The 112,534-nt window shown below is 69.8% G+C and carries 108 protein-coding genes, 3 tRNA genes and 1 riboswitch (2 of these 112 running past the window's edge); of the genes, 55 read left to right on the top strand and 56 right to left on the bottom strand.

Annotation, left to right across the window (positions count from 1 at the left end):
• Both FHW73_RS06385 and FHW73_RS06380 read left to right on the top strand, forming a co-directional pair.
• Positions 1-500, top strand: the end of a protein-coding gene (locus FHW73_RS06385; protein WP_183425861.1) for a carboxypeptidase regulatory-like domain-containing protein. Its footprint begins 1,339 nt before the window's first position; 500 of the gene's 1,839 nt are visible here — the last part of the coding sequence; the start codon falls outside the window, past its left edge; the stop codon is at positions 498-500.
• A complete protein-coding gene (locus FHW73_RS06380) occupies positions 497-841 on the top strand; it encodes a GFA family protein (protein WP_183425860.1) in 345 nt (114 codons plus the stop codon). Before FHW73_RS06385 ends, FHW73_RS06380 begins: the two co-directional genes overlap by 4 nt.
• Before the next feature lie 136 nt (positions 842-977).
• Here FHW73_RS06380 and FHW73_RS06375 read toward each other — a convergent pair whose 3' ends face one another.
• The 4 genes from FHW73_RS06375 to FHW73_RS06360 form a co-directional block, all read right to left on the bottom strand.
• On the bottom strand, positions 978-1,274 hold the full coding sequence (locus FHW73_RS06375) for a hypothetical protein (RefSeq protein ID WP_183425859.1): 297 nt from the start codon (positions 1,272-1,274) through the stop codon (positions 978-980).
• A 112-nt stretch (positions 1,275-1,386) separates the two neighbouring features.
• The gene (locus FHW73_RS06370; protein WP_183425858.1) at positions 1,387-2,523 is read right to left on the bottom strand and encodes an MFS transporter; all 1,137 of its coding nucleotides are present in this window, start codon (positions 2,521-2,523) and stop codon (positions 1,387-1,389) included.
• A 44-nt stretch (positions 2,524-2,567) separates the two neighbouring features.
• On the bottom strand, positions 2,568-3,356 hold the full coding sequence (locus FHW73_RS06365; RefSeq protein WP_183425857.1) for a DeoR/GlpR family DNA-binding transcription regulator: 789 nt from the start codon (positions 3,354-3,356) through the stop codon (positions 2,568-2,570).
• 274 nt (positions 3,357-3,630) lie between these two features.
• Positions 3,631-4,605 (bottom strand): peptidylprolyl isomerase, encoded by a 975-nt coding sequence (locus FHW73_RS06360; RefSeq protein WP_183425856.1) that lies wholly within the window; start codon positions 4,603-4,605, stop codon positions 3,631-3,633.
• A 119-nt stretch (positions 4,606-4,724) separates the two neighbouring features.
• Between FHW73_RS06360 and FHW73_RS06355 the strand changes: the two genes are divergently transcribed.
• Complete coding sequence (locus FHW73_RS06355) at positions 4,725-5,099, top strand: PadR family transcriptional regulator (protein WP_255492727.1); 375 nt, start codon at positions 4,725-4,727, stop codon at positions 5,097-5,099.
• Complete coding sequence (locus tag FHW73_RS06350; RefSeq protein ID WP_183425855.1) at positions 5,096-6,001, top strand: sensor domain-containing protein; 906 nt, start codon at positions 5,096-5,098, stop codon at positions 5,999-6,001. The genes FHW73_RS06355 and FHW73_RS06350 overlap by 4 nt, the downstream gene beginning before the upstream one ends.
• Before the next feature lie 323 nt (positions 6,002-6,324).
• On the opposite strand, the gene FHW73_RS06345 is transcribed toward FHW73_RS06350, so the two are convergent.
• On the bottom strand, positions 6,325-6,981 hold the full coding sequence (locus tag FHW73_RS06345) for a C40 family peptidase (RefSeq protein ID WP_345776152.1): 657 nt from the start codon (positions 6,979-6,981) through the stop codon (positions 6,325-6,327).
• A 108-nt stretch (positions 6,982-7,089) separates the two neighbouring features.
• Complete coding sequence (locus FHW73_RS06340; RefSeq protein ID WP_183425854.1) at positions 7,090-7,665, bottom strand: C40 family peptidase; 576 nt, start codon at positions 7,663-7,665, stop codon at positions 7,090-7,092.
• A gap of 91 nt (positions 7,666-7,756) precedes the next feature.
• Between FHW73_RS06340 and FHW73_RS06335 the strand changes: the two genes are divergently transcribed.
• From FHW73_RS06335 to gorA, 4 genes are all read left to right on the top strand, one after another.
• Positions 7,757-8,236: a peptidylprolyl isomerase gene (locus FHW73_RS06335; RefSeq protein ID WP_183425853.1), complete on the top strand. Its 480-nt coding sequence runs from the start codon at positions 7,757-7,759 to the stop codon at positions 8,234-8,236.
• Between the two features lie 70 nt (positions 8,237-8,306).
• A complete protein-coding gene (locus FHW73_RS06330; RefSeq protein WP_183425852.1) occupies positions 8,307-9,545 on the top strand; it encodes a DUF418 domain-containing protein in 1,239 nt (412 codons plus the stop codon).
• Positions 9,542-10,789 (top strand): FAD-dependent oxidoreductase, encoded by a 1,248-nt coding sequence (locus tag FHW73_RS06325; RefSeq protein WP_183425851.1) that lies wholly within the window; start codon positions 9,542-9,544, stop codon positions 10,787-10,789. The genes FHW73_RS06330 and FHW73_RS06325 overlap by 4 nt, the downstream gene beginning before the upstream one ends.
• Positions 10,786-12,165, top strand: a complete 1,380-nt coding sequence (gene gorA, locus FHW73_RS06320) for a glutathione-disulfide reductase (RefSeq protein ID WP_183425850.1) — start codon at positions 10,786-10,788, stop codon at positions 12,163-12,165. Before FHW73_RS06325 ends, gorA begins: the two co-directional genes overlap by 4 nt.
• Positions 12,166-12,186: 21 nt before the next feature.
• Here gorA and FHW73_RS06315 read toward each other — a convergent pair whose 3' ends face one another.
• The 5 genes from FHW73_RS06315 to FHW73_RS06295 all read right to left on the bottom strand — a co-directional run bounded on the left by FHW73_RS06315 (position 12,187) and on the right by FHW73_RS06295 (position 18,166).
• Positions 12,187-12,675 (bottom strand): TA system VapC family ribonuclease toxin, encoded by a 489-nt coding sequence (locus FHW73_RS06315; protein ID WP_221187433.1) that lies wholly within the window; start codon positions 12,673-12,675, stop codon positions 12,187-12,189.
• Positions 12,672-12,902, bottom strand: coding sequence for a CopG family transcriptional regulator (locus FHW73_RS06310; protein WP_183425849.1), 231 nt, complete (start codon positions 12,900-12,902; stop codon positions 12,672-12,674). Before FHW73_RS06310 ends, FHW73_RS06315 begins: the two co-directional genes overlap by 4 nt.
• A 118-nt stretch (positions 12,903-13,020) precedes the next feature.
• Positions 13,021-13,719 (bottom strand): basic secretory protein-like protein, encoded by a 699-nt coding sequence (locus FHW73_RS06305; protein ID WP_183425848.1) that lies wholly within the window; start codon positions 13,717-13,719, stop codon positions 13,021-13,023.
• The gene (locus FHW73_RS06300) at positions 13,716-17,075 is read right to left on the bottom strand and encodes a GH92 family glycosyl hydrolase (protein ID WP_183425847.1); all 3,360 of its coding nucleotides are present in this window, start codon (positions 17,073-17,075) and stop codon (positions 13,716-13,718) included. Before FHW73_RS06300 ends, FHW73_RS06305 begins: the two co-directional genes overlap by 4 nt.
• Positions 17,072-18,166: a LacI family DNA-binding transcriptional regulator gene (locus tag FHW73_RS06295; RefSeq protein ID WP_183425846.1), complete on the bottom strand. Its 1,095-nt coding sequence runs from the start codon at positions 18,164-18,166 to the stop codon at positions 17,072-17,074. The genes FHW73_RS06300 and FHW73_RS06295 overlap by 4 nt, the downstream gene beginning before the upstream one ends.
• Before the next feature lie 359 nt (positions 18,167-18,525).
• Between FHW73_RS06295 and FHW73_RS06290 the strand changes: the two genes are divergently transcribed.
• Genes FHW73_RS06290 through mdtD form a run of 3 tightly spaced genes read left to right on the top strand, consistent with a single transcriptional unit; the run spans position 18,526 to position 23,587 of the window.
• On the top strand, positions 18,526-21,294 hold the full coding sequence (locus FHW73_RS06290; RefSeq protein ID WP_183425845.1) for a TonB-dependent receptor: 2,769 nt from the start codon (positions 18,526-18,528) through the stop codon (positions 21,292-21,294).
• Between the two features lie 36 nt (positions 21,295-21,330).
• Positions 21,331-22,134, top strand: a complete 804-nt coding sequence (hutG, locus tag FHW73_RS06285; protein ID WP_183425844.1) for an N-formylglutamate deformylase — start codon at positions 21,331-21,333, stop codon at positions 22,132-22,134.
• 43 nt (positions 22,135-22,177) lie between these two features.
• Positions 22,178-23,587 (top strand): multidrug transporter subunit MdtD, encoded by a 1,410-nt coding sequence (gene mdtD, locus FHW73_RS06280; RefSeq protein WP_183425843.1) that lies wholly within the window; start codon positions 22,178-22,180, stop codon positions 23,585-23,587.
• A gap of 15 nt (positions 23,588-23,602) precedes the next feature.
• Here mdtD and FHW73_RS17560 read toward each other — a convergent pair whose 3' ends face one another.
• Positions 23,603-24,520: an AEC family transporter gene (locus FHW73_RS17560; RefSeq protein ID WP_183425842.1), complete on the bottom strand. Its 918-nt coding sequence runs from the start codon at positions 24,518-24,520 to the stop codon at positions 23,603-23,605.
• Between the two features lie 58 nt (positions 24,521-24,578).
• The gene (gene parE, locus FHW73_RS06270; protein WP_183425841.1) at positions 24,579-26,468 is read right to left on the bottom strand and encodes a DNA topoisomerase IV subunit B; all 1,890 of its coding nucleotides are present in this window, start codon (positions 26,466-26,468) and stop codon (positions 24,579-24,581) included.
• A gap of 280 nt (positions 26,469-26,748) precedes the next feature.
• On the opposite strand from parE, the gene FHW73_RS06265 reads away from it, so the two are divergent.
• The 16 genes from FHW73_RS06265 to FHW73_RS06190 all read left to right on the top strand — a co-directional run bounded on the left by FHW73_RS06265 (position 26,749) and on the right by FHW73_RS06190 (position 40,320).
• The gene (locus FHW73_RS06265) at positions 26,749-27,054 is read left to right on the top strand and encodes a hypothetical protein (protein WP_183425840.1); all 306 of its coding nucleotides are present in this window, start codon (positions 26,749-26,751) and stop codon (positions 27,052-27,054) included.
• A gap of 148 nt (positions 27,055-27,202) precedes the next feature.
• A complete protein-coding gene (locus FHW73_RS06260) occupies positions 27,203-28,867 on the top strand; it encodes a CTP synthase (protein ID WP_183425992.1) in 1,665 nt (554 codons plus the stop codon).
• A gap of 11 nt (positions 28,868-28,878) precedes the next feature.
• The gene (locus FHW73_RS06255) at positions 28,879-29,301 is read left to right on the top strand and encodes a hypothetical protein (RefSeq protein ID WP_183425839.1); all 423 of its coding nucleotides are present in this window, start codon (positions 28,879-28,881) and stop codon (positions 29,299-29,301) included.
• Positions 29,301-30,134 carry a 3-deoxy-8-phosphooctulonate synthase gene (kdsA, locus tag FHW73_RS06250; RefSeq protein WP_183425838.1) on the top strand — a complete coding sequence of 278 codons (834 nt, stop codon included), beginning with the start codon at positions 29,301-29,303 and terminating at the stop codon, positions 30,132-30,134. The genes FHW73_RS06255 and kdsA overlap by 1 nt, the downstream gene beginning before the upstream one ends.
• Before the next feature lie 131 nt (positions 30,135-30,265).
• A complete protein-coding gene (gene eno, locus FHW73_RS06245) occupies positions 30,266-31,552 on the top strand; it encodes a phosphopyruvate hydratase (RefSeq protein WP_183425837.1) in 1,287 nt (428 codons plus the stop codon).
• A 15-nt stretch (positions 31,553-31,567) separates the two neighbouring features.
• Positions 31,568-31,915, top strand: a complete 348-nt coding sequence (gene ftsB / locus FHW73_RS06240; protein WP_183425836.1) for a cell division protein FtsB — start codon at positions 31,568-31,570, stop codon at positions 31,913-31,915.
• Positions 31,915-32,628 (top strand): 2-C-methyl-D-erythritol 4-phosphate cytidylyltransferase, encoded by a 714-nt coding sequence (gene ispD / locus FHW73_RS06235; RefSeq protein WP_183425991.1) that lies wholly within the window; start codon positions 31,915-31,917, stop codon positions 32,626-32,628. The genes ftsB and ispD overlap by 1 nt, the downstream gene beginning before the upstream one ends.
• A 91-nt stretch (positions 32,629-32,719) precedes the next feature.
• A complete protein-coding gene (gene ispF / locus FHW73_RS06230) occupies positions 32,720-33,211 on the top strand; it encodes a 2-C-methyl-D-erythritol 2,4-cyclodiphosphate synthase (RefSeq protein ID WP_183425835.1) in 492 nt (163 codons plus the stop codon).
• Positions 33,208-34,296 (top strand): tRNA pseudouridine(13) synthase TruD, encoded by a 1,089-nt coding sequence (gene truD, locus FHW73_RS06225; protein WP_183425834.1) that lies wholly within the window; start codon positions 33,208-33,210, stop codon positions 34,294-34,296. Before ispF ends, truD begins: the two co-directional genes overlap by 4 nt.
• A gap of 51 nt (positions 34,297-34,347) precedes the next feature.
• Entirely contained in the window at positions 34,348-34,995 is a 648-nt protein-coding gene (lexA, locus tag FHW73_RS06220) for a transcriptional repressor LexA (RefSeq protein ID WP_183425833.1), read from the top strand.
• 195 nt (positions 34,996-35,190) lie between these two features.
• Positions 35,191-36,225 carry a recombinase RecA gene (recA, locus tag FHW73_RS06215; RefSeq protein WP_183425990.1) on the top strand — a complete coding sequence of 345 codons (1,035 nt, stop codon included), beginning with the start codon at positions 35,191-35,193 and terminating at the stop codon, positions 36,223-36,225.
• A 142-nt stretch (positions 36,226-36,367) separates the two neighbouring features.
• Positions 36,368-36,823: a regulatory protein RecX gene (locus FHW73_RS06210; protein ID WP_183425989.1), complete on the top strand. Its 456-nt coding sequence runs from the start codon at positions 36,368-36,370 to the stop codon at positions 36,821-36,823.
• 156 nt (positions 36,824-36,979) lie between these two features.
• Complete coding sequence (alaS, locus tag FHW73_RS06205; RefSeq protein WP_183425832.1) at positions 36,980-39,622, top strand: alanine--tRNA ligase; 2,643 nt, start codon at positions 36,980-36,982, stop codon at positions 39,620-39,622.
• A gap of 157 nt (positions 39,623-39,779) precedes the next feature.
• Positions 39,780-39,995: a carbon storage regulator CsrA gene (csrA, locus tag FHW73_RS06200; protein WP_183425831.1), complete on the top strand. Its 216-nt coding sequence runs from the start codon at positions 39,780-39,782 to the stop codon at positions 39,993-39,995.
• A 52-nt stretch (positions 39,996-40,047) separates the two neighbouring features.
• A tRNA-Ser gene (locus tag FHW73_RS06195) sits at positions 40,048-40,140 on the top strand.
• Positions 40,141-40,243: 103 nt separating this feature from the next.
• Positions 40,244-40,320, top strand: a tRNA-Arg gene (locus FHW73_RS06190).
• Positions 40,321-40,641: 321 nt separating this feature from the next.
• On the opposite strand, the gene FHW73_RS17525 is transcribed toward FHW73_RS06190, so the two are convergent.
• The 3 genes from FHW73_RS17525 to FHW73_RS06175 all read right to left on the bottom strand — a co-directional run bounded on the left by FHW73_RS17525 (position 40,642) and on the right by FHW73_RS06175 (position 42,436).
• Positions 40,642-41,334, bottom strand: a complete 693-nt coding sequence (locus FHW73_RS17525; protein ID WP_183425830.1) for an energy transducer TonB — start codon at positions 41,332-41,334, stop codon at positions 40,642-40,644.
• Between the two features lie 198 nt (positions 41,335-41,532).
• A complete protein-coding gene (locus FHW73_RS06180) occupies positions 41,533-41,706 on the bottom strand; it encodes a hypothetical protein (RefSeq protein ID WP_183425829.1) in 174 nt (57 codons plus the stop codon).
• Position 41,707: 1 nt separating this feature from the next.
• Positions 41,708-42,436 (bottom strand): SIMPL domain-containing protein, encoded by a 729-nt coding sequence (locus FHW73_RS06175; RefSeq protein WP_183425828.1) that lies wholly within the window; start codon positions 42,434-42,436, stop codon positions 41,708-41,710.
• Between the two features lie 122 nt (positions 42,437-42,558).
• Between FHW73_RS06175 and FHW73_RS06170 the strand changes: the two genes are divergently transcribed.
• The 4 genes from FHW73_RS06170 to tldD all read left to right on the top strand — a co-directional run bounded on the left by FHW73_RS06170 (position 42,559) and on the right by tldD (position 50,080).
• Positions 42,559-43,158, top strand: coding sequence for a Maf family protein (locus FHW73_RS06170; protein WP_183425827.1), 600 nt, complete (start codon positions 42,559-42,561; stop codon positions 43,156-43,158).
• Positions 43,159-43,164: 6 nt separating this feature from the next.
• A complete protein-coding gene (rng, locus tag FHW73_RS06165) occupies positions 43,165-44,679 on the top strand; it encodes a ribonuclease G (RefSeq protein ID WP_183425826.1) in 1,515 nt (504 codons plus the stop codon).
• Positions 44,680-44,688: 9 nt separating this feature from the next.
• The gene (locus FHW73_RS06160; protein WP_183425825.1) at positions 44,689-48,546 is read left to right on the top strand and encodes a YhdP family protein; all 3,858 of its coding nucleotides are present in this window, start codon (positions 44,689-44,691) and stop codon (positions 48,544-48,546) included.
• A gap of 70 nt (positions 48,547-48,616) precedes the next feature.
• Complete coding sequence (gene tldD / locus FHW73_RS06155) at positions 48,617-50,080, top strand: metalloprotease TldD (protein ID WP_183425824.1); 1,464 nt, start codon at positions 48,617-48,619, stop codon at positions 50,078-50,080.
• 98 nt (positions 50,081-50,178) lie between these two features.
• Here tldD and yjgA read toward each other — a convergent pair whose 3' ends face one another.
• On the bottom strand, positions 50,179-50,712 hold the full coding sequence (yjgA, locus tag FHW73_RS06150; protein WP_183425823.1) for a ribosome biogenesis factor YjgA: 534 nt from the start codon (positions 50,710-50,712) through the stop codon (positions 50,179-50,181).
• A gap of 23 nt (positions 50,713-50,735) precedes the next feature.
• Between yjgA and pmbA the strand changes: the two genes are divergently transcribed.
• The 3 genes from pmbA (at position 50,736) to FHW73_RS06135 (ending at position 53,356) form a co-directional block, all read left to right on the top strand.
• On the top strand, positions 50,736-52,121 hold the full coding sequence (gene pmbA / locus FHW73_RS06145; protein ID WP_183425822.1) for a metalloprotease PmbA: 1,386 nt from the start codon (positions 50,736-50,738) through the stop codon (positions 52,119-52,121).
• An 83-nt stretch (positions 52,122-52,204) separates the two neighbouring features.
• Complete coding sequence (locus FHW73_RS06140; protein WP_183425821.1) at positions 52,205-52,564, top strand: DUF4870 domain-containing protein; 360 nt, start codon at positions 52,205-52,207, stop codon at positions 52,562-52,564.
• Between the two features lie 348 nt (positions 52,565-52,912).
• Positions 52,913-53,356: a DUF4870 domain-containing protein gene (locus FHW73_RS06135; RefSeq protein WP_183425820.1), complete on the top strand. Its 444-nt coding sequence runs from the start codon at positions 52,913-52,915 to the stop codon at positions 53,354-53,356.
• 61 nt (positions 53,357-53,417) lie between these two features.
• Here FHW73_RS06135 and FHW73_RS06130 read toward each other — a convergent pair whose 3' ends face one another.
• The 4 genes from FHW73_RS06130 to tilS form a co-directional block, all read right to left on the bottom strand.
• Positions 53,418-53,894, bottom strand: coding sequence for a GNAT family N-acetyltransferase (locus FHW73_RS06130; RefSeq protein WP_183425819.1), 477 nt, complete (start codon positions 53,892-53,894; stop codon positions 53,418-53,420).
• A gap of 64 nt (positions 53,895-53,958) precedes the next feature.
• Positions 53,959-54,858: a farnesyl diphosphate synthase gene (locus FHW73_RS06125; protein ID WP_183425818.1), complete on the bottom strand. Its 900-nt coding sequence runs from the start codon at positions 54,856-54,858 to the stop codon at positions 53,959-53,961.
• On the bottom strand, positions 54,851-55,138 hold the full coding sequence (locus FHW73_RS06120) for an exodeoxyribonuclease VII small subunit (protein ID WP_183425817.1): 288 nt from the start codon (positions 55,136-55,138) through the stop codon (positions 54,851-54,853). The genes FHW73_RS06125 and FHW73_RS06120 overlap by 8 nt, the downstream gene beginning before the upstream one ends.
• A gap of 47 nt (positions 55,139-55,185) precedes the next feature.
• The gene (gene tilS / locus FHW73_RS06115; RefSeq protein ID WP_183425816.1) at positions 55,186-56,526 is read right to left on the bottom strand and encodes a tRNA lysidine(34) synthetase TilS; all 1,341 of its coding nucleotides are present in this window, start codon (positions 56,524-56,526) and stop codon (positions 55,186-55,188) included.
• Between the two features lie 103 nt (positions 56,527-56,629).
• Between tilS and FHW73_RS06110 the strand changes: the two genes are divergently transcribed.
• The gene (locus FHW73_RS06110) at positions 56,630-57,691 is read left to right on the top strand and encodes an NADH:flavin oxidoreductase/NADH oxidase (RefSeq protein WP_183425815.1); all 1,062 of its coding nucleotides are present in this window, start codon (positions 56,630-56,632) and stop codon (positions 57,689-57,691) included.
• A 57-nt stretch (positions 57,692-57,748) separates the two neighbouring features.
• Here the strand turns inward: FHW73_RS06110 and FHW73_RS06105 are convergent, their stop codons facing one another.
• The 15 genes from FHW73_RS06105 to pyrH form a co-directional block, all read right to left on the bottom strand.
• The gene (locus tag FHW73_RS06105) at positions 57,749-58,708 is read right to left on the bottom strand and encodes an acetyl-CoA carboxylase carboxyltransferase subunit alpha (protein WP_183425814.1); all 960 of its coding nucleotides are present in this window, start codon (positions 58,706-58,708) and stop codon (positions 57,749-57,751) included.
• Between the two features lie 106 nt (positions 58,709-58,814).
• Complete coding sequence (locus FHW73_RS06100) at positions 58,815-59,687, bottom strand: hypothetical protein (protein ID WP_183425813.1); 873 nt, start codon at positions 59,685-59,687, stop codon at positions 58,815-58,817.
• Between the two features lie 49 nt (positions 59,688-59,736).
• Positions 59,737-63,267 carry a DNA polymerase III subunit alpha gene (dnaE, locus tag FHW73_RS06095; protein ID WP_183425812.1) on the bottom strand — a complete coding sequence of 1,177 codons (3,531 nt, stop codon included), beginning with the start codon at positions 63,265-63,267 and terminating at the stop codon, positions 59,737-59,739.
• A gap of 118 nt (positions 63,268-63,385) precedes the next feature.
• Positions 63,386-64,015 (bottom strand): ribonuclease HII, encoded by a 630-nt coding sequence (gene rnhB / locus FHW73_RS06090; protein ID WP_183425811.1) that lies wholly within the window; start codon positions 64,013-64,015, stop codon positions 63,386-63,388.
• A complete protein-coding gene (gene lpxB, locus FHW73_RS06085; RefSeq protein WP_183425810.1) occupies positions 64,012-65,274 on the bottom strand; it encodes a lipid-A-disaccharide synthase in 1,263 nt (420 codons plus the stop codon). Before lpxB ends, rnhB begins: the two co-directional genes overlap by 4 nt.
• 43 nt (positions 65,275-65,317) lie before the next feature.
• Positions 65,318-66,103, bottom strand: a complete 786-nt coding sequence (lpxA, locus tag FHW73_RS06080) for an acyl-ACP--UDP-N-acetylglucosamine O-acyltransferase (protein WP_183425809.1) — start codon at positions 66,101-66,103, stop codon at positions 65,318-65,320.
• A gap of 2 nt (positions 66,104-66,105) precedes the next feature.
• A complete protein-coding gene (gene fabZ, locus FHW73_RS06075) occupies positions 66,106-66,561 on the bottom strand; it encodes a 3-hydroxyacyl-ACP dehydratase FabZ (protein WP_183425808.1) in 456 nt (151 codons plus the stop codon).
• A complete protein-coding gene (gene lpxD / locus FHW73_RS06070; protein ID WP_183425807.1) occupies positions 66,558-67,583 on the bottom strand; it encodes a UDP-3-O-(3-hydroxymyristoyl)glucosamine N-acyltransferase in 1,026 nt (341 codons plus the stop codon). Before lpxD ends, fabZ begins: the two co-directional genes overlap by 4 nt.
• A 13-nt stretch (positions 67,584-67,596) precedes the next feature.
• Complete coding sequence (gene bamA, locus FHW73_RS06065) at positions 67,597-70,116, bottom strand: outer membrane protein assembly factor BamA (RefSeq protein WP_183425806.1); 2,520 nt, start codon at positions 70,114-70,116, stop codon at positions 67,597-67,599.
• Positions 70,117-70,181: 65 nt separating this feature from the next.
• Entirely contained in the window at positions 70,182-71,546 is a 1,365-nt protein-coding gene (gene rseP / locus FHW73_RS06060) for an RIP metalloprotease RseP (protein WP_183425805.1), read from the bottom strand.
• A 9-nt stretch (positions 71,547-71,555) separates the two neighbouring features.
• Complete coding sequence (dxr, locus tag FHW73_RS06055; RefSeq protein WP_183425804.1) at positions 71,556-72,734, bottom strand: 1-deoxy-D-xylulose-5-phosphate reductoisomerase; 1,179 nt, start codon at positions 72,732-72,734, stop codon at positions 71,556-71,558.
• A gap of 49 nt (positions 72,735-72,783) precedes the next feature.
• On the bottom strand, positions 72,784-73,623 hold the full coding sequence (locus FHW73_RS06050) for a phosphatidate cytidylyltransferase (RefSeq protein WP_183425803.1): 840 nt from the start codon (positions 73,621-73,623) through the stop codon (positions 72,784-72,786).
• Complete coding sequence (gene uppS, locus FHW73_RS06045; protein ID WP_345776151.1) at positions 73,620-74,357, bottom strand: polyprenyl diphosphate synthase; 738 nt, start codon at positions 74,355-74,357, stop codon at positions 73,620-73,622. The genes FHW73_RS06050 and uppS overlap by 4 nt, the downstream gene beginning before the upstream one ends.
• 141 nt (positions 74,358-74,498) lie before the next feature.
• A complete protein-coding gene (frr, locus tag FHW73_RS06040; protein WP_183425801.1) occupies positions 74,499-75,056 on the bottom strand; it encodes a ribosome recycling factor in 558 nt (185 codons plus the stop codon).
• Positions 75,057-75,145: 89 nt separating this feature from the next.
• Positions 75,146-75,871, bottom strand: a complete 726-nt coding sequence (pyrH, locus tag FHW73_RS06035; RefSeq protein WP_183425800.1) for a UMP kinase — start codon at positions 75,869-75,871, stop codon at positions 75,146-75,148.
• A gap of 171 nt (positions 75,872-76,042) precedes the next feature.
• Between pyrH and FHW73_RS06030 the strand changes: the two genes are divergently transcribed.
• A complete protein-coding gene (locus tag FHW73_RS06030) occupies positions 76,043-76,543 on the top strand; it encodes a DNA-binding protein (RefSeq protein ID WP_183425799.1) in 501 nt (166 codons plus the stop codon).
• Between the two features lie 139 nt (positions 76,544-76,682).
• Here the strand turns inward: FHW73_RS06030 and FHW73_RS06025 are convergent, their stop codons facing one another.
• Positions 76,683-76,946 (bottom strand): hypothetical protein, encoded by a 264-nt coding sequence (locus tag FHW73_RS06025; RefSeq protein WP_183425798.1) that lies wholly within the window; start codon positions 76,944-76,946, stop codon positions 76,683-76,685.
• Between the two features lie 316 nt (positions 76,947-77,262).
• Here FHW73_RS06025 and FHW73_RS06020 point away from each other — a divergent pair, with 316 nt between their 5' ends.
• The 7 genes from FHW73_RS06020 to FHW73_RS05990 all read left to right on the top strand — a co-directional run bounded on the left by FHW73_RS06020 (position 77,263) and on the right by FHW73_RS05990 (position 86,109).
• Positions 77,263-80,112, top strand: coding sequence for an EAL domain-containing protein (locus FHW73_RS06020; RefSeq protein ID WP_183425797.1), 2,850 nt, complete (start codon positions 77,263-77,265; stop codon positions 80,110-80,112).
• A gap of 144 nt (positions 80,113-80,256) precedes the next feature.
• Complete coding sequence (locus FHW73_RS06015; RefSeq protein ID WP_183425796.1) at positions 80,257-82,650, top strand: catalase; 2,394 nt, start codon at positions 80,257-80,259, stop codon at positions 82,648-82,650.
• A 116-nt stretch (positions 82,651-82,766) separates the two neighbouring features.
• A complete protein-coding gene (locus FHW73_RS06010) occupies positions 82,767-83,768 on the top strand; it encodes an acyl-CoA dehydrogenase (protein ID WP_183425988.1) in 1,002 nt (333 codons plus the stop codon).
• A complete protein-coding gene (locus tag FHW73_RS06005; protein WP_255492710.1) occupies positions 83,756-84,529 on the top strand; it encodes a PIG-L family deacetylase in 774 nt (257 codons plus the stop codon). Before FHW73_RS06010 ends, FHW73_RS06005 begins: the two co-directional genes overlap by 13 nt.
• Positions 84,526-85,131, top strand: a complete 606-nt coding sequence (locus FHW73_RS06000; RefSeq protein WP_183425795.1) for a class I SAM-dependent methyltransferase — start codon at positions 84,526-84,528, stop codon at positions 85,129-85,131. The genes FHW73_RS06005 and FHW73_RS06000 overlap by 4 nt, the downstream gene beginning before the upstream one ends.
• On the top strand, positions 85,128-85,853 hold the full coding sequence (locus FHW73_RS05995; RefSeq protein WP_183425794.1) for a glycosyltransferase: 726 nt from the start codon (positions 85,128-85,130) through the stop codon (positions 85,851-85,853). The genes FHW73_RS06000 and FHW73_RS05995 overlap by 4 nt, the downstream gene beginning before the upstream one ends.
• A complete protein-coding gene (locus tag FHW73_RS05990) occupies positions 85,843-86,109 on the top strand; it encodes a hypothetical protein (RefSeq protein WP_183425793.1) in 267 nt (88 codons plus the stop codon). The genes FHW73_RS05995 and FHW73_RS05990 overlap by 11 nt, the downstream gene beginning before the upstream one ends.
• Positions 86,110-86,219: 110 nt before the next feature.
• On the opposite strand, the gene gcvP is transcribed toward FHW73_RS05990, so the two are convergent.
• Positions 86,220-89,150 (bottom strand): aminomethyl-transferring glycine dehydrogenase, encoded by a 2,931-nt coding sequence (gene gcvP, locus FHW73_RS05985; protein WP_345776150.1) that lies wholly within the window; start codon positions 89,148-89,150, stop codon positions 86,220-86,222.
• 93 nt (positions 89,151-89,243) lie between these two features.
• A riboswitch (glycine riboswitch) is annotated at positions 89,244-89,339 on the bottom strand.
• A gap of 189 nt (positions 89,340-89,528) precedes the next feature.
• Between gcvP and FHW73_RS05980 the strand changes: the two genes are divergently transcribed.
• The gene (locus tag FHW73_RS05980) at positions 89,529-89,858 is read left to right on the top strand and encodes a hypothetical protein (RefSeq protein ID WP_183425791.1); all 330 of its coding nucleotides are present in this window, start codon (positions 89,529-89,531) and stop codon (positions 89,856-89,858) included.
• Here FHW73_RS05980 and FHW73_RS05975 read toward each other — a convergent pair.
• Positions 89,855-90,646, bottom strand: a complete 792-nt coding sequence (locus FHW73_RS05975) for an OBAP family protein (protein ID WP_183425790.1) — start codon at positions 90,644-90,646, stop codon at positions 89,855-89,857. The two genes, FHW73_RS05980 and FHW73_RS05975, sit on opposite strands and share 4 nt — an antisense overlap.
• A 217-nt stretch (positions 90,647-90,863) precedes the next feature.
• Between FHW73_RS05975 and FHW73_RS05970 the strand changes: the two genes are divergently transcribed.
• Complete coding sequence (locus tag FHW73_RS05970) at positions 90,864-92,126, top strand: multidrug effflux MFS transporter (RefSeq protein ID WP_183425986.1); 1,263 nt, start codon at positions 90,864-90,866, stop codon at positions 92,124-92,126.
• A gap of 491 nt (positions 92,127-92,617) precedes the next feature.
• Here FHW73_RS05970 and FHW73_RS05965 read toward each other — a convergent pair whose 3' ends face one another.
• From FHW73_RS05965 to FHW73_RS05940, 6 genes are all read right to left on the bottom strand, one after another.
• A complete protein-coding gene (locus tag FHW73_RS05965; protein ID WP_183425789.1) occupies positions 92,618-94,618 on the bottom strand; it encodes a M2 family metallopeptidase in 2,001 nt (666 codons plus the stop codon).
• Between the two features lie 133 nt (positions 94,619-94,751).
• Positions 94,752-95,243, bottom strand: a complete 492-nt coding sequence (locus FHW73_RS05960; RefSeq protein ID WP_183425985.1) for a hypothetical protein — start codon at positions 95,241-95,243, stop codon at positions 94,752-94,754.
• A gap of 42 nt (positions 95,244-95,285) precedes the next feature.
• A complete protein-coding gene (gene minE / locus FHW73_RS05955; RefSeq protein WP_183425788.1) occupies positions 95,286-95,549 on the bottom strand; it encodes a cell division topological specificity factor MinE in 264 nt (87 codons plus the stop codon).
• Between the two features lie 2 nt (positions 95,550-95,551).
• Positions 95,552-96,361, bottom strand: coding sequence for a septum site-determining protein MinD (minD, locus tag FHW73_RS05950; protein WP_183425787.1), 810 nt, complete (start codon positions 96,359-96,361; stop codon positions 95,552-95,554).
• A gap of 25 nt (positions 96,362-96,386) precedes the next feature.
• Positions 96,387-97,172 (bottom strand): septum site-determining protein MinC, encoded by a 786-nt coding sequence (gene minC / locus FHW73_RS05945; protein WP_183425786.1) that lies wholly within the window; start codon positions 97,170-97,172, stop codon positions 96,387-96,389.
• A complete protein-coding gene (locus FHW73_RS05940) occupies positions 97,172-97,759 on the bottom strand; it encodes a GNAT family N-acetyltransferase (RefSeq protein ID WP_183425785.1) in 588 nt (195 codons plus the stop codon). The genes minC and FHW73_RS05940 overlap by 1 nt, the downstream gene beginning before the upstream one ends.
• Positions 97,760-97,935: 176 nt before the next feature.
• Here FHW73_RS05940 and FHW73_RS05935 point away from each other — a divergent pair, with 176 nt between their 5' ends.
• From FHW73_RS05935 to FHW73_RS05920, 4 genes are all read left to right on the top strand, one after another.
• Complete coding sequence (locus FHW73_RS05935) at positions 97,936-99,150, top strand: sensor histidine kinase (protein WP_183425784.1); 1,215 nt, start codon at positions 97,936-97,938, stop codon at positions 99,148-99,150.
• A 23-nt stretch (positions 99,151-99,173) separates the two neighbouring features.
• The gene (locus tag FHW73_RS05930) at positions 99,174-99,815 is read left to right on the top strand and encodes a response regulator transcription factor (protein WP_183425783.1); all 642 of its coding nucleotides are present in this window, start codon (positions 99,174-99,176) and stop codon (positions 99,813-99,815) included.
• A gap of 242 nt (positions 99,816-100,057) precedes the next feature.
• Entirely contained in the window at positions 100,058-101,227 is a 1,170-nt protein-coding gene (locus FHW73_RS05925) for an SRPBCC family protein (protein ID WP_183425782.1), read from the top strand.
• A gap of 116 nt (positions 101,228-101,343) precedes the next feature.
• Positions 101,344-101,712: a DUF423 domain-containing protein gene (locus FHW73_RS05920; RefSeq protein ID WP_255492700.1), complete on the top strand. Its 369-nt coding sequence runs from the start codon at positions 101,344-101,346 to the stop codon at positions 101,710-101,712.
• A gap of 46 nt (positions 101,713-101,758) precedes the next feature.
• Here FHW73_RS05920 and FHW73_RS05915 read toward each other — a convergent pair whose 3' ends face one another.
• From FHW73_RS05915 to FHW73_RS05890, 6 genes are read right to left on the bottom strand one after another with little or no spacing between them, the layout of a single operon-like run.
• On the bottom strand, positions 101,759-102,553 hold the full coding sequence (locus FHW73_RS05915; RefSeq protein WP_183425781.1) for a M15 family metallopeptidase: 795 nt from the start codon (positions 102,551-102,553) through the stop codon (positions 101,759-101,761).
• 56 nt (positions 102,554-102,609) lie between these two features.
• A complete protein-coding gene (locus tag FHW73_RS05910; protein WP_183425780.1) occupies positions 102,610-103,431 on the bottom strand; it encodes a CPBP family intramembrane glutamic endopeptidase in 822 nt (273 codons plus the stop codon).
• Positions 103,428-103,604, bottom strand: a complete 177-nt coding sequence (locus FHW73_RS05905; RefSeq protein ID WP_183425779.1) for a DUF4177 domain-containing protein — start codon at positions 103,602-103,604, stop codon at positions 103,428-103,430. Before FHW73_RS05905 ends, FHW73_RS05910 begins: the two co-directional genes overlap by 4 nt.
• Positions 103,597-103,803 carry an Arc family DNA binding domain-containing protein gene (locus tag FHW73_RS05900; protein WP_183425778.1) on the bottom strand — a complete coding sequence of 69 codons (207 nt, stop codon included), beginning with the start codon at positions 103,801-103,803 and terminating at the stop codon, positions 103,597-103,599. Before FHW73_RS05900 ends, FHW73_RS05905 begins: the two co-directional genes overlap by 8 nt.
• Positions 103,800-104,138: a hypothetical protein gene (locus FHW73_RS05895; RefSeq protein ID WP_183425777.1), complete on the bottom strand. Its 339-nt coding sequence runs from the start codon at positions 104,136-104,138 to the stop codon at positions 103,800-103,802. Before FHW73_RS05895 ends, FHW73_RS05900 begins: the two co-directional genes overlap by 4 nt.
• Positions 104,138-104,989, bottom strand: a complete 852-nt coding sequence (locus FHW73_RS05890; protein WP_183425776.1) for an SPFH domain-containing protein — start codon at positions 104,987-104,989, stop codon at positions 104,138-104,140. The genes FHW73_RS05895 and FHW73_RS05890 overlap by 1 nt, the downstream gene beginning before the upstream one ends.
• A 123-nt stretch (positions 104,990-105,112) precedes the next feature.
• Here FHW73_RS05890 and FHW73_RS05885 point away from each other — a divergent pair, with 123 nt between their 5' ends.
• The 5 genes from FHW73_RS05885 to FHW73_RS05865 all read left to right on the top strand — a co-directional run bounded on the left by FHW73_RS05885 (position 105,113) and on the right by FHW73_RS05865 (position 108,901).
• The gene (locus FHW73_RS05885) at positions 105,113-105,733 is read left to right on the top strand and encodes a CDP-alcohol phosphatidyltransferase family protein (RefSeq protein ID WP_183425775.1); all 621 of its coding nucleotides are present in this window, start codon (positions 105,113-105,115) and stop codon (positions 105,731-105,733) included.
• A 94-nt stretch (positions 105,734-105,827) separates the two neighbouring features.
• Complete coding sequence (locus FHW73_RS05880) at positions 105,828-107,114, top strand: poly(R)-hydroxyalkanoic acid synthase subunit PhaE (protein ID WP_183425774.1); 1,287 nt, start codon at positions 105,828-105,830, stop codon at positions 107,112-107,114.
• A 1-nt stretch (position 107,115) separates the two neighbouring features.
• The gene (gene phaC, locus FHW73_RS05875; protein ID WP_183425773.1) at positions 107,116-108,183 is read left to right on the top strand and encodes a class III poly(R)-hydroxyalkanoic acid synthase subunit PhaC; all 1,068 of its coding nucleotides are present in this window, start codon (positions 107,116-107,118) and stop codon (positions 108,181-108,183) included.
• A 45-nt stretch (positions 108,184-108,228) separates the two neighbouring features.
• The gene (locus tag FHW73_RS05870; RefSeq protein ID WP_183425772.1) at positions 108,229-108,432 is read left to right on the top strand and encodes a PspC domain-containing protein; all 204 of its coding nucleotides are present in this window, start codon (positions 108,229-108,231) and stop codon (positions 108,430-108,432) included.
• Between the two features lie 4 nt (positions 108,433-108,436).
• Positions 108,437-108,901, top strand: coding sequence for a hypothetical protein (locus FHW73_RS05865; RefSeq protein WP_183425771.1), 465 nt, complete (start codon positions 108,437-108,439; stop codon positions 108,899-108,901).
• 15 nt (positions 108,902-108,916) lie between these two features.
• Here the strand turns inward: FHW73_RS05865 and FHW73_RS05860 are convergent, their stop codons facing one another.
• Positions 108,917-109,687, bottom strand: coding sequence for an NRDE family protein (locus FHW73_RS05860; RefSeq protein ID WP_183425770.1), 771 nt, complete (start codon positions 109,685-109,687; stop codon positions 108,917-108,919).
• A gap of 104 nt (positions 109,688-109,791) precedes the next feature.
• Positions 109,792-109,877, bottom strand: a tRNA-Leu gene (locus tag FHW73_RS05855).
• A 121-nt stretch (positions 109,878-109,998) separates the two neighbouring features.
• Between FHW73_RS05855 and FHW73_RS05850 the strand changes: the two genes are divergently transcribed.
• A complete protein-coding gene (locus FHW73_RS05850) occupies positions 109,999-110,502 on the top strand; it encodes a hypothetical protein (RefSeq protein WP_183425769.1) in 504 nt (167 codons plus the stop codon).
• Positions 110,503-110,541: 39 nt separating this feature from the next.
• Here the strand turns inward: FHW73_RS05850 and FHW73_RS05845 are convergent, their stop codons facing one another.
• From FHW73_RS05845 to FHW73_RS05835, 3 genes are all read right to left on the bottom strand, one after another.
• The gene (locus tag FHW73_RS05845; RefSeq protein WP_183425768.1) at positions 110,542-111,147 is read right to left on the bottom strand and encodes a cysteine dioxygenase family protein; all 606 of its coding nucleotides are present in this window, start codon (positions 111,145-111,147) and stop codon (positions 110,542-110,544) included.
• Between the two features lie 50 nt (positions 111,148-111,197).
• A complete protein-coding gene (locus FHW73_RS05840) occupies positions 111,198-112,319 on the bottom strand; it encodes a homoserine O-acetyltransferase (RefSeq protein WP_183425767.1) in 1,122 nt (373 codons plus the stop codon).
• Between the two features lie 101 nt (positions 112,320-112,420).
• Positions 112,421-112,534 carry the 3' portion of a tetratricopeptide repeat protein gene (locus FHW73_RS05835; RefSeq protein WP_183425766.1) on the bottom strand. The gene runs 909 nt beyond the window's last position, so the window shows 114 of its 1,023 coding nt (coding positions 910-1,023); its start codon lies beyond the right edge, outside the window — the gene reads right to left on this strand; it ends in the stop codon at positions 112,421-112,423.

Here is a 112,534-nt window from a genome sequence, read left to right as displayed (position 1 = left end):
GGAGCAGTTGGGCGGGCACGCTGGCCCGTGCCGGCGACCGGGCCACAGCGACGGTCGCGGGGCCCGCCTGGGTCGGCGAGCGCGTCGCGCTGTGCGGGCTCGGTCCCGACGCGCAGGCGATCGCGCCCGACGGGCGCGCCGTCCCGTTGTTGCGTGATCCGGCGACGCGCGATTGCACCGGCCTGTGGCCACGCGTCGCCGGCTGGTACCGGATCGTCGATGCCGATCGGCACTGGCCTGTGCAGGTGCGCGCCATCGAAGACGCGCCGGGTCTGGCGGCGGCGCAGCAACGCGCCAGGACACAGGCGTTGGTCCGTGAGATGTCTGGCGGCCGCGCATCGCAGGCCACTGCCCCCGGGTCGAGTTGGCCCTGGGCGCTGGCCTGGCTGCTGGCAACGACCGTGCTGTGGGCGCTGGGCCGTGCGCCCCTGGGGCGTGCCCAAGTGCCGGCGTCATCCTCACCTCGCTCATCTGTACCTCCAATGGAGAAACGACGATGACCCATCGCGGACGTTGCCATTGCGGCAGCCTGGCCTTCGAGCTGGACGGCGAGATTGCCGAGGTCTACGACTGCAATTGCTCGATGTGCCGCCGGCGCGGTGGCCTGCTGGCGTTCGCGCCGGCCGAGGCGTTGCGCGAGACCGGCACCGGCACTGCGGGCACCTATCACTTCAACACCCACCGGATCGACCATCATTTCTGCACGGTCTGCGGCATTGCGCCCTATAGCCGCGGCATCGCCCCCGACGGTGCGCCGATGGCCTGCGTCAACGTGCGCTGCATCGACGGACTCGACCTGGCTTCGTTGAAGATCGTCCAGATCGACGGCGTTCGATTCTGATCGCGCGCGGGGTCAGCAGCGCGCGTTCTGCGCTGTGGATATGACCCGGCGCGATGAATGGCCTGGCCGCGTCTTGCCGCATCACCTTCGCGCCGGACGCAAACCGACCGGCGCGCGCACAGAGCGCCGTGTCGATTCAGCCTTCCTCTTCTTCCTCGAATTCCACCAGCGCGTCGAGGTCGAAGGCCAGCGCCTCGACCGCCTCGCGGACCTTGCGTGCAGTCGCGGCGTTGCCGGCCTCGACCTCGATTTCGTGCATCTGCGGGCCGCTGACATCGCTCAGCCCGGCGGAGCTGGAGTCGGCGTCATCCATGTGCGGCATCAGGTCGTCGATTTCCTCGACATGCTCGATGCCATCGATGCTCTGCAGGAGATTGATCACCGTACGGGCGGTGTCGTCGCTGCCGGTCAGGCGGATGCGGAGCATGGGCATGGCGGTTCCTCTTCGTCTTCGATTGAGCGGGGAAGCGTGAGGCTGAGAGAAGCGAGGGCAAGCCTGTGTGACGAGCACGCCATGATCGCGTTGCGCGAACGGGCAGCGCAGTTCACACGCGCAGCCAGCGCATCGACAGCGCGACCCCTGCCATTGCTGCGGCGACGCCGAGGAACGCGACCACCAGTCCGGTCGCCTGCGCGGCGAAGCCGATCAATGCGGGACCTGCGAGCACCCCGGCATAGCCGATTGTGCTGATGGCCGGGATCGCCTGTGCCTCGGGCATCGTCGTCTGGCGGCCGGCCATCGAGAACATCACCGGCACCACATTGGCGCAGCCCACACCCACCAGCGCGTAGCCGGCCAGCGCGATCGCGCCACTGGGCGCCAGCGTGGCGATGCTCAGGCCCGCGCACGCGCACAGTGCGCCGAGCACGACCGCGCGGCGGTCGCCCAGGCGGCGGACGAGACCGTCGCCGAGCAGGCGCGCGATCGTCATCGCCAGCGAGAACACGACAAAGCCCATTCCGGCGCGGGCAGCGTCCACGCCGCGGACCTCGTGCAGGAACACCGCACTCCAGTCGAGCATCGAGCCTTCGACCAGGAATGCGACGAAGCACAGCGCACCGATGCACGCGACCACGCCGCGCGGCCACGCGAACGCCGCGGTGTCGCGCGCCACGCGTTCGCTGCGCCAATGGCGTGCCGACGGCGCATACAACGCCAGCACGATCAACGCGACCAGGCCCGTCGCCAACCACGGTGCCAGGCCCGCGCTGAGCAATGCAGTCGTCCCGGCGGCACCGACAAAACCGCCGATGCTGTAGAACGCGTGGAAGCCCGACATCATCGGCCGTGCGCTGTCGCGCTCGACCGCGACGGCCTGCAGATTCATCGCGCAGTCCATCGCGCCGATACCGGCACCGAATGCCGCCAGCGCAGCCGCCAGCAGCCAGGGCGTTGCGGCCATCGCGAGCATCGGCAACGTGATGCAGATCAACAGCAGTGCGGCCACCATGACGCGCTTGCAGCCCTGCCGCGCAGCGAGCGCACCGGCGGCCGGCATCGCCAGCAGCGAGCCGGTGCCCAGGCATAGCAGCACCAGTCCGAGCGAGGCCTCATCAAGGCCGGTCCGGGCCTTGGCGAAGGGCACGATCGGCGCCCAGGCGGCGATCGCGAAACCGGGAATGAAGAACGCGGCGCGCGTCGCATGCTGCTGCGCGCGGGGGGAAGAGATCGGGACGGACATGGCGGACAACGTGGGGAACGGAGGAGGGGAGAGACAGGGGGCGCTCAGGGGGGCGCGGCGACATGTACCGCGATGCCGCGCGCGCCAAAGCGCGCCCGTTGCGCGGGCGGTGCATCGTGTTCGACGACCAGCGTGGCGATCGCTTCGAGCGCCGCGACCCGGTGCGCGGCCTGCGTGCCGAGCTTGGCGTTGGTCGCCACCACGATGGCCTCGCCGCTGGCCTCGATCATCAGGCGTTTGAAGCGGGCCTGCTCGCCGTCGACGCTCCAGATGCCGTGGTCGGCATCGATCGCGCAGGCGCCGGGGAAGCACAGGTCGGCGCGCAGATCGCGCAGTTGCGCCATCGCCTGCGCGCCGAGCGCCGCGCCGCTGCTGGGGTCGATCCGACCGCCGATCAGCAGGACCTCGAAGCCGTCGCGGGCCATCAGTGTCTGGGCGATGTCGGGGGCATTGGTCGCGACCGTCAGCGCCTGGCGCTCGGGCAATGCGGCGGCGATCGCGCTGTTCGTGGAGCCGGCGTCGAGCAGCAGCATCTGGCCCGGGCGGATCCGCGCGGCCGCCACGGCGGCGATCGCGAGCGCGCGCTTGCCCGCCGCGTGCTCGTGATGGCGTCGGGCCAACGGTGGAAAGTCGGGCGTCGGCGGCAGTGCGCCGCCGTAGACACGTCGGCACAGGCCACGCGCGGCAAGCTCGCGCAGGTCGCGGCGGATCGAATCCTCCGACACGCTGAACTCGGCCGCCAGTTCGGTCGCCACGACCCGGCCCTCGATCGCGAGCCGGCGCAGGATCGCCTGCTGGCGCTCCTGCGGCAGCGCGTCGCCAGACGCGGTCATCGAATGCGACCCCAGGTGGCGAGCGCGCGTGTGCCCACGACGGCAACGCTCGCGCCGTGTCTCCAGGTCGCAGCGCGTCGCATCGACGTGGCTCGGCAAGACCTCCGTCCGTCCACCCCCCTGCGCTGCGACATCGGGCACCCCCCGCTCTGCGTGAAGGTGCAAATTTTGGATCAGCGGGTGAAAACGTGCAACATCGTGCATTCGTATGCACGGGCGTGGCGTGCAGGCAGCCGGTGGGCGACCCGCACAGCGGGGCTCGTCATCGTGGCCCTCAGCGCTGCGCTGTGGGGGTGCGGACCGGCACCGTGATGTTGCACAGGTCGATATGCCCGGCCGGATGCAGGTACCAGGCGTCGCGGCGGTTGCGGCGCGATTCGACCACCGCATCGAACAGCGGCGTGTCGGTACGCAACACCTCGAGCGGTGTGCGTTGCGACGGCGGCAGTTCCGAGGCCAGGCGCACCGCGCGGATCGGGGTGCGCTGCGCCGGGTCGGTGTAGAAGCCCAGCGGGCCAGTGCCGCGCGGCAGCACGCTCAGCAGTTCCATGCCCTGCAGCACGCGGCCGACGACGGTGATGTTGCGGTCGAGCTGGCGTGGCGACTGGCCGGTGACAACATAGAGCTCGGTGCCGTTGCTCGAGTCGGGCGCGGTGTTGCGCCCGGCGCCGAGCGTGCCGTAGCAGTGCGCGAGCCACGCGCGCCCACCGCGGCCGGCCTGTGCGTCAGCATCGCGCGCGGCCGGGAAGCTGGCGGAGAATCCGGTCTGCGCGGCCCAGCCGTCGCGGTCGGGCAAGGCATGGAATGCCAGCCCCGCAGCCGGGCGGTCGAACTCGGCCGGCAGGTGCGCGCGTGCGCTGCCGATCGGCTTGCCCGGGGCGCCGTCCTCGACGATGTCGCCAAACTGCACGACGAAGTTGTCCTGCGCGCGGTAGAGCGTCAGGCCGTCCCAGAAGCCCTCGCGTGCAAGCGTGCGCAGGTTGGCCACGTGCGCGGGTGCGAAGTCGGGCGCCAGTTCGATGATCACCCGCCCGGTCTCCAGGTCGAGATACAGCGTGTCCTGCGGGTCGGGCGTGCGCCAGTCCGCGGGCGTGGAGGCGTCGAGCAGGTCCTGGGTCGAGCGCGGGTCGGCCTCGCGCGTGCCTGCGACGTCGGCTGCGGGTGTGCTGGCGCAGCCGGCGATCAGCAGCGCGAGCGCAGCAGCGCAGGGGGCGACGGAAAGGCGCAGTCGGGAGACGGGCAGGCGCATGCGTGAGGTCCGGTGGAAGAGAGCGTCGATTGTGGCCGACCTGGCGCGTCGCATGACTAGCGGCACATTCGCTATAGCGAAGTTCGCAATAGAGTCCTGCTCGACACTCGGAGGCAGCATTGACCGGAAGCGACGAAGCGGACGACGCGGGTCTGCGCAAGTTCCAGAAGGAACTGAGCGCAGGCACGGTCTCGCTCGCGCTGCTGGCGGTGCTGGCTGGCAGTGCCGAGCCGATGTACGGCTACCAGATCGCCAAGCGGCTCGAACGGCTCGACGGCGTGCTCGCCGGCAAGCAGAGCGCTCTGTATCCGGTGCTGCGCAATCTCGGCGCCGCGGGGTTGCTCGACAGCCACGTTGCGCCTTCGGATGCCGGGCCGCCGCGTCGCTACTACCGCATCACCGAGGCAGGGCGGACGACCCTGCGCCATTGGGCCGCCGCCTGGCGCGCCACCCGCGATTCCGTCGACGCCGTCCTGGAGGGGATGATCGAATGAACACCCAAGGTCTGCCGCAAAACATTCCCGAATACCTGGACCATCTGCGCCGCTCGCTGGCCGGCGCCGACCCGGCGCTGGTGCAGGACGCGCTGTACGACGCCGAGGAATACCTGCGCTCGGAACTGGCCGAGCATCCTGGCCGCAGCGAGGCCGAGGTGATCGCCGCGGTCGCCTCGAGCTACGGTGCGCCCGACGAGGTGGCCGACATCTATCGCGACACCGAGGTCAAGGTGCAGACCGCGCTGCGGCCGCCGGCGCCCGCGCCGCGCAGCTCGCTGGCAGGCCGCTTCTTCGGGGTCGCTGCCGATCCGCGGACCTGGTCGTCGCTGTTCTACATGCTGCTGTCGCTGGCGACGGGCATCTTCTACTTTCTGTGGGTGGTGCTGGGCCTGTCGATCTCCGGCAGCCTGGTCATCGTGCTGGTCGGCATCCCGCTGCTGATCCTGTTCCTGGGCTCGGTGCGGGTGCTGTCGCTGGTGGAGGGCCGGCTGGTCGAGGTCATGCTCGGCGAGCGCATGCCGCGTCGACCGCTGTATGCGGCCCGCGGCCGCAGTTGGACCGGGCGTATCGCCGACATGTTCACCGACGCGCGGACCTGGAGCACGCTGCTGTACATGCTGCTGATGCTGCCGCTGGGCATCGTCTACTTCACGCTGGTGGTGACCCTGCTCAGCGCGTCCTTGCCGCTGATCGCCGCCCCGCTGTCGCTGGTGCCGGGCTTGAACCTGCACCTGTGGATCTCCGGCATCGACGTGCCGCGGCAAGCCCCGTTCCTGCTGCCGCTGTTGTCGGCGATCGGCGTGCTGCTGCTGTTCGGCACCCTGCACCTGTGCCGCGGCATCGGCCGCCTGCACGGCGCCATCGCCAAGCACCTGCTGGTGCGCACCGCCCAATACTGAGCCCCAAAACCGGGGTCAGAGTCGATTTTTGCAGAGCCGGGCCGCACCTCGGATCGATGGATCGAAAATCGACTCTGACCCCGGTTTATGACTGCCGGAGCCGCGGCCACTCGGGTGGAATGGGGGGATGCGCATCTGCGGGCAGGCCTGCGACGAGAAACGACTCAGCCCAGGGATGCACCCACAAAACCGGGGTCAGAGTGACTTTTCCGATTCGCCTCAGCCGGGTGGCTGGGAGGAAAAGCGACTCTGACCCCGGTTTTTTTGTGTTGGAAACGCAAAAGGCCGCCTTTCGGCGGCCTTCGGCATCGCGGAGCTGCGGGTCAGACGCCGGCGACGCGGCGGGCGACCTGGAAGCGGGTGGCCCAGTAGCCGGAGTCGAGGTCGGAGACCATGACGTCCTTGCCGCTGCGCGGGGCGTGGACGAAGCGGCCTTCGCCCAGGTAGATGCCGACGTGGTCGATGCGGTTGCCGCGGCGGCCGAAGAAGACCAGGTCGCCGGCGGTCAGCGAGGTGCGGTCGATGCGTTCGCCGTTCTGGGCCATCTCGCGCGAGACGCGCGGCAGTTCGATGCCCAGCGCGGTGCGGAAGACGTAGCCGACCAGGCCGCTGCAGTCGAAACCGCTGTCGGGGCTGGAGCCGCCCCAGCGGTAGGGCGTGCCGAGCAGGGTGAGTGCGCGCTTGAGCAGGGACTCGACCCGGCCATCAGCGACCTGCACCGGCTTGTCGACTTCCATCGCGATGAGCTGGTTGATGTCGCTGGCCAGGAGCATCTGCGGCTGCTGCAACTGGGCGGCGGGTGTGACGATCGCCTTCGCGACCGATGTGGTCTGATCGAACTGATCCGCTGAGTCGGCGGCCAGGCCAGGGCCTGCGAATGCCGGGGCGGTCGCCAGCGCAAGCAGCAGCGCGGCGGAGGTGTTGCGGAGGAGGCTGCGGGAGGCGCCAGCGCCATTTAAAGACGCGTCTGTCGTCGTCACGTGTGCTTCACATCTTCCGGACCAGCGGGGGAAGCTACCGGGTTTGCGCGAAGGAGTTGTTAAGCAAAAGTTACTGAATGCGCCCAAGTGCTTGTTTGTGCTCGCTATTCAGTGAAGAACGCGTCGTGACCCCGTGTAGTTCCGGCGCCAGTAGCTGCCGTCCAGATGGTCCAGGCGCACGGTGCCGCCGGTGCTCGGTGCGTGCACGAAGCGGCCCTCGCCGACATAGATCCCGACGTGGGAAACGCTCCCGCCGCTGCCGAAAAACACCAGATCGCCCGGGGCCAGCCGCTCGGCATCGATCTTCGGCCCCTGGTAGGCGTAGAGCTCGCGCGATGAACGCGGCAGCCGCACATCGAGCATGTCGCGGAACACGTAGTTCACCAGGCCGCTGCAGTCGAAGCCGCCCTCGGGCGTGTTGCCGCCATATCGATAAGGCGTGCCGACCAGGCTGATCGCGCGCATCAGCACCGCATTGGCCGCCGCCGGGTCGGTCGGCGACACCGTATTCCAGGTGCGCTGCGGGACCGGCGCCGAGGCGGCCGGCGCGGCCGGGCGAACATCGCGCCCGCCGCAGCCGGCCAGCGCGAGCAGGGCGAGCGTCATCGTCAGCACGCCAACCGCGCGGCGCCGCCCGGTTGGCGCGAACGCGTCGGAGTCGGGATAATGCGGACTTGCCTGCATATACGTCATTCCACCTGCCAGTCCCGGCATCGTGCCGCATGTGCGCCACCGTCCTCAAGCGGCCTTGCGGCCGCATCACCAGGGTTTCCCCATGAAGATCGAGAAAGACCGCGTCGTCCGTTTCCACTACAGCGTCGCGGAGGCTGGCCAGGCGCCGGTGGAGACGTCGCGCGATCGCGATCCGCTGGCGATCCTGTTCGGCCACGGCAACATCATCCCGGGTCTGGAAAAGGCGATGGAAGGCCGCGAGGCCGGCGAGAGCTTCAAGGCCGAGGTCACCGCCGCCGAGGCCTATGGTGAGCGCCGCGAAGGCATGACCCAGCGCGTGCCCAAGAAGCACTTTGGCGACCAGAAGCTCAGTGTCGGCCAGCAGGTGGTGCTCAACACCAGCTTTGGCCCGCGCGCGGTGACGATCGAGAAGGTCGGCATGAGCGTGGTCGATGTCGACCTGAACCATCCGATGGCCGGCAAGGATCTGACGTTCGACATCGAGATCGTCGAAGTGCGCGAGGCCTCGACCGAGGAAATCGAGCACGGCCACGTCCACGGCGACGGCGGTCACCACCACTGATCCGCCAACGGTGCGCGACGCGGGGAGGCGTCGCGCCGCCGGGCCGGATCGGTCGATCGGGGGACATGCAATGAGCGCATCACGGCATGCCGTACTGGGGCCGGTGCCCGCTGCGCAGCGGCTGGAGATCCTCGATGCCCTGCGCGGCGTCGCGCTGCTGGGCGTGTTCGCGATGAACATCGAAGCGTTCTCGCGGCCGGCGCAGGAGATGGGCGCGGGTATCCCGCCCGAGGCCACTGGCCTGGATTGGGCGGTCGCCTGGGGCGTCCACGTCTTCATCGCCGGCAAGTTCTGGACGATGTTCTCGCTGCTGTTCGGCATGGGCTTTGCGCTGATGAGCGAGCGCATCGCCGCCTCGGGGCGTCCGGTCGCGCCGGTCTTCCTGCGCCGCCAGGCGGTGCTGCTGGCCTTCGGCCTGCTGCACATCGTGCTGATGTGGTGGGGCGACATCCTGCACAGCTATGCCATCGCCGGACTGTTGCTGCTGGCGATGCGCGAGATCGCGCCTCGCTGGCAGCTCGCTGTCGGACTGACACTCTATGCCGGGGTTGGGGCGTTCTATCTGGTGAACGCCGCGCTGCTGGCGCTGGTGCCCGATGCGATGCTGGCCGATTTTGCAGGCGCATTGGCGTCGGGGCGCGAAGCCGCCGAGCGCATCTACCCCAGCGGCAGCTTCGGCGAGATCACGCAACGTCGTGTGTCCGACTACCTGCAACTGGGCCTGCAAAGCCAGTTGTTCCAGGTGCCGATGATTGCCGGCGTGTTCCTGATCGGCAGTTGGTTGCTGCGCGGCGGCTGGCTGCGCGCATCCGCCGAGCACCGCGGTTTCTGGTGGCGGCTGCTGGCCTGGGCGCTGCCGCCTGCGGTGCTGTTCACGGCCCTGGGCGTGTGGTTGGGCACGTCGTTCGACAGCCCGCTCGCGCCACGTGCCGCGTTGTCGGTGGGCTTGATGCTGCTCGGATCGCTGCCGATGTCGCTGGCCTATGTCGCGTTGCTGGTGCTGGCCTGGACATCGGCGTCCGGACAGCGGGTGCTGCGCGCCTTCGCGCCGGCCGGCCGCATGGCCTTGACGCATTACCTTGCGCAATCGTTGGTGTGTTCGTTGCTGTTCTATGGCTACGGCGCTGGTCTGTGGGGCGAGCTCGGGCGCGCGGCGCAGACCGGCCTGGTGCTGGTGGTGTTCGCGGCGCAGCTGGCGATCAGTCCTGTCTGGCTGGCGCGGCATCGCCACGGGCCGGTGGAATGGCTGTGGCGCTGGGCGACCTACGGCCACCGACCCACGTGGCGGCGCGCGTACCAGGTGGCATGAGCCCGCGCGACGACGTGCTGATTGTCGGCGGCGGCGCGGTCGGCCTCGCCTGTGGGCTGGCGCTGGTCGAAGCCGGGCGCCGGGTGCGGGTGCTCGAGGCAGGCACCGCGGGCTGCGGCAGCTCGCACGGCAATTGCGGCACCATCACCCCCAGCCATGCCGCACCATTGGCGGCGCCGGGTGCGATCGCGCGTGCATTGCGCTGGCTGTTCGCCAACGACGCACCGCTGCGCATCGCGCCGCGTTTCGATCCGGCGCTGTGGGCCTGGCTCGCGAGGTTCGCGCTGCGCTGCAACCACCGCGACTGGCGGCACGCCACGCGCGCGCGGGCGGCGATCCTGCAGGCGTCGCGCACGGCATTCCCGGACTGGCTCGCCGACCACGGCATCGAATGCGAGTTCGCGGCGACTGGCATCGACTACGTCTACCGGGACCGTGCGCAATTCGATGCCTTCGAGGACGAGGCGCGCATGCTGCGCGAGCTGGGTCTGACGCTGGACCAGATCGACGGCCCACGCGCGCTGCGCGAGGAGCCGGCGCTGCGCGAGGGGGTCGCCGGCGTCGTGCGTTTTCCAGGCGACGCGCGCCTGCGGCCCGATGTCTACGTCGCGGGAATGGCTGCGGCGTTCCGCGCGGCAGGCGGCACGCTGGAAGAACAGTGCGAGGTGCTGTCGGCCGAGGAGACTGCGCAAGGCGTGCGTGTGACGACCTCGCGCGGCGACTTCGCCGGCCGCGATCTGCTGCTGGCCGCCGGTGCCTGGTCGCCCGGCGTCGCGCGCGGGCTGCGACTGCGGGTGCCGGTGCAACCGGGCAAGGGCTACTCGATGACCTACGCACGTCCGGTGTCTGCGCCCCAGCGTTCGATGGTGCTGCACGAGCGCAGCGTGTTCGTGACGGTCTGGGACGCCGGCCTGCGGCTGGGCGGCACGATGGAGTTCGCCGGCTACGACCGCAGCCTTAACTGGGTGCGGATCGATGCGATCGAACAGGCGGCCGGCGAGTATCTGCATCTGCCAGCGGCGCCCCGACGCCAGGACACGTGGACCGGCTTGCGCCCGGTCTGTGTCGACGACCTGCCGCTGATCGGTGCAGCGCCGGGGCATCGTCACATCTGGATGGCGACCGGGCATGGCATGCTCGGTATCAGCATGAGTGTCGCCACTGCCCACCTGATCCGCGATTTGATCTGCGGAACGCCGCCCGGATTCGATCCGGCCCCCTTCGCGCCGGCGAGGTTCGCATGAGTGCGACCGGCGATGCCCTCGCGTTCGACCTGATCGTCGTTGGCGGCGGCTCGGGCGGACTCGCTGCGGCCTTCCGCGCTGCCGAGTACGGCCGGCGTGTTGCCCTGCTCGAGCCGGGCGACCTCGGCGGCACCTGCGTCAACGTCGGCTGTGTGCCCAAGAAGGCGATGTGGCTGGCCGCCGACCTGGGCTTGCGCATCGGACACGCCGCGCGACTTGGATACGACTTGCCGCGCGACGGCCGTGCGGCGTTCGACTGGCCCTGCTTTCTGACCGATCGTCAGCGCTACATCCACGGCATCCATGCCAGTTATCGCCGACGGCTCGATCGTGATGGCGTGCTGTTGCTTCCCACGCGCGGCCGGCTGGCGGGGGAGGGCGCGGTGGAAACGGCCGACGGCGCCTTGCTGCGCGCGCCGCACATCGTGCTCGCGACCGGATCGCGTCCGATCGTGCCGCAGATTCCTGGCGCGTCGCTGGGCGTGGTCTCGGACGATTTCTTCCACTGGACGCAGGCGCCGCCGCGCGTGGCGATCGTGGGGGGCGGCTACGTCGCGGTCGAGTTGGCCGGTGTGCTGCAGGCCCTGGGCAGTCAGGTGGAGCTGGTCGTACGCGACGGCCGGTTATTGCGCCAGGCCGAGCCCGAACTGGTCGCGCAGTTGCAGGACAACTACACCCAGCAGGGGATCGTGCTGCATCTGGGCATGGCCTCGCAGGCGCTGCATCGGCAGGCCGACGGGCGGATCGCGATCCAGACCGATGGTGGTCTGCGGCTCGCGGACTACGACCAGGTGCTGTTCGCGACCGGACGGCGCCCCAACACCGACGACCTGGGCCTGGAGCGCGTCGGCATCGCGCCCGACCCGCAGGGTCATCTGCCGGTCGATGCGTTCCAGGACACGCCCGCGCCCGGCGTGCATGCGGTAGGCGATATCTGCGGTTGCGGTCCGGCGCTCACGCCGGTCGCGATCGCGGCCGCGCGCCGGTTGTGCGACCGCCTGTTCGGCGGTCGGCCCGATGCGCGCCTCGATGCGGAGAACGTGCCCAGCGCGATTTTCTCGCATCCGCCGCTGGCGATGGTCGGCCTGACCGAGGCCCAGGCGCGCGAGCGACATGGCGACGATGTGCACGTGTACACCAGCCGCTTCCGCCCGATGATCGAGGCGCTGGCCGATACCTCGCAGTGCAGCCTGTTCAAGCTGATCTGTGTGGGCGAGGCGCGGCGCGTGGTCGGCCTGCACCTGCTCGGCGACGCTGCTGACGAGATCCTGCAGGGCTTTGCCGTCGCACTGAAGATGGGGGCCACGCTGGATGACTTCCACGACACCGTCGCCATCCACCCCACCAGCGCCGAGGAAGTGGTGCTGATGCGCTGACCGGTGCGCAGCGCGGCCCGCTCAGGGCAGCAGGTGCAGCGCCTGCGCGCCACCGCGGACCGCGTCGACCACCAGGCGGCGATCGAAGCTGGCCAGACGCCCGCCCATCTGGACGGCGAGCGCCAGCAGATAGGTATCGGTGACCTGGCCGGAGGTCAGCAGCCGATCGTGCGCGACGTGCTGCGCGTCGAGCAGGCTCAGCGCGTCGGGCCAGAACCGATGCCCCGGATGCGCGCACAGGCCGGCCAGCACCTGCGCTGCCTCGGTGACCGACTCGGCCGGGTTGGAATAGCGCGGATTGGATAGGATTCGCAGCGCACCGTTCTGGGTGATCGGGCAGGAAGCCCAACCTTGCGCGCCTTCACGTGCGAACCAGTCGTGGGCGCGGTCATGGTGCGCGTGGAGGGGATCGAGCAACGCCAGCAGCACGTTGACGTCGAGCAGGTGGACCGGCGCGCCCGGCGGCCAGCCGGGCGCGCGTTCCGCCACCCGGTGACGGGCCCCGGTCACGGGGCCTCGTCGCGCAGTCGGTTGACCAGCTCGAGCGTCGCCCGCTCGGCGCCGGGTCGGACCGGCAGCAGCGCAATCCCATTGCGGTAACGCGGTGGCGGCGTGGTCGGCGTCAGGCCCTTGCGGACCAAGTCGGACACCACCTCACCGAGGCTGCGGCCTTGCGCCTGGGCCAACGCGCGGGCCGCGGCGAGGACATCGTCGTCGAGCGAAAGCGTCGTGCGCATGCGGGGACTCCAGAGGAACTGCATCAAGCATCGCGCATCACGCATCATTCTGCAAATCAGGGCGAGGCACCGTCGCGCGCCGATCTCGAATCGTCGGATGCCTGTAGGGCGCGGGTGACTACGGCCCCTTCTGCCCGCCGGTACGCGCCTGCGCATAGCGGGCCCAAGTCGCTTCGACCGTCTCGCCAGTCAACGCAGCCCAGGTCTCCGGTGTGTAGGCCCCCGCCCGAAGCGCGGCATCGAGCTTGCGCACCAGGCCGGGGTGCGCCGTATCGGCCCACTTGAGGAACGCGCCGCTGACCCGGTAGCCAGTGTCGTACCGGTGGTCGTCGGCGACGGCTTCGGGCAGGGCCCAGCCACTGGCGGCGTTGTCGAGCCCGTAGCGGTCGCGGGCGTAGTCGGCGATCCCTTCGGTCAGCCACACCGGCGCGCCGTCGCCATAGCCGGGATAGGCCTGGACGATGTGCATGGCCTCGTGGGTCACCAGGTCGACATCGCCAGGGCGCTCGACGAGCCAGGCCGGGTTGATCGTCATCGTCGCCTGACCCTTGTTGTCGACGAAGGCGACGCCGTCGTAGTCGGGGTCGATGACGATGTCGACGGCGTTAGCCGCAGCGGGGTTGAAGTCCGCGCGCTGACGCGCGTAGGTCGAGAAGAAGGTCTCGACGATGCGCTCGCGCATACCGGCATCGAGCGCATCGGTCGCGTCGCGGTAGACGAGCGTCACGCCGTCGCGCTCGATCGTGGTCTCCGTCGCCGCAGCGGTGGCGAGCGGCAGCAGGCACAGCAGCGGCAGCAGACGGGCAAGGCGGGTCATCGGCGGGTCTCCAGCGTGACGGGGGTGAAGGGGGCGAGCAGTTCGAGTTCCGCCAACTGCAGGCGGCCGGGTGCCGAGAAGCGCACGCGATAGGTGTCGAAGTCGCCCGGCGCGCCGATGCGGAACGGACGCGTCTGGCGCGCCCACGCGAAGGTCTGGCCCCGGCGGGTGTCGATCGTGCGCCACGGGCCGTCGCCGCGACGTCCTTCGAGCGTCCAGTCGGCGCCTTGGATCGTGCGTTCGCCCGAGGTCAGCGTGTAGAAGTGCGCGCGGCCGGGCTGCGGCAACGCGATCTCGACCGCGGTGTCGTCGCCACGCAGCCAAAGGCCGCTGGTGGCATCGTCGTCGATCAGACCCGCTGCCTCGTCGCCGGCCACCGTGGCGCGCGCGTCCGCGACTGCCAGGTCGGCCAGCGTCGTCGGTGCTTGGCCATCCGGCGTCAGCGAGGGCGGCGCGTCTTCCGGCCGGCTGCCCCAGGTCGAGGGCTCGGGCCCCATGCGGAATTCCAGCGTGGCGCCGGCCGCGATGACCTCATGCGGGATCCACGTGCGGCGCCAGGGCCGGCCGTTGACGGTCAGCGATTGCACGTAGACATGGTCCGGCGCGTTGTCGATCGCGCGGACCTCCAGCGTCCGGCCTTCGCCCAGTTGCACGCGGGCGCGGTCGAACAGCGGCGAACCGATCACATACTCGGGCGCGCCCATGCGCAGCGGGTACAGGCCGAGCGAGGCGAACAGATACCAGGCCGACATCTCGCCGTTGTCCTCGTCTCCCGGATAACCCTGGCCGATCTCGCTGCCCAGATACAGCCGCGAAAGCACTTCGCGCACGATGCGCTGGGTCTTCCACGGCTGCCCGGCATAGAGGTACATCCACGGAATGTGGTGCGCGGGCTGGTTGCTGTGCGCATACATGCCCAGGCGCACATCGCGCGCCTCGGTCATTTCGTGGATCACGCCGCCGTAGGAACCAACCAGCGTCGGGTCCGCCGTCTCGGGCGTGGCGAAGAACGCGTCGAGCTTCGCTGCCAGGGCCTTGCGGCCGCCGTAGAGCGCGGCCAGGCCGTTGCCGTCGTGCGGCGCTGTGAACGCGAACGTCCAGCCGTTGGACTCGGTGTAGTCGTGGCCCCAGACGCGCGGGTCGTACTGCGCCGATGGCACGCGCCAGGCACCGCCGGCATCGCGGCCCTGGAAGAACCCGGCCTGCCGGTCGAACAGGTGCGCATAGGCCGCCGCGCGATAGCGGAAGTACTCGGCTTCCTCATCGTAGCGGCGGGCCTGCGGCGTATCGGCGTGTTCGGCCAGCGCCTGCGCCATGCCGGCGATGCCGAAGTCGTTGAGCGCACCCTCCATCGTCCACGACATGCCCTCGGGCACGCGGGTATCGGCGTAGCCGCGGAAGGTCGCCTCGGCCATGCCCTTGCGGCCGACGTGACGGCTGGGCGGGACCACGGTCGCGTTCTTGAGCGCGGCCTCGTAGGCCAGCACCGGATCGAAAGCGGTCACGCCCTTGCGCCAGGCATCGGCGAAGGCGACATCGGTGCTGGTGCCGACCATCAGGTCGGCGTAGCCGGGCGAGGACCAGCGCGCCAGCCAGCCGCCGGCGCGGTACTGTTCGAGAAAGCCATCGACGAGCACGCCGGCGTTGTCGGCCGCGAACAGCGCGTAGGCCGGCCATGCGGTGCGGAAGGTGTCCCACAGCCCGTTGTTGATCACGATGCGGCCGTCGCGCACCGGGGCGAAGGTGCGCCGGGCGTTGCCCTCGGCATTGTCGTCGGCGCTGCTCATCTGGCTGGCGTAGCGCCAGTCGGGCTGCGTCGCGCTGCCGGCATTCTCTGCGCCGCTGTTGGGATACAGGAACAGCCGATACAGATTGGAGTAGAGCGTCGTGCGCTGGTCGTCGCTGGCGCCTTCGACCTCGAAACGGCCGAGCAATGCGTCCCATCGTGCACGGGCACGCTCCGATACGTTGGCGACGGTGTCGCCCTCGTCCATCTCCAGGTCCAGGTTGTGCCAGGCCTGTTCGACCGAAATCAGCGAGGTCGCGACGTGCATGCGCACGGTGCGCGCGCCGTTGACGTCGAACTTGACGTAGCCGGTCGGCCGGCCGGTATCGAGGGTGCCGCTGTCGCGCCAGGGCGTATCGAAGCGGGCGACCACGAACATGCGCGTCGCGCCGGTGGACAGGCCGCTGCGCACATCGGTATAGCCGGTCAGGGTCCCGGTCGCGGCATCGAGTTGCAGCCCGCCACGCGCATCGACGTTGTCGAAGAGCAGATTCGCATCGCCGTCGCCGGGAAAGGCGAACTCGAACACCGCCGCGTGGTCGGTCGGCGCCAGGGCCACCTCGATGCCGTTGTCGAAGCGCAGCTGATACAGGTGCGGCCGCGCGATCTCGGTCTTGCGGTCGAACGCCAGCGCACGCGCCTGGCGGTCCGCTTCGGGCACGCCGCGATCGCGCGAGGGCATGAACTGGAAGGTCTGGCGGTCGCCCATCCAGGGGCTGGTCTGATGGCTGAGCGCCAGCGCCTGCAGGCGCGGCCGGTTGGCCGCGTCGTTCTGCTCGTTCCAGCGATAGAGCCAGTTCAATACGCCCGCATCGGTCACAGGCGTCCAGAAATTGAAGCCGTGCGGGACCGCGGTTGCCGGGAAGTTGTTGCCGCGCGAGAACCGGCCGTTGGACTGGGTGCCGCGCGTGGTCAACACCCAGTCGCTGGGGTGCGCCCGCGTCTGCCGCGGTACCTGTGCCAGCGCGATATCGTCGATCCAGCCACGCGCGACACCGCCGCCCGGCGGTTGCACATCGAGCTCGATTGCGACCACGCGCCGGCCGCGCAATCCGGTCACATCGCCCAGGCGCACCGCCTTGCGCGCCCACTGCTGCGGATACAGCGACTTCGATGCGCCCTGTGCACCGGCGCCGACCCGAACACCGTGCTGGTCGCGCGCATCGCGAGTCGACAGCCGGCTGCCATCGTCGAACCGCAGATCCAGCGAGACCCAGGTCGATGCGTCCGTATCGCCGTCGACGATCTCCGGCAGCACTAGCCACGACAGCTCGGTGTTGGGCTCGACGGCGATATCCACGTCGAACAGCCGCTGACGACCAGGTGCGGCGGCCTCGTAGCGCAATGCCCGCAGACCGCTGTAGCCGGCGCCGGCCCGCGCGGCATAAGGGGCCTGGGGACCGTCGCCCACGCGCACCGCGAGTGCGCCGGCCGCCTCCGTCGTCGGCCCGGGGTCTCCGGTTTCGAACGAGCTGGTGAATCCGGGCGCGTCGTGCGCCTGCGCGGGGAGCGCGAACGCGGCGGCGAGGGCGCACGCCAGCAGTGTGCGCGTCGAGAGCTGTCGGGTCATGCCGGGGCGCTCCGACCGCGTGCGCGAGGGCGCGCCGTGCCGGCGTGTTGTTCGCCTGGCGCATGCGCGTAGGTCAGCGAACTGGCGCGCTCGACCAGATGCACCGGCGCGATCGTCGTGCGTCGCGGCGCATCGGGTGCGCGCCCGCGCTCGAGCACGATGTCCACCGCCTGACGTCCGAGCGCGCGTGGGCCGGTGGCCAGTGTCGTCAGCGTCGGCACCTGGGCACAGGCCTCGGGCGTATCGTCGAAGCCAGTGATCGCGAAGTCACGGCCTGGTGCGATATTGCGCGCACGCAGGCCCATCATCAGGCCGAAGGCCACACCGTCGTTGTAGGCCACCACGGCGGTCGGCGCCGGATCGCGCGCGAACAGCGCCGCGGTCGCCAGGCTCGCCGCGATCCGCGTCGGCGGGCACTCGACGATCCACTGCGGTTCGAGCGTGACGCCGGCCTCGGCCAGTGCGGCGCGGTAGCCGTCGGTGCGCTGGCGGAACGAACTCGATGTGCGGCTGCCGCCAAAGAACGCGATGCGCCGGTGGCCCTGTGCCAGCAGGTGCTCGGTTGCCAGCCGCGCACCGGTTGCGTTGTCGGCGCCCAGATAGTCCCAGTCGCCGTCGGCGACCTCGCGGTTGAACAACAGCAAAGGGGTGTGCAGGCCGACGACCGGTCGCAGGTCGTCGGCGCGCGTGCCGTCTGCAGGCGTCAGGATGACACCGGCAGGGCCATGCTCGATCAGCGACGCCAGCACCGCGCGCTGGCGCTCGACCGATTCTCCACTGCTGCCGAGCAACATCACGCAACCGGCACCCGCCAGCGCTTCGTCCACGCCGGCGGCGAATTCCGCGACGAAGGGGTTTGACAGGTCGTTGACGACCAGGGCGACACTGGTGGAGATCTTCCGGCGCAGATTCGCCGCGCTGCGGTTGTAGACGTAGCCCTGGCGGCGGATCTCCGCTTCGACCCGTTGCCGGGTCCGGGCCGCCACCACCGGACTGCCGCTGAGCACCAGGGAGACAGTCGCCGGCGACACGCCGCAGGCGCGCGCGATGTCGGCCAGGGTCACCCGTCGACGCGTTTCGGATCGGGTCATGGCTGGATCGTTTTAAGAGGTGTATCGATCCTGCAGAAAATCCAAACGCTTGGCAAACCGCATTGCAGCAAGTGTTCGAAACCGGCGTCTTCCGAGCGCGCGGTGTCTGCTGTCGCTTGGCGTTTGCGTGCCTCAAGCCGAGAACATGCGTGCCGCAGTGCAGCGTGACACTCTTATTTGAAACGATTAAATCGATCGGCAGGACGTTGCCGAGGGGGCGACTTCGTCCGGCCAAGCGTTCGCTGCCGGTGTTTTTCGGCGGCGAGGGCATGGCGACATGCGAACGATCCGGCACCGCGGTGCCACGACACGCCGGCGCGCACGCCGGCCGTGCCTCACGTCCTGATGGGAGAGATCAGATGCGCAGCCGTCCCTTGTCGATGTTGATCGCCGTGGCCCTGGTGCCGGGCACCGTGTCCGCACAAACGCCTGCACCGTCGCCTGCCGAACCACCGGAGGCCGCCCGGCCCACCGGCCAACCTACCGACATCGATGCGATCCGGGTCACCGGCTCGCTGATTCCACGTGCGCAGATCGAAGGGCCGTCGCCAGTCACCACGATCACCGCCGAGCAGATGGAGCAGCAGGGCTTCACCAACCTCTTCGACGCGTTGCGCGCGTTGCCGCAGTCCAGTGGGCCCGTCCAGGACGCGCAGAGCACTGGGACCTACACGCCCGGCGCCAAGACCGTGAGCCTGTTCGGCCTGTCGCCGAGCTACACGCTCACGCTGATCAACGGCCGGCCCGTCAACAGCTACCCGCTGGGCTACAACGGCAACACCAGCATCGTCGATATCGCCAACATCCCGATGGGCATGGTCGAGCGGGTCGATGTGCTGACCGGTGGACAATCGTCGGTCTACGGCTCGGCCGCGATCGCCGGCGTGGTCAACATCGTGCTCAAGGACCGCATCGAGGGCGCGCATGCGCGCTACCGCGTCGGCGACTACAGCGACGGCGGCGGCGAAAACCACCGACTGCAGTTCAGCGCCGGCCATGCGTTCGCGGGCTGGGATATCAGCTACGGCCTGCAGTACGAAACGCAGAAACCGATCTACGCCTTCGAGCGCGATGCCACCGACAGCGCTGCCGACAATCCGACCGGTCCGGTCGATCCGGCGCGCACGTTTCTGCGCCAGGACCTGACCGTCGGTGCGACGGGCTACATCGACCCCGGCGCGGCGACCTGCGCGCCGCTGTCGTATCTCTACGGCGGCAGCACCGAGTACGCGCTGCGCGACATCGACGGAGGCGGCCGCTACTGCGGCAGCCTGCGCAATGTCGGCACCGCTTCGCTGCTCAGCGAATCGGAGAGCGCCAGCGGCAGCCTGTTCCTGCGCCGGGCGCTCGGCGAGCACGCCGAGTTCTATACCGATGTGCTGCTCAGCTACAGCCGGCCGACCTACACCGGCGGCAGCCCGTCGTGGAACCAGAGTTTCTACAACCAGACCACCGGCCGCTACGAGCAGTGGCAGCGCATCTTCGCGCCCGAGGAAGTGGGGCTGCATGCCAAGGACCAGCGCGTCTACACCCGCAGCTACAACGTCGCGGCCGGCGTGCGCGGCACGCTGGGTGACAGCGGTTTCGACTACGACGTATATCTCAACCGCTCGGGCACCGGGGCCATCCGCAAGGCCACGGATTTCCTCGCACGCAACGGCGTCGACGACCACTACCTCGGGCCGAAGCTGGGAGTGGACGCCGCCGGGTATCCGATCCATGCCCCCGACGAGGCGGCGCTGTATCGGCCGATCACACCCGAGCAGTACGACGCCTGGAGCGCCATCAATCGCGCCAAGTCCACCGCCTGGAACCAGGGCGGTACGGCGCTGCTCACCCATGCCGAGCTGTTCACGCTGCCCGCCGGGCCCGTGGGCTTTGCGGCAATCGTGCAGGGCCAGCGCGAACGCTTCTCCAACCGTTCGCAATCGGCCGATGCGCGCGACCTGTTCCGTAACGCAGGCGGCGGCACGATCGCCCGTGGCGAGCGCGACCTCTACGCGGCCGGCGTCGAGTTCCAGGTGCCGGTGACCGGCAATTTCGACATCAACCTGTCGGGGCGCTACGACAAGTACGCGCTCGATGGTGGCGGCGGCAACGGCAAGCCAACCTGGAAAGCCGGCCTGGAGTTCCGTCCGTTCGACACCCTGCTGCTGCGCGGCAGCTACGCCACCGCATTCCGTTCGCCGGACATGTTCTACCTCTACGCGTCGGAGACCAGCGGGTTCACCACGACCACCGACGAGTACCGCTGCCGGCAGGCGGGCTACGGCGTCGACGACTACGACGCCTGCCCGCAGGCCGACCAGTCCACCCGGCATCTGGGGCAGGGCAACCGCGACCTGCGCGATATCACCGCGCGCACCTTCACCTACGGCGTGGTGTGGTCGACGCCAGGCAACGCGCTGACGATGTCGCTCGATTACAACGCGATCGAGATCGAGGACGAGGTCGAACTGCTGGGCATCGCCGACATCCTGGAGCTGGAGGCCAACTGCCGGCTGGGCGTGTCGGAGAACGGGCAGACCCGCTACGACATCGATTCGCCGACCTGTCGCGACGTGATCGGCCAGGTCCAGCGACGCCCGGACAGCGATCCGGTCGACCCCAACGGCGTCGCCGAGGTCCGCACCTATCCCATCAACCTGGCGCGACAGCGCCAGACCGGCGTGCAGGCCGCGGCCCGCTACCGCTGGAATGCGGGCAGCGTCGGTGATTTCGACTTCGATCTGGGCTACTACCGCACGCTCAGCCACGACCGCCAGCCGCAGGCCGACGACCCGGTCGAGGATCTGCTGTGTTGCGCCAACTCCAACGAGCTGCAGCACCGCACCACCGCCAGCGTCGCCTGGAACCGCGGCCCGCTGGCCGCGACGCTGTGGGGCGTGCGCAATGCGCGCAGTTGGAACGCAGCCGGCAGCGCCCGCGACATCGGGCCGTGGACGACATTCAACGGCAGCGTCTCCTACCGCTTCGGCGAGCGTTACGGGGTGCTGTTCTCGGTCAACAACATCGCCAACCGCAAGCCCCCGCTGGACCGCACCAATGGCAACTGGCCGTTCTACGACCGCGGGCTCTACAACGCGCTGGGACGCTCGTTGCAGATGGAATGGTCGATGGATCTCTAGCGCGATAACGGCGGCGCGGCGGCCCTACAATGGGCCATGGCCGATATCCTCGAGCTCCATCGCGGCACCGCGCCGCTGCTGGTCAGCCTGCCGCACGACGGCACCCGGCTGCCCGATGACCTCGCACAGCGACTCACCCCCCAAGCCCGGGCCGTGCCGGACACCGACTGGCACGTGTCCCGGTTGTACGCCTTCGCGCGCGCGCTCGGCGCCTCGATCCTGGTGCCGCGTTACTCGCGCTATGTGATCGACCTCAACCGCCCCGAGGACGACACCTCGCTGTATCCGGGGCAGAACACCACCGGGCTGTGTCCGCAGGTGCGCTTCGATGGCGGGCCGGTCTACCTGGACGGGGAAGCGCCGGACGCGGCGGAGATCGCCGCGCGGGTCGACCGCTACTGGCGGCCCTACCATGCCGCCTTGCGCGACGAGCTCGACCGCCTGCGCGCCCGCCATCGGCGCGTGGTGCTGTGGGAGGGCCACTCGATCCGCGGCACCCTGCCGTTCCTGTTCGAGGGGCGCCTGCCCGATCTCAACCTCGGCACCGCTGCCGGCACCAGCTGCAGCCTGGCGCTTGAAGCGCGGATCTCGGGCTTGCTCGAGGCCCAGTCGAACTACGAATGGGTCGCCAACGGCCGTTTCCGCGGCGGCTACATCACCCGGCACTACGCCGCGCCCGACGACGGCATCGAGGCGGTCCAGCTGGAGATCAGCCAGCGCTGCTACATGGACGAGGCCAGCTTCGCCTGGGACGCGGCCCGGGCCGCGGCGCTGCAGCCGCTTCTGCAGCGCCTGCTTCAGACCGCGATCGCCCACGCGCAGGGCAGTCGGACCGGCTGACACTTGGCGCAACCGTGACGCCCAAGGCCGCATGCTGGACGCCATGAAGCGCCCCGATGTCCTGCGCCCCCACCGGCCGATGCTGTGGCTGGTCGCGGCGGCGGTGTTCATGCAGATGCTGGACACCACGATCGTCAACACCGCGCTGCCGGCCATGGCCGCCAGTCTCGACCAGTCGCCGCTGCGGATGCAGGCGGTGGTGGTGGCCTATGCGCTGACGGTCGCGGTGCTGATCCCGGCCTCGGGCTGGCTGGCCGATCGCTTCGGCACCCGGCGCGTGTTCCTGGCTGCGATCATCGTCTTCACCCTGGGATCGCTGGCCTGTGCGCTGTCACAGACGCTGCAGGCGCTGGTCGCCTCGCGCGTGCTGCAGGGCGTGGGCGGCGCCATGTTGCTGCCGATCGGTCGGCTCGCGGTACTGCGCGCAGTGCCGCGGACCGAGTTCCTCGCCGCGATGACCTTCGTCACCGTGCCGGGCCTGATCGGACCGTTGATCGGACCATCGCTCGGTGGCTGGCTGGTCGAGGTCGCAAGCTGGCACTGGATCTTCCTGATCAACCTGCCGTTGGGCGTGGCCGGCGCATTGGCCACGCTCCGGCTGATGCCGGACCTGCGCGCGTCGGTGTCGCGCTTCGATCTGCTCGGCTACGGCCTGCTGGCCTTCGGCATGGCGGCGGTGTCGCTGTCGGTCGACGCGTTGTCGGGGCACGCGGCCCGTGGCGCGGCGCTGGTCGTGGTGCTGGTGGCCGGCTTCGGCGCGCTGGTCGCCTACTGGTTGCATGCCGCACGCGCCCCGGCGCCGCTGTTCCCACTGTCGCTGTTCCGGGTGCGGACCTTCAGCGTCGGCGTGCTCGGCAATCTGTTCGCGCGGCTGGGCAGCGGCGGCATGCCGTATCTGATCCCGCTGCTGCTGCAGGTCGGTCTGGGCGTGCCGCCGGCGCGCGCGGGCATGATGATGATCCCGGTCGTGGTCGCGGGCATGTTCTCCAAGCGCATCGTGGTGCCGCTGGTCCAGCGCTTCGGCTATCGCCAGGTGCTGGTGGTCAACACCCTGTTGACCGGGCTGGCGATGGCGAGCTTCGCGCTGGTGCAGCCGGGCCAGCCGCTATGGCTGCAGATCGTCCAGTTCGCGTGCTTCGGTGCGGTCAACTCGCTGCAGTTCACCGCGATGAACACCTTGACGCTGCGCGACCTCGACGGCGAGCACGCCAGCGCCGGCAACAGCCTGCTGTCGATGGTGATGATGCTGGCGATGAGCCTCGGGGTCGCGACCGCCGGCGGCCTGCTGGCCGCCTTCGGCGAGTCGGGTGACGGTGAGCCGGTCATCGCCGCATTCCGCTGGACGTTCGTTTGCGTCGGCGCACTGACCCTGGTGTCGGCGGGGATCTTCGCCCAACTCGGGCGCACGCGGCGCATCCCCGAGCAGGCCGTCGGCCAGGCCGATCAGGGCTGAGGCCGCCCCCGCGGGTCAGGTCGCGAGCCAGGTCGGCAGATGCATCGCCAACGGCACCGTGACCACCGCCAGCAAAGTCTGCAGCGTGATCAGCGCGGCCATCAGCGGCGCATCGCCGCCCATCTGGCGCGCCATGATGTAGGCATTGGACGCCGTCGGCAGCGCGGCATAGAAGCAACTGGCGGCCGCCACCTCCTCGCTGGCGCCGAGCAGTCGGCAGGCGAGCACCGCGACCAGCGGCAGCCCCAGCAGTTTGAGGGCCGAGGTTGCGACCAGCGCTGCCGGTCGGGAGGCCGACCATTCGAACACCAGACCGCCGCCGACGCAGACCAGGCCGAGCGCGAGCGCCGCGCCGCCGAGAATCTCCAGGCCATGGGTGAGCGCGACCGGCAGCGGCAGCCCGGAGAGATTGACCGCTGCGCCGGCGGCGGTCGCCATGATGATCGGATTGCCGGCCAAAGCGCGCGCGACCCGCCCTGGACTTGCCGGCCGTTCGCTCCAACGGGTCAGCGCCACCACCGCGATCACGTTGACCGCCGGCAGGCAGATCGCCAGCGCCAGCATCACCAGCGCAGCAGTCTCGCGCTCGAACACGACCGCGGCCACCGACAGGCCGAAGTAGGTGCTCGGCCGGGTCGCACCCTGCATCACCGAGGACCGGCTGGCATTGGGCAGGTCGCGAGCCAGTCGCAGCGCCAGCGCGGCGGCGGCGGCGAACAGCAGCGTCGGCAGCAGCGTGGCCGCGGCCAGGTCGCGCAACTGCACCGCCGAGACCACCAATTGCGCGGTATTGACGAACAACAGTGCTGGAAATGCGACGTAGAACGTGAACCATTCGATCGCCGGGAAGAAACCCTCGGGCGTGCGCGGCGAACGCCGCAGCCACACGCCGAGCAGCACCACGAGCACAACCGGGATGGTATGGGCGATCACCAGGAACACCCCAGCGTGGCGACCGGCCTAGGCATGCAGCAGTTCTGTCGAGTGGCCGTCAGACTTCCAGTGTCGCCAGGTCGCCCTTGGTCTCCAGCCACGCCTTGCGATCTCCGGCCCGCTTCTTCGCCAACAACATGTCGATCAGCGAGCGCGTCTCCAGGTCGTCGTCCACCGTCAGCTGCACCAGGCGCCGGGTATCGGGATGGATCGCCGATTCGCGCAGCTGCGAGGGATTCATCTCGCCCAGGCCCTTGAAGCGGGTGACGTTGACCTGGCCCTTGAGCTTCTCGCGCGCGATCTTCTCCAGCAGCAGGCGCTTCTCTTCCTCGTCGAGCGCGTAGAACACCTGCTTGCCCACGTCGACGCGGAACAGCGGCGGCATCGCGACGAACACATGGCCGGCCGCAACCAGCGCGGGGAAATGGCGCAGAAACAGCGCACTGAGCAGCGTGGCGATGTGCAGGCCGTCGGAGTCGGCGTCGGCCAGGATCACGACCTTGCCGTAGCGCAGCCCGGCGATGTCGTCCTTGCCCGGGTCGCAGCCGATCGCGACCGCGAGGTTGTGCACTTCCTCCGAGCCGAGCACGGTGGTGCTGGCCACTTCCCAGGTGTTGAGGATCTTGCCGCGCAGCGGCAGGATCGCCTGGAAATCCTTGTCGCGCGCCTGCTTGGCGCTGCCGCCGGCCGAGTCGCCTTCGACAAGGAACAGCTCGGTACGCGAGAGATCCTGGCTGATGCAGTCGGCCAGCTTGCCGGGCAGGGCAGGGCCCTGGGTGACCTTCTTGCGGACGATCTGCTTCTCGGTCTTCAGCCGCGCGCTCGCGCGCTCGATCGCCAGTTGCGCGATCCGCTCGCCCAGCTCGACGTGCTGGTTGAGCCATAGCGAGAACGCATCGTGCGCGGCGCCCTCGACGAAGCCGGCCGCCTGCCGAGACGACAGGCGTTCCTTGGTCTGTCCGCTGAACTGCGGGTCGGTCATCTTCAGCGACAGCACGAACGCGACGCGGTCCCAGACGTCCTCGGGCGCGAGCTTGACCCCGCGTGGCAGCAGGCTGCGGAAATCGCAGAACTCGCGCAGCGCATCGGTGAAGCCGGTGCGCAGGCCGTTGACGTGGGTGCCGTGCTGCGCGGTCGGGATCAGGTTGACGTAGCTCTCCTGGACCAGCTCGCCCTCGGGCAGCCACGCGACCGCCCAGTCGACAGTCTCGGTCTCGCGGCCCAGTCCGCCGACGAACAGGTCGGGCGGCAGCAGCTCGCGTCCCTCGAGCGCGCCGCGCAGGTAATCACGCAGGCCGTCCTCGTAGTACCACTCATCGCGCTCGCCGCTGGCCTCGTCGTGCAAGGTGACGCGCAGGCCGGGGCAGAGCACCGCCTTGGCGCGCAGCAGATGGCGCAGGGCCCGCACGCTGAACTTCGGCGAGTCGAAATACTTCGGGTCGGGCCAGAAACGCACCCGCGTGCCGGTGTTCTTGCGGCCGACGCTGCCGACCACTTCCAGCGGCGTGGCGCGATCGCCGTCGCGGAAGGTAATGCGGTGCTCGCTGCCCTCGCGCTTGATATGCACCTCGACCAGGGTCGAGAGCGCATTGACCACGCTGACGCCGACGCCGTGCAGGCCGCCGCTGAAGGTGTAGTTGCGGTTGTTGAACTTGCCGCCCGCGTGCAGCCGCGTGAGGATCAGTTCCACGCCCGGAATCTTCTCCTCGGGATGGATGTCCACCGGCATGCCGCGGCCATCGTCGGCGACCTCGCAGCTGCCATCGGCGTAGAGCCGCACTTCGATGCCGCGTGCATGCCCGGCCAGCGCCTCGTCGACCGCGTTGTCGATGACCTCCTGCGCCAGATGGTTCGGGCGCGCGGTGTCGGTGTACATGCCCGGGCGGCGCTTGACCGGGTCCAGGCCCGAGAGCACTTCGATGTCGGCGGCGTTGTAGCGGTTGTTCATGCGGTGATGCTGCGGGGAGGTCGGCGCATGGTAAAGGAATTGCCAGGGCACCGATTCGGACAGCCAACCAGGCACAAGCGCGCCACGACGCGATGTAATCGTTTTCGCATCCGTTAAGCCCGTGTGCAGCAGATGTAAGAGGCCAGTTGTTCAGTTTGAGGCTGGTCGCGCGTGGCTAGGTTGGACCCGTCGCCGCTTCCAACCGGCACGACGCGCCCCTAGGGCGCACCCATCATCGAGGTATCGCAACCGGGATCTGTCCCGCATTGGAGAACCACCCATGAAGACCCGCACCCTGCTGTTCGCTGTCGCCGCTGCCACCGCCTTCGCCGCCCCTGCCTTCGCGCAGGATGCCCAGGACGTCCAACAGCAGGTCCGCCAGGCAGAGGTCGCGGCGCAGCAGGCCGAACAGGACGCGCAGACCGCCGAGGCCGCCGCCCAGGCCGCCGAGAATGCCGCCGCCGAGACCTATGCATCCGATGCGATGAACGAGGCGCAGGATGTCGAGGACGAAGCCGGGGACGCAGCGAAGCTCGACACCGAGGCGTCCGAGCAAGCGACCGACCAGGCCGACGTGCCGGTCTGACCGGCCGGTCTCCCATTTCCAGCCCGCGAATGCCCCGGCCTGCCGGGGCATTCGCTTGTTGGGCATCGGCGCCAGCGCGGCGGCGCCGCAGCCTGTAGAATGGGGCTTTCCAGCGACCGCTGTTCTCATGACGCTCCCCACCAGCTCCATCACTCCGCTCGTATTCGTGACCGGCGGCGTGGTCTCTTCCCTCGGGAAGGGCATCGCCGCAGCGTCCCTGGCCGCCATCCTCGAAGCCCGCGGCCTGCGGGTGACGATGATGAAGCTCGATCCCTACATCAACGTCGATCCGGGCACGATGAGCCCGTTCCAGCACGGCGAGGTCTACGTGACCGACGACGGCGCCGAGACCGACCTGGACCTGGGCCACTACGAGCGCTTCATCAACGTCCGCCTCTCGGGCAAGAACTCGATCACCACCGGCAAGATCTACGAGAGCGTGATCCGCAAGGAGCGCCGCGGCGACTACCTGGGCGCGACGGTGCAGGTGATCCCGCACATCACCGATGCGATCAAGCGCGCGATCGACCAGGCCACCCAGGGCTTCGACGTGGCGCTGGTGGAGATCGGCGGCACCGTCGGCGACATCGAATCGCTGCCGTTCCTGGAGGCGATCCGCCAGATCCGTACCGACCGCGGCAGCGAGAAAGCGGTGTTCATGCACCTGACGCTGGTGCCGTTCATCGCCGCGGCCGGCGAGCTGAAGACCAAGCCCACCCAGCACTCGGTCAAGGAACTGCGCTCGATCGGCATCCAGCCCGACGTGCTGCTGTGCCGCAGCGAGCAGCCGCTGCCCGACGGCGAGCGGCGCAAGATCGCCTCGTTCACCAATGTCTCCGAGAAGGCGGTGATCTCGGCGGTCGACCTGGACAACATCCACAAGATCCCGATGTGGCTGCATGCCCAGGGTCTGGACCAGTTGATCGTCCAGCGCCTGGGCCTGGACGCCAAGGCGGCGCCGACCGCCGATCTGTCGGAGTGGCTGGACGTCGTCGACGCGGTCGAGCGCCCGCTCGACGAGGTCACGATCGCGGTCGTCGGCAAGTACGTCGACCACAAGGACGCCTACAAGTCGGTCGGCGAAGCGCTCAAGCACGGCGGCATCCGCCAGCGCACGCGAGTGAGCCTGAAGTGGATCGAGTCGCAGGACATCGAGCGCGACGGCGCGGCTGCGTGTCTGGCCGATGTCGACGGCGTGCTCGTGCCCGGCGGCTTCGGCGACCGCGGCTTCGAGGGCAAGGTGCTGGCGTCCGAGTACGCACGCACCACCGGCCTGCCGTACTTTGGCATCTGCTACGGCATGCAGGCGGCGGTGGTCGACGTGGCCCGCAATCTCGCCGGGCTCGAAGGCGCCAACAGCACCGAGAACGACCGCCAGTCGCCGCACCCGGTGATCGGCCTGATCACCGAGTGGCGCACCCAGTCCGGCGAGCTCGAGCGGCGCAGCGAGGCCAGCGACCTGGGCGGCACGATGCGCCTGGGCCTGCAGGAACAGCGGCTCAAGCCCGGCACCCGCGCCCGTGCGCTGTACGGCAAGGACATTGTCGGCGAGCGTCACCGCCATCGCTACGAGTTCAACAACCGTTACCGCACCCAGCTCGAGGACGCGGGCCTGGTGATCTCGGCCAAGTCGATGGACGACCTGCTGGTCGAGATGATCGAGCTGCCCGACCACCCGTGGTTCATCGCCTGCCAGGCGCACCCCGAATTCCTGTCCACGCCGCGCACCGGCCACCCGCTGTTCATCGGCTTCATCCGCGCCGCGCGCGAGAAGAAGGCCGGCGGCAAGCTGCTCAAGGAAGCGCAGGCGTGAGGCGATTGGCCTTGTTCGCAGTGGTGCTCCCCGCTGCACTGCTGGTCAGTTGCGCGGATGACGAAGCTTCAGATCCTCCCAAGTCGGATCAAGCGGCTGATGTCGCTGCTGCATCGGTCAACGAATCGGCGGCCCCCGTCAGACGCGGCGTGATCAAGGTCGAGGAAGAAGGCGCCGTGCGCTGGATCATCGACGAGGTTTCGCAAACGCCTGTCGAGGTCGCTGGAGCGGGTTTCGATCGGATGCAAGGCCTGGCGCCGGGTCGCGGTGGATTCAGCTTTGAGGTGCCGGGTTGCCCGCGCCTTGAGTTCGAGAATCCGGGAACCGCGTGCTATGTGTTGATGGATCCCCCGCTATTGAACGACGAGCATTGCCCCCTTCATGAGATCGCCACGATCTCGACGGGCGATTGCTGGCAGTTGGAGGAAAACTGATGAAACTGTGTGGCTTCGACGTCGGTCTCGACCGGCCGTTCTTCCTGATTGCCGGGCCCTGCGTGATCGAGAGCGAGCAGTTGCAGCTCGATGTCGCCGGCCAGCTCAAGGAGATCACCGGTGCACTGGGCATCCCCTTCATCTTCAAGTCCAGCTTCGACAAGGCCAACCGCACCTCCGGCACCAGCTTCCGCGGCCCGGGGATGGAAGAGGGGCTGCGGGTGCTGGCCGAGGTCAAGCGGCAGATCGGTGTGCCGGTGCTCACCGATGTCCACGAGTACACGCCGATGGACGAGGTCGCCAGCGTTGTCGACGTGCTGCAGACGCCGGCCTTTCTGGTACGCCAGACCGACTTCATCAAGAAGGTCTGCAGCGCTGGCAAGCCGGTCAACATCAAGAAGGGCCAGTTCCTCTCGCCGTGGGACATGAAGTCGGTCGTCGAGAAGGCGAAGTCCACCGGCAACGACGCGATCATGGTCTGTGAGCGCGGTGCGAGCTTCGGCTACAACAACCTGGTCTCGGACATGCGCTCGCTTGCTGTGATGCGCGACACCGGCTGCCCGGTCGTGTTCGACGCGACCCATTCGGTGCAGTTGCCCGGCGGGCAGGGCACATCCAGCGGCGGTCAGCGCGAGTTCGTGCCGGTGCTCGCGCGGGCGGCAGTCGCGGTCGGCGTCGCGGGCGTGTTCATGGAGACCCACCCGCGTCCGGCCGAAGCGCTCAGCGACGGCCCCAATGCCTGGCCGCTGGACCGGATGCGCGCGCTGCTGGAGACCATGCTCGAGCTCGACGCGATCACCAAGCGCCACGGCCTGCTCGAAACCGAACTCTGAGCCGCCCGGCACGGACCGAAGGCGCGGACAGGCGGATCTAAGGGGCCCGCCGCGTCCCGCGCCATCGGCGGACCTCTGCGGCCACAATGCGTTTCCCCTGAATTCTCCGTCCAACACGACACAGCGAGCCCATGACCACAATCGCCAAGATCCACGCCCGTGAAATCCTCGATTCGCGTGGCAACCCGACCCTGGAAGCGGAAGTCACCCTGGCCGATGGCAGCTTCGGCCGCGCGATGGTGCCCTCGGGCGCATCGACCGGTGCCCGCGAGGCCGTGGAGCTGCGCGACGGCGACCGCACCCGCTACCTGGGCAAGGGCGTGACCAAGGCGGTGGCCAACGTCAACGGCGCGATCGCGGAGGCGCTGGCCGGCTTCGACGCGGCCGACCAGGCCGGGCTGGACAAGCGGCTGATCGACCTCGACGGCACCGAGAACAAGGGCCGGCTGGGCGCGAACGCGCTGTTGGGCGTGTCGCTGGCGAACGCCCACGCGCTGGCCGCTTCGAAGAAGGTGCCACTGTGGAAGCACCTGGCCGGCGACCGCGCACCGGTGCTGCCGGTGCCGATGATGAACATCATCAATGGCGGCGCGCATGCCGACAACAATGTCGACTTCCAGGAATTCATGGTCCTGCCGGTCGGCTTTTCGAGCTTCTCCGAGTCGCTGCGCGCCGGCACCGAGATCTTCCACGCGCTCAAGTCGGTGCTCAAGGGCCACGGTCTGAGCACGGCGGTGGGCGACGAGGGCGGCTTCGCTCCGGACTTCCGCAGCAACGTCGAGGCGCTCGACACCATCCTCGAGGCGATCGGCAAGGCCGGCTACGCCGCGGGCGAGGACGTGCTGCTGGGCCTGGACGTGGCCTCGAGCGAGTTCCACGACAACGGCAAGTACCACCTGGTGGGCGAGGGCAAGCGCCTGAGCGGTGAGCAGTTCGTCGACTTCCTCGCCGACTGGGCCGCGCAGTACCCGATCGTCACGATCGAGGACGGCATGGCCGAGGACGATTGGGCGGGCTGGAAGCTGCTGACCGAGCGCATCGGCCAGAAGGTGCAACTGGTCGGCGACGATCTGTTCGTGACCAACCCGCGCATCTTCAAGGAAGGCATCGACTCGCAGACCGCGAACGCCATCCTGATCAAGGTCAACCAGATCGGCACGCTGAGCGAAACCCTCGAGGCGATCGCGATGGCCGACGCGGCGGGCTATGCGGCGATCGTGTCGCATCGCTCCGGCGAGACCGAGGACACGACGATCGCCGATATCGCGGTCGCGACCACCGCCACGCAGATCAAGACCGGCTCGCTGTGCCGCAGCGACCGTGTCGCCAAGTACAACCAGTTGCTGCGGATCGAGGAGGCGCTGGGCGGACAGGCCCGTTACGCCGGCCGCGACGCGTTCGTCTCGCTCAAGCGCTGATCCCGGGCCACCGCCATGCGCGCCATCCTCGTCGTCCTGCTGATGCTGAGCGTCCTGCTGGGCTGGTTGCAGTACAGGCTGTGGTACGGCGTTGGCGGGACGACGCAGGTCGAGGAGTTGCGTGCGCGGGTTGAGGCGCAGGCCCGGCAGAACGAGGGCCTGCAGCAGCGCAATGACGCGCTGGCCGCCGAGGTCGCCGACCTGAAATCCGGCGAAGCCGCGATCGAGGAACGCGCGCGCGGCGAGTTGGGCATGATCAAGCCCGGTGAGACCTTCTACCGGGTGGTCGACGATGCGCGGGTGGCGCCGTTGCCGGCTGAGCACACGGCCGCCCCGGACGCGCAGGAAGGAGAGGCCCGGTGATCGCCGAGCCCGCACGCGGTGGGCTGTGGGCCATCGTGCCTGCCGCTGGCCGTGGCACGCGCTTCGGCGGCGACGTGCCCAAGCAGTACCTGGAGGTCGGGGGACGCAGCGTGCTGGCGCATACGCTGGCGTGCCTGGCCGGCCACCCGGGCGTGGCCGGCATCGTGCTGGTGCTGGCCGCCAGCGATGCCGTGGATCTCGACGGGCTGCGGGCCGGGCTGGGCGACACACCGCTGCTGCGTGCCGACGGCGGCGACAGCCGCGCCGACTCGGTGCTCGCCGGACTGCACGCGCTGCCCGACACCGTGCGCGCGGACGACTTCGTGCTCGTCCATGACGCGGCGCGGCCGAACCTCGCCGCCGCCGACCTCGACGCCTTGCTCGAGCGCGGGCGCACCGATCCGGTCGGCGCCATTCTTGCCGCGCCGGTGCGCGACACCCTCAAGCGGGCCGGCGACGATGGCGGCATCGACGGCACCGAGCCGCGCGAGCGGCTGTGGCGCGCGTTGACCCCCCAGCTGTTCCGCCGCCTGCAACTGGGGCGTGCGCTTGAAGCCGCGCATGCGGCCGGTGTCACCGTGACCGACGAGGCGATGGCGATGGAGCGCCAGGGGGCCCGCCCGCTGCTGGTCGAGGGCCGCGACGACAACTTCAAGATCACCACCCCGGCCGACCTGGCCCGCTTCGCTTTCGAGCTCTCGCAGCGCAGCTGAGGCCGCGCCCGCGCGGCGCTGCACGCGCTCGGCGCTTGTCTTGTCGGCGAACCATGGCAAGCTGCGGCCCCCTTCTGCGCAGGTGCCCGCCATGTCCGACACGCCCCGTTTCCGCATCGGCCAGGGCTTCGACGTCCACGCGTTCGGCGACGGCGACCACGTGATGATCGGTGGCGTGCGCGTGCCGCACGTGCGTGGGGTGCTCGCCCACAGCGACGGCGACGTCGCGCTGCACGCCCTGTGCGATGCGATGCTCGGCGCGCTGGCGCTGGGCGACATCGGCGTGCATTTCCCGCCCAGCGACGACCGCTGGAAAGGCGCCGACAGCCGCGCGCTGCTGCGGCATTGCAACGCGCTGCTGGGCGAACGCGGCTGGCGGGTCGGCAATGCCGACGTCACCGTGATCTGCGAGCGGCCGAAGGTCGGCCCGCACGCGCAGGCGATGCGCGAGGCGATCGCCGCGGACCTTGGAATCGCGCTGGACTGCGTCAGCGTCAAGGCCACGACCAGCGAAACGCTCGGCTTCACCGGACGCGGCGAAGGCATCGCCGCGCAGGCCGCCTGCCTGCTCGTCGCTGCGTGAGCGCGCCCGCGCTGCCGCGCGCCCATGGCGAGACGGCGTTGTCGGCGACGATCCGCCAGGACGCCGAGGATTTCCGGGTCGACGAGCTTGACGCCTTCGCGCCTTCCGGCAGCGGCGAACATTTACTGCTGACGATCGAAAAGCGCGGCATGAACACCGCCTTCGTCGCCCGGCTACTCGCGCAGTGGGCCGGCGTCGACGAGCGTGCGGTCGGCTTCGCCGGGCTCAAGGACCGCCACGCGTTGACCACCCAGCGCTTCACCGTGCAGTTGCCCGGCCGCGAGGATCCGGACATCGCGGCACTGGAGGCGATGGGCGAGGGGGCCGGCCAGGGGCTGCGGGTGCTCGCGACATCGCGGCATGCGCGCAAGCTGCCGCGCGGTGCGCTGGCCGGCAATCGCTTCGCACTGACCCTGCGCGATGTGGCCGGCGACCGCGCGGCGATCGAGACCCGGCTGCGTACGATCGCTGCCGACGGCGTGCCCAACTATTTCGGCGAGCAGCGCTTCGGCCATGGTGGCGGCAATGTCGACAAGGCGCTGGCCTTCTTCGCCGCGCCGCGTCGCCGACTGGGCCGGGAGCAGCGTGCGCTGTTGCTGTCCTCGGCGCGCTCGGCGCTGTTCAACCAAGTGCTGGCAGCGCGCGTAACCGCCGGTACCTGGGCGACCGGCTGCGAGGGCGAAGTGTGGATGCTCGACGGCAGCCGCAGCGTGTTCGGCCCCGAGCCGTGGAGCGAGACGCTGGCTGCGCGGGTCGCTGCGCACGATATCCATCCGACCGGGCCGCTGTGGGGCCGGGGCGAGCCACGGGCGGTCGGGGCCGCCCGCGAGATCGAGCTCGCGGCGCTGGCCGACGCGCGCGCGCTGGCGCTGCGCGAGGGGCTCGAGCGTGCCGGCCTATCCCAGGAGCGCCGCGCGACCCGCCTGCTGCCCGGTGCGCTGTCCTGGACCTGGCAGGGGGAGGCCGTGCTGCAGGTGGCATTCGCGCTGCCGCCGGGTTGCTACGCCACCGTGGTGCTCGCCGAACTGGGCTTGATCGCCAACGCCGCCGTGCCGCGGCCCCTGTCGCCGAGTGCGATCGACTAGGACGCCTGTAGGGGCTTGCTCAGGCCCTGGTTAGTAGTAATACTACTCACCATGGACCTGTCGCCGACCCAGCACGCGATCCTCGACATGATCGCCGACCGCATCGAGCACGAGGGCATGCCGCCTTCGCAGACCGAGATCGCCCGCGCCTTCGGATTCAGCGGCGTCCGCGCCGCGCAGTACCACCTCGATGCACTCGAGGCCGCCGGCGCCATCGAACGACTGCCCGGCCGTGCACGCGGCATCCGTCTGCGGGTCGCGCCGCAGCCTGCGGCGCTGGCGGAAGTCGTGTCCGGCGACGCGCTGCGATTGCCGGTGCTCGGACAGGTCGCGGCCGGCACGCCGATCGGCGCCCACGCCCCCGACGACATGCCCACCCCGGACGACTACATCGTCCTGGACCGCGTGCTGTTCTCGCCGTCGCCCGACTACCTGCTCAAGGTCAAGGGCGATTCGATGCGCGATGAAGGCATCTTCGAGGGCGACCTGATCGGCGTACACCGCACGCGCGACGCGCAATCGGGCCAGATCGTCGTCGCCCGGCTCGATGACGCGATCACCGTCAAGCTGCTGAAGATCGGCAAGGACCGGATCCGCCTGCTGCCGCGCAATCCCGACTACGCCCCGATCGAGGTACTGCCCGACCAGGATTTCGCGATCGAGGGCCTGTACTGCGGCCTCGTCAGGCCGAACCGGTGACGGTCGCCCGATGAGCCGGACGCCGTCCGGTGGCCGACGGGGCGTTCCCCGAGGCGCAAGCGCGGACTCCCCCGCTGATCTGCGCGCCGATGGCGGCGCAGGATCGAGATCACCGCATCGCGTCGCAGCCTGTGCGATCCAGGCCTGCGACGATGCCTCCAACTTCCCGGAACACGAATGACAAGGACCACCACGATGGACGAGAACAAGAAGCGCGCGCTCGCGGCCGCCCTGGGCCAGATCGAGAAGCAGTTCGGCAAGGGCTCGGTGATGCGCATGGGCGACGGCACCGCCGAGGCGGCCGAGGTCATCGGTACCGGCTCGCTGCAGCTCGACCTCGCGCTCGGCATCGGCGGCCTGCCTAAGGGCCGGGTGGTCGAGATCTACGGGCCCGAGTCGTCGGGCAAGACCACGTTGACGCTGCAGACGATCGCCCAGTGCCAGAAGGCCGGCGGCACCGCGGCGTTCATCGACGCCGAGCACGCACTCGACCCCAGCTACGCCACCAAGCTCGGCGTCAATCTCGACGACCTGCTGGTGTCGCAGCCCGATACCGGCGAGCAGGCGCTGGAGATCGCCGACATGCTGGTGCGCTCCAACGCCGTCGACATGGTGGTCGTCGACTCGGTCGCCGCACTCACGCCCAAGGCCGAGATCGAAGGCGAGATGGGCGATCAGCTGCCCGGCCTGCAGGCGCGCCTGATGAGCCAGGCGCTGCGCAAGCTCACCGGCAACATTAAGCGCAGCAACTGCATGGTGATCTTCATCAACCAGTTGCGCATGAAGATCGGCATCATGATGCCGGGCCAGAGCCCGGAAACCACCACCGGCGGGAACGCGCTGAAGTTCTACGCCTCAGTCCGCCTGGACATCCGCCGCATCGGCGCGATCAAGAAGGGCGACGAGATCATCGGCAACCAGACGCGCATCAAGGTCGTCAAGAACAAGATGGCGCCGCCGTTCAAGCAGATCGTCACCGAGATCCTCTACGGCGAGGGCATCAGCCGCGAGGGCGAACTGATCGACATGGGCGTGGAAGCCAAGCTGGTCGACAAGGCCGGTGCCTGGTACAGCTGCGGCGACGAGCGCATCGGCCAGGGCAAGGAGAACGCGCGCCAGTACCTCAAGGACAACCCGGAAGTCGCCGCCCGGCTCGAGGCCGCGCTGCGCGAGCGGCTGATGCCGGCGGTTGTGGCGGCAGGCGATGGCGAAGACGCCGCCGACGACTGAGGCCGGGGCTGCCGAGGCCCGGTTGGCGTCCGGCATCGGGGACCGTGACGGTCTCGTGCCGGACATTGGGTGCGGCAGTACGTTGGCGGCCGACGAGGGCGATGCGGTCGAGGCCGCACCCCCGCGTCGGCGCGGCCGCCAGATGACGCCTGCGCAACGGGCGCTGTCGTTGCTGGTGCGGCGCGAGCATTCGCAGCTGGAGCTGCGACGCAAGCTGGTGGCCAAGGGCGTCGAGACCGAGGACGCGGACGCCGCGGTCGAGCGGATGACCCGCGAGGGCTGGCAGGACGATGCCCGGTTCGCGGTCAGTCTGGCCCGTTCGCGCGCGGGCAACGGCTACGGACCGCTGCGCATCGAGGCCGAACTGGCGATGCACCAGCTCGATTCGGCGCAGGTCGCGGCCGCATTCGACGCGCTGGACGAGGATGGCGAGGGCGACTGGGAGGCACGGGCCTGCGACCTGCTGGCCCGACGCTACGACGGGGCCGCGCTGGAGGCCGATCCCGCGCTCCGGCGCAAGGCCGTGGATTTCCTGCTCCGGCGCGGGTTCGGCGGTGAGCTCGCCTATGCGGCGGTCCGGCGCCTGCGCGAGCGCTGAATCGCCGGCCGTGCCAATGGAGCCCGGGCGGACGGCTGGGCCAACGCGGGCGATCGGCCTGCTAATCTTGCCGTTCTTGGGCGCGAGTTCCGGACCGGCCCCGCCAACGGCGGTGATTCCCGGCCTGGGGCATGCCCGTCCCGTCACGCCAGGCACATGACCACGCACAGTTCCACGACCGCGCAGATCCGCAGCGACTTCATCGAGTTCTTCCGCAGCAAGGGCCACACCATCGTGCCGTCGGCGCCCCTGGTGCCGGGCAACGATCCCACGCTGCTGTTCACCAACTCCGGCATGGTGCAGTTCAAGGACGTGTTCCTGGGTGCGGAGAAGCGCAGCTATGTGCGTGCGGCCGACGTGCAGCGCTGCCTGCGTGCGGGCGGCAAGCACAACGATCTCGATGCGGTGGGCTATACCGCGCGTCACCACACGTTCTTCGAGATGCTCGGCAACTGGTCGTTCGGCGACTACTTCAAGAAGGATGCGATCGCCTGGGCCTGGGAGCTGCTGACCCAGGTCTGGAAGCTCCCGGCCGAACGCCTGCTGGTCACTGTCTATCACACCGACGACGAGGCCTACGCGCTGTGGCGCGACATGGTCGGAGTGCCGGAGGACCGCATCGTCCGCATCGGCGACAACAAGGGCGCGCCGTTCGCGTCGGACAATTTCTGGCAGATGGCCGACACCGGCCCCTGCGGTCCGTGCACCGAGATCTTCTACGATCATGGCGACCATATCGCCGGTGGCCCGCCGGGCTCGCCGGACGAGGACGGCGATCGCTTCATCGAGATCTGGAACTTGGTGTTCATGCAGTTCGATCGCCAGGCCGACGGCACGCTGGCGCCGCTGCCTGCGCCGTGTGTCGACACCGGCATGGGCCTGGAGCGCCTGGCGGCGATCCTGCAGGGCGTGCACAGCAACTACGAGATCGATCTGTTTCAGGCGCTGATCCGCAAGGCCGCCGAACTCACCGGCACCGCGGACCTGGAGAACAAGTCGCTGCGCGTGATCGCCGACCACATCCGCGCCTGCAGCTTCCTGATCGTCGACGGTGTGCTGCCGTCCAACGAGGGCCGCGGCTACGTGCTGCGCCGGATCATCCGCCGGGCGTTGCGCCACGGCTGGATGCTGGGCGTGCGTCAGCCGTTCTTCCACGCGATGGTGGACACGCTCGATGCGGCCATGGGCGAGGCGTATCCGGAGTTGCGCGACAAGCGCACGCTGGTCGAACGCGCACTGCGCGCCGAAGAGGAGCGCTTTGCCGAAACGCTCGATGCCGGCATGCGCATCTTCGACGAGGTCGCCGCCCGCAGCCAAGGCGCGATTCCCGGCGAGGACGCGTTCCGGCTCTACGACACCTATGGCTTCCCGCTCGACCTGACCGCCGACATCGCGCGCGAGCGCGGGCTGGAGGTCGACATGGCCGGCTTCGACGCCGCGATGCAGCGCCAGCGCGAGACCGCGCGCGCGGCCGGACGCTTCGCATCGGGCACGGCGCTGCCGGCCGAACTGGTTGCGCAGCTCTCGCCGACCGCGTTCGTCGGCTACGACGCGACGCAGGCGGACGGCCTGGAAGTCGTCGCGCTGCTCAAGGACGGCCGCCCGGTCGATGCGATCGAGGCCGGTGACGAGGCGGTGGTGATCCTGGACCGCACGCCGTTCTATGGCGAGTCGGGCGGGCAGGTCGGCGACACCGGCGTGCTCGAGGCCGAAGGGGCGCGCTTCGAGGTCGGCGACACGCAGAAGCTCGCCGGTCAATTCCATGGCCACCTGGGCCGGCTTGCCGGCGGCGCGCTGCGGCGCGGCGACCGTGTGCATGGCGTGGTGGATGCCGAGCGTCGCGGCACGATCGTGCTCAACCACAGTGCGACGCACCTGCTGCATGGCGCATTGCGCGACCTGCTTGGTACCCACGTTGCGCAGAAGGGCTCGTTGGTCGCGCCCGAGCGGCTGCGCTTCGACTTCTCGCACTTCCAGCCGGTGGCCGCCGACGAACTCGCCGAGATCGAGCGCCGGGTCAACGTCGAGGTCCGGGCGAATCATCCGGTCTCGATCGAACAGATGGACATGCAGGCCGCACTCGACGCCGGCGCGATGGCGCTGTTCGGCGAGAAGTACGGCGAGCGCGTCCGCGTGGTCACGATGGGCGAGTCGGTCGAGCTGTGCGGCGGGACCCACGTCGACCGGACGGGCCGCATCGGACTGTTCAAGCTGGTGTCCGAGGGTGGTGTGTCGGCTGGCGTGCGCCGGATCGAGGCGCTGACCGGCCAGGCGGCACTCGACCATGTGCGCGCCGAGGAGGACCGCCTGCGGCAGGCCGCGGGGCTGCTGGGCGGCACCGGTGCAGAGGTCGGCGAGCGGCTGCGGGCGCTGCTCGACCGGCAGAAGCAACTCGAGCGCGAGCTCGATGCGCTCAAGGCCAAGGCGGCCAGCGGTGCAACGGCCGACCTCGGTGCAGGTGCGGTTGATGTTGGTGGTATCAAAGTGGTGGCCGCACGCGTCGAGGGACTCGATGCGAAGGCGCTGCGCGATGCGGTCGATCGGCTCAAGCAGCAGTTGGGCGATGCGGTCATCGTGCTCGCCGGCGCCAGCGATGGGCGGGCGGCGCTGGTCGCGGGTGTGGCGGGCAGTGCGAGCGGTCGCGTCAAGGCCGGCGAACTGCTGTCGGAGATCGCAGGACGGATCGGTGGCAAGGGCGGTGGACGCCCGGATTTGGCGCAGGGCGGCGGCGAGGATGGCCCCGCATTGCGGTCGGCACTGGCCGATGTCGAGGCCTGGGTTGGGGCGCGGATCGGATAAGCGCACGCTAAACACGTTTCGGACCCGGTTGACCAGCCGCGTTCGAGACGACATCCTTCACGGTTCAATTGGTCTGTAATCGGTTCCCAAGGTCGAGAACGGTCCGAATTGCAGGCCACGCCGGTGGGGCGTTCCACGCCGGCCTCAGGAGATTTCTATGTTGATTCTGACCCGTCGCGTCGGTGAGACGTTGATGATTGGGGACTCGGTCTCGGTGACGGTACTGGGCGTGAAGGGCAATCAGGTGCGCATCGGCATCACTGCCCCCAAGGATGTCGCCGTCCACCGCGAGGAGATCTATCAGCGGATCCATCGTGGCGAAGGTGTCGACGCACAGGCCGATGTGGGCGAGGATTTGCCGCAAGCGCGGTGAGTCGGTATCCTTCGCACCGCGTCGAGCAATTGATCGCATGACGTGATGCTTCGGAGAGTTGCCCGAGAGGCCGAAGGGGCTCCCCTGCTAAGGGAGTATGGGGTCAAAAGCTCCATCGAGGGTTCGAATCCCTCACTCTCCGCCATTGCCTGGATTTCCGACGTCGGCAACACCGACGAAAGAAAAAAATCTTCGCAAAGGCATTGACGGAATTTCGCTTTACCTGCAAAATTCCGCTCCTGTTCAAGGCGCCCGTAGCTCAGTTGGATAGAGCACCAGGCTACGAACTTGGGGGTCGGAGGTTCGAATCCTTCCGGGCGCGCCAGAACAAACAGAGAAGCCGACGAGAGATCGTCGGCTTTTTTGTTGCCTGTTGTTTCGCTCGTCGCAAAGTAATTCGAGCCCGGCGCGCGACGGACGGCATGGTCGACAGGCCTGCGCGATGACACGCAACGGGCAGGACGTCCCGCGCGCGACGTCGCTGCAATTGCGGGTCTGTGCATCGCATCGTGCCGCACGCGAACGCTGGCGCTCATCGTGGTGCCCGGCGATGCGCGCGGCCACGTCTGCACAGTCGCGCGATGTCGCGCGCGTGCGTCTCTGCGCTTGCCGGCGCACCGACGTGCCGGTGCGCCGGCTGCAGCGTCTAGCCGCGGTCGAGATCGAAGGCGATCGGGACGACGCCGATCGCCTCGATCGGGCGACCGTCGCGCATGGCCGGCTGGAACGTCCAGTGCCGTTGCACCTGACGCAGCGCGGCCTGGTCGAGGTCGCGGTACCCGCTGCTGCGGTGCACGCGCACCGACAACGGCCGCCCATCGATGCCGACGTGCACCTCGAGCTGCACAACGCCGGTATGGCCGGCGCGCAGCGAGGCCCGCGGATAGCTCGGCGGTGGTGCGGCGGCGTATTGCAACTGTACGCCGCTCACCGGGGCCGTCAGTGCAGGGGGCGCCAGCGCGACCTCGTCGCCGGGCGCGGGCGCCGTGACTGGGCCGGGCGTGGGCACGGCGACGGCCGCGCTGTCGATCGTGGGCGCGACCGCGACCGGTGCGGGTGGGGTGACGGCAGGTGGCAGCGGTCGCGGTGCAACGATCTCGCGGATTTCGGGCGGGCGCGGCGGCGTCGGCGGTGGCGGCGTCAGCCAACGGAACTCGAGCTGCGGCGGGGCGTCGAGCAAGGAGAGCCGGTCGCCACCGCCGGCGGGCACCAGCAGGATCGACAGCACCACGGCATTGAAGGCGAGGGTGCCGGCGATGCCGACAATCCGGACCGGGTCCGGACGGCGGTCCGGACTCGCGAAGCCCCGCATATGGGGAGCGGTCTGCTGCAGCACCATGCGCCACCTCCTGTCATGCCGGCCGGGCGGCCAGCGGAAGCGTGGCGACCCGGGCTCCGGCAGTGCCGAGCACGGTCGCCGTGTCTGTCTGCAGACTGGGCACCGCGCTTGCGCCCAGGCAAGCGGCCGGCGACGGGTGGTCGTTGCCGGCGGACAGGCGGTCCGATCGCGCGGCGCGCGACCGGACCTGCCGATGGGTTAGTCGCCGGGCATTCCTTCAGGCTCGCGGTCGAGACCGCCCTCGTCCGGATTGCGCTTGCGCTTGGGCGCAGGGTCGTGTGCGTCCTCGCGGTCGCGCGGATGGTTCTCCGAGTAGCCGGGCGTCTGGCCGGGCTTGGGTGGGGCGGCGGGGGGTGTGTCCTTACGGCTCATGTCAGCGCCCCAGTTCGAACACGACGTTGAGATTCGCGCTGAGCGAGCTCTCGCCCGGCGCGATCGGGGTGGAGGCGTCCTGCGCCACCATGCGCATCGCCATTGCCGGGCGAGGCGGGGCGAAGCCACCGCCCTCGCTGATGCTCACGATCCGTCGCACCCGCATGCCGAGTGAATTGGCGTAGAGCTCGGCGCGCTGCTGCGCCAGCTTGAGCGCTGCGGCGCGGGCTTCGTCCTCCACCGCTTCGGCATTGTCGATCTCGAACGTCGGACCGTTGATCTGGTTGGCGCCGTTGGCGACCAGGGCATCGAGCACCGAACCAAGCCGGCGCAGGTCGCGGACCTTCAGATTGACTGTATTGCTGGCCTGGTAGCCGGTGATCGTCGGCGGCTGGTTCTCGGCGTAGTGATACTGCGGGCTGAGGTTGATGCCCGAGGTCTGCACGTCGCGCTCGGCGATGCCGGCGGCCTTGATCGCAGCGGTGAGCCGGGTCATCTGCTCGGCATTGGCGCGCATGGCGCCATTGGCGTCGGCGGCCTGGGTGACCACGCCGGTCGACAGCGTGGCGATATCGGGCACGCGGCTGGCCTCGGCCCTGGCCGAGATCGAGAGCATCGTGCCGTCGGCAGGGGCGGTGGCCTGAGGGTCCTGGGCGGTGGCGGTCATCGAAACGGTCCCAAGGGCAAGGCTGCAGGCGAGCAGCAAGGGGCGGAGCGGATTGGGGCGCATGGTGGTCTCCAAGGACGACGGAACAAGGGTCGTCACGGGGCAGTGAACGGGTCGTGAGCCTGAACGGGGTTAATGGGTGCCGCGTCGACGGCTGCGTGGCCGCTGCACGGTATCCTTGCCGGATGCTGTATCTCGCCTCGCAATCCCCGCGCCGTCGCGCCCTGCTGGCCCATTTCGGACTCCCGTTCGGGGTCGTCGATGTCGATGTCGTCGAGCGCCGCGATCCGGCCGAAGCTGCGGGCGACTACGTGCGCCGTGTCGCACGCGATAAGGCCGACGCCGGGCTGCGCACATTGGCGACCGAGCCCGGCGCGGTCGTGCTCGGTGCCGATACCGAGGTCGTCCTTGACGGCGAGGTCTTCGGCAAGCCACGCGATGATGCCGAGGCTGCATCGATGCTGCGCAGGCTCTCTGGGCGAACCCACGAGGTGATCTCGTCGGTGGCGCTGGTCTGCGCCGGTCACCAGGCGCAGGCGACGGTGGTCACCGAGGTGACCTTCGCGCCGCTCGACGAGACGACCATCGCGGCCTACGTCGCCAGTGGCGAGCCGCGCGGCAAGGCCGGCGGCTACGCGATCCAGGGCGGCGCGGCGCTGTTCGTCGCGTACCTGGCCGGCAGTTACTCGGGCGTGGTCGGCCTGCCGCTGCAGCAGACCGGCGTGCTGCTGCGTGGTTTCGGGCTGGCCCCGCGGCCGTTCGTCGCCGAAGTACAGGAGGCCTGATCTGGCATGTCCGAAGAGATCCTGATCAACGTCACTCCGCGCGAGACACGCGTGGCCGTGGTCGAGAACGGCATGCTGCAGGAGTTGCACATCGAGCGCGGCTGGCGGCGCGGGGTGGTCGGCAACATCTACAAGGGGCGGGTGCAGCGGGTGATGCCGGGCATGCAGGCGGCGTTCGTCGACATCGGCCTGGAGCGCGCGGCCTTCCTGCACGCCAATGACGTGATGCGCGCACCGCAGGCCAACGGCGATGGCGACGGCGAGAGCCTGTTCCCGCCGTCCGGACCGACGCTGCCGGTCAACGAACTGCTGCGCGACGGGCAGGAGATCGTCGTTCAGGTAGTCAAGGACCCGATCGGCAGCAAGGGCGCGCGGCTGACGACCCAGATCAGCATCCCCTCGCGCTACCTCGTGCTGCTGCCGCAGTCGCGCGCGGTCGGCGTGTCGGCGCGGATCGAGGACGAGGCCGAGCGGGTGCGGCTCAAGACGCTGGTGTCCGAGCTGGCCGCCGCCACCGGCGGCCATGGTTATATCGTGCGCACCAATGCCGAGGGCCAGAGTGCCGAAGCGCTGGCCGAGGACATCGCCTACCTGCAGCGGGCCTGGGCGCTGATCGAGCGCACGGTCGGCGAGGCGAAGGTCGGCAGCCGGGTCTACGAGGACCTGACCCTGCCGATGCGCGCAGTGCGCGACCTGATGCGCCGCGATGTCGACAAGGTCAAGGTCGACTCGCGCGACACCTACGAAAAGCTGTGCGTGTTCGCCGCGCAGTACCTGCCGGCACCCGGGCCGGCCGAGCAGGCGCGGCTGGTGGACCGGATCGAGTGCTACACCGGCTCGCGGCCGATCTTCGACCTGTACGGGGTCGAGGACGAGATCCAGCGGGCGCTCAACAAGGAGGTCGCGCTCAAGTCCGGCGGCACGCTGGTGATCGATCAGACCGAGGCGATGACCACCGTCGACGTCAACACCGGCTCGTTCCTGGGCCAGCGCAACCTCGAGGAGACGGTGTTCCGCACCAACCTGGAGGCCGCGCAGGCGGTCGCCCGGCAACTGCGGCTGCGCAATCTGGGTGGCATCATCATCATCGATTTCATCGACATGGCCGACCCCGAGCACCGCCGCCAGGTGCTGCGCACGCTCGAAAAATCGCTTGCGCGCGACCATGCCAAGACCACCGTCTACGACTTCTCGCCGCTGGGCCTGGTCGAGATGACCCGCAAGCGCACGGTCGAGAGCCTGCAGCGCCAGCTCGGCGAGTCGTGCGGCGCCTGCGGCGGTCGCGGCATCGTCAAGACCGTCGAGACGGTGACCTACGAGATCTTCCGCGAGATCGTGCGCGCAGTGCGCCAGTTCGATGCCGACCGGTTGTTGGTCATCGCCTCGCCCAAGGTGGTGACCGCGATCACCGATGAAGAATCGGCCGCGGTCGTCGAGCTCGAGGAGTTCCTCGGCAAGTCGATCCGGTTCCAGTCCGACGACCAGTACCTGCAGGAGCAGTTCGACGTTGTGCTGCTCTAGGGCACGACGATGACAGCGGCGTGGGCGAAGCGCCTGCGTCGCGCGCATCTGGGCGCGTGGTACGTCGCGGCCTTGTCGGTGGTGCTGGTCGCGGTCGGCGCGGTGGCGCTGGCGCAGTTGGCGTTGCCGTGGGTCGAGCGCAATCCGCGCAGCGTCGAGCGCTGGCTCAGCGAACGTGCTGGCCGGCCGGTCGCTTTCGAGACGCTGCGCACCCAGTGGAGCCGGCGCGGGCCGCTGCTGCGGGTGACCGGGCTGCGCATCGGCGAGCCGGCGACCGCGGTGCCGATCGACAGTGCCGAGATCCAGGTCGCACCGTATTCGGGCCTGCTGCCTGGCCGCTCGCTGACCGAGCTGCGGATCCAGGGGCTGGCGCTGACCCTCGAGCGTGACGACGACGGTGGCTGGCATGTCCGCGGCCTGCCGGGCAGCGCGACGCCCAACGACGATCCGCTGGCCGCGCTCGAAGGCCTGGGTGAGCTGCAGGTGATCGGCGCCCGGCTCACGATCGATGCGCCCTCGCTGTCGTTGCGACACACGCTGCCGCGGGTTGATCTGCGGATGCAGGTCGACCGGCGCCGGGTGCGCGCCGCGGCCAAGGCCTGGGTCGAGGTCGACGGGGCGCCGCTGGATCTGCGGGTCGATCTGCTGCGCGACGACCTCACCGGCCGCGCCTACGTCGCGATGCCGCGCAACGACCTCCAGGTCTGGTCGCCTTTGCTCGCGCCCAGCGGTGCGGCGATCGGCGAGGGCCACGGCCGGGTCGCGGCCTGGCTGGAATTGCGCGAGCGCCGGGTGGTCGCGGCCACGGCCGACATCGCGCTCGACACGTTGTCGCTGCGGCGTGCCGTGCCGAGCGGGCAGGGGGGCGATGCCCAGGGCGCAGTGGCGTTCGACGGCGTGCGCGCACAACTGCGCTGGGAGCACGAGGGCGCGGACTGGCGGCTTGACGCGCCGACGCTGCGCATGGTCCAGCACGGCCGCGAGCAGACGCTCGACGGGCTGGTGCTGGCCGGCGGCTCGCGCTACGCGATGCGCGCCGCGCGCGTCGAGGTGGCGCCGCTGCTGGCGCTGGCCGCGCTCGGCGACGGCCTGTCGCCGTCGCTGCGCGACTGGCTGCAGACCGCCGCGCCGCAGGCGGTCCTGGCCGATGTCGAGGTCGCTGCGTTACCCGGCGGACCGGCCCGGGTCGCTGCGCGCATCGAGAACCTGGGATTTGCGCCCGTCGGAACCACGCCGGGCCTGCACGGGCTGACCGGGACACTTGCCGGCGATGCCGATGGCCTGGTCTTCCGTCCCGATCCGCAAGCCCGGCCGGTGTTCGACTGGCCCAAGGGCTTCGGCGTGCCGCATCCGCTCCGGCTCGAGGGCGACATCGCCGCCTGGCGCGACGACGGCGACTGGCGTGTCGAGACCCCGGCGCTGCGGATCGAAGGCGATGGCTATGCCGCGGACGTGCGCGGCGGCCTGGCCTTCCACGGCAATGGCGCCCGCCCGCGTATCGACCTGGCGGCGGTGGTCGACCCGGCGCAGGTGCCGGTCGCCAAGAAGTTCTGGGTGCGCCACGAAATGCCGGCGGCCGCGATGGATTGGCTGAACATGGCGCTGGTTGCCGGCACCGTCCGCGACGGGCGCGCGATCGTCTCCGGCGAGCTGGGCGACTGGCCCTTCAGCAGCGCCGACGGACATGATCGACGGGGCGTGTTCGATGCACGGGCGCGGATCGAGGACGCGACGATCCGCTTCCAGGACGACTGGCCGGCGCTGGAGCGGATGCGTGGGCGAGTGCGCTTCCTCAACGATGGCTTCTCGGTCGAAGACGCGCATGGCGAGCTGGCCGGGGTGCCGGTGAAGACGATCGAAGCGGGCATGCGGCATTACGCGCACAGCCCGGTCGAGGTCCGCGCCACCACGCAGGCCGATGCCGGCGCGTTGTTGACGCTGATGCGGCAAAGCCCGTTCCACGCCGAGCATGCCGAAACGCTCGACAACCTCGAGGTCGCCGGCCCGGCACGCGTCGCGCTGACGCTGGCGGTACCGCACGGCGCACCGGTGCGGCTCGGCGGCAGCGTCGCGCTGGACGGGGTGTCGGCGCGCGAACGCCGCTTTTCGCTCGACTTCAGCGATGTGCGCGGCAGCGCACGCTTTGATCAGAACGGGTTTATCGGCGAGCGCCTGGCCGCCCGCACCGAAGGGCACGCCGGCACGCTGGCGCTGCGCGCAGGCGACGGCCATGTGCGCGACCGCGCGCAGGCGTTCGAGGCCGAGCTCGACGCCACCCTCGCTGCCAGCGACTTGCTCGCACGCGCGCCGGATCTGGGCTGGCTGCGCCCGCATGTCGACGGCGCGGCGCCGTGGCAGGTGCAGGTCTCGGTGGCGCGGGCGCCTGCGTCGGGCCAGGCACCGGCGCGCCTGCTGCTGCGCTCGGATCTGGTCGGCACCGCGTTGCGGCTGCCGGCGCCGCTGGCCAAGCCGGCCGGCGAAGCGTTGCGCACGACGATCGAAGCGCCGTTGCCGTTCGATGCGGGCGATATCGCGGTCGGATTCGGCGATCGGCTCGCAGTGCGCGCGCGTGCGCGCGATGCCGGGACCGGTGTGCGGCTGATGTTCGGCAGCGCGCGTGTCGCCGAGGCGCCGCCGGTGTCGGGGATTGCGATCGGCGGGCGCACCCCGGTCATTGAACTTGCTGACTGGATCGGCCTGGCGGCCGGCGGCGACGACGGTGCGGATGCGCCGCGCCTGGTCGGCATCGACCTGACGGCGCTCGACCTGCGCCTGCCCGGCGCCGGCTTCGGCCAGACCCGGATCACCGCGGTTCGACAGGGCGCCGGCACCAGCCTGCGCTTCGATGGGGCGGCGCTGGCGGGCGGCGTGCGTGTGCCCGACGCCGACGGTGCGCCGGTGGTCGCGACGCTGCAACGCCTGCATTGGCCGATGCAGGCGCAGACACCGGCGGCTGAACGGCCGGCAGCGCAACCGCCGGCGCCTCGAGACGATGTCGACACGATCGATCCGGCGACGCTGCGGCCGATCCGGCTGGCGGTCGAGGACCTGCGCGTCGGCCCTCTGCAACTGGGCAGCGCCGATGGCAGCCTGGTGCGAGTGCCCGGCGGCGTCGCACTCGATCATCTGCGCGTACAGTCGCCCCAGCATCGGATCGAGCTGCGCGGCCGCTGGACCGGACGCGGCGCCGCTGCGCGGACAACGCTCGAGGCCGACCTGGAGAGCGACGATTTCGGCCGGCTGGCCTCCGGCCTGGGATTCGCCGGCAGCATCGTCGGCGGTCAGGGTCGGGTGGATTTCGATGCTGCCTGGCCCGGTGCGCCCAATGCGTTCGCGGTCGCATCGCTGGAAGGCGCACTGCAGATGACGGTCAAGGACGGACAACTGGTCGAAGTCGAGCCCGGAGCCGGACGTGTGCTGGGCCTGCTGAGCGTGGCCGAACTGCCACGCCGGCTGATGCTCGATTTCCGCGATTTCTTCAATCGCGGCTTCGGCTTCAGCCGGATCGCCGGCGAGATCCGCTTCGGACAGGGCCTGGCCCGCAGCGACGGCGTGACGATCGACGGCCCCGCGGCGGAGATCCGCATCCGCGGCACTGCCGACCTGCAGGCGCGCACCCACGACCAGGACATCGAAGTGCTGCCCAAGACCGGCAACCTGTTGCCCGCTGTCGGCGCGCTGACCGCCGGTCCAGTGGGCGCGGCGGTGGGCGCGGTCGCCAATGCGGTGCTGCGGCGGCCGCTGGCCGAGATGGGCGCACGCAACTACCACGTCAGCGGTCCGTGGCAGGACCCGAAGGTCGAGGTGGTCGAGCGCCGCGATGTGCCGCCGCCCGAGGCGACGCCGTCGCCGCCGACCGGCCCTTAGCCGGCGTCCGTGCCACTCCAGGACGCGGGCAGTGGGTTGCCATTCGTCCACCAGGCCCCACACTGCAGGGATGACCGATCTCTCCCCCGCGACCGGCGACGCGCTGGCGCTCGCGCAGTCCCGTCTGCTGTTGCCCGCCGGCCTCGACAGCGCCCACCTCGACCGCACCTTCTCCGCCTTGCTCGGCCCGGGCATCGACTTCGGCGATCTGTATTTCCAGCATGCACGCCGCGAGAGCTGGTCGGTCGAGGACGGCATCGTCAAGAGCGGCTCGCATGCGATCGAGCAGGGCGTGGGCGTGCGCGCGATCAGCGGCGAGAAGACCGGCCTGGCGTACTCGGACGATATCGATGCGGTGGCCTTGCTCGGCGCGGCGCGTTCGGCGCGTGCGATCGCCCGCGACGGCCGCGCGCATGCTCCGCAGGCGCTGGTGCGTGCGCGTGCGCACGATCTTTATCCGTCCGGTGATCCGATCGACGCATTGGGCAGTGCGGAAAAGGTCGAGGCGCTGCGGCGGATCGACCGCTTCCTGCGTGCCGCTGATCCGCGCGTACAACAGGTCAGCGTCAGCCTGACAGGCGGCGTGGACACCATCCTGGTCGCGCGCAGCGACGGCGTGCTCGCCGGCGACGTGCGGCCGCTGGTCCGGCTCAATATCCAGGTGCTGGTCGAGCAGGACGGGCGTCGCGAGTCGGGCTATGCCGGCTACGGCGGGCGCTACAGCTATGCCGAACTGCTCGGCGACGGACGCCCGGAACACTTCGCGCGCGAAGCACTGCGCCAGGCGCTGGTGAACCTCGAGGCGGTCGACGCCCCGGCCGGGGTGATGCCGGTCGTGCTCGGTGCCGGCTGGCCGGGCGTGCTGCTGCACGAGGCCGTCGGCCACGGCCTGGAAGGCGACTTCAACCGCAAGGGCACCAGCACCTACGCCGGTCGCGTCGGGCAGCGCGTGGCCGCGCCCGGGGTGACGATCGTCGACGACGGCACGCTGGCCGGTCGGCGTGGGTCCTTGAATGTCGACGACGAAGGCACGCCGACCCAGTGCACCACGCTGATCGAGGACGGCGTGCTGACCGGCTACATGCACGACACCCTCAACGCGCGCCTGAGCGGTGTCGCGTCGACCGGCAACGGCCGCCGCGAGTCGTTCGCGCACCGGGTGATGCCGCGCATGACCAACACCTACATGCTCGCCGGCCGCGACGACCCGCAGGACATGATCCGCTCGGTGAAAAAGGGGCTGTACGCGGTCAACTTCGGCGGCGGCCAGGTCGACATCACCAGCGGCAAGTACGTGTTCTCGGCGACCGAGGCCTATCTGATCGAGGACGGCCGCATCACCGCGCCGGTCAAGGGCGCCACGCTGATCGGCAATGGCCCCGAGACGATGCAGCGCGTGCGCATGGTTGGCCACGACATGGCGCTCGACGACGGCGTGGGCATCTGCGGCAAGGACGGCCAGAGCGTCCCGGTGGGCGTGGGCCAGCCGTCGCTGCTGATCGATGGACTTACCGTGGGCGGCACCCAGGCTTGAGCGCCGTGATGGTTGATCTGGTGGGCGTGCTTCGAAGGCGCAGGTTCGAGCGCGCGCGGCCGGGCCGCGCGGTCGAATCGCCGGTCAGCGAGGGCGCTTCACGGCTGTTCGGTCTTCTGCGCCACCGTGTCGCGCAGCAGCCGGAACAGTTCGCGGAATGCCGCCGGCGGCTTGTTCTTGGCCCGCTCGGCGAGCGCGTTGCGCACCAGTTGGCGCAGGCGCTGGCGGTCGGCCTGCGGGTAGGCCTCCAGCAGTTCGGCCAGCGCGGCGTCGCCCTCGTCGAGCAGGCGCGTGCGCCAGCTCTCGGCGCGGTGCAGCATCGCGGTCTCGATGCGCGAGGCCTCGCCGCCGGCGTCGAGCGCGTCGCGGATTGCCTCCAGCGTCTCGTCTTCCTCCCGGCGCATCTGCTTGGCCAGAAACGCCATCTGCCGCTTGCGCGCGATGTGCGAGGTGATCCGGCGCGTCTCGGCGATGTGCGGCAGCAGCGCGTCGGGCACCGGCAGTTTCGCCAACCGCCCCTCTGGCAGCGCCACCAGCGCCTCGGCCAGCGACAACACTTCCAGCGCCTCGCGGCGCTGCTGCTTGCGGCTCGGGCTCAGGTACTCGCCGCTGTCTTCGTCTATGCCTCTCATCGCAACAGGATAAGCCATTGACCATGTCCCCATCGCAGATCGCCGACCGCGTGGCGGGCGACGACTCCCTCGCCCGGCTCGACGCACTGACCGAGCTGTCGCAGCGTCTGCTCGAACGCTGTTGTGCCCAGGGCGCGAGCCAGGCCGAGGTCGCGTGCTCGGAAGATGCCGGCCTCAATGTCGATGTGCGCATGGGCGAGGTCGAGACGGTCGAGTCCACGCAGGACCGCGGCATCGCGGTAACGGTCTACTTCGGCCGCCGCAAGGGCAGCGCCAGCACCGCGGATCTGCGTGAGGAGAGTCTGGCGGCGACCGTCGACCAGGCCTGCGCGATCGCCCGCTTCACCGAGGACGACCCTGCTGCGGGCCTGGCCGACGCCGAGCTGATGGCGCGGCCGGGTGCCGATGGCCGCTTCCCCGAGTTCGACGCCTGGCACCCCTGGGCGCTCGACGCCGATCGCGCAGTCGACCTGGCGCTGGCCTGCGAAACCGCGGGCCGCGACACCGACGCACGGATCGGCAACTCAGACGGCGCCTCGGTCTCGACCGCGCGTGCGCTGCACGTCTACGCCAACAGCCACGGCTTCGTCGGCGCCGAGCGCAGCAGCCACCACAGCATCGGCTGCGCGCTGATCGCAGGCAGCGGCGAGCAGATGCAGCGCGACGGCTGGTACAGCGTGGCGCTGGCGGCCGACGACCTGGAGCCGGCAGCGGCAATCGGTCGCCGCGCCGCGCAGCGCACGCTCGCGCGGCTCGATCCGCGGCCGGTGCCGACCGGCAGCTACCCGGTACTGTTCCAGGCCGAGGTCGCCCGGTCGCTGGTCGGGCACCTGCTCGGTGCGGTCTCGGGCGGCGCGCTGTACCGGCGTGCCAGCTTCCTGCTCGACAGCACCGGCACCCAGCTGTTCCCCGACTGGTTCTCGATCCACGAACGGCCGTTCCTGGCGCGTGGGTTCCAGTCCGCCGCGTTCGATGCCGAAGGCGTGGCGACCCGCGAGTCGCCGCTGGTCGAGGCCGGCGTGCTGCAGCGCTACATCCTCGGCAGCTACTCGGCGCGCCGGCTCGGTCTGCAGACCACCGCCAATGCCGGTGGCGTACACAACCTGGAGATCGCCGCCAATGCCGGCGACCTCGATGCGATGGTGCGCGGCATGGGACGCGGGCTGCTGGTGACCGAACTGATGGGGCAGGGCGTCAATGCGGTGACCGGCGACTATTCGCGCGGCGCGGCCGGGTTCTGGATCGAGGGCGGCGAGATCCGGCACGCGGTCGACGGGATCACCATCGCCGGCAATCTGAAACAGATGTTCGCCAGCATCGAAGCGGTGGGCACCGATGTCGACCCGCGTTCGCATGTCCGCACCGGCTCGATGCTGATCGGCAGGATGACGGTTGCCGGCACGGATTGACGTATGCTCGCACCGCCAGCTGCGGTGGCGATCGTCGCCCGGCCCAGCGCATCTTCTTCCACCTTGCCTATGGGGACTTTGCAATGAACGATTTCGACCCGGCACCTGCCGTGGCCACCACCCAGGACGACCGCACGTTTGCGATGCTCACGCATCTGTCGTGCATCCTCTTTGGCTTCATCGTGCCGCTGATCATGTGGCTGGTGCACAAGGACAAGCCCGAGAAGGCCTTCGTCACCGACCAGGCCAAGGAAGCGTTGAACTTCCAGATCACGCTGACCATCGGCTACGTCATCGGCATGGTGCTGACGATCATCCTGATCGGCGGCCTGATCAACCTGGTGCTGTGGATCCTGTGCGTGGTGTTCAGCATCATCGCCGCGCTCAAGGCCAAGGACGGCGTGGCCTATCGCTACCCCTTCGCGCTGCGTCTGATCAGCTGATCGGCACGCACCGCAGCCTCGCGAACCCCGGCCTGCGTGCCGGGGTTTTTGTTTGTTCTGCGCCAGAGGGCGGGCATGGACGTCCTGCAGCAGACGGCCATCCAGTGATCCGAAGGCAGATAGCAGAGGGTTGCAGCAGCAGACTGGCGGCCCGGGGCGTCGCGTCCCGCACTCTGACCCCGGTTTTGTTTCGGAGCGATCGCCTCTCAGTCTCAGGGCGATGCCCGGCGGTCGCGCGCCCCCCCTGCCATCGGTTGGGTGCCATCCGTTGGGTGCCATGCGTTGGCTTGCGTCGCCGATCTACGGCGCCATCATGGACCTGTCCCTCGACGCTTCTGGAGACCCCCCATGTACGCTTCGACGCTCCCCCAGGCCTCGCCCGCCGTTGCAAGTCGCCAATGGGCCGCCGGCACGCATGTCGGTGCGTTGGTGCTCGCCTTGCTGACGAGTTGGATGTCCGGCGTGGCCGGCATCGTCGTCGCCGGCACCGTCTATCTGGTCAAGCGCGACGACGATGCCTTCGTCGCCGGCCATGCGCTGGAAGCGCTGAACTTCAACTTGAGCATGTTTCTCTACGCCTGCGTCCTCGGCGTGACCGGTCTTGTGCTGCTGGGCATGACGGTGCTGACGCTGGGGATCGGGGCGATCGTCGCGTTGCCGCTGGGGCTGCTGTTGGTGCTGGGCGCAGTCGCCCTGGCGGTGCTCTGGCTGGTCTGCGGCATCGTGGCGGCGGTCAAGGCCTGGAACGGCGAGACCTATCGCTATCCGCTGACGCTGCGTCTGATCGGCTGATTGCTGGACCGCGCACGCCGCCGCTCGGCGGCGCGCGCGGCATCGGGCGGGCTTGCGTGCATCAGCCCGTGGCGTCTCCGCTCGTCTCGATCAGGTCCAGCCCCATGTCGTGACGGTCCAGGCCCGGGCCATAGCCGTCGGGTGTGACGCACTCGACCCGGAAGCCGAACCGCGCGTAGAAGGCGCGTGTGTGCTGACTGGTGTCCAGCACGATGCGTTCGATGCCCGGCGTGCGCCGACACCACGCGATGCGCGCCTCGAGCAGGCGTCGTCCCAGCCCCTGGCGGTGATGGTCGCGCGCGACCATGCCCCAGCACAGGCTTGCCTGCCGCCCGTCATCGCTCTGGGCCTGGCCGCCGCAGGCGAGCAGGCGGCCATCGCGCTCGACGACCAGGAAATGCCAGGCCGCGGCGTGCCGCGACAGGAAGCGCGCGAAATCCTCGCGCTCGGCGCGGTCGAAGAACGTCGGGCAGTTGCCGTCGAACAAGGCCAGGCAGGCGTCGACGTCGGACGGGGCGTAGGGGCGAAGCGTGATCATGCGCGGCCTGGGATCGTCTGCAGGGCCATGCCGGCCAGTGGGCTGCGCGGCTGGCCCGCCCGGCTCAGTGGTCGCGTTCGATGGCCTGCCGGCCGAGTTCGGCCAGCGGCGCGGCGGCATCGCCGAACGGTGCCAGCGCTTCGCGCATGCGCGAGGCGAGCTCGGAGAGCCGCGCGCGCGAGGCGTCGGCGCCGATCAGCGCAGGGAACGTCGCCTTGTCCTGCGCCACGTCCTTGCCCGCGGTCTTGCCCAGCGTCGCGCTGTCGCCCTCGATGTCGAGCAGGTCGTCGCGGATCTGGAAGGCGAGGCCGAGCGCGGTCGCGAACTCGTCGAGCCGGGCGCGCGTCGCGGCGTCGACATCGGCCGCCAGCGCCCCGAGCGCGACCGCCGCGCGCAGCAGCGCGCCGGTCTTGAGCGCGTGCAGGCGTTCAAGACCCGAGATGTCGCGCGCACCGCCGCCGCCGGTCGCGGCCAGATCGATTGCCTGGCCGCCGCACATGCCCAGCGCGCCTGAGGCCGAGGCCAGCCGCGCGACCATCGCCAGCCGCGTTTCGGCCGCAAGCGGCGCCTCGGCGAGCACCGAGAACGCCAGGGTCTGCAAGGCGTCGCCGGCGAGGATGGCGGTGGCTTCGTCGAAGGCGACGTGCACGGTCGGCTGGCCGCGACGCAGCGCGTCGTCGTCCATCGCCGGCAGGTCGTCGTGGACCAGCGAATAGGCATGCACGAGTTCGATCGCGACCGCCGGCGCATCGGCCTGCGCGGGCGTGGCGCCGAAGGCCGCTGCGGTGGCGTGGACCAGCAGCGGCCGCATGCGCTTGCCGCCGAGCAGTACCGCGTGGCGCATCGCCGCATCCAGCCGCGGCTCGCCGCCTGCGGCGGTGTCGAGTGCGCGTTGCAGCGCGGCGTCGGTGCGGGCGCGCCAGTCGCCGATGCGAGCGGCGATCTCGCCGGCGGGATCAGGCATCGGGATCGTCGACCTGCTCGCCGCCGAACGGCTGGCTGCGCTCAGGGGCGGCCGGGTCGCTGAGCAGGCGCACGCGCTGCTCGGCCTCCTCGAGCGCCTGGCGGCAGCGGCGGTACAGGCCGACGCCGCGCTCGTAGGCACCGAGCGACTCCTCCAGGCTCAGCTCGCCGCCCTCCATGCGCTCGACCAGCGCCTCGAGCTGGCCCAGGGCGTTTTCGAAGTCGGCGACCGGGGACGGATCCTGGGCGGGCGGGACGGGCGTGGAAGCGGATTTGGCCATGCCGCGATTCTAAGCGATGACGCCGGGGCGAGGGCCGAGTGCGGCCCTCACCGCAGCGACAGATCGTCCGGTTCGTCGTGTGCTGTCGCCGCGTGCTCCCAGCGCAAGCGGCGGCCGCCATCGCGCAGCCAGGCCTCGAATGCGCCGTCGAGGACGAGGTCGCCGGCCGCGAGCAATCGGCCGCTGGCATCGGCCAGCAGCGGCAATCGTTCGCGACGCCAGGGCGGCACCGCGCGATCCTGCAGCACGTGCTTGAGCGCATGCGAATGCGTCCGGCCGGGCAGTGTGATCCGTTCGCCGCCGCGCCGGGCCCGGACCTGCCAACGCAAGTGCGCCTCCGGCGGTGGCCCGTCCAGGTCCAGCCGGTCGCCACCGGGCAGCGCCAGCGGCGCGGTGCCTGCCCAGTCGACGGCGAGATCGCGCGGCAGCGGCGCGCGCTGAGGCCCCGCATGCAACAGGTCGCGCCAGCGCTGCAGCCGGCATCCCGCCCAGTCGAACTGGGGGCTGCGGTCCCCCGCAGGCGCCTGCAGTGTGGCCTCGCACCAGGCGCTGCCCTGGCGCGGCAATGGCGGCAGGCCCAGCGCCGCGATCCAGCGCCGCAGCACGCGCGCCCGGCGCGCGGTCGGCAGGGTGCGCAGCCGGGCCACGTCCAGCGTTGCGGGGTCGGGCGTACGCACTGCGGCCAGTGCTGTGGTGTCTTCATCGTCGAGCAGGGCAACGGTCGCGCGTTGCAGCGTCGCGACATCGGCCAACACGGCGTCGGCCTGCGGCCAGCGTGTGCGCAGCAGCGGCAGGACGTGATTGCGCAGGAAGTTGCGGTCGGCGTCGTCGGCGGCGTTGCTCGGATCTTCGATCCAGTGCAGTCCATGGCGCACGGCATAGGCCAGCAGCTGCGCGCGGGGGACCGCCAGCAACGGCCGCCACAGCCAGCCCGCGCCGAACGGCCGCAGCGGCCGCATTGCCGCCAGGCCGTCGGGACCGGCGCCGCGCAGCGCGCGCAGCAGTACGGTCTCGGCCTGGTCGTCGCGGTGGTGGGCGAAGACCGCGACCGCGGCCGGCGGCAACCGCGCCTGCAGCGCGGCATGGCGGGCCGCGCGCGCCGCGGCTTCCAGGCCCCCACCGCCTTCGCGCACGACCGTCACGCGCAACACCTCGCAGGCGATGCCGAGCGCGGCACAGACGGCCTCGCAATGCGTGGCCCAGGCCTCGGCCTGCGACTGCAGGCCGTGGTGCACATGCAGCGCGACCAGGCCGCGTGCGCCCACGCGCGGGTCGTGCGCGAGCAGGTGCAGCAGGGCGGTCGAGTCGAGGCCGCCGCTGAAGGCCACGTGCAGCGGTCCGTCGCCGGGCGGCGCGGGCAGCGTCGGGTCGGGGAACGGTGCGGACATCCGCGCATGGTGCCACGCGGCCGGAATGCAGCGATCCGGCCGCGTGGTCGCGGACCTGGGGGCGCTGGGCCTACAGTCGGCGGCCCGCCTGCAGGAACCTGCAATGTCCGATCTGTTCTCTCCGCTGGCGCAACGCGCGCTGACGTTGCGCAACCGCATCGCGGTCTCACCGATGTGCCAGTACAGCGCCGTCGACGGCATGCCCGACCACTGGCATCTGGTGCACCTGGGCAGCCGCGCGGTCGGCGGCGCCGGCCTGGTGATCGCCGAGGCCACGGCGGTGGTGCCCGAGGGCCGCATCGCGCCCGAGGACGTCGGCCTGTGGAACGACGCGCAGACGCAGGCCTGGGCGCCGATCGCGGCGTTCGTGCGCGCCCAGGGCGCGGTGCCGGGTGTCCAGTTGGCGCACGCCGGTCGCAAGGCGAGCACCTACGCGCCGTGGCGGGGCCATGGCGCGGTCGCGGAGGCTGATGGGGGCTGGCAGGTCGTCGCGCCCTCGGCGTCGGCCTACAACGCGCGCTATCCCGCACCGGTCGCGCTCGATGCCGATGGCATCGGCGGCGTCGTCGCGGCATTCCGCGCGGCCGCGCAGCGTGCGCTCGCCGCCGGCTTTGAACTGGTCGAACTCCACGCCGCCCACGGCTATCTGCTGCACCAGTTCCTGTCGCCGCTGTCGAACACGCGCGACGATGCCTGGGGCGGCAGCTTCGAAGGTCGGGCGCGTCTGGTGCTGGAGGTCGTCGATGCGGTGCGCGAGGTCTGGCCCGAGCGCTTGCCGCTGTGGCTTCGGCTCTCGGCGACCGATTGGGTCGAGGGCGGCTGGGACATCGAGCAGAGCGTCGCATTGGCGCGGCTGCTGGCGCCGCGCGGGGTCGACCTGCTCGACGTGTCGTCGGGCGGCCTGTCGCCCGACCAGAAGATCGAGGTCGGTCCTGGCTACCAGGTGCCGTTCGCCCGCCGCATCCGCGCCGAGGCCGGCATCGCGACCGGTGCGGTCGGATTGATCACCACGCCCGAGCAGGCCGAGCGCATCGTCGCCGACGGCGACGCGGACGTGGTGCTGCTGGCGCGCGAGCTGTTGCGCGATCCCTACTTCCCCAGGCGCGCGGCGCAGGTGCTGGGCGCGGCGCTCGAACCGCCGGCGCAGTACCAGCGCGCCTGGTAATGGCGCGCGTCGTTCAGGGCGTGCGGTGCGGACGGGCGGATGCCCGTCCCGCCGCGGTCACGCCGCCTCGTAGGCGCCGTAGCTGCGCAGACGCTCGTAGCGGCGCTGCAGCAGGGTCTCGATCGGCAATTGCTCGAGCTGGTCGAGCTCGTTCATCAGCACCGCCTTGAGCCGCGTCGCGGTCTGGCGCGGATTGCGGTGCGCACCGCCGATCGGCTCGCGCACGACCTTGTCGATCAATCCCAACTGCTTGAGCCGCTTGGCGGTCAGGCCGAGCTGTTCGGCGGCATCGCGCGCCTTGGCCGCGTCCTTCCACAGGATCGACGCGCAGCCCTCGGGCGAGATCACCGAATAGGTGCTGTACTCGAGCATCACCGTGCGGTCGCCCACGCCGATCGCCAGTGCGCCGCCCGAGCCGCCTTCGCCGATGACGGTGCACAGGATCGGAATGCGCAGCTCGGCCATCTCCATCAGGTTGCGCGCGATCGCTTCGGACTGGCCGCGCTCCTCGGCGCCGATGCCCGGGTAGGCGCCGGGCGTATCGATGAAGGTCAGCAGCGGCAGCTTGAAGCGCTCGGCCATCTTCATCAGCCGCAGCGCCTTGCGATAGCCCTCCGGCCGCGGCATGCCGAAATTGCGCCGCACCTTGGTCTTGGTGTCGCGGCCCTTTTGGTGGCCGATGATCATGACGCTGCGCCCGTCGATGCGGCCCAGGCCGCCGACGATGGCGGCATCGTCGCCATAGGCGCGGTCGCCGGCCAGTTCCTCGAACTCGTCGCAGAACGTGCGGATGTAGTCGTTGGTGTAGGGCCGCTGCGGGTGGCGCGCCAACTGCGAGACCTGCCACGGGGTCAGGTCGCGGAAGATGTGCGCGGTGCGCTTGCGCAGCTTGTCGCGCAACGTGGCCAGTTCGGCGTCGATGTTGACGGCCGGGCCATCGCTGGCCTGGCGCAGTTCCTGGATCTTGGCTTCCAGGTCGGCGATGGGCTGCTCGAAATCGAGGTAGTTCGGGTTCATGACGCGCCGTCGGGTGACTTGGGGGAAAGTGTAGCCGACCGGCCCCCGGCGCCCCGTACGGCGGGGTGCGGCGGGACGGCCGGAAGGCGGGCAGGGCGGTCGGGCCTCACCGGGGCAGGACCAGCGCGCCGGCGCCCATCAGCCGCCCGTAGAGGTCGATGAAATCGTTGTAGGCCTGGTTGTCGGCCGGGCTCTGGTCGACGTGCAGCATCGCGGTCGCACCGGTGATGGCCATCATGGCCTCGTGCGAGCGCTTGCGCACCGCCTCGCAGTCGCCCGCATCATGGACCTGCAGGCGCTGCGCGTAGGCCTCGCGCAGCGGCGCCGAATGGGGCTCGAACGCCTGCGGCAGCGGCGGCAGCTCGGCCGGCGCGGTCTCCAGCGCCCGTGCCGGCTGCACGTAGCCGCCCGGATGCAGCCGCGCGAACTCGCCCTGGCGATCGCTGGCGTCCTCGATGTAGTCGATGAAGGCCTGCGGGGTGAACAGCTTGGTGCTGATCTTGCCGCCGTTCTCCGGAATCCGCGCCACGGTCTGTTGCTTGGGGAACGCCTCGCGGACGCCGAAGTCCCAGGTCCGGTCGATGAACAGGCCGGTGTACTGCTCGAAGGGTCCCTCGTAGACCGCATCGCCGAGTTCCACGGTGGCGATCGCCGCGCCGAAGTTGCGCAGCTTGGAGGCGTCGGCGACGTAGATCTCGCGGGCCAGCACGTAGTCCGACAGCGTCGGGTTGATCAGGGTGCCGCGCTCGGCGCCGCAGACCGAGATCCGGACCTCGCCGGTCCGGTCGGTGCGCAGCGTGTGCGGACCGGCGTCGAGGTCCAGCGCCGCGCTGGTGCCGGCCGCCACCTCGTGGGTCTTGCCATCGATGGTGACCTGGACCGGCGCGTCGGTGGGGTTGTCGATCTCGAACGAGGGCGTGGAGGGGCTGCAGGCGGCGAGCAGCAACACGGCGCTCGCCGCGGCGAAGGATCGGATCATCGTCGTCTCTCTGGGACGGGGGAGGGGGCGGGCCTTCAGCCGGCCCGGTTCAGTGCGCCCATGGCTTGCTCATGTCGAGCCGGGCGACCCGCACGCCCGGCTGCGCGCGCAATGTGCCGGGCAGCTCGGCATCGGCGCGGATGCCGTGGCTGCCGTTGACCTCAAGTGTGCCGGCGGCGCCGGCGGGCAGCAGCAGGTCCAGGCGCAGCGCGGTCTTGCCGGGCCGGTGTTGCGCCAGCACCTGTTCGACCCGTGCCATCGTGCCGGGCACGCGCAGGTCCAGGCGCAGCGACAGCCGACGCGCGTGCTCGGGGCAGACCGCGTGGAAATCCCAGCAGCGCTTGACCCGCAGCGCGAAGCCGCCGCTGAACTCGTCCTCGCGCAGCCCGCCCTCGACGATCAGGATGCGGTCGCGGGTCAGCAGGTGCGCGTACTCGGCGCTGGTCTCGGAGAAGAAGCCGCACTCCAGCCGGCCGCGGCCGTCCTCGAGCAGCACGAAGGCCTGCGCGTCGCCGCGCTTGCGCATCGACGACACCTGGCCGGCGACGATGACCTGGGTCTCGGGCCGCCAGCTGTTGCCGCCGGCCTTGGCGTCGCGCGCCGCCCACAGGCTGTCGAGCTGGCCGAGGTCGGTGCCCACCAGCGCCTGCAGCTCCTCGCGGTAGGGATCAAGCGGATGCCCGCTGAGGTAGTGGCCGAGCGTCTCGCGTTCGCCATCGAGCTTCTGCCGCAGTGGCCACTCGTCGCATTCGGGCAGGTCGATGTGCAGCACGTCGTCGCCGCCCATGGCGCTGCCGAACATGTCGACGATGCCGGCGCTGCGGTTGCGCGCGAGCTGGTCGGTGGCCTTGATCGCCTCGGGCAGTTGCAGCATCAGCGAAGCGCGATTGCGGCCCAGCGCGTCGAGCGCGCCGGCGTTGATCAGTGCTTCGAGCGTGCGCTTGTTCAAACGCTGCGAGTCGACCCGGCGGCAGAAGTCGAGCAGGTCGGTGTAGACCCCGCCACGCTCGCGCGCCTCGACCACGTTCTCGCAGGCGCCGCGGCCCACGCCTTTCACCGCGCCCAGGCCGTAGCGGATCGTCGTCGGGTCGATCGCCTCGAACATGTAGGCCGAGGCGTTGACGTCGGGCGGCAGCACCTCCAGGCCCATCGCCCGCGCCTCGGTCAGAAAGCCGGTGACCTTGTCGGTGTTGTCCATGTCCGAGGACAGCACCGCGGCCATGAACTCGGCCGGGTAGTGCACCTTGAGCCACGCGGTCTGGTAGGCGACCAGCGCATAGGCGGCCGAGTGCGACTTGTTGAAGCCGTACTCGGCGAACTTCTCCATCAGGTCGAAGATCGAGGTGGCGACCTTGGGATCGACGCCGTTCGCGGCCGCGCCGGCCTCGAACTTGGCGCGCTCCTTGGCCATTTCCTCGGCCTTCTTCTTGCCCATCGCGCGGCGCAGCAGGTCCGCGCCGCCCAGCGAATAGCCGGCCAGGACCTGGGCGATCTGCATCACCTGTTCCTGGTAGACGATGACGCCGTAGGTGGGCGAGAGCACCGGCTCGAGCGAGGGGTGCGGATAGGTCACGTCCGTGCGGCCGTGCTTGCGGTCGACCCATTCCTTGTCCATCCCCGAGCCCAGGGGGCCGGGACGGAACAGCGCCGCGAGCGCGATGATGTCCTCGAACGTGTCGGGCTGCGCGCGCTTGAGCAGTTCGCGCATGCCGCGCGATTCGAACTGGAACACCGCGACCGTGTCGCCGCGGGCGAACAGTTCGTAGGACGCGACGTCGTCGAGCGGCAGCGCGGCGATGTCGAGTGGCGCCTCGCCGGCGGCCGCACGCCGCCGATTGATCGCCTTGACCGCCCAGTCGATGATGGTGAGCGTGCGCAGGCCCAGGAAGTCGAACTTCACCAGGCCGACCGATTCCACGTCGTCCTTGTCGAACTGGGTGACCGGGTTGCGGCCACGGCCGCCCTCGTCGTGTTCGGCGAACAACGGACAGAAATCCGACAGCGGCGAGGGCGCGATGACCACGCCGCCGGCATGCTTGCCGGCGTTGCGGGTCAGGTCCTCGAGCTGCAGCGCAAGATCCAGCAGGTCGCGGACATCGTCCTCGTCGTTGTAGCGCGCGATCAGTTCGTCCGAACGCCAGGCGTCATCGCTGCGCGACTTCTCGGTGCGGCCCAGTGCATCTTCCAGGCCGATGCCCAAGGTCATTGGCACCAGCTTGGAGATGCCGTCGACCATGCCGTAGGGAAAGCCCAGCACGCGGCCGGTGTCGCGCACGACCGCCTTGGCCGCCATCGTGCCGTAGGTGATGATCTGGCTGACGCGGTCGCGGCCGTACTTGGCGGCGACATAGTCGATGACCTCGTCGCGCCGGTCCATGCAGAAGTCGATGTCGAAGTCGGGCATCGACACGCGTTCTGGATTGAGGAAGCGCTCGAACAGCAGGTCGTAGGGCAGCGGGTCGAGATCGGTGATCTTCAGCGCCCAGGCCACCAGCGAGCCGGCGCCCGAGCCGCGGCCCGGGCCGACCGGGATGTCGTGCTCCTTGGCCCACTTGATGAAGTCCGAGACGATCAGGAAGTAGCCCGGAAAGCCCATCTTGCAGATGACGTCGAGCTCGATCTCCAGACGCTCGAAGTAGCTCTCGCGGGTGTGCCCGGGCGCCAGCGGGTACTTCGCCAGCCGCTCTTCCAGACCCTCGCGCGACTGCACCCGGATCCAGCTGTCGAGCGTCTCTTCGGCCGGCACCGGGTAGGCGGGCAGGTAGTAGGTGCCCAGGCGCAGTTCGAGGTTGCAGCGCTGCGCCAGCGCCAGCGTGTTGTCGATCGCATCGGGCGCATCGGCGAACAGCGCGGCCATCTCGTCGGCCGACTTGAAGTACTGCTCGCGGGTGTACAGCTTGGGCCGGCGCGGGTCGTCGAGCACCCGACCGGTGGCGATGCACACGCGCGCCTCGTGCGCGTCGAAGCCCTCGGCATCGAGGAAGCGCACGTCGTTGCCGGCCACCACCGGCAGCGACAGGTCGGACGAGACCTGCATCGCGAGCGCGTTGTGGACGGCTTCCTCGTCGAAGCCGCAGCGGGTGAGCTGCAGGAACAGCCGCTCGTCGAACACCTCGCGCCATTGCGCGTACCACTGCCGTGCCAGGTCCTCGCGGCCGCCGGCGAGCAGCCGGGCGGCCGGGCCATGGCGGCCGGCGATCGCGAACAGGCCGGCATTGCACTCGCGCAGCCAGTCGGGCCGCACCACCACGCCGTCGGTCCGGTGGCCTTCCATCCAGGCCCGCGTGAGCAGACGCGACAGCGACAGGTAGCCGTCGTGGTCGCGGCACAGCAGCGTCAGCGTCGAGGCCGGCTCGTCGCCTTCGGCCAGTGAGATGTCGGCGCCCATGACCGGCTTGATGCCGGCGCCTTCGGCCGCGCGATAGAACTTCACCAGCGCGAACAGGTTGTTGCGGTCGGTCAGCGCGACCGACGGTTGCCCGAGCTCGGCGCAGCGTTTGACCAGCGCCTTGATCCGGATCGTCGAATCGGCGAGCGAGTATTCGCTGTGGAGGTGGAGGTGGACGAAGCGCGCGGGCATTGCAGGGGCGAGGCGGCCGGAGCGTCAGGGTAGGGCCGGGGCCGGGGGCGGACAAGGCTTGACAGCCGGACGACCGCGGCGCGGCGCGGCCGGGCGGTCGCCGCGGGGCGGTCGGCGTTCAGGCCGGTACGGGCGCGTCGAACAGATCCGCCAGTGCGGGCGCCGTGGGCGCGGGCGCAAGCAGCCGGGACACCGGCGCGAAGCTGCGCCGGTGGTGGATACACGGGCCGTGGCGCTCGAGCGCGGCGAAATGCGAGGGCGCGCTGTAGCCCTTGTGGCGATCGAAGCCGTAGGCCGGGAATTGCGCATGCAGCGCGACCATCGCGCGGTCGCGCGCGACCTTGGCGAGGATCGAAGCGGCCATGATCGCTTCTTCAATGGCGTCGCCGCCGACGATTGCGCGCGCCGGGCACGGCAGCCCGGGCGGCAGCCGGTTGCCGTCGACGAGCACGCGCTCGGCGGCCGGGGCCAGCGCCTGCACCGCGCGGGTCATGCCGGCGTGCGTGGCGTGGTAGATGTTGATGCGGTCGATTTCTTCGACGCCGACGAACTCGATCCGCCAGGCCAGCGCGCGCTCGACGATCTGCGGATACAGCGCCTCGCGGCGCTTTTCGGTCAGCTTCTTGGAATCGTCGAGGCCGGCGATCGGGCGCTTGGGATGCAGCACCACGGCCGCGACCACGACCGGGCCGGCCAGTGGGCCGCGGCCGGCCTCGTCGACGCCGGCCACGCGCAGGCGCCGGGTCATCGCGGCACCTCGTGATGCGACCCAGCCGGCAACGCCGGCGGCGCGAGCTGCGCCACGGCCTCGGCGGCGCTCGCCGAGGCGCCCTGGCGCAACTGCAGGTGCAGGTCACGGTAGACCGGCTGCAGCGCGGCGCGGGCCGCCGGATCGTCGAACCAGTGCAGCACCGCCTCGGCCAGCCGCTCGGGCGTGCAGTCCTCCTGAATCAGCTCGGGCACGATCGTGCGGCCGGCGAGCATGTTCGGCAGCGAATAGCGGTCGACCTTCATCAGCTTCAGCAGCCGCACGACGAATGCCGTGCTCGGCGCGATACGGTAGCCCACGACCATCGGCCGCTTGGCCAGCAGCGCCTCGAGGGTCGCGGTGCCCGAGGCCAGCAGCACGACGTCGGAGGCAACCATCGCGGTGCGCGCCTGGCCGTCGAGGACCCGGACGTCGAGCGCGGCGAACTGCGGCTGCGCCCGCAAGGCGTCGATCGCCGCGCGGCAGGCGGCGTTGGCCGCGGGCACGACGACGCGCAGTCCCGGCAGCGCGGCCGCGACGCGCGCGGCTGCGTCGAGGAACACCTCGCCCAGTCGGGCGATCTCACCCAGCCGGGAGCCCGGCAGCACCGCCAGCACCGGCGCGTCGCCGTCGAGCGCAAGCGCCTGGCGCGCGGCCTCGCGATCGGGCTCGAGCGCGAGCATCTCGGCCAGCGGGTGGCCGACGAAGCGCGCATCGACGCCGTGCGCGGCGTAGATCGGCGGCTCGGTGGGGAACAGGCAGAGCACCCGATCGGCGCTGCGTCCGATCTTCGCCGCGCGGCCCTGGCGCCAGGCCCAGATCGACGGGCTGACGTAGTGCACCGTGCGGATGCCGTGCTGCTTGAGCGTGCGTTCGAGCCCGAGATTGAAGTCCGGTGCGTCGATGCCGACGAACACGTCCGGCCGCCAGGCCAGCAGCCGCTTGCGCAGTTCGCGGCGCAGCGGCAGCAAGCGCGGCAGATGCCGCAGCACCTCGCTCAAGCCCATGACCGCCAGTTCGGAGGCGTCGTACCAGGTCGTCATCCCGGCCGCGCGCATCGCATCGCCACCGACGCCAACACACTCGATATCCGGGTGGGTCGCCCGCAAGCGTTCGATCAGCCCCGCACCGAGCAGGTCGCCGGAGGCTTCACCGGCGACCAGCGCGACGCGAAGCGTGGGCGCGGCGGTGTGCTGGGGCGTCTGGATTGGGGAGTGGGGATGCGACACGACAGATCGATGGCATTCGGACCGGGGCATTGTGCCCGCTCGATGCCCGAATCCCGAAGTCCCGATCCGGGCCTCAGCGCAGCAACGGCCGCTCGCCGGCGTCGATGAACGCGAGCATCGCGCGGACATCGGCGCTATCGCGCGCCCATTCGGCCAGTCGAGCGCGGGCCGCCTCGAGCGGCTCGCCCGAGACGTACAGCGCACGATAGGCACGCTTGATCGCGGCGGTGCGCGTCGCGTCGAAGCCGCGGCGCTTGAGGCCCTCGGCGTTGATGCCGCGCGGACGGCCGTAGCCGTCCTGGGCGACCATGACGAACGGCGGCACGTCGCCGTTGACGAAGGCGCCCATACCGATGAATGCGTGCGCGCCGATCCGGCAGAACTGGTGGATGCCGACGAAGCCACTGAGGATCACGTGATCGCCGACCTCGACATGCCCGGCCAGCGTGGCGTTGTTGGAGAACACGCAGTGGTTGCCGACGATGCAGTCGTGGGCGACGTGGGTGTAGGCCAGCAGCCAGTTGTCGTCGCCGATGCGGGTCACGCCGCCGCCGTCGCCGGTGCCGCGGTTGATCGTGACGAACTCGCGGATGGTGTTGCGATCGCCGATGGTCAACTCGACCCGCTCGCCGCGGAACTTCTTGTCCTGCGGTTCGCCGCCGATTGCGGCATGGCCGTGGACGTGGTTGTCGCGTCCGATCGTGGTCGGGCCGTGGACGCTGCAATGCGGCCCGATGACCGTGCCATCGCCGATCTCGACCTCGGGGCCGATGATCGTGAATGCCCCGATGCGCACGCCGGCGCCGAGCTTGGCGCCGGGATCGACGACGGCCGTGGCATGGATCGCGGCCTCGGTCATCGTCAGTCCTTCACTTCCGCGCACAGGATGTCCGCGCACGCGGCCTGCTGGCCGTCGACGCGGGCGATGCCGCTGTAGAGCGTCATGTTGCGGATCTCGCGCTTGATGCTCACATCCAGCTCCAGCCGGTCGCCAGGCACCACCATGCGCGAGAACTTCGCCGCATCGACCTTGACCAGGTACGACAGCGCGCCCTCGCTGGTGCGGCTGCGGCTGAGGTGGCTCAGGATGCCGCCGGCCTGCGCCAGCGCCTCGATCACCAGCACGCCCGGCATCACCGGATGGTCGGGGAAATGGCCCTGGAAGAAGTGCTCGTTGGCCGAGACGTTCTTGTAGCAGAGCACGCGCTTGCCCGATTCGAACTCGACGACGCGGTCGACGAGCAGAAACGGGTAACGGTGCGGAAGCAGCTTGCGGATGCCGCCGATATCGATCGGCAGCGTCAGGTCCAACGTCATTCATCCCCCTTTGCGCGCGCGCCGATGCGGCGGGCGAGCGAATCGAGCTGGCGGATCCGCACGGCATTCTTGCGCCATTCCCGGGTGGGCTGGGCGGGAATGCCGGACGAGTACTCGCCCGGCTCGGTGATCGAAGCCGACACCATCGTCATCGCGTGGACGACGACCTTGTCGCAGATTTCAAGATGGCCGGCGACACCGACCTTGCCGGCCAGCATGCAGTAGCGGCCGATGCGGGTGCTGCCGGCGATGCCGACGCAACCGGCGATCGCGGTGTGCGCGCCGATGTGGACGTTGTGCGCGACCTGGATCAGGTTGTCCAGGCGCACGTCCTCCTCGATCACGGTGTCCTCGAGAGCGCCGCAGTCGATGGTGGTGTTGGCGCCGATATCGCTGTCGTCGCCGACCACCACGCCGCCGAGCTGGGGCACGTTGAGCCAGCGGCCGGCCTCCATTGCCAGGCCGAAGCCGTCGGCGCCGAGCACGGCGCCGGGATGGACGGTCACCCGCTTGCCCAGCCGGACGCGCTTGACCAGCGACACCCGCGCGACGAGCCGCGCGCCTTCGCCGACCACGCAGTCCTCGCCGATCGTGCAGCCCGGCCCGATGGTCGCGCCGGCGGCGATCACGCTGCGCGCGCCGATCGTCGTCAGCGGGCCGACCGATGCGGTGGGATCGACCGACGCGGTCGCATCGACCACGGCGGACGGGTGCACGCCCGCAGGCGCGTCGGCACGCGGCGTGAACAGCGCGGCGATCTTCGCGTAGGCGACATAGGGATCGCGCGCGATCAGCGCCGTGCCCGTGAACCCGTCGACATCGGCCTCGCGCAGCACGACGATGCCGGCCGCGGTGTGCTCGAGCTGCGGCCGGTAGCGGGGATTGGACAGGAAGGCCAGTCGGTCGGGACCGGCGGCCGCCAGCGTCGCGACCCCGACGACAGCGACGTCGGGATCGCCGTGGACGGTCAGCGCGAAGCGGTCTGCGAGTGCGCGGGCGGTGAGGGGAGCATGAGCGGTCATCGGTCCGGGCGGCTCAGAACGCGCCGCCGAACGTGAACTGCAGGCGCTCGAGCTCGTCGCCACCGCGGATCAGTTCACCCGAGCCGCCGCGCACTTCCTTCTGGCTGCGCAACGGATAGGCGTAGCTGATCGAGATCGGGCCGACCGGCGCGCGCCACATCAGCGCCACACCTGCCGAGGCGCGCAGTTCCTTGGCTTCCCAGGAATCGACGTCGCGGAACACGTTGCCGAAGTCGACGAACGCCGAGATGCGCGCGGCAGGCGACTTGATCAGCTGCGGGAAGAACATCTCGAACGAGCCGACGGTCTTCACCGCGCCGCCGATCGGCTGCAGGTAGCTGCTGGCGAATGCGGTCTCGCGCGGGCCCAGGGTGTTGTCGCGGAAGCCGCGCACCGAGCGCGCGCCACCGGCGTAGAAGTTCTCGAAGAACGGCAGGCCGGTGGCGGTGACTGTGCGTACGTAGTCGGGCGAGGTGGGCTCGCACGGCGCGCTCGGGGTCGGGTTGGGGTTGGCTTCGGTCGACGGCACGTAGCAGATGTTGCGCACGATGTCGTCGCCGTAGCTGTCGCCGTAGCCGATCTCGGCGCGGGTGTTGAGCACCAGGTAACGGTTGATCGGCCAGTACTTGGAGATCTCGTAGTTGAGTTTGAAGTACTCGGCGGTCGAGCCGGGCAGGGTGGTTTCCAGCGAGACACGCTGCATCATGCCGCGGGTGGGCTGCAGATAGTCGTTGCGGGTATCGCGGGCCCAGGCCAGCTCGCTGCGCCAGGCGTGGAAGGTGCGCGAGCCGAAGGCCTCGATGTAATTGACGATCGATTCGGGCGAGGAGCCGCGCCAGGCGAAGATCTGGTTGCGGTCGGCGCCGAACAGCAGCGAGATCGAGTCGTTCTCGGTCAGCGGGATGCCCAGGATGGCCTGGCCGGCGGCGCTGGTCGAGGAGTACTGCGCGGTGTTGAACTCGGAGTTGTCGAACTCGCGCCACCACAGGTTGTAGCCCAGCGACATGCCGCCGTCGGTGAAGTACGGGTTCATGAACGAGAACGAGTAGCGCTGCAGGTAGACGTTGCGCTGCGCCTCGACCGACACGCGGTTGCCGCTGCCCAGGAAGTTGTTCTGTGACAGCTGCACCGACGTGGTCACGCCGGCCAACTGCGAGTAGCCCAGGCCGAACACGAAGCTGCCCGAGGTGGTCTCGGTCATGTTGAACACGACGTCGACCTGGTCGTTGCTGCCCGGCACCGGCTGGGTCTCGACATTGACGCTGCCCGACTCGAAATAGCCCAGACGCTGCAGGCGGACCTTGGAGCGGTCGATCGCGGCCTGCGAGTACCAGCTGCCCTCGAACTGGCGCATCTCGCGGCGGATCACCTCGTCGGAGGTGCGGTTGTTGCCCTTGAACTGGATGCGGCGCACCTGCACGCGCGGGCCGGGCACGACCTGCAGGTTGATCGCCACGGTGCGGTTCTCGCGGTCGACCTCGGGGATCGGGTTGACCTGCGCGAAGGCGTAGCCGATGTTGCCGAGCGTGGCGGTGATCGCGTCCGAGCTCAGCTCCAGCAGCGCGCGCGAGAACACCTGGTCCTTCTTGACGAAGACGCGGCTCTCGATCTCCTCCTTGGGCAGCACCGTGTTGCCGGTGATCTGCACGTCCGACACCTTGTAGATCTCGCCTTCGGTGATGCCGGCGGTGATGAACATGTCGGCCTTGTCGGGGCTGATCGCGACCTGGATGCTGTCTTCGCTGAAATCGATGTAGCCGCGGTCGAGGTAGAAGTTGTGCAGCTTCTCGCGGTCGCCCTCGAGCTTCTCGCGCGAGTACTGGTCGTCGCGGCGGTACCAGCTGAGCCAGTTGGATTCGCCCGATTCCCAGTTGTCGGTCAGCGTCTCGAGGTCGTAGACCTCGTTGCCGACGATGTTGATGTGACGGATCTTGGCCGCCTTGCCTTCCTCGATGTTGATCGCGATGTCGACGCGGTTGCGATCCAGCCGCGAAACCGTCGGGGTGATCTTGACGTTGTACTTGCCGCGGTTGTTGTACTGGCGGACCAGTTCCTGGGTCACACGGTCGAGATCGAGGCGGTCGAAGGTCTCGCCTTCCGACAGGCCGATGTCGTTGAGACCCTTGGTCAGGTCCTCGGTCTTGATGTCCTTGTTGCCGTTGAGCGTGAGCCGGTTGATCGCCGGGCGCTCGGTCACGGTGAACACCAGGATGTCGCCCTGACGAGCGACCTGGATGTCTTCGAAGAACCCGGTGCGGTAGAGCGCGCGGACCGCCTCGGAGATGCGGGTCTGGTTGACCGCGTCGCCGCGCTCGACCGGCAGGTACGTGAACACCGTACCTGCACCGATGCGCTGCAGGCCGTCGACGCGGATGTCGCTGACGGTGAAGCTGCTGGCGGCCGGCGGCGCGAGCGGCGGCAGCGCCGCGGCAGGGGCGGCAGGTGCGTTGGCCGTCGTCTGGGCCCAGGCCGGAGCGGCGATCACCGCGGTGAGGGCGAGGGCGAGCAGGCGGCGGTCGGGGATACGCGTCATTCTTCGGGTCCGGGTAGGGGAGGGAGTCCGGCGCTGCGCGGCGGAAACCAGGTCGGGGCGGTCGTCTAGCGCACCAGTTGCAGGATGTCGTTGTAGAACGCCAGGCCCATCAGGCTGGCCAGCAGGGCCAGGCCGACGTACTGCCCGGCCACCATCGTGCGCTCGCTCACGGGGCTGCCTTTGACCAACTCGATAAGGTAATACAACAGGTGGCCCCCATCCAGCAGGGGGATCGGGAGCAGGTTCAGGATCGCCAGGCTCAGCGACAGCAGGGCGAGGATCGTCAGATACCAGGCCGGGCCCTGCTGGGCGTAGGTGTTGGCGGCCCGGGCGATGGTGATCGGCCCGGCGACGGTGTTCTCCAGCGCCACCCGGCCCGAGAACGCGCGCCCAATCATGCCGACCAGTTGCCCGGCCAGATGGCCGACTTCGCGGACCGCGACCGGCGCGGCGGCGACCACGCCGTAGCGCTGCATCGCATCCTTCGGCGGGGGCTGCAGGTTGCGCGGAGGCGCGATGCCCAGCGCCCAGTACTGGCCGCGGCCCTCGGGCAGGTCCATGCGGCCGGGCGTGATCTCCAGCGCCAGACGCTCGCCGTCGCGGGCGACCTCGATCATCGCCGCGCCGCCGCGCTCGCCCAACTGCTCGACCAGCGGGCCGATGTCCTCGAACGCGCGCACCGGGCTGCCGTCGATCGCGGTCACGCGGTCGCCCGCGGCGAGGATGCCCCAGGCCGCGCTGTCGGGCTCGACCCGCCCCACCAGCGGCGGCACCAGCGCATGCCGCGGCAACAGGCCGATGGCCTGGGTGAAGCGGCGCTGGTCGAAGTCGTCGGGCAACTGCGACAGGCGCAGGTCGCGCACGACCTGACGATTGCTGGCATCGGTGATGTGCAACGCGATGTCGCGATGGTCGAGGGCGGCCGGCAGCAGGGCCTGGTGAACTTCCGACCAGGTCGGGGTGGCCCGGTCGCCGACCTGATCGACGCGGTCGCCGGGGCGCAGGCCCGAGGCTTCGGCGATGCCGGTGCTCTGGCCCACCACCGGCGCGTAGTCGGGGCGACCGATCACGAACATCGCCCACAGCAGTAGGACACACAGCAGCAGGTTGGCCAGCGGGCCGGCCGCGACGATCGCGATGCGCTTCCACACCGAGGCCCGGTTGAAGGCCTGGGCGGCCTGGTCGGCCGGGACTGGGCTCTCGCGCTCGTCGAGCATCTTCACATAGCCGCCCAGCGGCAGGATCGCGATCTGGTACACGGTGCCGTCGCGCCCGCGGCGCGACCACAGCGGGCGCCCGAAGCCGATCGAGAAGCGCAGCACCTTGACCCCGCAGCGGCGCGCGACCCAGTAATGCCCGAACTCGTGGAAGGTCACGAGCACGCCGAGGCTGACGATCAGCCACCACACCGAGCCGAGAAATTCAGACATCGCGCACGCTCAATGGACCACGCCGGAATCGATCGCCTGCCCAGCGGCCCGCCGGGCTTGCGCATCGGCATCGCGCAACACGTCCAGCGAATCGGCGGTCAGGGTGGGGAGCGCGGCGAGCACATGCTCGACCAGCGCCGGAATGGCTAGAAAACGAATCCGTCCCTGAAGAAAGGCTGAAACCGCGACTTCGTTGGCGGCGTTCAGCAGCGCCGGTGCCGTGCCGCCGGCGACCAATGCCGCACGCGCCAGCGCCAGACAGGGGAAGGTGTCGGTGTCGGGCGCCTCGAAGTCCAGCCGGCCATGCTGCAACAGGTCCAGTCCCGACACGCCCGAGGCGATCCGTTCCGGGCTGCCCAGGCCGACCGCGAGCGCGGTGCGCATGTCCGGCAATCCGAGCTGGGCGAGGGTGGAACCGTCGATGAACTCCACCAGCGAATGCACCAGGCTCTGCGGGTGCACCAGCACGTCCAGACGCTCGGACGGCGTCGCGAACAGATGGTGAGCCTCGATCAGTTCCAGGCCCTTGTTCATCAGGGTCGCCGAGTCGACCGAGATCTTCGGTCCCATCGACCACTTGGGGTGGGCGACCGCCTGGGCCGGGGTCACCTGCGCCAGCGCTGCGCGGTCGCGTCCGCGGAACGGGCCGCCGGAGGCGGTTAATACGATCCGCGCCACGCCGCTGCGATCGCCGTCGGCGGGCAGGCACTGGTGGATCGCGTTGTGCTCGCTGTCGATCGGCACGATGACCGCGCCGGCCTCGCGCGCGGCGCGCATCATCAGATCCCCGGCCAGCACCAGCGATTCCTTGTTCGCCAGCAGGACCCGCTTGCCGGCACGCAGCGCGGCGAGCGTGGAGTCGAGCCCGGCGGCGCCGACGATCGCCGCGACGACCGTGTCGCAGGCTTGGGCGTCGACCGCGAGCGCATCGAGCGCGGCCATGCCGGCGTGTGCCTGCGTGCGCACACCGGCCGCGTGCAGGCCGGTGCGCAACGCCTCCAGAGCCGACGGGTCGGCAATCACCGCGTGGTCGGGCCGATGCGTGGCGCACAGCGCCACCAGCGCGGCCACGTTGCTGCCGGCCGCGAGCACGCTGGCGCGCAGGCGCTGCGGGTGCCGGGCGATGACGTCCAGCGCCGAGGTGCCGATCGAGCCGGTCGCGCCGAATACGGCGACGCGGCGGATCATGGGGTGTCGGCCCGGCAGGGCAGGCGGCGAAGTGGGGCAGTCATCGTGTTCAGAAGCCGAGCCAGATCTGCCCGAACGCGAACACCGGCAACGCGGCGAGCACGCTGTCGATCCGGTCGAGTACGCCGCCGTGGCCAGGGATCAACGTGCCCGAGTCCTTGGCGCCGGCCTGGCGCTTGAGCAGGCTCTCGAACAGGTCGCCAACCACAGAGGCCAGCACCGTCAGCACTGCGACCGCGGCCACCAGCGGCAACTGGGCGAGCTGCGCGCCGGCCAGCGGCGCGAAGGCCAGTGCGACGACAAGGCCCGCGACGATGCCGCCGGCGAGGCCTTCGACCGTCTTGTTGGGGCTGATCCGCGGCGCCAGCTTGCGGCGCCCGAAGCGGCGGCCGGCGAAGTAGGCGCCGGTGTCGGTGGCCCAGACGATCGCCAGCGCCAGCAACAGCCAGCGATTGCCGTGTTCGCCGCCCTCGTTGGCGTGGATCACGCACAGCGCCGCCCAGGCTGGAATCACCGCCAGTGTGCCGGCGGCCAGCTTGAGGATCCGCCCGCGGGCATCGGGGGCGGCGGCGAACTCGTAGCGACGCAGCCACAGCGCCGCCGCCAGCCACCAGAGCACGCCGACCATGGCCAGCATCTTGAGCAGCACCAGCGAACCGCCGCCGGTCGCCGATCCCCAGACGATGGCCACCATCAACAGCAGGTTGAGCAGCAGCAGCGCGGTGCGCGCGAGGGTGTCGTCGACACCCGCCAGCCGCAGCCATTCCCACAGCGCGGCGAGAAACACGATGGCCGAGACCGCCGCCATCCACGGGGTGTTGAGCAGCAGCACGGCGGCGATGGCGGTCGGGGCCATCAGCAGCGCGGCGAGAATGCGCGTGCTTGTCATTCGATGCTCTCCTTGGGTGGCGCGATCGCGGCGATCTGCTCGCCGGTGAGGCCGAATCGGCGCTCGCGCGCCCCGTAGGCGGCCAGGGCCTGCTCGAGTTCCGCCACGCCCAGTTCGGGCCACAGGGTCGGCGTGAACCACAGCTCGGTATAGGCCAGTTGCCATAGCAGGAAATTGCTGATGCGCAGGTCGCCACCGGTGCGGATGAACAGGTCCGGCGCCGGCAGATCGGCCAGGGCGACCCGCGCGCCGACCGCCGCCTCGTCGATGTCTTCGGGGCGCAGACGGCCCGCGGCCACGTCCTGGGCCAATGCACGCGCCGCCATCGCGATGTCCTGCCGGCCGCCGTAGCTGGCCGCGACATTGAGCGAGAGCCGGGTATTGCCGGCGGTCTGCGCTTCGGCTGCGGCCATGCGCGCGCCCAGCGCCTCGCCAAAGCGCGCGCGCTCGCCGATGAAGCGCAGCCGCACGCCACGGCGGTGCAACTCGCCGACCTCGCGATCGAGCGCGCCGAGGAACAGCTTCATCAGCGCCCCGACCTCGTCCTCGGGCCGCCCCCAGTTCTCGCTGGAGAACGCGAACAGGGTCAACGCCTCGACGCCGCGCGCCAGGCAGAAGTCGATGCACAGGTTGACCGTCCGCGCGCCGGCGCGGTGACCGATCGCCCGCGGCCGCCGTCGGCGGGCCGCCCAGCGGCCGTTGCCGTCCATGATGACAGCGATATGCCGCGGCACATCGCCGGGGTGGGGGAGGGAAGATGGGCGATGGGGAACGGCGGAATCCTGCGGAATCGAGGGGTCGGACAAGGGAATGGCCTCTGGCTCTGGTTCTGGCTTTTGACCAATCACGACGGGCGGGTCACCCATCACCGGCCCTCAGACCGCCATCAGTTCCTGTTCCTTGGCCTTGACCACGTCGTCGACGTCCTTGATCGCCTTGTCGGTGATCTTCTGGATCTCGTCCTCGCTGCGGCGCACGTCATCCTCGGAGACGAGCTTTTCCTTCAGCAGTTCCTTGACCTGCTGGTTGGCATCGCGGCGGATGTTACGGATCGCGACCTTGGCGTCCTCGCCCTCGCCATGGACGACCTTGGTCAGGTCGCGGCGACGTTCTTCGGTCAGCGCCGGGATATTGAGGCGGATCGTGGTGCCGGCGGTGTTCGGGGTCAGGCCAAGATCGGAGCCCAGGATCGCCTTCTCCACCGCGCCCACCATCTGCTTTTCCCAGGGGGTGATCGTCAGCGAGCGGGCATCGGTCACGGTGACGCTGGCGACCTGCGTCAGCGGCATGTCCGAACCGTAGTAGTTGACCTTCAGGTGGTCGACCAGGGCAGTCGAGGCGCGGCCGGTGCGGACCTTGACCAGGGCGTGGCGCAGGGCCTCGACGCTCTTGGCCATGCGGGTCTGGGTGTCTTTCTTGATGTCGTTGAGCATGCGCGCCCCCGGTCCGTGTGCTGAATCGGGGGATTATAAGCGGCCGGGACGGGCGCGGGGCGGCGGGTGCCCCGTGTCGGCCGGCAGGTTCAGCCGCGTCCCTGGACCAGCGTGCCGATCGGCTCGCCACGCAGGATCCGCAGCAGCACGCCGGGCTGACCCATGTCGAAGATGCGCAGCGGCAGGTCGGAATCGCGGGCCAGCGCAAAGGCCGCGGTGTCCATGACCTCCAGGCCCTGACCCAGCACCTCGTCGTAGGTCAGGCGGTCGTAGCGTTTGGCGCCGGGCACCTTCTTGGGGTCGGCGTCGTAGACACCGTCGACCTTGGTCGCCTTGAGCAGCAGGTCGGCGCCGATCTCGATCGCACGCAGCGCAGCCCCCGAGTCGGTGGTGAAGAACGGCGTGCCGACGCCGGCGGCGAAGATGCCGATCCGGCCCTTTTCCAGGTGGCGGATCGCGCGACGGCGGATGTAGTCCTCGCAGACGTCGTTGATCTTGATCGCGCTCATCACCCGTACGCGCGCGCCGCGCTTTTCCAGCGCATCCTGCATCGCCAGCGCATTGATGACCGTGGCCAGCATGCCCATCTGGTCGCCGGTCACCCGGTCCATACCGCCGGCGGCCAGTCCGGCGCCGCGGAAAATATTGCCGCCCCCGATGACCAGGCCGAGTTCGGCACCGGCCTTCTGCGCCTCGATGACCTCTTCGGCCAGCCGGCCGATCACCTTCGGATCGATGCCGTAGTCCTCGTCCCCCATCAACGCCTCGCCGGACAGCTTGAGCAGGACGCGGCGATAGGCGAGCGGTGAGGTCATGGCGAACTCCGGAGATTGGGGGCGCATGAATTCTAGAAGATCGACGCCATTCGCGCTTCCCTGGCGTGTCGCATTTTTCGCGCAGGGCGGAGCGAAACAGCGGGGGGTGTTCGCATGCCCTTGATCGACGGCTTGCTAATCGCAGCCCTTGTCCATCGAAGAGAGCGTGCCATGCCGGAGAAGAAGACGACCGCCCGTGCCGCGAAAGCCAAGCGCGAGGGCAAGTCCGCCAGCACCCAGGCCGGCGAGTTCGTGCGCGAGGAGATCGAGCACGTCCGCGAGGGCAAGCATGGCGCCAAGTCCACCAAGCAGGCGATCGCGATCGGCCTGTCGAAGGCGCGGCGTGCGGGTGTCGATGCCAAACCGGGCAAAACCGCATCCAAGGCGACCAAGAAGAAGGCCGCCCAGGACTCGGAGAAGGCTGGCACCACCAAGAAGCCTTCCGCGGCCCGCTCGCGCGGCGCCAAGCAGGCCCTCAAGACCGCAAGCAAGAAGACGCCGGCCAAGAAGGTCGCTGGCAAGAAAGCGCTCTCGGCCCAGGCCAAGAAGGCAGCGACCAAGCGCACCGCAGCCGACCGCTCTGCGGCAGCGAAGAAGGCGGCCAAGACCAAGGGGGCCGCCGGTCGCAAGGCGGCCGCCAAGAAGGCCGCACGCACCCGCAAGCAGGACTGAAGGGGAGACGACCGCGCATGTCAGGCGGCCGGTCGGCCCGGCGTCGAGATCAGCGTCGCGGCGCGGCGCGGGTGCTCGTTCGTTCCGGACGCGACGGGCCGCGCGATGCGTGGCATCGCACGGCCGCGCAAGGGCCCGCTCAGTCGGGCGTCGCGTCGCTGTCGCTATCGGAGGCTTGTCGGTCGGCGTCCGGCGATGCTGCTTCGACAGTGCCGTCGGCCTTGACCCGGCGGACGAATGTCGGGCCGGTGGTCAGCGCAGGGTCGTTGCCCTCGGCCGATGGGTTGTTGTCGTGCGCGTAATCGGCGCCGCGGGCGGCGATCCGATCATTGACCGCGACATTGTCGGCCTGCTGTGGCTGGTCGGGATGGGCATCCGAGCCGGCATCGGGTTTGCGCGACATGGCAGCGCTCCTCAAAGGCGGGGCTGCCATGGTGGCCAGCCGGCATGCGAGCAAGGTGTGAATCGCTTGTCCGCGGGTGTCGCAGGGCGTAGCTTTGTGTATCGAAGAGCGTGACACAGCGCACGCTGCGCCTGTGTCCATCTTCAGTATTGTCAATGGCTGCGGCACAGTGATGGTCACTGCCGTCGGATGCCGCACAGCGCGTGGCCAGGCCAGGGGAGCCAGGATGCCGAGGGAGCAGGCCATGGGGGGGGAAGGCGGGCGCGGCAGATCGGCGGCGACCGTACGTGCGATCGGGATTGCCCTCGGGGTGGCCATGAGTGTTGGTCTGATCGTGCTGTTGCTGCTCGACCGGCAGACGCGCATGCAGGCCGCCGACCGCCAGAGCCTGACGATGGCGACCGGCGTGGACCGCTTGCTGCATCTGGAACTGCGCAATATCGAGCGCGCCCTGGGCGGGATCGCGGCCGAAATCGACGACGAACCGGTGCCAGCGCTTGTACAGGAGGCGATTGCCGGGGTCGTCGCCCGCCACGCCGAACTCGCCTCGATCGTGCTCTACGACCCCCAGGGGCGCGCGCTGTCGGCAGGGCCCGATGCGCCCGAGTCACCGGTCTGGAGGACGGCGACGTCCGGGGCGACGGCGCTTCGCGTGGGCGCGCTGCAGCGCGGCGATGCCGGCTGGGAACTGCCGCTGGCGTTTCCCGATGGCCACGGTCGTTGGTTGGTCGCCACGCTGCTGACTCGGGAATTCGACGCGATGACCGAAGGCTTCGATGTCGGCCGCTTCGGCAGCATCGCGATCTATACCCATGATGGCCGCGTGGTGTCGCGTTTCGGCCGTGGGCCGTCCCAGGTCGGCCGTCAGGTCGAACTGCCCGTCCCGGCTGCGTTGCGTGGTGCACGCTTCAACGTCCTGCGGGTCAGCCAACTCGACCGAATCGAACGGGCGATGGGGTTCAGCCGGACCAGCGACTACCCGCTCGTGGTCAGTGGCGGGCTGAGCGTGCGCGAGGTGCTGGCGCCCTGGCGCGTCTACGTCGGGACGGCCTTGGCGCTGGTGGCGGCGTATTGGATTGCACTGGCCGCGGTGTTGGCCCGGTTGCGCGCCAACGAACGCGCCCAGGCCGGTCTGCTGGCCGAGATCGAGACCCAGACCCGCTGGTTGCGCCAGGCGCAGTTGGCCTCGCAGATCGGTGTGTGGCGGCTCGAGGCCGGCGACGACCGGGTGCGCGTCACCGATGAGATGGCGGCGTTGTTCGGCCTGGTGCCCGAAGGCGGCACCATTGCCCTCGACGCATTCTTCGCGCGCATGCATCCCGACGACCGTGCGCGGAGCTTCGAGCAGTTCAGCGATCTGCGCCGCAGGCGCGAGCCCTACGAGCAGGAGTATCGGGTCGTGCTGCCCGACGGGCGCATCCGCTGGCTCAAGGGCAGCGGGGCGACCGTGTCCGACGGCGGTCGCGAGGTGATGACCGGGACGGTGATCGACATCACCGAGCGGCGTGATGCGCAAATGCGGATCGAACGTGCGGAGATGCAGTTCCGCCAGCTGTTCGAGCGCAATCCGCTGCCGGCCTGGCTCTACGACGTGCGCACGCTGGACGTGCTCGCGGTCAACGAGGCGGCGATTGAGGTGTATGGCTACAGCCACGAGACGTTCGTCGGCATGCGGGTCACCGACCTGCTCGCGCCCGAGGATCGCGATGCCGGTACCGACGTGATCCTGCGTCACGGCGAGGGCAGCAGCGAGCGGACCTGGACGCTGGTCACCCAGGACGGACGCCGGATCGACGCCCGTGTCCACGCCCGCGACATCGAGATCGACGGCGGCGGCGCGCGGCTGGTGCTGGCCGAGGATATCGGCGCGCGGTTGACCTACGAGCGCGAGCTTGCCTGGCGCGCCAGTCACGACCAGGCGACGGGCATGTTGACACTCACCTCGCTGGCCGAGCAGCTCGATGCGCAGTGCGCGGTACGCCCCTGCACCGGGTTCGCGGTTGCCTATGTGCAACTGCGCGACCTGGAGCTGATCGCGCCCACCCTGGGACGTCGGACCGGCGAGGCGGTGCTGCGCGAAGCGGCCGCCCGTTTTGTGCGGATCGCCGAGCGCTATGGGCTTGGCGGCCACGCACCGCCCGAGACCTTTGCCATTGCCGCCTTCGATCCTGCGGACCTGCCGGCGCTGGTCGAGGATCTGATGGCAGCCAGCCAATCGCCGGTGGAAGCCGACGGCGGCATGTTCCCGCTCGAGGCCTGGATCGGGCTGGCCGACGGGCCGTGCGAGGACGGCGGCGCCGAGCACGTCATCGCGCACGCCGCGCTTGCAGCGCTGCAGGCCCGGCGCGAGCGCATCGCGGTTGTGCGCTACGACGACGCCATGGCCGCGCAGGCGGCCGAGCGTCTGGCGCTGGTGCGGCGCCTGCGCAAGGCCTTCGACCAGCGCCAGTTCGAACTGTTCTATCAACCGATCCATCGCTTGCGCGACGGTGCGGTGGTGGCGTTCGAGGCATTGCTGCGCTGGCGTCAGGACGATGGCAGCTTCGTGCCGCCGGCGCAGTTTGTGCCGTTGTGCGAGGAATCGGGTCTGATCGTGCCGATCGGCGCGTGGGTGATCGAGGAGGCGGCGCGCGCGAGCCGGCGGCTGTCGGATGCCGGATCGGATGTGGCGATCGCGGTGAATGTGTCGGCGGTGCAGTTCGAAGCCGGATTGCCGATCGATGCGATCCGTGCCCTGCGCCAGACACAGGCGCTGCGCCGGGGTGCGCTGCACCTCGAACTGACCGAGAGCGTGCTGCTGCGCGATCCCGACGCGGTCCGCGCGCAGATGGGCCGGTTGCGCGACGAGGGGGTCTGCCTGTCGATCGACGATTTCGGCACCGGCTTTTCCAGCATGGCTTACCTGCGCGAGCTGCCGCTCGATTCGCTGAAGATCGACCGCGCCTTCGTTCGTGACGTCGTCGACGACGTGCGCAGCGCCGCCATCTGCCGGGCGCTGATCGATCTGGGCCACGGTCTGGGCCTGTCGGTCATCGCAGAGGGGGTGGAGGACGCGGCGCAGCGCGACTGGCTGACGGCCCACGGCTGCGATCAGGCGCAGGGCTACCACTTCGGACGGCCGCAGCCGCTGGAGGCCGCGCTCGCGCTGCTCGCCCGGGCGCAGTGACCCGGAGGGTCGCCGGGCCGGCGCCGCGGGTACGCACAACTGGCGTGGTCGGTCGTGGTGCACCGCGGCATGTGCACGGCGCCCGCACATCGGTCGCTCTAGCGTGCGGAGATTCGATCCCCGGCGTCCAGGAGCAGCACCCAGATGGCCAAGTCCACCAAATCCACGAAGCGGCCCGCAGCAAAGGCTGCGCAACAGGTGTCAGCGGCGCGCGCGTCCGACAGCGCGGCGTCCAAGGCGCCCGCACCGGGTACCGGCGATCTCCAGGCCGAGCAAGCCGCCGACACCGAGGTCCTCGCTGCGCAGTTCGTCCATAACGAGAACAAGGCGTCCGAGTACGGCCGCGACCACGCGACCACGCCCCCGGTCGGACAGCAGGCGACGCCGCCGTCGGATCTGCCGACCGCCAGCACCCTGGGCGAATCCAATGCGTCGGCGAAGGTCGGCACGCGCCCGGCGCCCGGCGTCAATCCCACCGTCGAATCGCTCGACCGCGTTCGCGTCGACGCCACCGGCCGGCGGCTCACGACCAACCAGGGCGTGCCCGTCGCCAATAACCAGGACTCGCTCAAGGCGGGCCTGCGCGGCCCGGCGCTGCTGAAGGACTTCATCCTCCGCGAAAAGATCACCCACTTCGACCACGAGCGCATTCCCGAGCGCATCGTGCACGCGCGCGGCTCGGGCGCGCATGGCTATTTCGAATGCTACGACGCGGTACCGTCGCTGACCTGCGCGGCGCCGTTCCAGGAAGCGGGCAAGATCACGCCGGTGTTCGTGCGCTTTTCGACCGTGGCCGGCGAGCGGGGCTCGAAGGACACCGCGCGCGATGTGCGCGGGTTCGCGGTGAAGTTCTATACCGACGAAGGCAACTGGGACCTGGTCGGCAACAATATCCCGGTGTTCTTCATCCAGGACGCGATGAAGTTCCCCGACCTGGTGCACGCGGTCAAGCCCGAGCCGCACCATGCGATGCCGCAGGCGGCGTCCGCGCACGACACCTACTGGGATTTCGTCTCGCTGATGCCCGAGTCCACGCACATGCTGCTGTGGCAGATGTCCGACCGGGCGATCCCGCGCAGCTACCGCATGATGCAGGGCTTCGGCGTGCACACCTTCCGCTTCGTGACCGCCGAGGGCGTGTCGTCGTTCGTGAAGTTCCACTGGACGCCAGTGCTTGGCACCCACGCGCAACTGTGGGACGAGGCGGTCAAGACCTCCGGTTGCGATCCCGACTTCCATCGCCGCGACCTGTGGGACGCGATCGAGGCAGGCGAGTATCCGGAGTGGGAACTGGCCGTGCAGGTGTTCTCCGAAGACGATGCCGAGCGCTTCTCGTTCGACGTGCTCGACGCGACTAAGCTGGTGCCCGAGGAACTAGTGCCGCTGACTCCGCTGGGCCGTCTGGTGCTCAACCGCAACCCAGACAATTTCTTCGCCGAGACCGAGCAGGTGGCGTTCTGCACCGCGCATGTGATCCCGGGCATCGACTTCACCAACGATCCGCTGCTCGCCGGCCGCATCCACTCCTACGTCGACACCCAGATCTCGCGGCTCGGCGGTCCGAACTTCCACGAGTTGCCGATCAATGCGCCGATCGCGCCGGTCCACAACAACCAGCGCGACGGCATGCACCGGCAGGCGATCCATCGCGGCAAGGTCGCCTACGAGCCCAACTCGCTCGGCGGCGGCTGCCCGTTCCAGGCCGGCAAGGCCGGTTTCGTGCCGTTTCCAGAGCCCGTCGAGCAGGACGAGGTGCGCGGCAAGCCCGAGCGGTTCGCCGAGCATTTCAACCAGGCGACCTTGTTCTACAACAGCCAGACCAAGGTCGAGCAGGCGCACATCGTCGCCGCGTTCCGATTCGAACTGTCGAAGGTGACCGTGCCGGCGATCCGCGAGCGGGTGGTGTCGATGCTGCGCAATGTCTCCGATGATCTCGCCGAACGGGTCGCTGCCGGCCTGGGCATGCCGTTGCCCGAGCCGATGCCGCGCGTGTTGCCTGATCCGCCGGCGCCCGAGGTCGAGGTATCGCCGGCACTGTCGATGCTGGCGCGTCCGGGCGGGGCGGGCATCCGCACGCGCAAGATCGCGATCCTGATCAATGAGGGCAGCGATGCCGACCAGGTCGCCGCGCTGCAGAAGACCTTGCTGGCCGAAGGCGCGGTCGGTCGGTTGGTCGGCCCGCGCGTGGGCGCGTTCACTGCCGCCGACGGTGCCAGCCTCGATGCCGACGCGTCGCTGGAGAACGAACCATCGGTGTTGTTCGACGGCGTCGCGATCCCGGGTGGCGAGGGCGTCCGGCAACTGACCCGCGATGGGCGCGCGGTGGAGTTCGTCAGCGATCAGTTCCGCCATTGCAAGGCGATCCTGGCCTTCGGCAATGGTGCCGACCTGCTCGAGGCGGCCGGCATTCCGCTCGATGGCGAGGACCCTGCGTTGATCGTGGCCGGCGATGCCGGCAAGGCGTCGATCGGGCGGTTCGTCAAGGCGCTGGCGCAGCATCGCAACTTCGATCGTGAACGCGATCCGCCGTTGATCTGAAGTCTGCGTCCTGCGCCGCTGTGACAACGGTCCGCCGGCGTCGTGGCGGCGGGCCGCGCGGCATCGTCGCGCATTTCCTCGCTTTGACCTGAACCGACACCATGTCTCTGTCCGCCATGTCCCCGTCGTCGTCGTCCGCCGCGTCCGGGCGCGGCCGCATCTCGGCCGCCACGACGCCGCTGCAGGCCGATGCCCGCGCCTGTCTGGCGCAGCGGCCTGCATTGCCGCTTCCTGGGGGCGGTGCCACGCTCGAACGCTGGCGCGCATTGGCCGGGATCGCCGCCGACGATCTGTGCGTGGTCAAGGTGATGGAGGCGCATTACGACGCATTGGCGGTTCTCGCCGAGCTCGATGCCGAACCGCCACCAGTGGATCAGCTGTTCGCGGTGTGGGCCGCCGAGCCTCCGGATGCGCGCGTGCAGTTCGTCGCGCAGGACGGCGCCGAGGGACGCCTGGATGGGATCAAGGCCTGGTGCTCGGGCGCCGACCTGGTTGACGCCGCGCTGGTCACCGCGCACGAAGGCGATGCGCGCGTACTCGTGCGCGTCGCCTTGCGTCAGCCCGGTGTCGAGCGCCTGCGCGGCGGCTGGCATGCGATCGGCATGGGGCGCGTCCATAGTGGGCGCGTGGCCTTCGACGGTGCGCGCGCGACCCGGGTGGGCGCGCCTGGCGCCTATCTGGCGCGGCCGGGCTTCTGGCATGGCGGTGCGGGCATCGCCGCGTGCTGGTTCGGCGCGGCCGCCGCGATTGCGGAACGACTGCGGACCCATCCGCGCATCGCCACCGATGCGCATGCGGCCGCGCATCTGGGCGCGATCGACATCGCCTTGTCGGCCGCGGCCGCGATGCTGCGCGAGACCGCGATGTTGATCGACACCGCGCCCGCCGCGCCGCACACCGCGGCGGTGATCCGGGTGCGCTCGCTGCTCGAGCGCGTGGCGACCGAGGTCGTGGACCGCGTCGGCCGCGCGCTGGGACCGGGCCCCTTGTGCGAGGATCTCGACCACGCGCGACGCTGCGCGGACCTCACCACGTTCATCCGGCAGAGCCATGCCGAGCGCGATTGGACGGCGCTGGGCGAGGCGGTGTCACGACAGGAGGCGGCTTGGACGCTGTAGCCGAGGGACGGGGCCCTGCGCCGCCGACCATCATCGGCGACGGCCAGCACGAGGGCGCCTGGCGCGCGTCGGCCTGGCTGCAGGCGCTGCCGCGCATGACTGCCGACGCCTGGTTGGACGGCGTTGCGCGCTTGGTCGTGGTGTCGCCGCATCCCGACGACGAGGTGCTTGGCTGCGGCGGCCTGATGGCCGAGGCCGGGGTGCGCGGACTGCCGGTGCACGTGGTCTCGGTGACCGACGGGGAGGCCTGTTACGCGGACGATCCTCACTGGCCGCCAGCGCACACGCGGGCCGTGCGGCGCGCCGAGCTTCGGGCGGCGCTGGATGCATTGAGCGGCGAGGTGCCGGCGACGGTCGCGACACTGGATCTGGGCGACGGCCGGGTCGGCGCTGGCGAATCGGCCCTGGTCGCGCGGATTGCGGGTGAACTGCGCGTGGGCGACCGGGTACTGACCACTTGGCGGCACGACGGACATCCCGACCACGAGGCGACGGCGCGTGCGACCGCCGACGCCGTAGGCCGGATCGGGGCGTCGCTGCAGGAGTTTCCCGTCTGGGGCTGGCACTGGCTGGATCCGGCCGCGTCGTCGCCGCCGTTCGCCGATGCCTACGCCGTCCAACTGTCTGCGCAGGCCGTTGCCACGAAAGGCCGCGCCCTGGACTGCTTCGTCTCGCAGCGCGCCGGCGCGCATGCCACGCCGATCCTGCCGCCGCATGTGATCGCGCGTTTCTCGCGCGACTTCGAGGTCCTGCTGCCATGAATGCTGTCGTCTCCACTTCGCCCGACTACTTCCATGCGCTGTATGCGGACGACGATCCGTTCGGCTATCGGCACCGCTGGTACGAGGCGCGCAAACGTGCGCTGTTGCTGGCCAGCCTGCCGGCGGAGACCTACGACGCCGGTTGGGAGATCGGCTGCTCCAACGGCGAACTCACCGCCGCGCTCGCAGAGCGTTGCCGCAGCGTGCTCGCGACCGATCTCGATCCACGCGCGGTCGAGCTGGCGCGCGCGCGCACCGCCGCCTGCGCCGGCGTGCACGTCGAGGCCATGCGCCATCCACAACAGTGGCCGAAGGACACGTTCGATCTGATCGTGCTCAGCGAGGTCGGCTATTACCTCGCACCCGATGCGCTCGACACGTTGCTGACCCGGTTGCCGGCGAGCCTGCGGGAGGCGGGGGTCTTCGTCGCCTGTCACTGGCTGCACCCCTTCGACGAGGCGCCGCAGCACGGCCGCCAGGTCCACGCCGCGATCGCGCAGGCGCTCGGCGCGCCGGCGTTCCGCTACGAGGATACCGATCTGCTGCTCGAAGGCTGGCCGGTCTCGCCGCATTCGGTCGCGCAACGCGAGGCCTTGCGATGATCGGCGTCGTCGTGCCGGCCCACAACGAGGAAGCCTTGCTCGGCCGATGCCTGGCCTCGGTGCGCGCGGCCGCTGCCGATCCGCGGCTGGCCGGCGAAACGGTTCACGTGGTGGTGGCGCTGGATCGCTGCAGCGACCGCAGTGCGGATATCGCCGCCGCGCACGGTGCGACCGGGCTTGTGGTCTGCGGTGGCAATGTCGGCAGCGCCCGCGACGCCGGCATGCGCGCAGCGATCGCGGCCGGTGCGCGCTGGCTGGCGAGTACCGACGCCGACTCGGTGGTGCCGCCTGACTGGCTGTCGGGCCAACTGGCCTGCGGCGGCGATGCGTTCTGCGGCATGGTCGCCGTCGACGACTGGCTCGATTACGCACGCGACGTTCGTGATGCGCACGATCACGGGCACCCGCGGCGCGACGGCCATCTGCATGTGCATGGCGCGAATCTCGGGCTGACGGCCGAGGCCTACTTGCGCTGCGGCGGATTTCCGCCCATGGCCGCGCACGAGGACGTGGCGCTGGTCGACGCCCTGGTGGCCTGCGGTGCCCGGATCGCGCGCCGCGCGGCGCCGCTCGTGCTCACCAGCGCACGTCGCAGCCCGCGCGCGCGGCAGGGATTTGGCGACTACCTGCGGGCGCTCGAGGCGCGCGTCCAGTCGGTCGCAGCCTTCGGCAGCGGCGAACTGCGCCCGGTCGATCCGGTCCCGGTGGCGCATGGGTCCTGAACTGATCGGCTGGGTGGCCTCGGTGATCCTGCTGGCCACGCTGGCACGGCAGATCGCCACGCAGGTGCGCGACGACAGTGCGCGCGGCGTATCGAAATGGTTGTTCCTCGGCCAGATCGCCGCCTCGACCGGCTTCGTCACCTACAGCGCGTTGGTCGGCGACTGGGTGTTCATCGTCACCAACGTCTGCATCCTGATCACCGCGATCGTCGGCCAGATCGTGACCTGGCGCAAACGACGGCGCGCGGCCGGCTAGCCAGGTCATGTTCCGCGGCCAGATCGCGGGTGGGATGGTGGTCTTCGGTTCGGCAAAACGACGATCCCGGGCATCTCGCCCGGGATCGCGTCTCTACAACAGGGCCACACTCAGGCGACGTCGGGCTCGCTGAACGCTTCGGGCGCATCTTCGGCCGCGCCGATCGGGATGCAGCTGCAGAACACGTTCTTGTCGCCATGCACGTTGTCCACGCGTGCGACCGGCGGCCAGTACTTCGTCTGGCGCAGGCTTGCGAGCGGGAATGCGGCCAACTCGCGCGGATAGGCATGCGTCCATTCGCTGGCGGTGACCTGCATCGCGGTGTGCGGCGCGTGCTTGAGCGGGTTGTCTTCGCGGTCCAGGCGGCCGTCCTCGATCGCTTGGATCTCGCCGCGGATCTGGACCATCGCGTCGATGAACCGATCGAGCTCGTGCAGCGATTCGCTCTCGGTCGGCTCGACCATCAGTGTGCCCGAGACCGGGAAGCTGAGCGTCGGCGCATGGAAGCCGAAGTCGATCAGGCGCTTGGCCACGTCCTCGGCGCTGATGCCGGTCGCGTCCTTGAGCGGACGCAGGTCGAGGATGCACTCGTGGGCGACCAGGCCGTTGCGGCCGGTGTAGAGCGTGGGGAAATGCGGCGCCAGGCGCTTGGCGACGTAGTTGGCGTTGAGCAGTGCGACCTGGGTGGCGCGGCGCAGGCCGTCGGCGCCCATCATCGCGATGTACATCCAGCTGATCGGCAGGATCGAGGCCGAGCCGTGCGTGGCGGCCGAGACCATGCCGACCGTGCCCGTGGCGCCATCGCCCCCATCCGCCCTGCGGGCACCTTCCCCCGCGAGCGGGGGAAGCGGGGTGGCTGCGGGCAGGTAGGGCGCGAGATGCGACTTCACCGCGCACGGGCCCACGCCCGGCCCGCCGCCGCCGTGCGGGATGCAGAAGGTCTTGTGCAGGTTGAGGTGGCTGACGTCCGAGCCCCACTTGCCGGGCTTGGCCAGCCCCACGAGGGCGTTCATGTTGGCGCCGTCGGTGTACACCTGGCCGCCGTGCTGGTGGACGATGTCGCAGATCGCGACCACGTCTTCCTCGAACACGCCATGCGTGGACGGGTAGGTGATCATGATCGCGGCCAGACGGTCGGAATACTTCTCGGCCTTGGCGCGGATGTCGTCGACGTCGACGTTGCCGTCCTTGTCGCAACGGGTCACCACCACGGTCATGCCGACCATCTGCGCCGACGCTGGATTGGTGCCGTGCGCCGATTCGGGAATCAGGCAGATGTCGCGATGGCCCTGGCCCTGCGCGCGCTGGTAAGCGCGGATCGCCAACAGGCCGGCGAATTCGCCCTGCGCGCCGGAGTTGGGCTGGAAACTGACCGCGTCGTAGCCGGTGATCTCCACCAGCATCGCTTCCAGGCCGTCGATCAGCTCGGTGTAGCCGGCGGTCTGGTCGGCTGGCGCCAGCGGATGGATGTTGGCGAACTCCTGCCAGGTGACCGGGATCATCTCGGCGGTGGCGTTGAGCTTCATCGTGCACGAGCCCAGCGGGATCATCGTGCGGTCCATCGCCAGGTCGCGGTCGGCCAGCGTGCGCATGTAGCGCAGCAGCTCGTGTTCGCTGTGGTGGGTGTTGAACACCGGGTGCTGCAGGAAGCCCGAGTTGCGGCGCAGCGCCTGCGGCAGTGCGTCGGCCGTCGCGGCGTCGAGCGCGTCGATGTCGGCCTGCGCATCGAACACCGCGGCCAGCGCCACGACGTCGTCGCGGGTCGTGGTCTCGTCGAGGCTGATGCCGACCGACGCGGCGTCGATCGCGCGCAGGTTGAAGCCGGCCGCACGTGCCTTGGCGTGCAGCGCGTCGGCGTCGACGCCGGTCACGTGCAGCGTGTCGAAGAACGCGTCGCCGACCGCGACCCCGGCCTGGCGCAGCGCGGCGGCCAGGATCGCGGTCAGGCGGTGGGTGCGGCGGGCGATGCGGGTCAGCCCTTCCGGGCCGTGGTAGACGGCGTACATCGAGGCCATGACCGCCAGCAGCACCTGCGCGGTGCAGATGTTGGAGGTCGCCTTCTCGCGGCGGATGTGCTGCTCGCGGGTCTGCAGCGTCAGCCGGTAGGCGGGGTTGCCAGCGGCATCGACCGACACGCCGATCAGGCGACCGGGCATCGAGCGCTTGTACGCGTCACGGCAGGCCATATAGCCGGCGTGCGGGCCGCCGAAGCCGAACGGCACACCAAAGCGCTGCGCGCTGCCGACGACGATGTCCGCGCCCCAGGCGCCGGGCGCCTCGATCAGCGTCAACGCCAGCAGGTCGGCCGCGACCGCGACGATGCCGCCGCGTGCGTGCACCGCGTCGGCGACTGCGCGGTGGTCGTCGATGCGACCGAAGGTGTTGGGGTACTGCAGCAGCACGCCGTAGCTGGCGGACTGGGCGGCGGCGTCGGCGGGGCCGACCTCGAGCTCGATGTCCAAGCCCGCGGCGCGCGTGCGCAGCACGTCGAGCGTCTGCGGATGCACGTCGTCGGCGACGTAGAACACGTTCGACTTCGACTTGGCCGAGCGCTTGGCCAATGTCATCGCCTCGGCCGCGGCGGTCGCCTCGTCGAGCAGCGAGGCGTTGGCGATATCCATGCCGGTCAGGTCGGCGACCATGGTCTGGAAGTTGATCAAGGCTTCCATGCGGCCCTGCGAGATCTCTGCCTGGTACGGGGTGTAGGCGGTGTACCAGGCCGGGTTCTCGAGGATGTTGCGCAGGATCACGTTCGGCGTGTGGGTGCCGTAGTAGCCCTGGCCAATGACGCTGCGCAGCACGGTGTTCTTCTTGGCGATGGCGCGGATCTTCGCCAGCGCCTCGACCTCGGTCGTCGCGGTCGGCAGCGCCAGCTCGGCAGCCGACTTGATGCTGCCCGGGACGATGGCGTCGGTCATCGCGTCAAGCGACGCATGGCCCACGACCTCGAGCATGTGGGCGATCTCGGCATCGTTCGGGCCAATGTGGCGCTCGACGAAGGCCGAGGGGTGTTCGAGGTCGCGCAGGGGCGATGCGGTCATGGCGGGCATCCGGTAGGGCGGCAGGGGCGGCGGGCCGACGGCTACCGCGCCGCGCCCGGAACGGCATGCGGCGACGGAAGGCGCCGGCCTTCCTCGTGCCCCTCTGTCCTTTTGCCTGAGAGTTCGGGGGTGACGCGTCCCCATGCACCTTCGGCGCCGGATCGAACCGGTCTCTCCAGAGTTTTCCCGCCGGCAGTACGTGGGCCTGAGCGATTACGGGCGTTGCGCCTTCGGCAGCGGGGCGGACCCGCTTCTCCCACCGGTTGGTTGCAGCGCGCCGATTATACCGTGGTCATGCGCCCGGCCGGGCGGATCGTAACGCCGGCTGCATGACCCCGCGGCGATGCTCGCGCCCTTCCTGCCGCTCGATGTTCGACCATGCCCGCAGCCCCGCCGCCGTGCACGCTCGTCCAGCTCTTCCTGCCGTTGTGCGGCGCCGATGGCCAGCCATGGCCGCGCGCGATGCTGGATGCGGTTCGCGATGAGCTGACCGCACGCTTTGGCGGCGCCACCGCCTTCGTGCGCGCGCCGGCCGCCGGCGCCTGGGAAGACCCGGGCGGTGAGGTGCAGCGCGACGAGGTGGTGTTGGTCGAGGTCATGACCGACCGGCTCGACCGCGCCTGGTGGGCGGCCTACCGCGCCACGTTGGAGACGCGCTTCGACCAGGACGAGGTCCTGATCCGGGCCAGCGCGGTCGAGCGGCTCTAGCGCTGCGCCCGCTCGGCGGGGTCCGCGGCGATGTCTCGGACCCCCGGAATCGGGGTGGCGTCGGGGAAATGGTGCTGCAGGGTATCGACCCCGGCCTGCGGGTGGGCGAGGGCACGTAGGTCCTCGCGCGCCTGGCGCCGCTGGGCGCTGTCGATGCCGGTCCGCCGGTCGCGGTCGGCCAGCAGGGCCGGATCGACCTCGCCGTCGCGGCTGAATGACCAGGCCAGCGCGGCGGGTCCGAGCGGCAGCGCATCGCCGGGCTCGGTGCCGTGGCGCGAATGCCAGGTGTGCCAGGTCTTGCCGTAGCTGTTGATCTTCTGGCGCATGAGTGCGCGCTCGGCGACTTCCGGCAGGCCAGGGGCAAGCAACTGGCCGGACAGGATCTCGCCGTTGTGCGGATGCCAGTACGCCCGCTCGTCCTCAGGCAACTGCGCGAACACCCGTTCGGAGACGATGTACTCGATGCCGGTGAGGTTGGCCTGGACGGTGTCGCCGTCGAACAGGGCGCACTGCGCGAAATCCTCGTTGACCTGACGGCAGTAGTGGTGGGCCTCCATCTGCATCGACGGGTCGTCCTTCATCGGGTGGAAGCCGACGATATGGATGTCCATGTCGCGCAGCGGCGCGGTGCCTTGCAGGGCCCGTGCGCCGGCTTCGAGCGTGCGCGTGGCGGCGGTCGGGGTCGCGCCGGGCGGGGCGACCGCCGGTTCGGTGGGGGTGTTGCCAGTGCAGGCAGTGAGTCCGGCGGCGAGGGCCAGCGGGGCGAAGGCGCGAGACGGAGAAGACATGGCACCACCGTGGCGCGCCGGGCGTGCACGGGCGGTGGACAGCATGCGGCCATCCTCGTGGGCCCGTGCAACGGGCGCGTGGTACGTGGGCAGGGTAGGCATCGGCATGCAGGGAACGCTGCGTCCGGCGCGTCAGTCACGGATGCGTTGCTATGCTGCGCGGCCGCTCTTGTGACCGTCCTCCTATGCGCGCTTGCCCATGCCGGAGCGTCCGGCGATGGCCGTGACGCCATCGCCGTCGCCCCAGGTCCCGATCCGCCTGTTGACCCTGCTGCTTGCCGGGCTGGCGATGTTCGGCCCGTTCTCGATCGACACCATCTTCCCGGCGTTTCCGGCGATCGGTGCGGACCTGGGCGCGGATGCGGCGGCGATGCAGCAGACCATCTCGGTGTATCTGGTCGCCTATGCGCTGATGAGTGTCGTGCATGGGCCGCTGTCGGACGCGCTCGGGCGTCGGCGGGTGATCCTGGGCGGGCTTGCAGTGTTTGTCGTTGCCTCGATCGGCTGCGCGCTGTCGACCAGTCTCGGCGCATTGCTGACGTTCCGTGCGTTGCAGGGGCTGTCGGCGGGCGTGGGCCTGATCGTCGGGCGTGCGGTGATCCGCGACGTGCTGCATGGCGACGATGCGCAGCGGCTGATGAGCCAGGTGTCGATGATCTTCGGCATCGCGCCGGCGATCGCGCCGGTGATCGGTGGCTGGCTGCTGGGCTGGGGCCGCTGGCCGCTGATCTTCTGGTTCCTGGTGGCGTTCTCGCTGGTGCTGCTGGCGGTGTGTTGGCGCCGACTGCCGGAGACCCATCCGGTCGAGGCCCGGATCTCGCTGGCGCCGGCGCGGTTGTTGCGCGGCTATGCGGCGATCGCCGCCAACCGCCGGTTCCAGCGCATCGCCGCGGCCGGCGCGTTCAATTTTTCGGCGCTGTTTCTGTACATCGCCTCGACGCCGGTGTTCGTCATCGATGTGCTGCGCCTCAACGAGCGCCAGTTCGGCTGGTTCTTCATCCCGATGATCACCGGCATGATGCTCGGCGCCTGGGTGTCGGGGCGGGCGGCGGGGCGGATCAGCGGGCCGCGATTGGCGAACATCGGTTTTGCCTGCAGCGGCGTGGCGATGGTCGCCAATCTCGGCTACAACCTGCTGGTCGATCAGCCGGCCGTGCCGTGGGCGGTGCTGCCGATGATGCTCAACTCGTTCGGCATCGCGCTGGTGTTCCCGATCCTCACGCTCGCCGTGCTGGACATGTATCCGCGGCAGCGCGGCTCGGCATCGTCGCTGCAGGCCTTCGTCGGCCTGGTCCTCAACGCGGTTGCCGCGGGCGTGCTCTCGCCGTTGGTCAGCCCGCATCCACGCGCGCTGGCCATCACTTCGGCCGGCTTCATGCTGCTGGGCTGGCTGTTCTGGCGCGCCGAGCTGGCGCGTGGCGCACCGCCCCCAGGTTCCGCGCGCGAGGCCGCGCCGATGGCGCCGACCGACCCGTTGTAGCGGCCCCTCCGACTGCGGGATGGGCGTTCCACTTCGGCCAGGAAGCCGTCTGTCAGCCGGAAGCTGCTCGCCCCTCGGTCAGGCTGCTGCGCAGTCCGGGATGCGCAGCGCACGTAGCGTTCGCATGGATATGCGGCAAGCCGTGCACGACATTCATGTTCATTCTGTCTTGGTCGGGCGCGCGCCCTCCCTGGCGCGCTCGACGCGGTCACCCGCCGTCAGTCCGCTGCCGTGGACGTTTGCAACCCGACTTCGGTAGATGGGGAGTCGCCCGCTGAAAGAAGTCATATGCTTTCGGCCTTAGGGCGTCGTGCTGGTCGGGGATTGCGATAGCGGGCCATGGATGGCCCGCGGCGGCGAGTCAGCCAGGGATGGCTGACCGAGCGAGAAGCAGTCCCCGGCCGGCGCGACGCGCGCTCCGGAGAAGAGCGCCGCGATTGAGCGAGGAGAAGCAAGATTTCTCAGGCTAGGCGAACACCCACCAAGGCCGCTCAGCCCTGGACCGGGGCCGCGGCCGGAGCAGGGGACTGCGCGGCGGCCGGTGCGCTCCAGCCGCAACTGCGGCCTTCGTTCTGCTGCTCGAGCCAAGTCTGCAACGGCGCGAAATACTCGAGCACCGGTGCGGCGTCCATGGTCTCGCCGCCGGTCAGCTCCTTGAGCGTCTGCTGCCAGGGCTGGCTGTTGCCCTTCTCGAGCATCGCCCAGAACTTCTCGCCGGCTGCCTTGTTGCCGTAGAAGCTGCACTCGTACAGCGGACCGGTGTGCCCCGACGCATCGCACAGCGCCTTGTAGAACTGGAACTGCAGCACGTGCGAAAGGAAGTAGCGCGTGTAGGGCGTGTTGCCCGGCACGTGGTACTTGGCGCCGGCATCGAAGAAGTCCTCGCCGCGCGGCGTCGCCGGTGCCACGCCCTGGTACTGCGCCTTGAGCGACCACCAGGCGGCGTTGTAGTTGTCCGGGGTGATCGAACCGTCGAACACGCCCCAGCGCCAGCGGTCGATCATCAGCCCGAACGGCAGGAACGACACCTTCGCCAGCGCCATGCGCATCTGCGAATTGACCAGGGATGCCTGCGATTGCTGCTGTTCGCCGACCAGGCCGATCGACTGCAGATACTTGGGCGTCATCGCCAGCACGATCGTGTCGCCGATCGCCTCGTGGAAGCCATCGTGCGCGCCGCTTTGGAACAGCGGCGGGCGGCCGTTGTAGGCGAGGTAGTAATAGACGTGGCCGAGCTCGTGATAGATCGTCGTGAAGTCTTCTTCGTTCGGCTTGGTGCACATCTTGGTGCGCACGTCCGGCTGGCCGTCGATCTTGCCGCCCATGTCCCAGGCGCTGGCGTGGCAGACCACGTCGCGGTCGCGCGGTTTGATGAACTGCGTCTTGGCCCAATAGCTGTCGGGCAGCTTGGGCATGCCGAGCGAGACGTAGAAGTCCTGCGCGCGCTCGTTCATGCGCTTGGCGTTGTCGGTCTGCGCGGCGTGGGCGATGTCGGCGCGGCGGTCGGAATCGATCAGCGCGTTCTCCTTGACCATGCGCTCGTTGAGCAGCACCTGGTAGTTCTTCTCCAACGCGCCGGTGATGTCGAGGTCGCCGGCGTTGGGATAGGGCTGCAGCACGTCCCAGAGGTTGCTCCAGTCCTGCTGCCACATGTTGCCCATCAGGTGGGCCGGCAGCAGCCCGCCCTCGACCGTGCCGCGACCGGGATAGCGCGCTTCCAGCCGCCCGCGCGCGTAGCAGTGCAACTGTTCGTACAGCGGCTTGACCTGGCCCCACAGGCGATCGGTCTCGGCGGCCAGTTCGGCCGGCGGCATGTCGTAGCCCGAACGCCAGGCCTCGCCGGCATCGGCGAAGCCCAGGTCGCGCGCGCCTTCGTTGACCAGTTCGACGAAGCGCGTGTAATCGCCGCGCATCGGCTGGGCGATCGTGTGCCAGCCCTGCCAGGCATCGAGCTGCGCGTCGTAGTCGCGGCTGCTGCGCAGCACGTCCTCGAGCTGGCCGAGCTGGCGGCAACTGCGCGCCTCACCTTCGCCGGTGCAGTACTGGCCGGCGCCGTAGGTGCCTTCCATCTTCGAGGCGATCTTGGTCAGTTCGGCCAGGTGTTCGGGATTGCGCGGCGGCGGCATCGAAGCGCCGAGCTTGAGCAGGTTGATGGCGCGGGCGGTCTCGGGCGACATCTGCTGGCCTTCGAACTTGCGCGATTGTTCGATCCAGCTGTTGAGCTGGGCCAGGTAGCGCTCGTTGTACTTGGCCGCCAGCAACTGGCTGTCGTCGTTGATGTAAGTGGCCGACAGCCACTGCGACGCGGTCAGTTCGGGCATCAGCGTGCGCATCTCCTCGTTCACGCGCGCGATGAACTGGTCGGCCGTCTCACCCTCGGGCGCCGTGGATGCGGCCGGCGTCGTGGCGTCGGGCGAGGCCGAGCGGTTGCAGCCGGCGAGCGTCAGGCTCGCGGCGACCGCGAGGGCGAGCAGGGCGTGGCGATGGGTCACGGCGACATCCGGTGTACAGAAGGAACCGGGAGGCTAGTGCGCCGGTTGCAGCGCCGCAAGTGAGGGCGGACAGCCGGCGGCGGCGTCCCGACGCAAACGAAGGTGCAGTCTGGCGTCGCGGCCAGCCCCGTATTCAGCTGGAAACGGGCGCCGGTAACAGCTTGCGTGCGACCAGCCACGCGCGTGCATCCTCGGCATCGCGCTCGAACCAGGCCTGCGCCGAGCCCAGTCGGAAGGTATAGCCCCAGGCATCCATGTCGGCCATCAGGCGGGCGCTGCCGACGCCGGGCAGCGCCTCGGCGAGCACGATCTGCAGATAGCAGGTCGCGTCCTCCTCCTCGACCGAATCGGTGGCGTCGGTATGCACCGCTGCCCGGCGCTCGGGCGGCAGCACGATCAGGTGGCAGGCCTCGTGCAGCAGCGAATGTACCGGCGTGTCGTCACGCGCATGCACGTCGCAGCCGATGATGCCCGCCTCGCTGTCGCCCCAGTAACTGCCTGGAATCGGCAGGCCCGGGGCAATGCGATGCAGCCGCAGCCCATAGCGCTGCAACAGGGCGCTCGGAGCCTCGAAGCCGATGTCGGCCAGGCACAGCACGGGCGCGGTAGCCGTGTGCGGCGACACGGTGGACGTCGCCGAGACGCCGGAGGGCGAGGGCACGTCGGCTCAGGCCGGGGTGATGCGCTCGTCGGGCAGGGCAACCGAGATGTCGAGCACGTCGTTGTCGCCGTCCTTGACCAGGTCCACCTTGACCGCATCGACATCGATGCTGACGTACTTGCGGATCACTTCGAGCAATTCGCGCTGCAGCAGCGGCAGATAGTCGGGGGCGTTTCGGCTGGTCCGCTCCTGGGCCACGATGATGCGCAGGCGGTCCTTGGCGATCGTCGCGGTGTTCTTCTTGGGCTTGAGGAAATCGAACAGGGCCATCATCAACCTCCGAACAGCTTGCTGAAGAAGCCCTTCTTCTCCGTGGTGGTGAAGCGCAGCGGGCGCTCCTGGCCGAGCAGTCGCGCGACCGCATCGTCGTAGGCCTGGCCGGCGATCGACTGGGCGTCGAGGATCACCGGCTCACCCTTGTTGGACGCGTTGAGCACGTCGCCCGATTCGGGGATCACGCCGATGGTCTTGAGCCCCAGCACTTCTTCGACGTCGGCGATCGACAGCATCTCGCCGCTTTCCACGCGGACCGGGCTGTAACGGGTCAGCAGCAGGTGTTCTTGCACGCGCTCGCCCGACTCGGCGCGCCGGGTCTTGGACTGCAGCAGGCCGATGACGCGGTCGGAGTCGCGCACCGAGGAGACCTCGGGATTGACCACCACGATCGCGCGGTCGGCGAAGTACATCGCCAGGAACGCGCCTTTCTCGATACCGGCTGGCGAGTCGCAGATCACGAAGTCGAAGCCGTCGTCTGCGAGTTCCTTGAGCACCCGCTCCACGCCCTCCTTGGTCAGCGCGTCCTTGTCGCGGGTCTGCGAGGCGGCGAGCACATAGAGGTTGTCGAAACGCTTGTCCTTGATCAGCGCCTGCTTGAGCGAGGCCTCGCCCTGGACGACGTTGACCAGGTCGTACACCACGCGGCGCTCGCAGCCCATGATCAGGTCGAGGTTGCGCAGGCCGACGTCGAAGTCGACGACCGCGGTGCGCTTGCCCTGCCGGGCCAGCCCGCTGGCGATGCTGGCGCTGGTGGTGGTCTTGCCGACCCCGCCCTTGCCCGATGTGACTACGATGATTTCAGCCAAAACACGTCTCCTGGGTGTGCCGCCGTCACTCGAGTGCGGCGATCTTGAGTTCTTCATGCTCCAGCCAGACCTGGACGGCCTTGCCGTGGAGCTCGCGCGGGATATCTTCCAGCACCTTGTACTGCCCCGCCACAGCCACCAGTTCGGCGTGGAAACTGCGGCAGAAGATGCGGGCATTGCGGTTGCCCTGGGCGCCGGCCAGCGCGCGGCCGCGCAGCGGACCGTAGATGTGGATCGAGCCGTCGGCGATGACCTCGGCGCCGGCGCCGACCTGCGACATCACCGTCAGGTCGCGGTTGCGAGCGTAGAGCTGCTGGCCCGAGCGCACCGCCGTGGTCTGCATCAGTCCGGGTTCGGCGGCCGCCTGGGCGGGCGCGGGCGGCGGCGGGGCGGCAGCGGGAGCGGGCGCGGCGCGCGCAGCCACCGGGGCGGGCGCAGCAGCCGCGTCTGCGTTCTCGTACTGGGCGCGGAACTTCGACAGCAGTGGCAGGCCGAGCGCCTGCGCGAGCAGGGCGTTGTCGCTGCTGCCCCAGGCCAGCGCGACCGGCAATGCGCCGGCCTCGCGCAGCGCATCGATCAGCGCCTGCGCGGTCGCCGGGTCCGGCGTCGCGGGCAGGCCGCCGAAGTCGAGGATCACCGCCGCCCGCTCGAACAGCTTGGGCGCGCGGGTCACGCGGCTGCGCATCTCCTCGCCCAGCCGGGCGACGTCGAGCGTGCGGATGCGCAGGTTGGCGATGCCGACCTGGCCGATCTTCAGTTCACCAGCCGGTTCGAAATCGGTCGCCGGGGCGGGTGCGGGCTGGCCGGCCATCAGGCGGCCGCCCCTGCGCCGGCCGGCAGTTGCCGGGGCCTGAGCCATGCGGTGTCGGGCAGCCGGCCGCCGTAGGTGTCGCGCACCCATGGATAGCTGCACATGTCCTTGACCAGCATCGAGGCGCGCAGGTCGGTGCCGGGCATGACGTGCTGGCCGACCTCGCGGAAGCCGAAGCCGCCATGGAACAGCCGCACCGGATCGTTGTCGTGCTCGACGAAGACCTCGCAGGTCAGCAGCGGGTAGCGAACCTCGGCATAGCTCTGCACGTCGGCATAGAACGCCCGCCCGACGCCGCCGCCGCGGCGGCGGCTGGCGACCACGATGCGGTCGATGTAGAAGAATTCGGGGTAGTGCGCGCCGAACCAGGCGTAGTTGCTGCTGTCGTGGTCGCTGCCTGAACCGAAGCCGATCAGAAAGCCCACCATGGCCTCGTCGCGCTCGGCGACGCGGAAGTACTCGGCGGTGTCGTACAGGCGGCGGAGGCGGGCGGCATCCAGCGGCAGGATCGACGGGCCAGCGGCGTTGTTGAGTTCGAGGATGGAATCCAGCTCGTGCGCATGCACGTCGCGGACGACGATCGACATTCCAGACTCCATGTGAGACGACAGACACACCAATCGACCGCAGGCGGCAACTTTGGCCGCAATGCGTCGCAAGGACGGATTATTGCATGCCCGCTGCGCGAGGACGAGGCGCACAGCGGCGTCCGGCATGACTTCAGGCCCTGCGCGCGAGGCCCCGCGCGTGCCTACCATGGCGCATGATCCGCGCCCTGAACCACAACCGCCTGCTGCGCGTCGCCGGCCTGTTCACCTGGGCGGTGATCGGCCTGCCGTTGCTGATGCTCTCGCTGGCGCCGGCCGACCAACTGGTCGACGGCGGGGCACGGCTATGGCTCGACAGCTGGCCGTCCTGGCTGGCCTGGGCCGTGTTCGGCACCAGCTACGCCTGGCTCACGCGCGGCCTGGGCGAGCGCCGAATTGGCGTGCTCGACCGGCTGCTGGTGCTGGTGCTGGCCGGCAGTGCGATCGCGATCAGCTACTACAGCCAGAGCGGCCTGGGCAGCATCCTGCTGATGGTCGTCGCCTGCGTGCTGCCGTGGCTGCTGCCGCTGTGGGTCGGGGTGGCGCTGCTGGTGGCCTGCGAGTTCGTGATCGTGCCGGTCTATGTGCGCGGCTTCGACTTCACCTGGGCCGAGGCCGTGCTGCAGGCCGCGCTGTACGTGGGCTTCACCGGCTTTGCGTTCGTGACCGGCCTGGTCGCGCGGCAACAGGCGCAGGCCCGCGAGGAGCAGCGCCGGCTCAACGCCGAGCTGCGCGCCACCCGTGCGCTGCTGGCCGAAAGCGTGCGCGTCAACGAGCGCACGCGCATCTCGCGCGAACTGCATGACCTGCTGGGCCACCACCTGACGGCGTTGAGTCTGAATCTGGAGATCGCCAGTCATCTGGCCAGCGGGCAGGCGCAGGAGCATGTGGGGCAGGCGCAGACGCTGGCCAAGCTGCTGCTCAGCGACGTGCGCGAGGCGGTCAGCCAACTGCGCGACGACGATGCGATCGATATGCGCGCCACCTTGCTGCCGCTGGCCGAGAACGTGCCGAGCCTGCGGATCGACATGCAGATGCCGCAACAGTTCCTGGTCGACGACCCCGAGCGCGCGCACGTGCTGCTGCGCTGCACCCAGGAGATCATCACCAATGCCGTGCGCCATTCCGGCGCCAGCCTGCTGCGCCTGCGCTATGTGCAGGACGCCGGTGCGATCCGGCTCGATGCCCGCGACGACGGCCGCGGCGCCGATGTCGCCCGCGCCGGCAACGGCCTGACCGGCATGCGCGAACGGTTGGCCGCCTATGGCGGCACCCTGCAGGTCGAGACCGCGCCAGGCAGCGGCTTCGTACTGCGCCTGGAATTGCCGCTGGCGGACGACGCCCGCCTGCGCGATGCTGCACCCCGCACCGCCACGTCCCCGCCGCCGTGAGCCCGCATCCGTTGGGAGGCCCCATGATCCGAGTCTGCCTGGTCGATGACCAGACCCTAGTCCGCCAGGGCATCCGCTCGCTGCTCGCGCTCGACGGCGGCATCGAGGTTGTCGGCGAGGCATCCGATGGCCGCCAGGCGGTCGACCTGATCCCCGGCCTCAAGCCCGACGTGGTGCTGATGGACATGCGCATGCCGGCGATGTCCGGGCTCGAGGCACTGCAGTCGCTGGCGCGCGCCGACGCGCTGCCGCCGACGATCATCCTGACCACCTTCGACGACGACCAACTGGTGCTGGCCGGCCTGAAGGCCGGCGCGAAGGGCTACCTGCTCAAGGACGTGTCGCTCGAGCAACTGGTCGGTGCGATCCGTACGGTTGCCGACGGCGGCTCGCTGGTGCAGCCGGCGGTGACCCAGCGTCTGCTGACCGGCCTGGAGCAGATGCGCAACGAGTTCGTCAGTCTCGACCGGCCCGATCCGCTGACCGACCGCGAGACCGAGATCCTGCGGCTGATGGCCGGCGGCTTCTCCAACAAGGAGATCGCCAATTCGCTGGGCGTGGCCGAAGGCACGATCAAGAACCACGTCTCCAACATTCTGTCCAAACTCGGCGTGCGCGACCGCACCCGCGCCGTGCTCAAGGCCTTCGAACTGCAACTGGTCTGAGCCGGGAAGACGCGGTCGGCCGGCGCGGTGGTGCGGGGCCGCGAGGCCGGTCCGGCAGCGTCTGCACGACACCGGTGTCGTGTGCGGCCCGGCGCGGCGCGCCCGGCGCTGTCGACCGCGATGCGAAGGCGCGACCGCGGCCGTCGATTCGCTCGCAACATCGCTCGCCCGCGGCAATACAATCTTGCTACGATTGCCGGTCTGTGCCGCCTCAGGCCGGAATTGGTCCTGGAGAACCCTGAATGACCCGTCTGCTCGAACTGCTGATCTCTTGCGTCATCGTCGCCGTGCTGTTCCTGGTGGTGGCCGTGCTGCTTCCGTCCAGCCGCACGTTGACCGAATCTGTCGAGACCAACCGTCGGCAGTCGATCGTGTTCGACACGATCAATAGTGTCCGTCGCTTCAAGGACTGGTCGCCGATTCCGCGCTACGACCCCGCCGTCCAGCTCAAGCTCTCCGGCCCGGATGCCGGCGTCGGCGCCCGCGTCGACTACACCTCCGAGGACAAGCGCATCGGCCAGGGCCACTGGGAGATCACCGAGTCCGATCCCGACAAGCGCGTGGTCTACGCGGTCGAGAATCCGCAGCGCGGCGACAACAAGAAGATGACCTTCACGTTGAAGCCGACCGGGCGCAACAACCGCAACATCGAGATCACCCAGACCTACAACGTCGATTACGGCTGGGATCTGCTCGGTCGCTTCGCCGGCCTGTACGTCAGCCGCAACGTCGGCGACGACATGAAGCTGGGCCTGGGCCAGATGGGCAACCTGCTGGCCGCCGTGCCCAACGTCGACTATCGGGTCGAGGGCAGCACGCTGTCGGATCTGGCGGCGGTCGACCGTCCGGCCGAGAACCTGCTGGTCGTCAGCGCCGGCGCGGTGGAACGCAACAACCAGGTCATCCAGGATTCGATGAAGGCCAACCTGGAGTGGATCAACCGCACGATGGCGGCCAATGATCTGGAAGCCGCCGGTCCGCTGCGCGTCATCACCACCGAGCTGGGCCGCGAGACCTACACCTTCGATATCGCGCTGCCGGTTCGCGCCAAGGGGACCGGCCCGGCCGCGCCCGCCGCTGCCGCAGAAGGCGAAGGCGAAGGCGAGGCCGATGCACAGGTTGCCGCCGCACCGGTCGAGGCCCCGGCCACCGATGCCGCCGAGCTGTCCGACCTCGAACTGCTGGGCCCGGTGAAGTATGTGCACCTGCCGCGCGGCCGCGTTGCCAAGGCCAACTACAAGGGCTTCATGGCCGAGCTGGACAACGTCCGCAACGCCGTTCGCGCCTGGGCGCTGACCCAGGGCTATGAGGTCACCGATCGTCCGTACGAGTCCTACCGCAACGGCATCGAGGCCGCGTTCACCGAGAACGGCGAGTTCGAAGTCTTCTGGACCTTGCGCCAGCAGCCGTAAGCGGCGGTCTTCGTACCGCGACACAGGATCACGCGCACGCCGCATCCATTGGATGCGGCGTGTTGCGTTGGGAAACCGGGCATCGTCACGGTGCCCCAGGACAGGGGGGAAGTGTCTTGCGCAGATACGAAGGGAATGCATCGGGCCTGGCGGCGGCCGGCGCGCTGTTGGCCGGGGTGGCCGTCGCACTGGCGGCCTATGCCAATCACGGGATGGAAGGCGATGCGCGTGCGGCGTTGCAGTCGGCCGCCGTGTTCGCATTCGGTCACGGCATCGCGCTGGCGGCGTTGTCGCGAGGCCTGCGCGATCCGATGGCGAAACTGGCGTTGCTGGCGCTGCTGGCTGGCACCTTGCTTTTCGCCGGTGCGGTCGTCTCGCGCCATCTGCTCGGTGGACCGTCGGCGTTCGCCCCCTGGGGCGGTGGCCTGACGATGTTCGGCTGGCTACTCTACGCGATCTCGGCGTTGCGCACGCCGCGACGCTGAGACCACGCCACCGGGCACGCTTGCGCCGCGGACGCGCCCGGCCGCGTCAGCGGTGGCGCCAGTGCCACGGCTCGTAGACGATGCCGTGGGGATTGCCCTGCGGGTAGCTCATCGCAAAGCCGTGCTCGGCGGCGTGGCGCGTCAGCCAGGCGAACGCTGGCGTCGCCTCGAACGAGGGTTCGGCGCTGGGCTCGCCGGGCGTACCGATGTCGAGCGCGCTGCCCGAATGGTGCTCGCTGTAGCCCGGGGCGGCGTTGACCTCGAGGATGGCGTCCACATCGAGGCCGCGGGCGCGTTTGCGCTCAAAGATGCCGAGCTGGTAGTCGTGGCTGCGGTAACCGGAAATCGCCTCCAGCACGATGCCGTCGCCCCATGCGGCCTCGCGCATCCGCGCCCAGGCGCGGGCCGCCTTCGCCTCGAGCCACAGCGGCCTTCGATAGCGGTCGACGCCGGCGAAGGCCAGCCAGGCCGGCTCGGGCACCAGCGACAGGCCAGTGCGGGTGGCGTAGGCGTGCGCCTCGATGCCCAGGCCGTCCAGGCGCGCCTGCAACCGCGCCACCGGCAGCGTGTCGGGCGGGGTGGAGGGGATCGAGGACGGCGATGTGTCCAGCAGGTCCAGCGCCGCATCGAGTCCGGCGGTGCGGCGCCAGTCGGGCAGCAGCGGCATCAGCCCTTCGGGCAGCAGCGCGGCCAGATAGCGGCCGTCGCGTTTGCGCCGCAGCACCCACGACGCGCGCGCAAGCACGCGGGCATCGCGGTTGGCGCGCGCATGCAGCAACGTGGCCGGCCACAGCTCGATGTCCGGAGTGTTGACGAGAAGGGCGGCAGGCGGTCGACGCATCGCGCCAGCTTACCGGCCGGGCGCCGGCCACGCACGGCGCCTGCAGGTAGTGACGCTCAAAGCACGGTGTACGGCATCAGCAGCGGCATCAGCACGTGCAGCACGAGATCGGCCGTGAAGTGCGCCACGATCGCCATCTCCAGGCCGCGCTTCCAGTACAGCCAGCCGAACGCGACCCCGGCGATCGCATTGAGCAGCACCGTGCGCGCGATCACGCCGGTGTCGAGATCCCAGACGCCGGCGGCTGCCGGCAGGTGGCCGGCGCCGAACAGCAGCGCCGCTCCGAGGATCGCGATCCACGCCGCCGCGGGCGGCAAGCGGCCGTCATACCCGCGGTCGCGTCGCAGCAGCCAGGTGACGGCCCAGGCCAGCAGGGTCATCAGGAACAGCCGCAGTTGCAGTTCCTCGACGATGCCGCCGTAGAACGAGGCGAGCAGGCCGTACATCGCGCTGCGCGCGCCGTCGATGTCCTGCATCGCGACCTTGGCCGGTGGCAGCAGCAGCGGGTCGAGCAGCGCGGACAAGGCCAGCACGACCACGGCCGCGGCAGCCCCCAGGCCGGCGGCGCGCCAGGGCTGCAGCGGCGCCAGCCGCGCCTGGCCATGGCGGTTGAGCCAACGCTGCAGCAGCGGCGCGCCCAGTCCGACCCGATGGCCCATGCGCAACCCGGCCCAGGTCAGCAGGGTGGCGAGCACGAACATCTGCATCGCCTGGATCGCGATCAGGGCCGGCAGCGGCACCGGCAACGCCTCGACCCGGCCCGGGGCAAGCTGCATCAGATAGGGGAACACCGCGACCGTCGACAGCGCCGCGGCCGCGGCGAGCGCCACTGCCACACGCAGGTCCTGGCGGACGCGTGGCGCTGCGATGACAGTCATGCCCGGCGCTTCATGAACAGCACCATCGGTTGCCACGGCGCGGCCTGCACCACGTCGACCAGTTCCCAGCCCTGTTGACCGAGCGCCTGCAGCTCGGCTTCGACTGTTTCGGTCTTCAGGCCGAACATGCCCGGCTTGATCTCCTGCACCTTGTATTGCCAACGCTCACTCATGCGAATCTCCCTTGGATGCCGATGGGGTGCGATCGGATTGTGGCCCGGGTGGCGGCAACCGGCCGGCCCGGCGCAGCGCATCGCGCAGGACGTACTCGATCTGCGCGTTGACGCTGCGCAGCTCATCATCGGCCCAGCGCTGCACCGCGGCCAGCACCGTGGCATCGATCCGCAGCGGATAGGCCTTGCGGGTGCTCACCCGCGCCCGCCGCGTGCGCGCCGCTTGCTGCGGGCGACGGTGTAGACGAAGGCAATCGCCAGCCCGTTGACCACGAGCACCATGACCACCGCCAGGATCGACAGCCGGCGGTCGTCATCGCCCCACAGCGCGATGCCGGTCGCGGTGGCCAGCGTGGCCACGCCGACCATCCGCATCAACCGCGCCAGCCGGCTGTCGAGCAATGCCTTGTCGCGCACCGTCATGCGGCTGTGGCCGGCCAGCGGCAGCCGGCCGTCGCCCAGCCAGCGAGCGAACACGAACGCCGGCAGCGCGAAGATCGCGAACACCAGCGCGACGACATGATGGGCGGCCATCAGTACAGCGAGCCTGCGTTGACCACCGGCTGGGTACCGCGATCGGCGCACAGCACGACCAGCAGGTTGCTGACCATCGCCGCACGCCGCTCCTCGTCGAGCTGGACCACGCCGCTTTTCTGCAGTTCCGACAGCGCCATTTCGACCATGCCCACCGCACCGGCGACGATCCGGGTGCGCGCCGCGATCACCGCGTTGGCCTGTTGGCGCTGCAACATCGCGTGGGCGATTTCCGGGGCGTAGGCCAGGTGGCTGATCCGCGCCTCGAGCACGTCCACGCCCGCCGACGCCAGGCGCTCGTCGAGGTGTTCCTTGAGCCGGTCGGAGATCTCGACCGGGTGGCTGCGCAGTGAGATCTGCCCGTCCTCGTGCTGGTCGTAGGGATAGCTGGTCGCCATCGCGCGCAGCGCTGCTTCGGACTGGATGTGCACGAAGCTCTCATAGTTGTCGACGTTGAACACCGCTTCGGCCGAGTCGACCACCCGCCACACGATCACCGCCGCGATCTCGATCGGGCTGCCGTCGAGCTCGTTGACCTTCAGTCGGCCGCTCTCGAAGTTGCGCACGCGCAAAGACACCTTCTTCTTGGTCAGGAAGGGGTTGTTCCAGCGCAGCCCGTTGTCCTTGGCGGTGCCGACATAGCGGCCGAACAGGCTCAGCACCGCGGCCTGGTTGGGCTCGACCATGTACAGGCCGAGTGCGGAGAACGCGATCAGCAGCGCGGCCACGACCGCCAGCACGGGCAGGGCGCCGCCGGTGGAGAGCATCAGCCAGCCGCACGCGGCGATCGCGACCAATTGCAGGGCCACCACCGGGATGCCGGGGAAGGAGCGGATCGGATTCTCTTTCATGCGGCATCTCCTGGAGAGTTCGCCAAGTGATATCGATGAGATATCATTCTGTCAAGCGGCGATCACGCGCGCCTGCCCGGCGCCGCGGCACGATGCCGATGCCCTTCCAGCCCTGGAGTCTCGATGCACCGCCCTCGCCATTTCTCGATGCTGCGCGACTTCCATCTGGCCGACTGGTTCACGCTGGCCAACGCCTTCTGCGGCACCGGCGCGGTGTTCGCGGCGATGCGGTTCCTCCAGGACGGCGGTGTGCGCGATCTGCTGATCGGGATGGCACTGATCCCGCTGGCGTTCGTGTTCGACGCGCTCGACGGCCGCATCGCGCGCTGGCGCAAGGTCGCCTCCACGCTGGGACGCGAGCTCGACTCGCTGGCCGACGTGATCTCGTTCGGCCTGGCGCCAGCGGCGTTGGCCTACGCCTGTGGCATGCAGGGCGGTTGGGACTGGATCGTGCTCAGCTTCTTCGTCGGCTGTGGCGTCAGCCGGCTGGCCCGCTACAACGTCACCGCTGAGACCTTGGCCGATGGCGGCGACAAGGTGAAGTTCTTCGAGGGCACGCCGATCCCCAGCAGCCTGCTGCTGGTCGTGGTGCTCGCGATCGCGGCAGCGCAGGGCCGGATCGGCGATGCGCTGTGGCTGGGCGAGGTGCGGCTCGGGCCGTGGTCGCTGCACCCGCTGGTGCTGATGTTCGCGCTGTCGGGGTCGCTGATGATCAGCAAGACGCTGCGTATCCCCAAGCCCTAAGGCAGGGCGCAAGGCGACTGGGAATGCGTCGTGTGATTGCGCCGGGCGCGACGCGGCTGTTGCTATGATCGGGCCATCGCGGCGGGAGCGAACGATGGCAAACGATGCGTGGGGCCCGGCCGAGCCGGGCGAGGAACTCGAGCAGCTCGCACGCCGCTACTGGGATGCCTGGCAGTCGGCATTGCAGCGCACGATGCCCGGCGCTGCGCCGGGTGGGTTTGCCGGCTTCTCCAGCGGCGCGGCCGCCCGGCCGTCCGAGCCCTGGCGGGCGATGTTCGAGGCCTGGGTGCCGCCGTCGCCCAGCGGTAACGCCGGCGTCGAGGACGTGTTGCGGCGCTTCAACCGGCAGGCCGGCGACTGGTGGACGCGCATGCAGGGCGTGGCCGAGGGGTTCGCCGGCCAGCGCCCGTCGCCCGAGACCGTCGCGCGGGCCTGGCGCGAGGCGCTGGGTGGCGATATGGCCAATCCGTTCGCACAGATGTTCGGTGGACTGGGCGGCACCGGCATCGAGGGCTGGGATGGCTGGCTGCGGTCGTTGCAGCCCGTGGTCGATGCGTTGCGCGGCGATGGGGGCGCTGTCGGACCCTGGGCCGCGTTCGGGCCGTCGCGCGAGCACCAGGTGCGCTGGCAGGCGCTGCTCGATGCGTTCGCCGAGTATCCCAAGACGCAGCAGGCCTACCAGGGACTGTTGTTGCAGGCCTCGCAGGCCGCATTCGCACGTTTCGAGCGCCGGCTGTCGGAGCTCGATGCCGAGGCCGTGACGATCGAGTCGCCGCGGGCCTTGTTCGACCTGTGGGTCGAGGCCGCTGAAGAGGCCTATGCCGAGGTCGCGTTGTCGCCGGGCTTCCGCAGCGCGTATGCGCAGATGGTCGCCGGGCAGATGCGCCTGCGCCAGGCGGTGCAGCGCGAGGTCGAGCAGGCCTGCCGGCTGCTCGACCTGCCCACGCGCAGCGAACTCGACGGTGCGCATCGCAAGATCGTCGATCTGGAGCGGACCGTGCGCCGGTTGCGCGATCGTCTGGAGGAGGTCGACTCGGCGCCCGCTGCGCCAGAGCCGCCGCGCAAGACGCGCGCGGTCCGGACCGCATCGCCGCGTCGCACTGCGCGACCGGTGCGCAACGCGGCCGTGTCGGACACACCCGCACCGGCGACCACGTCCAGCCAGGCGCCGGCCAAGCCCGCACGGCCAAGGCGCGCGCCCAAGAAGGTAGCCGCCAAGACCGCACCCCGGCAGACGGCGCGCAAGACCGGGGCGGCGCAGCGTTCGAGCGCGCAGCGTGCACCCGCCAAGCGTGCGGCGACGGCCAAGACCTGGCCGGCGGCGATCCCGCAGGCGCCCGCACCGCTGACATCCGCCAAGCCGCGGACCCGGAAGCGCTGAGATGGCAGGACCGGTGCGGATCACGCCCGAAGGCATCGCCGAGGAGGCACTCAAGGTCCAGCGCAAGCTTCTGGCGGGCCTGACGACGCTGCGCGAAGTCGGCGACGTGGACTATGGCGCCACGCCCCGGGAAGAGGTCTGGCGCGACGGCAAGGTCGTGCTGTATCGCTTCGTCGGCGCGCAGGCAGCGACCTCGCGCACGCCGCTGCTGGTCGCCTATGCGCTGGTCAACCGACCCTACATGATCGATCTGCAGGCCGACCGCTCGATCGTCGCCGGGCTGTTGGCGCGCGGGCAGGATGTCTACGTGCTGGACTGGGGCTATGCCGATCGTTCCGACCGGTTCCTCACGCTGGAGGACTACATCGAGCGCTTCCTGGGTGGTGCGGTGGATCATCTGCGCCGTCGCTTCGGCCTGCCCGCGATCAACCTGCTGGGCATCTGCCAAGGCGGGACATTCGCACTCAGCTATGCGGCGCTCCATCCCGAGCGCGTGCGCAACCTGATCACGATGGTCACGCCGGTGGATTTCCACACCGACGACAACATGCTCGCGCACTGGGCGCGGGATCTGGATGTCGATCTGTTCGTCGAGACGCTGGGCAACGTGCCGGCCGACATGATGAATGCCTGCTACCTGATGATGAAGCCGTGGCGGCTGCTCGTGCACAAGTACGTGGGGCTGGTCGACATCCTCGACGATCCGAAGGCGGTCGAGGACTTCCTGCGCATGGAAAAGTGGATCTTCGATTCGCCCGATCAGGCCGGCGAGGCCTTCCGCCAGTTCGTGCGCCAGTTCTACCAGGACAACGGCTTCGTCGCCGGCAGCGTCGTGATCGGCGAGCGCGCGGTGGACCTGGCGCAGGTGACGATGCCGGTGCTCAACATCTACGCCGAGCAGGACCACATGGTGCCGCCTGACGCATCGCGCGCGCTGCGGGGGCTGGTCGGCACCGGGGACTACGCCGAGCTTTCGTTCCGCGGCGGGCATATCGGCATCTACGTGTCCGGACGGGCGCAGGTGCAGGTGCCTGCGGCCATCTGCGACTGGCTTGCGCAGCGCGACTGAGCGCGCCGTCGTCCGCTGTCTTTTCCGTTCGCCAGGAGCCGATCGATGTCCACGCCCGCCCCGAGCTTGAGCCGTTCCCGCAGCGACCGCGTCCTGGCCGGCGTGTTGGGCGGCGTCGCACGCCGGTTCGACTGGAATGCCACACTGGTGCGCGCGCTCTATGTCGTGGTGTCGGTGCTCTCCGCAGCGTTTCCCGGCGTGCTGGTCTACCTGCTGCTGTGGCTGCTGATGCCCGAAGGCGAGACCTGAGGCGATGTTGCGCTGGCGACGCCTGCCGGCTCCGTTGCGCGCACTGTTGCTGGCCTTGGGCGCGATCTGGACGCTGCCCAACACCGCCATCGGCCTGCTCGGCGGGCTGGCCGGCCTGCCGTTCGGCGCACGGGCCCATTGGCGTGATGGCAACTGCGCACTGGTGTTCGATTGCTGGCCCTGGGGGCCGGGCGGGGCGATCACGTTCGGCAACACGATCCTGCATACCGGCGATTCGCTCGACCGCACCTGCAATACCTATGCGCATCGCGCCGCGCTGTGCGTGCAGGCGCCGATCCGCCTGGGCGATCACGAGCGCGCCCACGTTTTTCAGTACATGGTGCTCGGTCCGCTGTTCTTGCCGTTGTATCTGCTGTGCGGGGGGATCAGCGTGCGCAACCGCTTCGAACGCGCGGCCGACCGCTATGCGCTGACTGGACACGGTTGGTGGCCCTGGCCGACGCCGTGATCCGGTAGCCGCCGGTCAGCGTCCGAGCTGCACGCAGGTCTCGCCTGCCGGTACACCACTGGGCGCGAAGCGCCGCTCAGCGAACAGGATGTCGTCGGTGCTCGCCAGGACCACGGTGCTGCTGCGCGTGCCATACATCGCATCCTCGATGAACGGCGGCGACAGGCGCCGTTCCAGCGCAAGGCCGACGCCGGTGTCGGGCAATTGCGCATCGTCGGCAGGACGCACGTCGTGCAGGCCGGCGAACAGTGGCTCCAGAGCGCCTGGAGCGCCAGGCGATGCCGCCAGCCAGTCTTGCAAAGTGCGTGTGGCCGCGTTGCTCTTGGGCCAGGGCGCGTCGAATGCGCCATTGGACATCGCGTGCAATCCCGGAGCGACCTCGGCAACCGCGAAGCGGGGATGGTTGCTGGCGAACCACAGCGCGTCGCCGTCCCACAGCAGCAGGTTGAAGCGCCCGTAGCCCGCGGCGTCGTCGGCCAGCGCATCGGCGAAGCGCTCGGCCGAGGTGTCGCCGCGGACGAAGTCGCGCACCAGCCAGCCACGCGACAACGGCGCGGTCTCCGGCGCCACGCCCGCGCGGACATTGGTCACTGCTGCCAGCCGGCGGCGGGACGAGACCTGCAACCAACTGCCGCCCGATTGCAGGTCGCGGCCGCCGAACACGTCCGGCGCCTCGGGATCGACACCGGCCGCTGCGGTCGGCCGCGTATGCGCCTCGTCGCGATTGGCGATCAGCGCCAGCGGCAGGTCGGGACGGGTGTTCCAGGCGACGGCGATCAGGCACATGCGCCGATGCTAGTCGAATGCGGCGCCGTGCCGCGCGTTCCGGGCTCGGTTTACCGCGGATGTGACGCCAGGACGGCGTCCAGGCCGACTGGGATGCGGCCTGCTGGTACCGGAGGCGGGACTCGAACCCGCACGCTTTTAAAGGCGGTGGATTTTGAGTCCACTGCGTCTACCATTCCGCCACTCCGGCGCGGACGGCGAGTATAGCGGATCGTCCGGCAGGGAAGCGGGCGCCTGCGTTCGCGAAATCCGAACATCCCCTCTGGCATGCTCCGCGGGCCGGCGCGTGCCGGTGGCAGCAGGAGACGGGCATGGTGGGCAGTCGACGTGGACGCGAGCGCGGGGACCGCTGGGGTCGAGGGCTCGTGGCGGTGCCGGTCGGCATGCTGCTCCTGGCGCTGGCCGCGTGCGCGAGCCCGTCCGGGCGGCAGGTGGGCGCCGCCGAGCCCGTTGGCGAACGGGTGCTCGATCCTGCGGTGTTGCGGGTACCGTCTCAGCCGTCCGGGCAACTGCGTCTGGCGCAGGGCGTGTTCCGTGTGCACTTGAGCAACATCCGCTGCGTGCGTGCGCCCTGTCCCAACGGCTACATGGTGTCCGACGTCGAGGGGCAGCCGGCGGCGTTGCGACCCGATGTGCCCCAACCGGTCTCGCGGCTGCCGCAGCAGGTGCGCTTCGATGCGGCCTCCGGCGGGCCGATCGAGGACGGATTGGTCGACCGGGCGCACCAGGGCGACGGCATCGTCGTGCAGGGCCGGGCCTGGCTCGACGACGGCGGCCAGATCCTGCGCGTGGAGGTCGAGCGCCTGCTCGATTAGCGGTGTCTGCCGTCGCGGCGCACTGATCTGCGTGCGCCGCTAGTCGGCCGGGTCGAACGCGTCGGTCTGCATGATCGTCTCGCGGCGCAGGTACCAGTCCCCGTCCTGCGGGTCGAACAACGCGCAGCGCAGGATCGGCGCTTGATAGATGTGCAGTGAAACCGCGACCACCGCGGGGTCGGCGTTGCGGATGATGTGGTACTCGTGCGGCGGGATCAGACTGCCGGCGCTGCCGGTCTGCGCCTGCACGGTGCTCGCCGGCCGGAAGCGGTAGCGCGCGCCATCCCGCCCGAGGCATTCGTACTGCACGATCTCGAGCGTGCCGTGCCATACACCTTCCACGCACCACAGTTCGTCGTGATCGTGCAGCGGCGTGCCCTGGCCCGGGGCCCAGGTCATCGCGACGATGCTGTAGCCATGCTGCGGACTGCGGTAGAGCTCGCGGCGTGCGTAGTGGCCGTCGACCGGCGCGTGCACGCAGGGCGGCAGACGCACCGCAGGATCGCGGATCAAGGCTTGCATCGTCTCGCGCAGTGCAGCGGTGACAGCGTGTGCGTCATCGTGGACGAGCGCGGCATCGACTGCGGCGATCAGCCGGTCACGGCCGGGATATCGGATGTCGGGCAGTGGTGTGGTCTCGGGCATGCGACCCAGTCTAGCCGCTGCGATCGGTGCGCCGTGTCGCGACGTGGCACTCAGGTCGCAAGTGCATCGAGGAAGCCGCGCAGCGCCGGACCGAAGCGGGCGATGTCGACCAGGAACGCATCGTGGCCCTGCGGCGACTCGAGCGGCAGGAACTGTGCATCGACACCGCCGGCGCGCAGGCCATCGGCGATCTGGCGCTGTTGCTGCAGCGGGAACAGGATGTCGGTATGCACGCCGATGCTCAGCGCGCGCTCGACCCGTAGCGCGGCCAGGCCGGCATCGGTATCGCCGCCGCAGTGATCGCCGATGTCGAACCAGTCCATCGACCGGCTCAGGTAGAGATAGCAGTTGGGATCGAAGCGGCGCACGAAGCGGCGCGCATGGCCTTCGAGATAGCTTTCGACCTCGAACTCCAGACCGAACGGGTCCTCGTCGTCGCGGCGGTCCGACTCCAGGCGAACGCGCCCGAAGCGGCCGTCCCATTCGAGGGCCGAGCGATAGGTGATGACACCGAGCTTGCGCGCCATGCGCATGCCGCTCTCGGGGTAGGCCGCATCGCTGTAGTCGCCGCCGTTCCACATCGGGTCGAGCCGGATCGCCTCGCGCTGCAACGAGCGGATCGCGATCGAGAACGGCAGCGCGCGCGCCGCGCCGCAGATGTTGACGTGCGTGCGCGCCAGGCCCGGGTGGCGCGCCAGCAGCGACAGCGCGGTCATGCCGCCCATCGAGTTGCCGATCACGCAGGCCAGCTGCGCGATGCCCAACGCCCGCACGACGTGCGCGGCGGCGTCGGCGACATCCTCGATCGACAGGTCCGGGAACGCCAGACGGTAGGGCGCGCCGGTGGCCGGATCGGCCGAGGCCGGGCCGGTGGAGCCCTTGCAACTGCCGAGCGAATTGACGCAGACCACGAACCAGCGGTCGGTGTCGATCGGACGGCCGGGACCCACCATCGCCTCCCACCAGCCGGGCGATGGGTCATCGCCATGCGCGGCGGCATGGGCGTCGGGCGACAGGCCGGTGACGATGAGGATCGCGTTGCCGGCGGCCGGATCGAGCCGGCCCCAGGTCTCGTAGGCGACGCGTGCGCCGTGCAGTGTGCCGCCGCGCTTCATCGCGAACGGCGAGGGCAGGGCGACGAAGCGGCTGCGCGGCGGGATGAATTCGGTCATCGGATCTGACGCCCGGAGGCGCGATGGCGGGCCGGTGGCGCGTGGCGTTGCATGATCGCGGTTCGCCCGGCGAAAAGCCATCGCCGGGCGCCCCTTCACCGCTAGGGGCGGGGGGCCTCGATCACCAGCTCGATCGTGTCCGCGCTGGGCAGGCTCACGCGCACCGGTGCCGATTCCAGGTCGTCGGGGCTGCGGTCGGCGATGCCGCGGGCCGC

It is taken from the genome of Luteimonas sp. RC10, from assembly GCF_014192745.1.
Classification (GTDB): Bacteria; Pseudomonadota; Gammaproteobacteria; order Xanthomonadales; family Xanthomonadaceae; genus Luteimonas.
The sequence above is the reverse complement of the archived record's forward strand: the minus strand, read 5'-3'. Positions and strand labels throughout refer to the sequence as shown.

Coding starts and splice junctions, on each gene's coding strand:
- FHW73_RS06010 (WP_183425988.1), top strand. CDS start 82,767: ATGTCCCCGTCGTCGTCGTCCGCCGCGTCCGGGCGCGGCCGCATCTCG.
- FHW73_RS05935 (WP_183425784.1), top strand. CDS start 97,936: ATGATCCGCGCCCTGAACCACAACCGCCTGCTGCGCGTCGCCGGCCTG.
- FHW73_RS05865 (WP_183425771.1), top strand. CDS start 108,437: ATGTTGCGCTGGCGACGCCTGCCGGCTCCGTTGCGCGCACTGTTGCTG.
- FHW73_RS05845 (WP_183425768.1), bottom strand. CDS start 111,147: ATGCCCGAGACCACACCACTGCCCGACATCCGATATCCCGGCCGTGAC.
- FHW73_RS05840 (WP_183425767.1), bottom strand. CDS start 112,319: ATGACCGAATTCATCCCGCCGCGCAGCCGCTTCGTCGCCCTGCCCTCG.
- tldD (WP_183425824.1), top strand. CDS start 48,617: ATGACCGATCTCTCCCCCGCGACCGGCGACGCGCTGGCGCTCGCGCAG.
- FHW73_RS06135 (WP_183425820.1), top strand. CDS start 52,913: ATGTACGCTTCGACGCTCCCCCAGGCCTCGCCCGCCGTTGCAAGTCGC.
- FHW73_RS05880 (WP_183425774.1), top strand. CDS start 105,828: ATGGCAAACGATGCGTGGGGCCCGGCCGAGCCGGGCGAGGAACTCGAG.
- yjgA (WP_183425823.1), bottom strand. CDS start 50,712: ATGAGAGGCATAGACGAAGACAGCGGCGAGTACCTGAGCCCGAGCCGC.
- FHW73_RS06300 (WP_183425847.1), bottom strand. CDS start 17,075: ATGACCCGACAGCTCTCGACGCGCACACTGCTGGCGTGCGCCCTCGCC.
- ftsB (WP_183425836.1), top strand. CDS start 31,568: ATGCGCGCCATCCTCGTCGTCCTGCTGATGCTGAGCGTCCTGCTGGGC.
- FHW73_RS06370 (WP_183425858.1), bottom strand. CDS start 2,523: ATGTCCGTCCCGATCTCTTCCCCCCGCGCGCAGCAGCATGCGACGCGC.
- minE (WP_183425788.1), bottom strand. CDS start 95,549: ATGGCCCTGTTCGATTTCCTCAAGCCCAAGAAGAACACCGCGACGATC.
- FHW73_RS05885 (WP_183425775.1), top strand. CDS start 105,113: ATGCACCGCCCTCGCCATTTCTCGATGCTGCGCGACTTCCATCTGGCC.
- FHW73_RS06310 (WP_183425849.1), bottom strand. CDS start 12,902: ATGCGCACGACGCTTTCGCTCGACGACGATGTCCTCGCCGCGGCCCGC.
- FHW73_RS06020 (WP_183425797.1), top strand. CDS start 77,263: ATGAGTGTTGGTCTGATCGTGCTGTTGCTGCTCGACCGGCAGACGCGC.
- FHW73_RS17525 (WP_183425830.1), bottom strand. CDS start 41,334: ATGGTGCTGCAGCAGACCGCTCCCCATATGCGGGGCTTCGCGAGTCCG.
- rnhB (WP_183425811.1), bottom strand. CDS start 64,015: ATGACCCGGCGCCTGCGCGTGGCCGGCGTCGACGAGGCCGGCCGCGGC.
- lpxD (WP_183425807.1), bottom strand. CDS start 67,583: ATGACCGCTCATGCTCCCCTCACCGCCCGCGCACTCGCAGACCGCTTC.
- FHW73_RS06030 (WP_183425799.1), top strand. CDS start 76,043: ATGCCGGAGAAGAAGACGACCGCCCGTGCCGCGAAAGCCAAGCGCGAG.
- tilS (WP_183425816.1), bottom strand. CDS start 56,526: ATGTCCGCACCGTTCCCCGACCCGACGCTGCCCGCGCCGCCCGGCGAC.
- FHW73_RS05850 (WP_183425769.1), top strand. CDS start 109,999: ATGGTGGGCAGTCGACGTGGACGCGAGCGCGGGGACCGCTGGGGTCGA.
- FHW73_RS06340 (WP_183425854.1), bottom strand. CDS start 7,665: ATGCAGGCAAGTCCGCATTATCCCGACTCCGACGCGTTCGCGCCAACC.
- eno (WP_183425837.1), top strand. CDS start 30,266: ATGACCACAATCGCCAAGATCCACGCCCGTGAAATCCTCGATTCGCGT.
- FHW73_RS05860 (WP_183425770.1), bottom strand. CDS start 109,687: ATGTGCCTGATCGCCGTCGCCTGGAACACCCGTCCCGACCTGCCGCTG.
- lpxA (WP_183425809.1), bottom strand. CDS start 66,103: ATGACCGAGGCCGCGATCCATGCCACGGCCGTCGTCGATCCCGGCGCC.
- rng (WP_183425826.1), top strand. CDS start 43,165: ATGTCCGAAGAGATCCTGATCAACGTCACTCCGCGCGAGACACGCGTG.
- FHW73_RS06210 (WP_183425989.1), top strand. CDS start 36,368: ATGACGCCTGCGCAACGGGCGCTGTCGTTGCTGGTGCGGCGCGAGCAT.
- FHW73_RS06295 (WP_183425846.1), bottom strand. CDS start 18,166: ATGACCCGATCCGAAACGCGTCGACGGGTGACCCTGGCCGACATCGCG.
- parE (WP_183425841.1), bottom strand. CDS start 26,468: ATGAACAACCGCTACAACGCCGCCGACATCGAAGTGCTCTCGGGCCTG.
- FHW73_RS05940 (WP_183425785.1), bottom strand. CDS start 97,759: ATGTCGATCGTCGTCCGCGACGTGCATGCGCACGAGCTGGATTCCATC.
- kdsA (WP_183425838.1), top strand. CDS start 29,301: ATGAAACTGTGTGGCTTCGACGTCGGTCTCGACCGGCCGTTCTTCCTG.
- FHW73_RS05925 (WP_183425782.1), top strand. CDS start 100,058: ATGACCCGTCTGCTCGAACTGCTGATCTCTTGCGTCATCGTCGCCGTG.
- FHW73_RS06330 (WP_183425852.1), top strand. CDS start 8,307: ATGAGCGCATCACGGCATGCCGTACTGGGGCCGGTGCCCGCTGCGCAG.
- FHW73_RS05975 (WP_183425790.1), bottom strand. CDS start 90,646: ATGTCTTCTCCGTCTCGCGCCTTCGCCCCGCTGGCCCTCGCCGCCGGA.
- FHW73_RS06175 (WP_183425828.1), bottom strand. CDS start 42,436: ATGCGCCCCAATCCGCTCCGCCCCTTGCTGCTCGCCTGCAGCCTTGCC.
- FHW73_RS05870 (WP_183425772.1), top strand. CDS start 108,229: ATGTCCACGCCCGCCCCGAGCTTGAGCCGTTCCCGCAGCGACCGCGTC.
- FHW73_RS06375 (WP_183425859.1), bottom strand. CDS start 1,274: ATGCCCATGCTCCGCATCCGCCTGACCGGCAGCGACGACACCGCCCGT.
- fabZ (WP_183425808.1), bottom strand. CDS start 66,561: ATGACGTTGGACCTGACGCTGCCGATCGATATCGGCGGCATCCGCAAG.
- FHW73_RS06120 (WP_183425817.1), bottom strand. CDS start 55,138: ATGGCCAAATCCGCTTCCACGCCCGTCCCGCCCGCCCAGGATCCGTCC.
- FHW73_RS06265 (WP_183425840.1), top strand. CDS start 26,749: ATGAAGACCCGCACCCTGCTGTTCGCTGTCGCCGCTGCCACCGCCTTC.
- minC (WP_183425786.1), bottom strand. CDS start 97,172: ATGGCCGGCCAGCCCGCACCCGCCCCGGCGACCGATTTCGAACCGGCT.
- FHW73_RS06130 (WP_183425819.1), bottom strand. CDS start 53,894: ATGATCACGCTTCGCCCCTACGCCCCGTCCGACGTCGACGCCTGCCTG.
- FHW73_RS06380 (WP_183425860.1), top strand. CDS start 497: ATGACCCATCGCGGACGTTGCCATTGCGGCAGCCTGGCCTTCGAGCTG.
- FHW73_RS06105 (WP_183425814.1), bottom strand. CDS start 58,708: ATGAACCCGAACTACCTCGATTTCGAGCAGCCCATCGCCGACCTGGAA.
- FHW73_RS06335 (WP_183425853.1), top strand. CDS start 7,757: ATGAAGATCGAGAAAGACCGCGTCGTCCGTTTCCACTACAGCGTCGCG.
- FHW73_RS06360 (WP_183425856.1), bottom strand. CDS start 4,605: ATGCGCCTGCCCGTCTCCCGACTGCGCCTTTCCGTCGCCCCCTGCGCT.
- FHW73_RS06180 (WP_183425829.1), bottom strand. CDS start 41,706: ATGAGCCGTAAGGACACACCCCCCGCCGCCCCACCCAAGCCCGGCCAG.
- alaS (WP_183425832.1), top strand. CDS start 36,980: ATGACCACGCACAGTTCCACGACCGCGCAGATCCGCAGCGACTTCATC.
- FHW73_RS06025 (WP_183425798.1), bottom strand. CDS start 76,946: ATGTCGCGCAAACCCGATGCCGGCTCGGATGCCCATCCCGACCAGCCA.
- phaC (WP_183425773.1), top strand. CDS start 107,116: ATGGCAGGACCGGTGCGGATCACGCCCGAAGGCATCGCCGAGGAGGCA.
- lexA (WP_183425833.1), top strand. CDS start 34,348: ATGGACCTGTCGCCGACCCAGCACGCGATCCTCGACATGATCGCCGAC.
- FHW73_RS06050 (WP_183425803.1), bottom strand. CDS start 73,623: ATGACAAGCACGCGCATTCTCGCCGCGCTGCTGATGGCCCCGACCGCC.
- pmbA (WP_183425822.1), top strand. CDS start 50,736: ATGTCCCCATCGCAGATCGCCGACCGCGTGGCGGGCGACGACTCCCTC.
- FHW73_RS06015 (WP_183425796.1), top strand. CDS start 80,257: ATGGCCAAGTCCACCAAATCCACGAAGCGGCCCGCAGCAAAGGCTGCG.
- FHW73_RS05895 (WP_183425777.1), bottom strand. CDS start 104,138: ATGGCCGCCCATCATGTCGTCGCGCTGGTGTTCGCGATCTTCGCGCTG.
- hutG (WP_183425844.1), top strand. CDS start 21,331: ATGGCCGATATCCTCGAGCTCCATCGCGGCACCGCGCCGCTGCTGGTC.
- FHW73_RS05970 (WP_183425986.1), top strand. CDS start 90,864: ATGGCCGTGACGCCATCGCCGTCGCCCCAGGTCCCGATCCGCCTGTTG.
- FHW73_RS06365 (WP_183425857.1), bottom strand. CDS start 3,356: ATGACCGCGTCTGGCGACGCGCTGCCGCAGGAGCGCCAGCAGGCGATC.
- frr (WP_183425801.1), bottom strand. CDS start 75,056: ATGCTCAACGACATCAAGAAAGACACCCAGACCCGCATGGCCAAGAGC.
- FHW73_RS05905 (WP_183425779.1), bottom strand. CDS start 103,604: ATGAGTGAGCGTTGGCAATACAAGGTGCAGGAGATCAAGCCGGGCATG.
- pyrH (WP_183425800.1), bottom strand. CDS start 75,871: ATGACCTCACCGCTCGCCTATCGCCGCGTCCTGCTCAAGCTGTCCGGC.
- gcvP (WP_345776150.1), bottom strand. CDS start 89,150: ATGACCGCATCGCCCCTGCGCGACCTCGAACACCCCTCGGCCTTCGTC.
- lpxB (WP_183425810.1), bottom strand. CDS start 65,274: ATGCCCCGGTCCGAATGCCATCGATCTGTCGTGTCGCATCCCCACTCC.
- FHW73_RS06325 (WP_183425851.1), top strand. CDS start 9,542: ATGAGCCCGCGCGACGACGTGCTGATTGTCGGCGGCGGCGCGGTCGGC.
- FHW73_RS06305 (WP_183425848.1), bottom strand. CDS start 13,719: ATGACCCGCCTTGCCCGTCTGCTGCCGCTGCTGTGCCTGCTGCCGCTC.
- FHW73_RS06290 (WP_183425845.1), top strand. CDS start 18,526: ATGCGCAGCCGTCCCTTGTCGATGTTGATCGCCGTGGCCCTGGTGCCG.
- gorA (WP_183425850.1), top strand. CDS start 10,786: ATGAGTGCGACCGGCGATGCCCTCGCGTTCGACCTGATCGTCGTTGGC.
- FHW73_RS06000 (WP_183425795.1), top strand. CDS start 84,526: ATGAATGCTGTCGTCTCCACTTCGCCCGACTACTTCCATGCGCTGTAT.
- FHW73_RS05980 (WP_183425791.1), top strand. CDS start 89,529: ATGCCCGCAGCCCCGCCGCCGTGCACGCTCGTCCAGCTCTTCCTGCCG.
- mdtD (WP_183425843.1), top strand. CDS start 22,178: ATGAAGCGCCCCGATGTCCTGCGCCCCCACCGGCCGATGCTGTGGCTG.
- FHW73_RS06160 (WP_183425825.1), top strand. CDS start 44,689: ATGACAGCGGCGTGGGCGAAGCGCCTGCGTCGCGCGCATCTGGGCGCG.
- FHW73_RS06350 (WP_183425855.1), top strand. CDS start 5,096: ATGAACACCCAAGGTCTGCCGCAAAACATTCCCGAATACCTGGACCAT.
- FHW73_RS06170 (WP_183425827.1), top strand. CDS start 42,559: ATGCTGTATCTCGCCTCGCAATCCCCGCGCCGTCGCGCCCTGCTGGCC.
- ispF (WP_183425835.1), top strand. CDS start 32,720: ATGTCCGACACGCCCCGTTTCCGCATCGGCCAGGGCTTCGACGTCCAC.
- dnaE (WP_183425812.1), bottom strand. CDS start 63,267: ATGCCCGCGCGCTTCGTCCACCTCCACCTCCACAGCGAATACTCGCTC.
- FHW73_RS05990 (WP_183425793.1), top strand. CDS start 85,843: ATGGGTCCTGAACTGATCGGCTGGGTGGCCTCGGTGATCCTGCTGGCC.
- FHW73_RS05890 (WP_183425776.1), bottom strand. CDS start 104,989: ATGAAAGAGAATCCGATCCGCTCCTTCCCCGGCATCCCGGTGGTGGCC.
- FHW73_RS05915 (WP_183425781.1), bottom strand. CDS start 102,553: ATGCGTCGACCGCCTGCCGCCCTTCTCGTCAACACTCCGGACATCGAG.
- FHW73_RS05930 (WP_183425783.1), top strand. CDS start 99,174: ATGATCCGAGTCTGCCTGGTCGATGACCAGACCCTAGTCCGCCAGGGC.
- FHW73_RS06140 (WP_183425821.1), top strand. CDS start 52,205: ATGAACGATTTCGACCCGGCACCTGCCGTGGCCACCACCCAGGACGAC.
- dxr (WP_183425804.1), bottom strand. CDS start 72,734: ATGATCCGCCGCGTCGCCGTATTCGGCGCGACCGGCTCGATCGGCACC.
- bamA (WP_183425806.1), bottom strand. CDS start 70,116: ATGACGCGTATCCCCGACCGCCGCCTGCTCGCCCTCGCCCTCACCGCG.
- FHW73_RS05995 (WP_183425794.1), top strand. CDS start 85,128: ATGATCGGCGTCGTCGTGCCGGCCCACAACGAGGAAGCCTTGCTCGGC.
- FHW73_RS06100 (WP_183425813.1), bottom strand. CDS start 59,687: ATGATCCGATCCTTCGCCGCGGCGAGCGCCGTGTTGCTGCTCGCCGCC.
- FHW73_RS06110 (WP_183425815.1), top strand. CDS start 56,630: ATGTCCGATCTGTTCTCTCCGCTGGCGCAACGCGCGCTGACGTTGCGC.
- recA (WP_183425990.1), top strand. CDS start 35,191: ATGGACGAGAACAAGAAGCGCGCGCTCGCGGCCGCCCTGGGCCAGATC.
- csrA (WP_183425831.1), top strand. CDS start 39,780: ATGTTGATTCTGACCCGTCGCGTCGGTGAGACGTTGATGATTGGGGAC.
- rseP (WP_183425805.1), bottom strand. CDS start 71,546: ATGTCTGAATTTCTCGGCTCGGTGTGGTGGCTGATCGTCAGCCTCGGC.
- FHW73_RS06125 (WP_183425818.1), bottom strand. CDS start 54,858: ATGCCTGATCCCGCCGGCGAGATCGCCGCTCGCATCGGCGACTGGCGC.
- FHW73_RS05910 (WP_183425780.1), bottom strand. CDS start 103,431: ATGACTGTCATCGCAGCGCCACGCGTCCGCCAGGACCTGCGTGTGGCA.